The organism is Rhizobium sp. BK049 (genome assembly GCF_014193135.1).
GTDB lineage: Bacteria > Pseudomonadota > Alphaproteobacteria > Rhizobiales > Rhizobiaceae > Rhizobium.
The window spans coordinates 1-114,365 of record NZ_JACHYV010000018.1; the positions used below are offsets into that span (position 1 = coordinate 1).

General features: G+C 61.4%; 102 protein-coding genes, 1 tRNA gene, 2 pseudogenes and 1 riboswitch (1 of these 106 running past the window's edge). Of the genes and pseudogenes, 69 read left to right on the forward strand and 36 right to left on the reverse strand.

Annotation, left to right across the window (positions count from 1 at the left end):
• Nucleotides 1-99: pseudogene (locus FHT70_RS18835) on the forward strand (IS630 family transposase); the annotation flags it as partial.
• Between the two features lie 122 nt (nt 100-221).
• On the opposite strand, the gene FHT70_RS18840 reads toward FHT70_RS18835, so the two are convergent.
• Complete coding sequence (locus tag FHT70_RS18840; RefSeq protein WP_085779801.1) at nt 222-1,985, reverse strand: glucan ABC transporter ATP-binding protein/ permease; 1,764 nt, start codon at nt 1,983-1,985, stop codon at nt 222-224.
• Nucleotides 1,986-2,367: 382 nt separating this feature from the next.
• Here FHT70_RS18840 and FHT70_RS18845 point away from each other — a divergent pair, with 382 nt between their 5' ends.
• From FHT70_RS18845 to FHT70_RS18855, 3 genes are all read left to right on the forward strand, one after another.
• Nucleotides 2,368-3,123 carry a LuxR family transcriptional regulator gene (locus tag FHT70_RS18845; RefSeq protein WP_183703903.1) on the forward strand — a complete coding sequence of 252 codons (756 nt, stop codon included), beginning with the start codon at nt 2,368-2,370 and terminating at the stop codon, nt 3,121-3,123.
• A 173-nt stretch (nt 3,124-3,296) separates the two neighbouring features.
• Nucleotides 3,297-6,761, forward strand: a complete 3,465-nt coding sequence (gene pyc / locus FHT70_RS18850; protein WP_183703906.1) for a pyruvate carboxylase — start codon at nt 3,297-3,299, stop codon at nt 6,759-6,761.
• Nucleotides 6,762-6,950: 189 nt separating this feature from the next.
• Entirely contained in the window at nt 6,951-7,523 is a 573-nt protein-coding gene (locus FHT70_RS18855; protein WP_085779804.1) for an NAD(P)H-dependent oxidoreductase, read from the forward strand.
• Between the two features lie 56 nt (nt 7,524-7,579).
• Here FHT70_RS18855 and FHT70_RS18860 read toward each other — a convergent pair whose 3' ends face one another.
• The 4 genes from FHT70_RS18860 to FHT70_RS18875 form a co-directional block, all read right to left on the reverse strand.
• On the reverse strand, nt 7,580-8,341 hold the full coding sequence (locus tag FHT70_RS18860; protein ID WP_085779805.1) for an amino acid ABC transporter ATP-binding protein: 762 nt from the start codon (nt 8,339-8,341) through the stop codon (nt 7,580-7,582).
• Entirely contained in the window at nt 8,338-9,018 is a 681-nt protein-coding gene (locus FHT70_RS18865; protein WP_097598247.1) for an amino acid ABC transporter permease, read from the reverse strand. The genes FHT70_RS18860 and FHT70_RS18865 overlap by 4 nt, the downstream gene beginning before the upstream one ends.
• A gap of 208 nt (nt 9,019-9,226) precedes the next feature.
• On the reverse strand, nt 9,227-10,000 hold the full coding sequence (locus tag FHT70_RS18870) for an amino acid ABC transporter substrate-binding protein (protein ID WP_183703909.1): 774 nt from the start codon (nt 9,998-10,000) through the stop codon (nt 9,227-9,229).
• Between the two features lie 153 nt (nt 10,001-10,153).
• Nucleotides 10,154-11,023 carry a DMT family transporter gene (locus FHT70_RS18875; protein WP_183703912.1) on the reverse strand — a complete coding sequence of 290 codons (870 nt, stop codon included), beginning with the start codon at nt 11,021-11,023 and terminating at the stop codon, nt 10,154-10,156.
• A 206-nt stretch (nt 11,024-11,229) separates the two neighbouring features.
• On the opposite strand from FHT70_RS18875, the gene FHT70_RS18880 reads away from it, so the two are divergent.
• From FHT70_RS18880 to hisC, 4 genes are all read left to right on the forward strand, one after another.
• Nucleotides 11,230-12,006: a DeoR/GlpR family DNA-binding transcription regulator gene (locus FHT70_RS18880; RefSeq protein WP_097598250.1), complete on the forward strand. Its 777-nt coding sequence runs from the start codon at nt 11,230-11,232 to the stop codon at nt 12,004-12,006.
• A gap of 64 nt (nt 12,007-12,070) precedes the next feature.
• Nucleotides 12,071-13,264, forward strand: coding sequence for an MFS transporter (locus FHT70_RS18885; protein ID WP_097598251.1), 1,194 nt, complete (start codon nt 12,071-12,073; stop codon nt 13,262-13,264).
• Nucleotides 13,265-13,359: 95 nt separating this feature from the next.
• Complete coding sequence (gene ispG, locus FHT70_RS18890; RefSeq protein ID WP_183703915.1) at nt 13,360-14,610, forward strand: flavodoxin-dependent (E)-4-hydroxy-3-methylbut-2-enyl-diphosphate synthase; 1,251 nt, start codon at nt 13,360-13,362, stop codon at nt 14,608-14,610.
• Between the two features lie 16 nt (nt 14,611-14,626).
• Nucleotides 14,627-15,688 (forward strand): histidinol-phosphate transaminase, encoded by a 1,062-nt coding sequence (gene hisC, locus FHT70_RS18895; protein ID WP_183703918.1) that lies wholly within the window; start codon nt 14,627-14,629, stop codon nt 15,686-15,688.
• Nucleotides 15,689-15,696: 8 nt separating this feature from the next.
• On the opposite strand, the gene FHT70_RS18900 is transcribed toward hisC, so the two are convergent.
• A complete protein-coding gene (locus FHT70_RS18900; protein ID WP_097598329.1) occupies nt 15,697-16,611 on the reverse strand; it encodes a polyprenyl synthetase family protein in 915 nt (304 codons plus the stop codon).
• Between the two features lie 134 nt (nt 16,612-16,745).
• Between FHT70_RS18900 and mtgA the strand changes: the two genes are divergently transcribed.
• From mtgA to FHT70_RS18925, 5 genes are all read left to right on the forward strand, one after another.
• Nucleotides 16,746-17,483, forward strand: coding sequence for a monofunctional biosynthetic peptidoglycan transglycosylase (mtgA, locus tag FHT70_RS18905; protein WP_183703922.1), 738 nt, complete (start codon nt 16,746-16,748; stop codon nt 17,481-17,483).
• Between the two features lie 96 nt (nt 17,484-17,579).
• Nucleotides 17,580-18,323: a DUF1868 domain-containing protein gene (locus FHT70_RS18910; RefSeq protein WP_183703923.1), complete on the forward strand. Its 744-nt coding sequence runs from the start codon at nt 17,580-17,582 to the stop codon at nt 18,321-18,323.
• Nucleotides 18,316-18,963 carry a glutathione S-transferase family protein gene (locus FHT70_RS18915; protein ID WP_183703926.1) on the forward strand — a complete coding sequence of 216 codons (648 nt, stop codon included), beginning with the start codon at nt 18,316-18,318 and terminating at the stop codon, nt 18,961-18,963. Before FHT70_RS18910 ends, FHT70_RS18915 begins: the two co-directional genes overlap by 8 nt.
• Nucleotides 18,964-19,119: 156 nt before the next feature.
• Nucleotides 19,120-19,305 (forward strand): 50S ribosomal protein L32, encoded by a 186-nt coding sequence (gene rpmF, locus FHT70_RS18920; protein WP_085779815.1) that lies wholly within the window; start codon nt 19,120-19,122, stop codon nt 19,303-19,305.
• A 139-nt stretch (nt 19,306-19,444) separates the two neighbouring features.
• Nucleotides 19,445-19,852, forward strand: coding sequence for a hypothetical protein (locus FHT70_RS18925; RefSeq protein ID WP_183703929.1), 408 nt, complete (start codon nt 19,445-19,447; stop codon nt 19,850-19,852).
• Here the strand turns inward: FHT70_RS18925 and phaR are convergent.
• The gene (gene phaR / locus FHT70_RS18930; RefSeq protein ID WP_085860697.1) at nt 19,847-20,422 is read right to left on the reverse strand and encodes a polyhydroxyalkanoate synthesis repressor PhaR; all 576 of its coding nucleotides are present in this window, start codon (nt 20,420-20,422) and stop codon (nt 19,847-19,849) included. The two genes, FHT70_RS18925 and phaR, sit on opposite strands and share 6 nt — an antisense overlap.
• Nucleotides 20,423-20,659: 237 nt before the next feature.
• On the opposite strand from phaR, the gene FHT70_RS18935 reads away from it, so the two are divergent.
• Both FHT70_RS18935 and FHT70_RS18940 read left to right on the forward strand, forming a co-directional pair.
• On the forward strand, nt 20,660-21,841 hold the full coding sequence (locus FHT70_RS18935; RefSeq protein ID WP_183703932.1) for an acetyl-CoA C-acetyltransferase: 1,182 nt from the start codon (nt 20,660-20,662) through the stop codon (nt 21,839-21,841).
• Nucleotides 21,842-21,908: 67 nt separating this feature from the next.
• A complete protein-coding gene (locus FHT70_RS18940) occupies nt 21,909-22,634 on the forward strand; it encodes a beta-ketoacyl-ACP reductase (protein ID WP_064805631.1) in 726 nt (241 codons plus the stop codon).
• A gap of 69 nt (nt 22,635-22,703) precedes the next feature.
• On the opposite strand, the gene FHT70_RS18945 is transcribed toward FHT70_RS18940, so the two are convergent.
• The 3 genes from FHT70_RS18945 to FHT70_RS18955 form a co-directional block, all read right to left on the reverse strand.
• The gene (locus FHT70_RS18945) at nt 22,704-22,862 is read right to left on the reverse strand and encodes a hypothetical protein (protein ID WP_176536248.1); all 159 of its coding nucleotides are present in this window, start codon (nt 22,860-22,862) and stop codon (nt 22,704-22,706) included.
• 167 nt (nt 22,863-23,029) lie between these two features.
• Nucleotides 23,030-23,290 (reverse strand): glycine zipper domain-containing protein, encoded by a 261-nt coding sequence (locus FHT70_RS18950; RefSeq protein WP_009991900.1) that lies wholly within the window; start codon nt 23,288-23,290, stop codon nt 23,030-23,032.
• A gap of 26 nt (nt 23,291-23,316) precedes the next feature.
• A complete protein-coding gene (locus FHT70_RS18955) occupies nt 23,317-23,472 on the reverse strand; it encodes a DUF3309 family protein (protein ID WP_003543790.1) in 156 nt (51 codons plus the stop codon).
• Nucleotides 23,473-24,270: 798 nt separating this feature from the next.
• Here FHT70_RS18955 and FHT70_RS18960 point away from each other — a divergent pair.
• The 5 genes from FHT70_RS18960 (at nt 24,271) to FHT70_RS18980 (ending at nt 30,597) form a co-directional block, all read left to right on the forward strand.
• A complete protein-coding gene (locus FHT70_RS18960; protein WP_183703935.1) occupies nt 24,271-27,453 on the forward strand; it encodes a helicase-related protein in 3,183 nt (1,060 codons plus the stop codon).
• Between the two features lie 2 nt (nt 27,454-27,455).
• Nucleotides 27,456-27,860 (forward strand): RNA-binding S4 domain-containing protein, encoded by a 405-nt coding sequence (locus FHT70_RS18965; protein ID WP_097598259.1) that lies wholly within the window; start codon nt 27,456-27,458, stop codon nt 27,858-27,860.
• 193 nt (nt 27,861-28,053) lie between these two features.
• Nucleotides 28,054-28,392: a ferredoxin FdxA gene (fdxA, locus tag FHT70_RS18970; protein ID WP_011427210.1), complete on the forward strand. Its 339-nt coding sequence runs from the start codon at nt 28,054-28,056 to the stop codon at nt 28,390-28,392.
• Nucleotides 28,393-28,785: 393 nt separating this feature from the next.
• Nucleotides 28,786-29,358, forward strand: a complete 573-nt coding sequence (locus FHT70_RS18975) for a CarD family transcriptional regulator (protein ID WP_011427211.1) — start codon at nt 28,786-28,788, stop codon at nt 29,356-29,358.
• A gap of 375 nt (nt 29,359-29,733) precedes the next feature.
• A complete protein-coding gene (locus FHT70_RS18980; protein ID WP_011427212.1) occupies nt 29,734-30,597 on the forward strand; it encodes an RNA polymerase factor sigma-32 in 864 nt (287 codons plus the stop codon).
• 50 nt (nt 30,598-30,647) lie between these two features.
• Here FHT70_RS18980 and FHT70_RS18985 read toward each other — a convergent pair whose 3' ends face one another.
• Both FHT70_RS18985 and FHT70_RS18990 read right to left on the reverse strand, forming a co-directional pair.
• Nucleotides 30,648-32,192: a M48 family metalloprotease gene (locus FHT70_RS18985; protein ID WP_183703938.1), complete on the reverse strand. Its 1,545-nt coding sequence runs from the start codon at nt 32,190-32,192 to the stop codon at nt 30,648-30,650.
• 386 nt (nt 32,193-32,578) lie between these two features.
• On the reverse strand, nt 32,579-34,117 hold the full coding sequence (locus tag FHT70_RS18990; RefSeq protein WP_183703940.1) for an MDR family MFS transporter: 1,539 nt from the start codon (nt 34,115-34,117) through the stop codon (nt 32,579-32,581).
• A 115-nt stretch (nt 34,118-34,232) separates the two neighbouring features.
• Here FHT70_RS18990 and FHT70_RS18995 point away from each other — a divergent pair, with 115 nt between their 5' ends.
• The 3 genes from FHT70_RS18995 to FHT70_RS19005 all read left to right on the forward strand — a co-directional run bounded on the left by FHT70_RS18995 (nt 34,233) and on the right by FHT70_RS19005 (nt 37,299).
• The gene (locus tag FHT70_RS18995) at nt 34,233-34,760 is read left to right on the forward strand and encodes a MarR family winged helix-turn-helix transcriptional regulator (protein ID WP_085779823.1); all 528 of its coding nucleotides are present in this window, start codon (nt 34,233-34,235) and stop codon (nt 34,758-34,760) included.
• Nucleotides 34,761-34,825: 65 nt separating this feature from the next.
• Nucleotides 34,826-35,476 (forward strand): thiamine diphosphokinase, encoded by a 651-nt coding sequence (locus tag FHT70_RS19000; RefSeq protein WP_183703942.1) that lies wholly within the window; start codon nt 34,826-34,828, stop codon nt 35,474-35,476.
• Nucleotides 35,477-35,478: 2 nt separating this feature from the next.
• Nucleotides 35,479-37,299 (forward strand): ABC-F family ATP-binding cassette domain-containing protein, encoded by a 1,821-nt coding sequence (locus tag FHT70_RS19005; RefSeq protein WP_183703944.1) that lies wholly within the window; start codon nt 35,479-35,481, stop codon nt 37,297-37,299.
• A 62-nt stretch (nt 37,300-37,361) separates the two neighbouring features.
• Here FHT70_RS19005 and FHT70_RS19010 read toward each other — a convergent pair whose 3' ends face one another.
• Nucleotides 37,362-39,260: an ABC transporter ATP-binding protein/permease gene (locus tag FHT70_RS19010; protein ID WP_183703946.1), complete on the reverse strand. Its 1,899-nt coding sequence runs from the start codon at nt 39,258-39,260 to the stop codon at nt 37,362-37,364.
• A 113-nt stretch (nt 39,261-39,373) separates the two neighbouring features.
• Nucleotides 39,374-39,451, forward strand: a riboswitch (SAM riboswitch).
• A gap of 49 nt (nt 39,452-39,500) precedes the next feature.
• On the opposite strand from FHT70_RS19010, the gene metA reads away from it, so the two are divergent.
• The 6 genes from metA to FHT70_RS19040 all read left to right on the forward strand — a co-directional run bounded on the left by metA (nt 39,501) and on the right by FHT70_RS19040 (nt 45,393).
• The gene (gene metA / locus FHT70_RS19015) at nt 39,501-40,424 is read left to right on the forward strand and encodes a homoserine O-succinyltransferase (protein WP_020922563.1); all 924 of its coding nucleotides are present in this window, start codon (nt 39,501-39,503) and stop codon (nt 40,422-40,424) included.
• Nucleotides 40,425-40,542: 118 nt separating this feature from the next.
• Nucleotides 40,543-41,565 (forward strand): aldose epimerase family protein, encoded by a 1,023-nt coding sequence (locus tag FHT70_RS19020; protein WP_183703948.1) that lies wholly within the window; start codon nt 40,543-40,545, stop codon nt 41,563-41,565.
• Between the two features lie 130 nt (nt 41,566-41,695).
• Nucleotides 41,696-42,472, forward strand: a complete 777-nt coding sequence (locus tag FHT70_RS19025; protein WP_183703951.1) for a GntR family transcriptional regulator — start codon at nt 41,696-41,698, stop codon at nt 42,470-42,472.
• Nucleotides 42,465-43,496 carry an SIS domain-containing protein gene (locus FHT70_RS19030; protein WP_183703954.1) on the forward strand — a complete coding sequence of 344 codons (1,032 nt, stop codon included), beginning with the start codon at nt 42,465-42,467 and terminating at the stop codon, nt 43,494-43,496. Before FHT70_RS19025 ends, FHT70_RS19030 begins: the two co-directional genes overlap by 8 nt.
• Entirely contained in the window at nt 43,496-44,647 is a 1,152-nt protein-coding gene (nagA, locus tag FHT70_RS19035; RefSeq protein WP_183703957.1) for an N-acetylglucosamine-6-phosphate deacetylase, read from the forward strand. Before FHT70_RS19030 ends, nagA begins: the two co-directional genes overlap by 1 nt.
• 17 nt (nt 44,648-44,664) lie before the next feature.
• On the forward strand, nt 44,665-45,393 hold the full coding sequence (locus tag FHT70_RS19040) for an SIS domain-containing protein (protein WP_183703960.1): 729 nt from the start codon (nt 44,665-44,667) through the stop codon (nt 45,391-45,393).
• A gap of 57 nt (nt 45,394-45,450) precedes the next feature.
• Here FHT70_RS19040 and efp read toward each other — a convergent pair whose 3' ends face one another.
• Nucleotides 45,451-46,020 carry an elongation factor P gene (gene efp / locus FHT70_RS19045; protein ID WP_064696465.1) on the reverse strand — a complete coding sequence of 190 codons (570 nt, stop codon included), beginning with the start codon at nt 46,018-46,020 and terminating at the stop codon, nt 45,451-45,453.
• Nucleotides 46,021-46,167: 147 nt separating this feature from the next.
• Between efp and epmA the strand changes: the two genes are divergently transcribed.
• From epmA to FHT70_RS19090, 9 genes are all read left to right on the forward strand, one after another.
• Nucleotides 46,168-47,229, forward strand: coding sequence for an EF-P lysine aminoacylase EpmA (gene epmA / locus FHT70_RS19050; protein ID WP_183703963.1), 1,062 nt, complete (start codon nt 46,168-46,170; stop codon nt 47,227-47,229).
• Nucleotides 47,226-48,278 carry a lysine-2,3-aminomutase-like protein gene (locus tag FHT70_RS19055; RefSeq protein ID WP_183703966.1) on the forward strand — a complete coding sequence of 351 codons (1,053 nt, stop codon included), beginning with the start codon at nt 47,226-47,228 and terminating at the stop codon, nt 48,276-48,278. Before epmA ends, FHT70_RS19055 begins: the two co-directional genes overlap by 4 nt.
• A 263-nt stretch (nt 48,279-48,541) precedes the next feature.
• Complete coding sequence (locus FHT70_RS19060; protein ID WP_085779839.1) at nt 48,542-48,793, forward strand: acyl carrier protein; 252 nt, start codon at nt 48,542-48,544, stop codon at nt 48,791-48,793.
• Nucleotides 48,793-49,974 (forward strand): acyl-CoA dehydrogenase family protein, encoded by a 1,182-nt coding sequence (locus FHT70_RS19065; protein ID WP_183703969.1) that lies wholly within the window; start codon nt 48,793-48,795, stop codon nt 49,972-49,974. The genes FHT70_RS19060 and FHT70_RS19065 overlap by 1 nt, the downstream gene beginning before the upstream one ends.
• 4 nt (nt 49,975-49,978) lie before the next feature.
• Nucleotides 49,979-50,887, forward strand: coding sequence for an amino acid--[acyl-carrier-protein] ligase (locus FHT70_RS19070; protein WP_183703972.1), 909 nt, complete (start codon nt 49,979-49,981; stop codon nt 50,885-50,887).
• On the forward strand, nt 50,878-51,855 hold the full coding sequence (locus FHT70_RS19075; protein WP_183703975.1) for a DUF1839 family protein: 978 nt from the start codon (nt 50,878-50,880) through the stop codon (nt 51,853-51,855). Before FHT70_RS19070 ends, FHT70_RS19075 begins: the two co-directional genes overlap by 10 nt.
• A gap of 16 nt (nt 51,856-51,871) precedes the next feature.
• Nucleotides 51,872-54,352 carry a glycoside hydrolase family 2 protein gene (locus FHT70_RS19080; protein ID WP_183703978.1) on the forward strand — a complete coding sequence of 827 codons (2,481 nt, stop codon included), beginning with the start codon at nt 51,872-51,874 and terminating at the stop codon, nt 54,350-54,352.
• A 42-nt stretch (nt 54,353-54,394) separates the two neighbouring features.
• Nucleotides 54,395-55,573, forward strand: a complete 1,179-nt coding sequence (locus FHT70_RS19085; RefSeq protein WP_183703981.1) for a glycosyltransferase family 4 protein — start codon at nt 54,395-54,397, stop codon at nt 55,571-55,573.
• A gap of 191 nt (nt 55,574-55,764) precedes the next feature.
• Nucleotides 55,765-59,076, forward strand: a complete 3,312-nt coding sequence (locus FHT70_RS19090) for an alpha/beta fold hydrolase (protein ID WP_183703983.1) — start codon at nt 55,765-55,767, stop codon at nt 59,074-59,076.
• A 22-nt stretch (nt 59,077-59,098) separates the two neighbouring features.
• Here the strand turns inward: FHT70_RS19090 and FHT70_RS19095 are convergent, their stop codons facing one another.
• The 3 genes from FHT70_RS19095 to FHT70_RS19105 all read right to left on the reverse strand — a co-directional run bounded on the left by FHT70_RS19095 (nt 59,099) and on the right by FHT70_RS19105 (nt 61,634).
• A complete protein-coding gene (locus FHT70_RS19095; protein ID WP_183703986.1) occupies nt 59,099-60,277 on the reverse strand; it encodes a glycosyltransferase family 4 protein in 1,179 nt (392 codons plus the stop codon).
• Between the two features lie 143 nt (nt 60,278-60,420).
• Nucleotides 60,421-60,657 carry an Lrp/AsnC ligand binding domain-containing protein gene (locus tag FHT70_RS19100; RefSeq protein WP_003567502.1) on the reverse strand — a complete coding sequence of 79 codons (237 nt, stop codon included), beginning with the start codon at nt 60,655-60,657 and terminating at the stop codon, nt 60,421-60,423.
• 68 nt (nt 60,658-60,725) lie between these two features.
• Nucleotides 60,726-61,634 (reverse strand): LysR family transcriptional regulator, encoded by a 909-nt coding sequence (locus tag FHT70_RS19105; RefSeq protein WP_183703989.1) that lies wholly within the window; start codon nt 61,632-61,634, stop codon nt 60,726-60,728.
• Between the two features lie 101 nt (nt 61,635-61,735).
• On the opposite strand from FHT70_RS19105, the gene FHT70_RS19110 reads away from it, so the two are divergent.
• The 6 genes from FHT70_RS19110 to FHT70_RS19135 all read left to right on the forward strand — a co-directional run bounded on the left by FHT70_RS19110 (nt 61,736) and on the right by FHT70_RS19135 (nt 70,103).
• Entirely contained in the window at nt 61,736-63,148 is a 1,413-nt protein-coding gene (locus FHT70_RS19110) for a VOC family protein (RefSeq protein ID WP_183703992.1), read from the forward strand.
• 66 nt (nt 63,149-63,214) lie between these two features.
• Nucleotides 63,215-64,498, forward strand: coding sequence for an FAD-binding oxidoreductase (locus FHT70_RS19115; protein WP_183703995.1), 1,284 nt, complete (start codon nt 63,215-63,217; stop codon nt 64,496-64,498).
• Between the two features lie 45 nt (nt 64,499-64,543).
• Nucleotides 64,544-66,082 carry an aldehyde dehydrogenase family protein gene (locus tag FHT70_RS19120; protein WP_183703998.1) on the forward strand — a complete coding sequence of 513 codons (1,539 nt, stop codon included), beginning with the start codon at nt 64,544-64,546 and terminating at the stop codon, nt 66,080-66,082.
• 193 nt (nt 66,083-66,275) lie between these two features.
• A complete protein-coding gene (locus FHT70_RS19125; RefSeq protein WP_183704001.1) occupies nt 66,276-67,298 on the forward strand; it encodes an iron ABC transporter substrate-binding protein in 1,023 nt (340 codons plus the stop codon).
• 103 nt (nt 67,299-67,401) lie between these two features.
• Complete coding sequence (locus FHT70_RS19130; RefSeq protein WP_183704004.1) at nt 67,402-69,069, forward strand: iron ABC transporter permease; 1,668 nt, start codon at nt 67,402-67,404, stop codon at nt 69,067-69,069.
• Nucleotides 69,066-70,103 carry an ABC transporter ATP-binding protein gene (locus tag FHT70_RS19135; protein ID WP_183704007.1) on the forward strand — a complete coding sequence of 346 codons (1,038 nt, stop codon included), beginning with the start codon at nt 69,066-69,068 and terminating at the stop codon, nt 70,101-70,103. Before FHT70_RS19130 ends, FHT70_RS19135 begins: the two co-directional genes overlap by 4 nt.
• 42 nt (nt 70,104-70,145) lie before the next feature.
• Here FHT70_RS19135 and FHT70_RS19140 read toward each other — a convergent pair whose 3' ends face one another.
• The 4 genes from FHT70_RS19140 to FHT70_RS19155 all read right to left on the reverse strand — a co-directional run bounded on the left by FHT70_RS19140 (nt 70,146) and on the right by FHT70_RS19155 (nt 75,517).
• Nucleotides 70,146-71,480, reverse strand: a complete 1,335-nt coding sequence (locus tag FHT70_RS19140) for a glucoamylase family protein (RefSeq protein WP_183704010.1) — start codon at nt 71,478-71,480, stop codon at nt 70,146-70,148.
• A 249-nt stretch (nt 71,481-71,729) separates the two neighbouring features.
• Nucleotides 71,730-73,514 (reverse strand): gamma-glutamyltransferase family protein, encoded by a 1,785-nt coding sequence (locus FHT70_RS19145; RefSeq protein ID WP_183704013.1) that lies wholly within the window; start codon nt 73,512-73,514, stop codon nt 71,730-71,732.
• Nucleotides 73,515-73,555: 41 nt separating this feature from the next.
• Nucleotides 73,556-74,998, reverse strand: coding sequence for a M81 family metallopeptidase (locus FHT70_RS19150; RefSeq protein ID WP_183704016.1), 1,443 nt, complete (start codon nt 74,996-74,998; stop codon nt 73,556-73,558).
• 429 nt (nt 74,999-75,427) lie between these two features.
• A tRNA-Ser gene (locus tag FHT70_RS19155) sits at nt 75,428-75,517 on the reverse strand.
• A gap of 305 nt (nt 75,518-75,822) precedes the next feature.
• Between FHT70_RS19155 and rplU the strand changes: the two genes are divergently transcribed.
• The 4 genes from rplU to FHT70_RS19175 all read left to right on the forward strand — a co-directional run bounded on the left by rplU (nt 75,823) and on the right by FHT70_RS19175 (nt 77,810).
• Complete coding sequence (gene rplU / locus FHT70_RS19160) at nt 75,823-76,140, forward strand: 50S ribosomal protein L21 (RefSeq protein ID WP_007824851.1); 318 nt, start codon at nt 75,823-75,825, stop codon at nt 76,138-76,140.
• Between the two features lie 34 nt (nt 76,141-76,174).
• Nucleotides 76,175-76,444: a 50S ribosomal protein L27 gene (rpmA, locus tag FHT70_RS19165; protein ID WP_004676172.1), complete on the forward strand. Its 270-nt coding sequence runs from the start codon at nt 76,175-76,177 to the stop codon at nt 76,442-76,444.
• A gap of 125 nt (nt 76,445-76,569) precedes the next feature.
• Nucleotides 76,570-77,226 (forward strand): GNAT family protein, encoded by a 657-nt coding sequence (locus tag FHT70_RS19170; RefSeq protein ID WP_183704018.1) that lies wholly within the window; start codon nt 76,570-76,572, stop codon nt 77,224-77,226.
• Nucleotides 77,223-77,810: a GNAT family N-acetyltransferase gene (locus FHT70_RS19175; protein WP_183704021.1), complete on the forward strand. Its 588-nt coding sequence runs from the start codon at nt 77,223-77,225 to the stop codon at nt 77,808-77,810. The genes FHT70_RS19170 and FHT70_RS19175 overlap by 4 nt, the downstream gene beginning before the upstream one ends.
• Nucleotides 77,811-77,880: 70 nt before the next feature.
• On the opposite strand, the gene FHT70_RS19180 is transcribed toward FHT70_RS19175, so the two are convergent.
• Nucleotides 77,881-78,747: an endonuclease/exonuclease/phosphatase family protein gene (locus FHT70_RS19180; RefSeq protein WP_183704023.1), complete on the reverse strand. Its 867-nt coding sequence runs from the start codon at nt 78,745-78,747 to the stop codon at nt 77,881-77,883.
• An 84-nt stretch (nt 78,748-78,831) separates the two neighbouring features.
• On the opposite strand from FHT70_RS19180, the gene obgE reads away from it, so the two are divergent.
• The 7 genes from obgE to modC all read left to right on the forward strand — a co-directional run bounded on the left by obgE (nt 78,832) and on the right by modC (nt 86,231).
• Nucleotides 78,832-79,920: a GTPase ObgE gene (gene obgE / locus FHT70_RS19185; RefSeq protein WP_085779856.1), complete on the forward strand. Its 1,089-nt coding sequence runs from the start codon at nt 78,832-78,834 to the stop codon at nt 79,918-79,920.
• On the forward strand, nt 79,907-81,076 hold the full coding sequence (gene proB, locus FHT70_RS19190) for a glutamate 5-kinase (RefSeq protein WP_183704026.1): 1,170 nt from the start codon (nt 79,907-79,909) through the stop codon (nt 81,074-81,076). The genes obgE and proB overlap by 14 nt, the downstream gene beginning before the upstream one ends.
• Nucleotides 81,069-82,352: a glutamate-5-semialdehyde dehydrogenase gene (locus FHT70_RS19195; RefSeq protein ID WP_183704029.1), complete on the forward strand. Its 1,284-nt coding sequence runs from the start codon at nt 81,069-81,071 to the stop codon at nt 82,350-82,352. Before proB ends, FHT70_RS19195 begins: the two co-directional genes overlap by 8 nt.
• Before the next feature lie 37 nt (nt 82,353-82,389).
• Nucleotides 82,390-82,989, forward strand: a complete 600-nt coding sequence (locus FHT70_RS19200; protein ID WP_245421306.1) for a nicotinate-nucleotide adenylyltransferase — start codon at nt 82,390-82,392, stop codon at nt 82,987-82,989.
• Between the two features lie 472 nt (nt 82,990-83,461).
• The gene (gene modA / locus FHT70_RS19205) at nt 83,462-84,250 is read left to right on the forward strand and encodes a molybdate ABC transporter substrate-binding protein (protein WP_183704032.1); all 789 of its coding nucleotides are present in this window, start codon (nt 83,462-83,464) and stop codon (nt 84,248-84,250) included.
• A 215-nt stretch (nt 84,251-84,465) separates the two neighbouring features.
• On the forward strand, nt 84,466-85,167 hold the full coding sequence (gene modB / locus FHT70_RS19210; protein WP_183704034.1) for a molybdate ABC transporter permease subunit: 702 nt from the start codon (nt 84,466-84,468) through the stop codon (nt 85,165-85,167).
• A complete protein-coding gene (modC, locus tag FHT70_RS19215; RefSeq protein WP_183704036.1) occupies nt 85,164-86,231 on the forward strand; it encodes a molybdenum ABC transporter ATP-binding protein in 1,068 nt (355 codons plus the stop codon). The genes modB and modC overlap by 4 nt, the downstream gene beginning before the upstream one ends.
• On the opposite strand, the gene FHT70_RS19220 is transcribed toward modC, so the two are convergent.
• Nucleotides 86,232-86,609 carry a winged helix-turn-helix domain-containing protein gene (locus FHT70_RS19220; RefSeq protein ID WP_097598295.1) on the reverse strand — a complete coding sequence of 126 codons (378 nt, stop codon included), beginning with the start codon at nt 86,607-86,609 and terminating at the stop codon, nt 86,232-86,234.
• Nucleotides 86,610-86,818: 209 nt separating this feature from the next.
• Here FHT70_RS19220 and rsfS point away from each other — a divergent pair, with 209 nt between their 5' ends.
• From rsfS to FHT70_RS19250, 6 genes are all read left to right on the forward strand, one after another.
• On the forward strand, nt 86,819-87,262 hold the full coding sequence (gene rsfS / locus FHT70_RS19225; RefSeq protein WP_085779863.1) for a ribosome silencing factor: 444 nt from the start codon (nt 86,819-86,821) through the stop codon (nt 87,260-87,262).
• Between the two features lie 117 nt (nt 87,263-87,379).
• Complete coding sequence (gene rlmH / locus FHT70_RS19230) at nt 87,380-87,862, forward strand: 23S rRNA (pseudouridine(1915)-N(3))-methyltransferase RlmH (RefSeq protein ID WP_183704038.1); 483 nt, start codon at nt 87,380-87,382, stop codon at nt 87,860-87,862.
• A 178-nt stretch (nt 87,863-88,040) separates the two neighbouring features.
• Entirely contained in the window at nt 88,041-89,441 is a 1,401-nt protein-coding gene (locus FHT70_RS19235) for a murein hydrolase activator EnvC (protein WP_183704040.1), read from the forward strand.
• Nucleotides 89,431-90,753 (forward strand): S41 family peptidase, encoded by a 1,323-nt coding sequence (locus FHT70_RS19240; RefSeq protein WP_003543943.1) that lies wholly within the window; start codon nt 89,431-89,433, stop codon nt 90,751-90,753. Before FHT70_RS19235 ends, FHT70_RS19240 begins: the two co-directional genes overlap by 11 nt.
• Nucleotides 90,754-90,829: 76 nt before the next feature.
• A complete protein-coding gene (locus tag FHT70_RS19245) occupies nt 90,830-92,026 on the forward strand; it encodes a divergent polysaccharide deacetylase family protein (protein ID WP_183704042.1) in 1,197 nt (398 codons plus the stop codon).
• Between the two features lie 24 nt (nt 92,027-92,050).
• Nucleotides 92,051-92,584: an RNA pyrophosphohydrolase gene (locus FHT70_RS19250; RefSeq protein ID WP_183704044.1), complete on the forward strand. Its 534-nt coding sequence runs from the start codon at nt 92,051-92,053 to the stop codon at nt 92,582-92,584.
• Nucleotides 92,585-92,665: 81 nt separating this feature from the next.
• Here FHT70_RS19250 and bfr read toward each other — a convergent pair whose 3' ends face one another.
• From bfr to FHT70_RS30410, 5 genes and pseudogenes are all read right to left on the reverse strand, one after another.
• On the reverse strand, nt 92,666-93,151 hold the full coding sequence (gene bfr / locus FHT70_RS19255; RefSeq protein ID WP_183704046.1) for a bacterioferritin: 486 nt from the start codon (nt 93,149-93,151) through the stop codon (nt 92,666-92,668).
• Nucleotides 93,117-93,525, reverse strand: a pseudogene (locus tag FHT70_RS19260) ((2Fe-2S)-binding protein). The gene bfr and the pseudogene FHT70_RS19260 overlap by 35 nt, the downstream one beginning before the upstream one ends.
• Nucleotides 93,526-93,624: 99 nt before the next feature.
• The gene (locus tag FHT70_RS19265; RefSeq protein ID WP_183704050.1) at nt 93,625-97,080 is read right to left on the reverse strand and encodes an error-prone DNA polymerase; all 3,456 of its coding nucleotides are present in this window, start codon (nt 97,078-97,080) and stop codon (nt 93,625-93,627) included.
• A complete protein-coding gene (locus FHT70_RS19270) occupies nt 97,077-98,624 on the reverse strand; it encodes a DNA polymerase Y family protein (RefSeq protein WP_348649557.1) in 1,548 nt (515 codons plus the stop codon). The genes FHT70_RS19265 and FHT70_RS19270 overlap by 4 nt, the downstream gene beginning before the upstream one ends.
• On the reverse strand, nt 98,536-99,489 hold the full coding sequence (locus FHT70_RS30410) for a hypothetical protein (RefSeq protein ID WP_246721884.1): 954 nt from the start codon (nt 99,487-99,489) through the stop codon (nt 98,536-98,538). Before FHT70_RS30410 ends, FHT70_RS19270 begins: the two co-directional genes overlap by 89 nt.
• 162 nt (nt 99,490-99,651) lie before the next feature.
• On the opposite strand from FHT70_RS30410, the gene FHT70_RS19275 reads away from it, so the two are divergent.
• Nucleotides 99,652-100,089, forward strand: a complete 438-nt coding sequence (locus FHT70_RS19275) for a metallopeptidase family protein (RefSeq protein WP_085779871.1) — start codon at nt 99,652-99,654, stop codon at nt 100,087-100,089.
• Between the two features lie 23 nt (nt 100,090-100,112).
• Here the strand turns inward: FHT70_RS19275 and FHT70_RS19280 are convergent, their stop codons facing one another.
• Entirely contained in the window at nt 100,113-100,319 is a 207-nt protein-coding gene (locus FHT70_RS19280; RefSeq protein WP_009996762.1) for a DUF1737 domain-containing protein, read from the reverse strand.
• Entirely contained in the window at nt 100,319-101,224 is a 906-nt protein-coding gene (locus FHT70_RS19285; RefSeq protein ID WP_183704055.1) for a CoA ester lyase, read from the reverse strand. The genes FHT70_RS19280 and FHT70_RS19285 overlap by 1 nt, the downstream gene beginning before the upstream one ends.
• A gap of 113 nt (nt 101,225-101,337) precedes the next feature.
• Between FHT70_RS19285 and FHT70_RS19290 the strand changes: the two genes are divergently transcribed.
• The 3 genes from FHT70_RS19290 (at nt 101,338) to leuD (ending at nt 102,843) form a co-directional block, all read left to right on the forward strand.
• The gene (locus FHT70_RS19290; RefSeq protein ID WP_085779873.1) at nt 101,338-101,571 is read left to right on the forward strand and encodes a hypothetical protein; all 234 of its coding nucleotides are present in this window, start codon (nt 101,338-101,340) and stop codon (nt 101,569-101,571) included.
• 108 nt (nt 101,572-101,679) lie between these two features.
• Complete coding sequence (locus FHT70_RS19295) at nt 101,680-102,099, forward strand: VOC family protein (RefSeq protein WP_183704058.1); 420 nt, start codon at nt 101,680-101,682, stop codon at nt 102,097-102,099.
• Nucleotides 102,100-102,234: 135 nt separating this feature from the next.
• Nucleotides 102,235-102,843: a 3-isopropylmalate dehydratase small subunit gene (leuD, locus tag FHT70_RS19300; protein ID WP_183704061.1), complete on the forward strand. Its 609-nt coding sequence runs from the start codon at nt 102,235-102,237 to the stop codon at nt 102,841-102,843.
• A gap of 276 nt (nt 102,844-103,119) precedes the next feature.
• On the opposite strand, the gene FHT70_RS19305 is transcribed toward leuD, so the two are convergent.
• The gene (locus tag FHT70_RS19305; RefSeq protein ID WP_183704064.1) at nt 103,120-104,052 is read right to left on the reverse strand and encodes a pyridoxal-phosphate dependent enzyme; all 933 of its coding nucleotides are present in this window, start codon (nt 104,050-104,052) and stop codon (nt 103,120-103,122) included.
• A gap of 245 nt (nt 104,053-104,297) precedes the next feature.
• Between FHT70_RS19305 and leuB the strand changes: the two genes are divergently transcribed.
• Together leuB and lpxE are read left to right on the forward strand one after the other, a co-directional pair.
• Complete coding sequence (gene leuB, locus FHT70_RS19310; protein WP_183704067.1) at nt 104,298-105,410, forward strand: 3-isopropylmalate dehydrogenase; 1,113 nt, start codon at nt 104,298-104,300, stop codon at nt 105,408-105,410.
• A gap of 257 nt (nt 105,411-105,667) precedes the next feature.
• Nucleotides 105,668-106,420, forward strand: coding sequence for a lipid A 1-phosphatase LpxE (gene lpxE, locus FHT70_RS19315; protein WP_183704070.1), 753 nt, complete (start codon nt 105,668-105,670; stop codon nt 106,418-106,420).
• A 42-nt stretch (nt 106,421-106,462) separates the two neighbouring features.
• On the opposite strand, the gene FHT70_RS19320 is transcribed toward lpxE, so the two are convergent.
• The 5 genes from FHT70_RS19320 to FHT70_RS19340 all read right to left on the reverse strand — a co-directional run bounded on the left by FHT70_RS19320 (nt 106,463) and on the right by FHT70_RS19340 (nt 112,977).
• Nucleotides 106,463-108,349 (reverse strand): MFS transporter, encoded by a 1,887-nt coding sequence (locus tag FHT70_RS19320; RefSeq protein WP_183704072.1) that lies wholly within the window; start codon nt 108,347-108,349, stop codon nt 106,463-106,465.
• 246 nt (nt 108,350-108,595) lie between these two features.
• Nucleotides 108,596-109,867, reverse strand: a complete 1,272-nt coding sequence (locus FHT70_RS19325; protein WP_183704075.1) for an FtsX-like permease family protein — start codon at nt 109,865-109,867, stop codon at nt 108,596-108,598.
• The gene (locus FHT70_RS19330) at nt 109,864-110,556 is read right to left on the reverse strand and encodes an ATP-binding cassette domain-containing protein (protein ID WP_183704078.1); all 693 of its coding nucleotides are present in this window, start codon (nt 110,554-110,556) and stop codon (nt 109,864-109,866) included. Before FHT70_RS19330 ends, FHT70_RS19325 begins: the two co-directional genes overlap by 4 nt.
• 6 nt (nt 110,557-110,562) lie before the next feature.
• Complete coding sequence (locus FHT70_RS19335; protein WP_183704082.1) at nt 110,563-111,024, reverse strand: hypothetical protein; 462 nt, start codon at nt 111,022-111,024, stop codon at nt 110,563-110,565.
• Between the two features lie 198 nt (nt 111,025-111,222).
• Nucleotides 111,223-112,977 (reverse strand): alkaline phosphatase, encoded by a 1,755-nt coding sequence (locus tag FHT70_RS19340; RefSeq protein WP_183704085.1) that lies wholly within the window; start codon nt 112,975-112,977, stop codon nt 111,223-111,225.
• 91 nt (nt 112,978-113,068) lie between these two features.
• Here FHT70_RS19340 and FHT70_RS30710 point away from each other — a divergent pair, with 91 nt between their 5' ends.
• Together FHT70_RS30710 and FHT70_RS19350 are read left to right on the forward strand one after the other, a co-directional pair.
• Nucleotides 113,069-113,275, forward strand: a complete 207-nt coding sequence (locus FHT70_RS30710; protein WP_085779883.1) for a hypothetical protein — start codon at nt 113,069-113,071, stop codon at nt 113,273-113,275.
• Between the two features lie 110 nt (nt 113,276-113,385).
• A protein-coding gene (locus FHT70_RS19350; RefSeq protein ID WP_020922622.1) for an aspartate-semialdehyde dehydrogenase crosses the window boundary here: on the forward strand, nt 113,386-114,365 show its 5' portion. The gene runs 55 nt beyond the window's last position; 980 of the gene's 1,035 nt are visible here — the first part of the coding sequence; its start codon is at nt 113,386-113,388; its stop codon lies beyond the right edge, outside the window.

A 114,365-nucleotide genomic window follows, 5' to 3' on the forward strand; every position in this document is an offset into this window, starting at 1 on the left:
GAAACCTGGCGCCATCTGGGCTTACTCGCCGACACCATCAAGCCAGAGGAATGCGCCAACTACTTCTCAAATGCGGGCTATGCTTCCGTCAAAACGTGAAAGGCTCTAGGTAGGGGGTGGCCGGCGGGATAGAGGGAGCTACGCGGCCTTCCGCTCCCCAAGAAAAACAAAAGGCCGGAAGAGCGCCTGCCCTTCCGGCCTTGTTCTGTAACCCGAAGCGCTCAGGCGGCTTCGGTGGTGTGGGCCTTGCGGACTTCCTCGTCCGTCAGGATGCCGCTGGCGCGCAGCAGCGCGGCGAAGCGGCCGTTGCTGTGGCTGAGCTCATCGAATCCGCCCTGCTCGACGACACGTCCATCATCGAGGAAGAGCACCATATCGGCTTCGCGGACCGTCGAGAGGCGGTGGGCGATGATGAAGGTGGTGCGGTTCTGCCGCAGATTGTCGATCGCGGCCTTGACGCGCGCTTCGGTCTCGACGTCGAGCGCCGAGGTCGCTTCATCGAGCACCAGGATCGGCGCATCCTTGAGGATGGCGCGGGCGATCGCAATGCGCTGGCGTTCACCACCGGAGAGCTTGTTGCCGCGTTCGCCGACATGGGTATCGTAACGATCTTCACGGGTCTCGATGAAATCGGCGGCGGCGGCGGCTTCGGCAGCACGGCGCATGTCCTCCTCGCTCGCACCTTCGCGGCCGAGGCGGATATTGTCGCTGATGGAACGATTCAGCAGGCCCGCATCCTGGAAGACGGTAGCGATATGGCGACGGAGCGACTTTCGGGTCACCTTGGTGATATCGGTGCCGTCGACGAGGATCTGGCCGCCCTGCGGGTCGTAGACGCGCTGCAGCAGGTTGACCAGTGTCGTCTTGCCGGCGCCGGTCGGGCCAACGATGGCGACCGTCTGGCCTGCCTTCACCGAGAAGGAGACATTGTGCAGGCCCTGCGAGCTGTTGCCGAATCCGAAGGAGACGTCGCGGAATTCAACCGCACCCTTGACGTTCTTGATCTCACCATTGCCGGCCGGCTCTTCACGATCGCGCACCGAATCCTCAAGCGTATAGAAATCCTGCAGCTTGGAGCGGGCCTCGAAGATCTGCGTAGCGAACTGACGCATCAGGTCGAGACGGGCAATCAGCAGGTTGGCAAACCCAATGAAGGCAATGACGTCACCGACGCGCAGCTGGCCGGACTGGACGAGCATCGTGCCGATGATCAGAACCACCATCATTGCGATGGTCGAGGCCATGCGGTTCAGCGCGCTGGCGAGCGCCCACCAGTCGAGCACCGGATATTGCGCTTCGAGCAGGCGGTTGGCGAAGGACTTCAACGCCTTGGTTTCCGCTTCGATGCGGTTGTAGCTATGCAGAACGGAGACGTTGCTGATCGAGTCGCTGACATGCGAGAAGACGGTATGGTAGTGGTTTTCGACCGAAGCCTGGCCATCCTTGGTGCGGCTCATGACCACGCGGCCGATCAGCCAATAGGCGATGCCAAGCACGATCAGCACGGCAGAGAGGCGCAAGTCCATCGATATTGCGGTCGGCACCAGCAGGGCCAGCGCAATGACCGTCGACAGGTGGTTGCGCATGAACTCAAGCCAGAGGCCGAACAGCGTCTCGCAGGCCCGCAGCAGCGTATGCAGCGCGTTGGAGGTGCCGCGCTGATGGTGCCAGGCAAGCGGCATGGAAATGATGCGCCCGAAGGCTTCCGTCAGCAGCGTTGCCCGCCGGCCATGGGCAAGCCGGTCGGCCTCGCGGGATACCAGAACGAAGGCGACAGTATTGAACACGGCGAAACCAGCCCACATGAAGAGGATGGGTTTGACTTCGCCCTTGCCCGATATCGCATCGATGATGCGACCGAACAGGATCGGTTCCGCAATGGTGATGGTCGCCAGAACAATGTTGGCGATAACGACCAGGGATACGCGGAGCTTGTAAGCGCCAAGATAGCGCAGAGCTCTTGCATAGACCTTGAATAGCGACACGTCTAACCTCTTGTGCATCTGCGAAAACGGGAATGGTGGGATGCTACAAAAGGCTACCTGAACCGGCGATTAACGGAGTATTCGGGAATCCGCCCGTCGGGTTGTTAACTTGATCGCGCGATCGCATCTGCGATGAAATTGAAGCTGCCTCAATAGGATAGAACAGAGAGACTTTCTCGGGCTCATCAGATTTTTCGGCAGCGGGGTCTGGCGCCGGAATTCCACCATGATTATATCTCGCAACAATTTGCGCTTGCATTTTAATCAATGTTTAGCGCAGCATTAAATTAGAGACTGCATTTTCTGCAGAAGACCGTTACGCGACCAATCTGAACAGCCGCCAACGGCCTGCGGGCATTTAGTCCGGACAAAGGCGCTATTTGTGAATATTAATTCTTTAATTCAATTGCTTGTAATTCTGGAAGAGTGCCCAGATCCGGACGCCGTCGTCACCGAACTCGAGCAGGCCCTCCACGGTTCCGGTTTCGAATATTACGGTCTGCTGCGACATTTGCAGCAAGGCCCGGCGCAGCAGAATATCGAACTGCGCGCCGCCCCGCTTGCCGGCCGCTGGCCGGAACAATGGCTACAGATATATGCCGCAAAAAAATATGTCCGGATCGATCCGATGGTGCGTTTTCTCGCGCATGCGCAACGGCCTTTCCGCTGGCGGGAGAGCATGGCAGCCTTCGACGGTGACGTGCATCAGCGCCGCATGGAGCAGATGATGGTCGATGCCTTCGGCCACGGATTGGAGGACGGCTATCTCTTTCCGATTCACGGGCGCAACGGCATTCTCGGCAGCCTCAGCCTCGGCGGCAAGCCGATCGATCTGTCGCCGGTGGAAATCGCGCTGCTTGAGGCCGTGGCGCGCAAGACCTTCTGGCGATTACTCGACCTGAAAGGCGAGGCCGAGGCGCTGGAAGCGGTGCTGCCGACCGAGACGCCGCTGACGCGGCGCGAGATGGAAATCCTCCACTATCTCGCCGAAGGCATGACGTCGATGGAGATCAGCAAAATGCTGAAGATCTCAAACCATACCGTTGACTGGTATATGAACGGTCTGCAGGCCAAGCTGAAGGCAAAGAACAGGCAGCAGGCAGTGGCGCTTGCCTTCCGCCACGGTCTGCTAAGCTAGACTTTTCCTTATCCACTCCGTCGAAATCGCTGCATACTGACGGCCGACATGCGCTGCATGGCGAGAAAGTGCGTTTCGCAGTCGCAAGAGAAATTGAACTTCCCGTGACAAGAAGTTAAGAATTTTCTTCGCGGGTGCAGCATGCCCGTGTCTGAACGACGGAGGAGACCGTTTTGCCCATATCCAAGATACTCGTTGCTAACCGCTCCGAAATAGCCATTCGCGTGTTCCGCGCGGCCAACGAGCTTGGAATAAAAACGGTGGCGATCTGGGCGGAAGAGGACAAGCTGGCGCTGCACCGCTTCAAGGCGGACGAGAGCTATCAGGTCGGCCGCGGCCCGCATCTTGCCCGCGATCTCGGGCCGATCGAAAGCTATCTGTCGATCGACGAGGTGATCCGCGTCGCCAAGCTTTCCGGTGCCGACGCCATCCATCCGGGCTACGGCCTCTTGTCGGAAAGCCCGGAATTCGTCGATGCCTGCAACAAGGCCGGCATCATCTTCATCGGCCCGAAGGCCGATACGATGCGCCAGCTCGGCAACAAGGTGGCGGCGCGTAATCTGGCGATCTCCGTCGGCGTGCCGGTCGTGCCGGCGACCGAACCGCTGCCGGACGATATGGAGGAAGTCGCCAGAATGGCCGCCGAGATCGGCTATCCCGTCATGCTGAAGGCCTCCTGGGGCGGTGGCGGTCGCGGCATGCGCGTCATCCGTTCCGAGGCCGATCTCGCCAAGGAAGTCACGGAAGCCAAGCGCGAGGCAATGGCCGCCTTCGGCAAGGATGAGGTCTATCTCGAAAAGCTCGTCGAGCGCGCTCGCCACGTCGAAAGCCAGATCCTCGGCGACACCCACGGCAATGTCGTGCATCTCTTCGAGCGCGACTGTTCCGTTCAGCGCCGCAATCAGAAGGTTGTCGAGCGCGCGCCGGCACCCTATCTTTCGGAAGCCCAGCGCCAGGAACTCGCCGCCTATTCGCTGAAGATCGCAGAGGCGACGAACTATATCGGCGCCGGCACCGTCGAATATCTGATGGATGCCGATACCGGCAAATTCTACTTCATCGAAGTCAATCCGCGCATCCAGGTCGAGCACACGGTGACCGAAGTCGTCACCGGCATCGATATTGTCAAGGCGCAGATCCACATCCTCGACGGCTATGCGATCGGCACGCCGCAATCCGGCGTGCCGAAGCAGGAAGAGATCCGTCTCAACGGTCACGCCCTGCAGTGCCGCGTGACGACGGAAGATCCGGAGCATAATTTCATTCCGGATTACGGCCGCATCACCGCCTATCGCTCGGCCTCCGGCTTCGGTATCCGCCTCGACGGCGGTACCTCCTATTCCGGCGCCATCATCACCCGCTATTACGATCCGCTGCTCGTCAAGGTCACGGCCTGGGCGCCGAACCCGCTGGAAGCGATTTCCCGCATGGACCGGGCGCTGCGGGAATTCCGTATCCGCGGCGTCGCCACCAATCTGACCTTCCTCGAAGCGATCATCGGCCATCCGAAATTCCGCGACAACAGCTACACCACCCGCTTCATCGACACGACGCCGGAGCTCTTCCAGCAGGTCAAGCGCCAGGACCGCGCGACGAAGCTCCTGACCTATCTCGCCGACGTCACCGTCAACGGCCATCCCGAGGCCAAGGACCGGCCGAAGCCGCAGGAAAATGCCGCCAAGCCGGTGGTGCCCTATGCCAATGGCAATGGGGTGAAGGACGGCACGAAGCAGCTTCTCGACACGCTTGGTCCGAAGCAGTTCGGCGAGTGGATGCGCAAGGAGAAGCGGGTGCTTCTGACCGACACGACGATGCGCGACGGCCACCAGTCGCTGCTCGCCACCCGCATGCGCACCTATGACATTGCCCGCATTGCCGGCACCTATGCGCATGCGCTGCCGAACCTACTCTCGCTCGAATGCTGGGGCGGCGCCACCTTCGACGTCTCGATGCGATTCCTCACGGAAGATCCGTGGGAGCGGTTGGCGCTGATCCGCGAGGGGGCGCCGAACCTGCTCCTGCAGATGCTGCTGCGCGGCGCCAACGGCGTGGGCTACACCAACTATCCCGACAATGTCGTCAAATACTTCGTCCGCCAGGCCGCCAAGGGCGGCATCGATCTCTTCCGCGTCTTCGACTGCCTGAACTGGGTGGAGAATATGCGGGTATCGATGGATGCCATTGCCGAGGAGAACAAGCTCTGCGAAGCGGCGATCTGCTATACTGGCGACATCCTGAATTCGGCGCGGCCGAAATACGACCTGAAGTACTATACCGGCCTTGCCGTCGAGCTCGAAAAGGCCGGCGCCCATATCATCGCTGTGAAGGACATGGCGGGCCTGTTGAAGCCTGCGGCGGCGAAAGTTTTGTTCAAGGCGCTGCGCGAGGCGACCGGTCTGCCGATCCACTTCCACACGCATGATACCTCAGGCATTGCGGCGGCGACCGTTCTTGCCGCGGTCGAAGCCGGCGTCGATGCCGTCGATGCGGCGATGGATGCGCTGTCCGGCAATACCTCGCAGCCCTGTCTCGGCTCCATCGTCGAGGCACTCTCCGGCTCCGAGCGCGACCCCGGCCTCGATCCGGAATGGATCCGCCGCATCTCCTTCTATTGGGAAGCGGTGCGCAACCAGTATGCCGCCTTCGAAAGCGATCTCAAAGGGCCAGCCTCCGAAGTCTATCTCCACGAGATGCCTGGCGGCCAGTTCACCAACCTGAAGGAGCAGGCCCGCTCGCTGGGGCTGGAAACCCGCTGGCACCAAGTGGCGCAGGCCTATGCCGACGCCAACCAGATGTTCGGCGACATCGTCAAGGTGACGCCCTCCTCGAAGGTGGTCGGCGACATGGCGCTGATGATGGTCTCCCAGGACCTGACCGTTGCCGATGTCGTCAGCCCCGACCGCGAGGTTTCCTTCCCGGAATCAGTGGTGTCGATGCTGAAGGGCGATCTCGGCCAGCCACCGTCTGGATGGCCGGAAGCGCTGCAGAAGAAGGCATTGAAGGGCGAAAAACCCTATACGGTGCGTCCGGGCTCACTGCTGAAGGAAGCCGATCTCGATGCGGAACGCAAGGTCATCGAGAAGAAGCTGGAGCGCGAGGTCAGCGACTTCGAATTCGCTTCCTATCTGATGTATCCGAAGGTCTTCACCGACTTTGCGCTTGCCTCCGATACCTACGGCCCGGTTTCGGTACTGCCGACGCCCGCCTATTTCTACGGGTTGGCGGACGGCGAGGAACTGTTTGCAGATATCGAGAAGGGCAAGACGCTCGTTATCGTCAACCAGGCGATGAGCGCAACCGACAGCCAGGGCATGGTCACCGTCTTCTTCGAGCTCAACGGCCAGCCGCGCCGCATCAAGGTGCCCGATCGGGCCCATGGGGCGACCGGGGCGGCCGTGCGCCGCAAGGCCGAGGTCGGCAACGCCGCCCATGTCGGCGCGCCGATGCCCGGCGTCATCAGCCGCGTCTTCGCCTCGCCGGGCCAGGCCATCAGCGCCGGTGACGTGCTTGTCTCCATCGAGGCTATGAAGATGGAAACCGCGATCCACGCCGAAAAGGACGGCACCATTGCCGAAGTGCTGGTCAAAGCCGGCGACCAGATCGACGCGAAGGATCTGCTGGTGGTTTACGGCGGATGAGCAAACGGCACGCAAGGTTTCGTCCGCCCGTCCTTGCCAAGTCGGGCTGATCACCCGATTGTGTAGAGCCAGGCTGTTAAAAGGCCGGCTTTTTCGAAAAGCAAATGGCCTCCTCGCCTTGCCCGGCGGGGAGGCTTTTTCGTAGACTTGCCTGCCTGCCTCTCCCAAGATCAATCAGGAAACAATTTCATGAGCAAATTGAAGATCGCTGTCATTGTCGGAAGCACTCGTATTGGCCGTTTCGCCGAACATCCAGCAAAATGGATTGCCGGGCTCGTCGGCCAACGCTCCGATCTGGAAGTCGAGGTTCTCGATCTTCTCGACTATCCCATGCATTTCTTCGGCGAAGAGCGCGCCACCACGGCGGAAAGCGACACCGCCGAGCGCTGGAAGAAGAAGCTGCGCGAATTTGACGGCTACATATTCACCGTTGCCGAGTACAATCATGCGCCGACGGCGGTTCTGAAGAACGCTATTGATCTCGGCGAATTCATTCAGAAGCCAGTCGCCTTCGTCGGTTACGGCGGCGTTGGCGGTGCGCGCGCCGTCGAGCAGCTTCGGCTGATCTTCGTGGAAATGGGCGCCGCCTCGGTGAAAACGGGCGTGCACATCGCTTTCAGCGAATATCTGAGCGTGCTCAAGGAAGGCAAGAGCCTTGGCGATTACCCGCACCTCAACGAGGCGGCCAAGAACCAGCTCGATCAGCTCGTGTGGTGGGGCAATGCGTTGAAGGCGGCGCGTTCGGTCGTCACCTCGGCCTGAGGCAGGCCTCTTAAATCAAAAGCGTCTCACGTGAATCACGATTCACGTGAGACAGTTCAGATGTCGTATGTATGGGCGGCGTTGATCGTCGAGATGAAGCGCTTGGTACGCTCGCGCTTAGGCGCGCTGAAAATAGCTTTCGCACTGCCGGTTTCGACCACGCTCCCGGCTTCCAGGAAGACGACGTCGTTGGCGATTTTCGAGGCGAGTCGGAGATCATGGGTGGCCATGACCATCGTCGTGCCTTCGCGGGCAAGCTGGCCCAGCACATCGACCACCTCCGCCGAAAGTTCCGGATCGAGCGCCGAGGTCGGCTCATCGCAGAGAAGCACCCGCGGCGACGGCGCAAGCGCCCGAGCGATTGCCACGCGTTGCTGCTGACCACCCGATAAGGTCGAAGGCCAGGCATCGGTCTTGTGTGCCATTCCGACCTTGGTCAGCAGTTCCATGGCGCGTTCGCGCGATTTCGCCTTCGGCCATTTTAGCACCGTGACCAGACCTTCCATGACGTTTTCGATCGCGGTCTGATGCGGGAAGAGCTGGAAGTTCTGGAAGACCATGCCGGTCTGACGGCGGATTTTCTGGATCGCCTGCCATCCCAAGCGTTTGCCGGGCGCGAAGGAAAGCTCTTCCTCACCGAGGCGGATCGCGCCTGATGTCGGGATTTCGAGCAGGTTGATGCAGCGCAGTAGCGTGCTCTTGCCACCACCGGACGGCCCGACGAGCGCGGTGACGCTGCCCTCGGGAATGCGGATGCTGATATCCTTCAGAATGACGGCATCGCCGAAGCGCTTTTCGATGTTGGAAAGCTCGATCATGCGTTTGCCTCCAGCATGCCGCCATAACGCGCGAAACGGCGTTCCAGCCGCACCTGCAGCTGCGAGAGGACGGAGCTGAGGACGAGATAGATCAGCGCCGCCTCGATATAAAGGATCAGCGGCTCGTAGGTGGTGGCGACGATGCGTTGTGCCGCCTGGAAGAGCTCCGGCACGGTGATGGCGGCGGCAAGCGAGGTATCCTTGACCAGCGAGATGAAGGTGTTCGACAGAGGCGGCACGGCGACGCGGCCTGCCTGCGGCAGGATCGTCCGGCTCATCGCCTGGCGCCAGCTCATGCCGATCGAATAGGCCGCTTCCCACTGGCCCTTCGGCACGGAGGAGATGACCGCGCGGATGATTTCGGAGCTGTAGGCGCCGATATTCAGGGTAAAGCCGATCAGGGCGGCAGGAAAGGCGTCGAGCAGGATGCCGATGCTCGGCAGCCCGTAAAAGATCACGAAGAGCTGGACGAGCAGCGGCGTGCCGCGAATGACCCAGACATAGAAACGGGCAATCGCCGCGACGGGCGTCGGGCCGAAAAGGCGGGCGATCGCCGTGATCAGGCCGAGGATCAGACCAAAGACGAAGGAGAGCAGCGTCAGTGGAATGGTGAAGATCAATCCCGCCCAGAGGAGCGAGGGAAGCGATTCCGCCATCAGTTGGAGCCAGTGCGGCAAGGGATATTCCCTCTCGTCGGTTGAGCAGCAATACTTCGAAATACCCCTCCCCAACCGCTTCCCACAAGGGGCAGGGACTTAATCTGCCTCCCGCGCTGCATGAAATGACCACCGAACTGCAAGTCGGGACGTCTATTTTGAGGTGAGGCGGTCTCCCGGCCAAAGCCCCTCCCCTTGTGGGGAGGGAGGGGAGTTTTTTAGACGAAGCTTACTTCGAAACGTCCTGGCCGAAATATTTGTCGGCGATCTTCTTGTAAGTGCCGTCGGCCTTAATATCGGCGAGCGCCTTGTTGATCGCTTCCAGCAGTTCCGGCTCGTTCTTGCGGATGATGATGCCGGAGTAATCGGCATTTTCCTGCTCGGCGGCGATCTTTACCGGCGCGTCCGGCTTGTGCTTCTTGAAGTCGAGGAAGGAGAGGCTGTCGTTGATCGTCGCATCGGCGCGTTTGGTCAGCACAAGCTGGATCGACTGGTCGAAACCATCGGTGCCCACGAGTTCGGCGCCGGATTCGGTAGCGATCTTGCCGAAGTTGCTGGTCAGCGACTGCGCTGATTTCTTGCCCTTCAGGTCGGCGAAGGTCTTGATGCTGTCGTCGCCGTCGCGGACGATCAGCACGGCCTTGGAAGCGATATAGGGCTCGGAGAAATCGTATTTCTGCTTGCGGGCTTCGGTGATGCCGACCTGATTGATGACAGTGTCGTAACGCTTGGCGTCGAGGCCGGCGATGAGGCCGTCCCACTTGCCTTCGACGAACTCGGCCTTGACGCCGAGCTTGGCGGCGATGGCTTCGCCGATCTCCACGTCGAAGCCGACGAGCTTGCCGCTTTCGTCATGATAGGTGAAGGGCGCATAGGTGCCCTCGGTGCCGATCTTGAAGACGCCGGCCGATTTGATGGCGGCGAGGTTTTCGCCCGCATGGGCGGGCAGGAGGGCTGCGGCTTGAATAAGGGCAGCGGCGGCGACGGTTTTCAACCAGTTCATTGTTCTATCCATCCTTGGGAGGTTGCGATCGGATGAGCGATACTTTGCAGAAAACTAGGGCGCCGGAAGCGTAGAAAACTGCGAATAAAAGCGGCAACTGCGAATATTTTTCTCAAGCCGTCTTCTGAAGCATCAATTCCATGGAAACGGGCATCACACCGCGGCCCGGCGGCGCAGCCTTTCGCTGACGATGGTGATCAAACCGGCGCCGAGGATCATCGCCGCGCCGCCGACGACATTCGGCGGTGGGATATCGCCCCAGATCAGATAGCCGAGGACGAAGGCCCAGACGAGAGACGTATATTCGAACGGCGCAAGCACGGAGACGGGTGCTTGTCGCATTCCCTCGAAGAGGGCGAACTGCGCACAGCCGGCGACTACGCCGGTTGCGATGAGAAGCCCCAACTGCGTCATGTCGGGTGTCTGCCAAGTGTAAGGAACGGCAATGCCCGTCATGGCGAGGAAAAAGACGTTCGAAACCGCAAGCTGGACGATGGTCTTTTCGTGCAGCGAGGTCTTGCGCAGCAGCACCATGGCCGCCGCCCAGAGGACCGCCGCCTGTAGCGCCAGATACACGGGCCAGGAAACAGTGAGACCGATCGGGTCGCAGGCGATGAGCACGCCGACGAAACCGACGCCAACGGCCAGCCATCGCGCTGGCATGACGTCCTCCTTCAGAACGAAGCATGCAAGCAAGGTGCCGACGACGGGTGCGGCGTAATAAAGCGTGGTGACTTCGGCCAGTTGCAGGCGGCTTGCGGCGGAGTAGTAAGAAAGCCAGGCGCAAAGGAGAAGGATACTGCGGGCAATCATTGGTTTTATGATCGGCGATGTCATTGTCTGACGGATGAGCCTGACGCGACCATAGGCGAGACAACCGAGCAGGATCGTAAGGCTGCGAAAAAACAGGATCTGCCAGACGGGAATGCTTGAAGTCAGGATCTTGATGATCGCATCATGGAACGTGAACGCCATGTAGGCGAGGCTCGTGAGCAGAATGCCCAGGCTGACGGGATTTTTCACGGGGACGCACCAGGGGGCGGGTTTGCCGGCGGGAATCGGGAATGGTGAATCGATAATCCTGCCTACTGGGCCGGTCAATAGTAAGTTCGCCCGGTGGTGGCGCTTTGTATCACCGCGTCAGAAAACGTGTGATCGCGCATATTGCCTGCACGGTCGTAAACGGTTATGCACGTTGTCCATACTTCACACGCAGATTCGGTAGGAACATGCAGGATTTTCTGTTACGAGAGCGCCAAGGCGTCATTTCCGAACGGCTGCGGCTGAATGGCCGCGTGCTGGCGGCGGAACTTGCGCTCGAATTCGGCGTCTCCGAGGATACGGTGCGGCGCGACCTGCGTGAGATGGCGGCGGCGGGCCTCTGCGAGCGGGTCTATGGGGGCGCGCTGCCGGTTTCGCCGGCGCATGGAAGCCTGACGCAGCGCACGGGATTTGCCGCCGACCGCAAGCAGGCCTTGGCGCGGGCTGCCGCGAAGCAGATCACTGCCGGTTCGTGCGTGTTCTTCGATGCCGGCAGCACCAATCTGGCGATTGCCAACGCCCTGCCTGCCGAACTTGAACTGACGGCTGCGACCAATGCGCCGGTGATTGCCGCAGCGCTGATCGACAAGCCCGCCGTCAACGTCATCCTGATCGGCGGCATGATGGACCGGCAGACAGGTGGAGCGCTCGGCGCAAAGGCCTTGCGGGATATGGAGCAGATTTCGCCCGATCTCTGCATTCTCGGCGCCTGCGGCATCGATCTCGAGGCCGGCATCACCACCTTCGGATTCGAGGATGCGGAATTCAAGCGGTTTGCAACATCGAGAAGCAAAAGGGTTATGGCGGCGGTAACTTCGGAGAAATTCGGCACGGCTGCGCCCCACAGCATCCTTCCGGTTGCGCATTGCGAATGCTTGGTCGTCGAGCACGATGCCGATCCCGCCATTCTTGCGGGTTATCGCGAGCGCGGCTGCCGGACCGTCATCGCCGAAAAAACGAACTGAGCCGTCGTCACGGAGTTTAGAAAAAGCGGGCGCTCCCAAGCCCGTTAGCGAGGAAAGACCGAAAATGGACAGTCATGTGAATGCGCCGTCGGGGGTCCGCAGCGGCTTCATTACCAGAAGCAGGGCAGCGGTTTCCCTGCTCTTTCTCATGAACGGCTTTGTCGTCGGCTGCTGGGCACCGAAGATTCCGGATTTTGCCGAGCGTCTCGGGCTGAGCAAGTTCGAGCTTGGGCTGATGATCATCGTCTTCGGTGTCGGCTCGCTGGTCATGATGCCGATCGCCGGCGCGCAGATCGCCAGGCACGGCTCTCGCGTCGTTGTACGGGCAACCGCCGTCTGCGTGCTGCCGCTGCTCCTGGCTCTGACGCTCGCGCCGAATGTGTTTACCGCGGCAATCTCGCTCTTCCTGTTCGGCGGCTTCATCGGCGCCATGGATGTGGCGATGAACGCCAATGCGGTGTCCGTCGAAAAATCCATGCGGCGGGCCATCATGTCATCCTGCCATGCTTTCTGGAGCCTCGGCGGCTTGATCGGCTCGGGCCTCGGCGGCATCGTGATTGCCAAACTCGGCGTTCTCGGCCATGCCCAGCTCGCGACTGCGCTGGCGGCGATCTTCCTCGCTGTCGCCTGGCCGATGATCCTTGCGGATCCACCCCATCCCGATGCGAAAAAGGAGAAGACGAGGCTGCCGATGGTGCCGCTGCCGTGGCTGCTCGGCTTGATGGCGCTGTTCTCCATGGTGCCGGAAGGCGCGGTTCTGGATTGGGGTGCGCTCTATCTCCGGCAGGACATGGATGCGTCGGTGGCGCTTTCCGGTCTCGGTTTCGCAGCCTTTTCGGCGACCATGGCGACCATGCGCTTTGCCGGCGACCTGGTGCGCGACCGCCTCGGAGGGGTCAAGACACTGCGCATCTGCACGCTCTTTGCCATCGTCGGCATGTTGCTTGCGAGCCTTGCGCCGGACGCTGAGATCGCCATTCTGGGCTTTGCGCTTTGCGGCATCGGCATTTCAAACATGGTGCCGATCGCTTTCTCGGCTGCGGGCAATATACCCGGTCTCAAACCCGGCATCGGCATCTCGGTGGTTACGACGATGGGCTATTCCGGCATGCTGGTCGCGCCGTCGGTGATCGGCTTCGTTGCCGAACATATCGGCTTTGCCGTCGTCTTCATGGCGCTGCCAGTGCTGCTGCTGTTCGTTCTCATGTTCTCCAAGCTGGCCCATTATGCCGATGGGGTCTCCGGAGGCGGCCACTGAGCGCCTCCAAACAAAAGTGATATAGTCGGCGGTTGACAAGGAGCCGGGCTTGATCCACCTGAAAGGCACTGTTTCTAGGGGTGCAAGAACTCTGCATGTTGTCAGCCGCCGATTTTGATCCGAAACCGCGCCGCGCTTCCGTCGCCGTCAATGTCGGCGGCGTCATTGTCGGTGGTGGTGCGCCGATTGTCGTGCAATCGATGACGAATACGGATACCGCCGATATCGATTCGACCGTTGCGCAAGTCGCAGCCCTGCACCGGGCGGGTTCGGAACTGGTGCGTATCACCGTCGACCGCGACGAGAGTGCCGCCGCCGTGCCGAAAATCCGCGAGCGGCTGCTGCGGCTCGGCATGGACGTGCCGCTGATCGGCGACTTCCACTATATCGGCCACAAGCTGCTTGCCGATCATCCTGCCTGCGCCGAGGCGTTGGCGAAATACCGCATCAATCCCGGCAATGTCGGCTTCAAGGACAAGAAGGACAAACAGTTCGCCGAGATCATCGAGATGGCGATCCGCTTTGACAAGCCGGTACGCATCGGCGTCAACTGGGGCTCGCTCGATCAGGACCTGTTGACGGCGCTGATGGATCAGAATGCCGAGGCCGGCTCGCCGCTTTCGGCACGGCAGGTGACGCGCGAGGCGATCGTGCAGTCGGCGCTGCTGTCGGCCGCCCTTGCCGAGGAGATCGGCTTGCCGCGCAACCGCATCATCTTGTCGGCCAAGGTCAGCCAGGTGCAGGACCTGATCGCCGTCAATTCCATGCTCGCCGAACGTTCCAATCACGCGCTGCATCTCGGCCTCACCGAAGCCGGCATGGGCAGCAAGGGCATCGTCGCTTCGTCGGCTGCCATGGGCTTCGTGCTGCAGCACGGCATCGGTGATACGATCCGCGTCTCGCTGACGCCCGAGCCGAACGGCGACCGTACCCGCGAGGTCCAGGTGGCGCAGGAAATCCTGCAGGTCATGGGCTTCCGGCAGTTCGTGCCGGTCGTCGCCGCCTGTCCCGGCTGCGGGCGCACGACCTCGACGGTCTTCCAGGAACTGGCCCAGAACATCCAGAACGACATCCGCAAGAACATGCCGGTTTGGCGCGAGAAATATCCCGGCGTCGAGGCGCTGAACGTCGCCGTCATGGGCTGCATTGTCAACGGACCGGGCGAAAGCAAACATGCCGACATCGGCATCTCGCTTCCCGGCACCGGCGAGACGCCGGCCGCTCCCGTTTTTATCGACGGCAAGAAGGCGCTGACACTGCGCGGCCCCAATATCGCCGCCGACTTCGAGGCGCTTGTCGTCGACTATATCGAGAAGCGCTTCGGCCGGCGGACGGCTGCGGAATGAAGGCCCGCGCGTTCGAATGAGCCGGTATTGGTCTGATAATGTCAGCAAGATTCGGCCCTACGTCGCGGGGGAGCAGCCGCGTATTCCCGGCCTGGTCAAGCTCAATACCAATGAGAATCCATACGGGCCGTCCCCAAAGGCGATCGAGGCGATCAGGCAAGCGACAGACGACCGCCTGCGGCTCTACCCCGATCCCGCCGCCACCGAGTTGCGCGAGGCGATCGCCGCCCGTTTGGGGCTGACGAGCGAACAAGTGTTCGTCGGCAACGGCTCCGACGAGGTTCTCGCCCATACGTTCCAGGCGCTGCTGAACCACGATCTGCCGCTTCTCTATCCCGATGTGACTTACAGCTTCTATCCGACCTATAGCCTGCTATATGGCGTCGAGACTATCGAGATACCGCTCGACGATCGGTTCCGGATCCGGCTGTCCGATTACGACAGACCGTGCGGCGCGATCATCATCCCCAATCCGAACGCGCCGACGGGTATCGGCCTGCCGCGGACCGGGATCGAGACGCTTCTTGCTGCTCATCCGGATGCGGTAGTCGTGATCGACGAGGCCTATGTCGATTTCGGCGGCGAAAGCGCAGTTCCGCTCATTTCTCGCTATCCCAACCTTTTGGTCATCCAGACCTTGTCGAAATCTCGTTCGTTCGCAGGTCTGCGCGTTGGCTTCGCACTGGGGCACCGGGACCTGATCGAGGCGCTGGTGCGCGTCAAGGACAGCTTCAATTCCTATCCGCTCGATCGCCTGGCACAGGTCGGGGCGACGGCGGCGATCAGAGACGAGGCTTGGTTCGAGACATGCCGGCGGAAAATCATCGCCAGCCGGCAACGCCTCGTCCGGGAGCTTGAGGCACTGGATTTCGAGGTGCTGCCGTCGCAGGCGAATTTCACTTTTGCGAGGCACGCAAGCCGGCCGGGCGTTGCACTTCTGACCGAGCTGCGGGAGCGTGGCGTCCTCGTCCGGCGTTTCGCCGAGCCGCGCATTTCGGAATTCCTGCGCATCAGCATCGGCACCGACGAGGAATGCGCCCGCCTGGTTTCCGCCCTCAAGGAGATATTGGCGGCCTGACCTTCGCCTCAGCTCTTGCGGTCGGCGATGAAATGCGCAGCGGCGGTGAGGGTGGAGGCGCGCGCCCCGTAGGGGGCGAGCAGGTCCTCGGCATCGCGCACATGCCGGCGGAGCTCGGTCTCGGCCCATTCCATGCCGTGAAGCGCCACCAGCGTTCCCTTGCCGCGGGCCGCATCCTTGCCGGTCGCCTTGCCCATGGTCTCAGCATCCGAGGTCAGGTCGAGGATGTCGTCGGCGAGTTGGAAGGCGAGGCCGATCTTTTCGCCGAAGGCACGCAGGCGGCGGCGATCTTCGGGCGGGCTTGCCGCGATAATGGCGCCCGCCTCGCAGGCGAAGCGGATCAGCGCGCCTGTTTTCATCGCCTGCAGACGGATGATACCGGCTTCGTCGGGAGCCTGCTTTTCCGCCGCCAGATCGAGCGCCTGGCCGCCGGCCATGCCGCCGAGACCGGCTGCGCGGGCGAGCGCCAGCACCAACGCCGCTTTGCTCGTATCGGGAAGGGCGGTTTCCGGCGCGGCAACAATGTCGAAAGCATAGGTCAGCAGGCTGTCGCCGGCGAGGATCGCGGTGGCTTCATCGAACTTGACGTGCACTGTCGGTTTGCCGCGGCGCAGGTCGTCATCGTCCATGGCCGGCAGGTCGTCATGCACGAGAGAATAGCAGTGAACGCATTCGAGTGCGGCGCCGACCCGAAGGGCCGCCTGCACATCGCCGCCGAGAAGGGCCGCACTTTCGGCCACAAGGAATGGGCGCAATCGCTTGCCGCCATTCAGCACGGCATAATGCATGGCGCTGCGCAGGGTGTCAGGCCTGACGATTTCATCGGAAAGAGGGCTCGGCGAAAGCAATGTATCGAGCAGCGCCTCGATTTCGCGGGCGTTGTTGCTAAGCCTCGTCTCGAAAGTGTTCCGGTTCGCGTCCATGGGCGCTGTTTGGCATGGGGCATCGGGGCTTGCAACGGAATTGTCGATGACTGCCGCAAGATTTCCCTTGTCCTCTGGCATAAGCGGCTCACAGGCGTTATGAGAACGAAAGGGAGCGAAATGGGCTGGGGACATTGGATATAGCGACGGAGAGAGAGGATATCGCCGACATGCCGGCCCGTCGGCGATGGTTCGAAGATCGGCCTGTGCTGAGACGCGTCGGTCTTGCCGTTCTGGCCGTGCTGATCCTTCCTTACGCGCTGATCTTCCTCTACCTGCTGCCCTTCATCCATCCCGTCTCGACGCTGATGCTGCGCGATCTGGTGCTGCTGCGCGGCTATGACCGCAGATGGGTGTCGCTGGATGAGATCTCTCCGGTCCTGGTGCAATCGGTGATGATGTCGGAAGATGGTCAATATTGCTTCCACGGCGGCGTCGACTGGGCAGAGATGCGGATGCTGGTCGAGGACACGCTGAAAGGTCAGGCGACACGCGGCGGCAGCACAATCCCGATGCAGACGGCCAAGAACCTCTTCCTCTGGAACAGCCGCTCCTTCGTGCGCAAGGCGATGGAGCTTCCCCTCGCCGTCACCACGGATTTCGTCCTGTCGAAACGGCGGCTGATGGAAATCTATCTCAATATCGCCGAATGGGGCCCCGGCATTTACGGCATCGAGGCCGCCGCCCAGCATCATTTCAAGGTGCCGGCCTCGAAGCTGACGCGACGCCAGGCATCGCTGCTCGCCGTTTCGCTGCCCAACCCGATCGACCGCAATGCCGGGAAGCCCGGACGAGGCCTTCGCCGGCTTGCCGGCGTCATCGAGAGGCGTGCGCAGGGTTCGGGCGACTACATCAAGTGCATCTATGAATAAGATCACAACTTGTCATTAGAAGCGGTGGCCGTCATCTGACATTCTTGGTTCTGCCATATGGGCGAATGCAATCCAACCAGAGCCCCCGAATCGCCCATGACAGCCCCGACCTTTTCTCCCGAACTTCTCCTTTACTCGAAGACGCACAATCAAAACCCACCTCCCCATCTCGGCAGCCGCTATCGCAGGATCGGCGGTTTCCTGCCCGAAGCCGGCAACACCATCGTCTGTCATCCCGAGAAAGGTTCAACGACGCTCACGGCACTGATCGAGGCGCGTGAAAAATATCTGGCGATGCCCGAGGCGTCGCAATTTCTCTTCACGCCGATCTCGAGCCTTCACATGACGCTTTTCGAAGGCGTCATTGAGACCAGGCGCCGGCAGGACTGCTGGCCTGCAGACCTCCCTCTCGACACGCCGATCGACGACATGACCGCGCTGCTGGCCGCGCGTCTCGACAGTTTTTCGATGGCCGAGCCCTTCAATGTCGCGGTCATCGGTGCTCGTCCCTCGGGTCTGCTTGTCGATGGGGCGACGGAGAAGGACCGCGGGATCATGCGCGCCTGGCGCGACGCCTTTGCCGATCTTCTCGGCTATCGGCAGCCGAACCATGCGGACTACAAGTTCCACGTCACTTTCGCCTATCCTATCGACTGGCTGGAGGACGAAGCCCTGCCGCGCTGGCAGGCGATACTCGACGACGTGGTCGAGGACGTCAGCCGCAAAGTCCCCGTTTTCGAGCTGACGCCACCGGCATTCTGCGTGTACGAGGACATGAACCATTTCCACGAACTGCTGATCTTCGATTTCGACGCCGGACCGGGAGGGGACCATGGATAGACCGACGCTCTACATCGCCAACAAGAACTACTCCTCTTGGTCGTTTCGGCCGTGGATGGCGCTGAAGGGCGCCGGCGTCGATTTCGAGGAAGTCCTGATTCCGTTCGACTATCCCAGTGGCAATCCCAGGATCAAGGCGGCCTCACCGACTGGCCGCGTGCCGCTTCTGCAGCATGGTGAATTGAAAATCTGGGAATCTTGGGCGATCATCGAATACGCCGCCGAGCTTTACCCGGATGCCGGCCTTCTCCCCAATGATCGCGCCGACCGGGCGCTTGCCCGGTCCGCTTCGATGGAAATGCTCTCGAGCTTCCGAGCCCTGCGCAATGCCTGCCCGATGAATATTCGCCGGCCGAAGGGGACGATCGCATTGCCTGACGACATCGACGCCGATGTCAGCCGTATCGAGACGATCTGGCGAGACTTTCTGCAGAAATCCGGGGGACCGTTTCTATTTGGGCGCTTCAGTGGCGCGGATGCGATGTTTGCGCCTGTGGTCAACCGGTTCGACGTCTATGATCTCGTCAACCGAAAGGATACACTCACCTATATGGAGACGATGAAGGCGCATCCGGCCTGGCGGAAATGGGAAGAGGCCGCCCGGGCCGAGCCTTGGATCGTGGCGGAAGACGAGGTCTGAGGCTCGAATCATCGGCGTCGCAAAAAATACGCATGGGGACTGGTCAAGGCCGCCCGTTGCATGTATAAGCGCGCAAAATTTCCGAAATCGCGACATGTCCGTTTCGGCCGCCAGTCTGGCCGTGGGAATGTTTTGCCCGCAAGTGGAGTAAGAAAAATGGCTGTACCGAAGAGAAAAACGAGCCCGTCCAAGCGCGGCATGCGCCGTTCGGCTGATGCGCTGAAAGCTCCGACCTACGTCGAAGACAAGAATTCCGGCGAACTGCGCCGCCCGCATCATATCGACCTGAAGACCGGCATGTATCGCGGCCGTCAGGTTCTGACGCCGAAGGAAGGCGCGTAATTTCCGACCGGCTCGTCCGATCGCAAGTTTCAAGGCCGGCTTCATGCCGGCCTTTTGCATTTCGGCAAGATAATATTGCAACGACTTGCAGTAGGACAGCGGTTTGCGGCAGTATTCTTGCTGCGCAAGGAGATTGCCGATGGTAGCCGCAATGCCGCTGATGATTATTCCGTTTATTCTTTACAATCTGGCGATGCTCGGCCTGATGGGCGGCGGCGGCATCGCCGCCTTGGAGCATGACATTATCGTGCTGTCGATGCTCTCGGGCGCGATCTGGAGCATGGCGCTCGGCGATCTCTTCATTGTCGTTGCCCTCGTCGTGTTGTTCTTCGAAATCCTGAAAGCAACGCGAACCGGGCCTGGCAACCTGCTCAATCACATATTGTCGATGCTGGTCTTCATCGCCTTCCTGGTCGAGTTTCTGCTCGTCCAGGACGCTGCGACGCAGGTGTTCTTCATTTTGATGACGATCGCTCTGATCGATGTGATCGGCGGTTTTGCCGTTTCGATCCGGAGCGCCGGGCGGGATGTTTCGATCGGACTATAGGTTGTCGAGTTTATTCTGGAGAGCGCGGAGCTGCTCCTTCAACTCGTCGATGTCCTTGGCCTCGGCCTTGCGGCTTTCCTTGGCCGCTGGCGGCGCCATGAATGGCGAAAACATCTGCATTGCCTGCTGAAACAGCTCGGTATTGCGGCGAACCTGGTCCTCGACCATCTGCATCGGCAATTGCAGGTTCTTGCCGAGCGGCGTCTCGCCAAAGGCGCGGTTTACCTGTTCGCGCATCTGGGACTGCTGTTCGCTGAAGGCGCGCATCGAATGTTCGAGGAAGCTCGGCACGACCATCTGCATCTGGTCACCGTAATAGGTGATGAGCTGGCGCAGGAAGGAGATCGGAAGCAGCGTGTTGCCGGTTTTAGATTCCTGCTCGAAGATGATCTGCGTCAGCACTGAATGGGTGATGTCGTCCCCGCTTTTTGCGTCCTGGACGGTAAAGTCTTCGCCCTTCTTCACCATCTCCGCCAGATCTTCCAGCGTCACATAGGTGCTGGTGCCTGTATTGTACAGGCGGCGATTGGCGTATTTCTTGATGACAATCTGACCCTCATTCTTCGCCATATCAGTCTCCTGAACCCCCGTCTGATTTTGGATGTTCCTCCACTTCAGACTGTAAACGCAAAAGAAGGCCGGTGACAATCTCTTTGTGCGTTGCGGCAAACCTTTAGCAGATCAAACGAATCGGCCTTGACGGCTGCCGCCGAAAAATGGCGGCGACCGGTCTTCCCGTTTGACTTGTGCTCAAAGCTTTGCCAGTTTCCCCTTATGTAAGTAAGACGAAAAACGAGGAGCCACCCCATGAGCAATTCATCCGTCGTCATCGCCAGCGCAGGTCGAACCGCAGTCGGCTCGTTCAACGGCGCTTTTGCAACGGTCCCCGCGCATGAACTCGGCGCGGCCGTCATCAAGGGCGCGCTCGCGCGTGCCGGTGTCGATGCCGGCGAGGTGGATGAGGTGATCCTCGGCCAGGTCTTGGCCGCGGGTGAAGGCCAGAACCCGGCCCGCCAGGCGGCGATCAAGGCCGGTATTCCCAAGGAGGCAACGGCCTGGGGCGTCAACCAGCTTTGCGGCTCGGGCCTGCGCGCCGTCGCGCTCGGAATGCAGCAGATTGCCACCGGCGATGCCAGCATCATCGTTGCCGGCGGCCAGGAATCCATGTCGATGGCGCCGCATGCTGCGCATTTGCGCAGCGGCACGAAGATGGGCGACATGAAGATGGTCGATACGATGATCAAGGACGGCCTGACCGACGCTTTTCACGGTTACCATATGGGCATTACCGCCGAGAATATCGCACGGCAGTGGCAGCTGTCGCGCGATGACCAGGATCAGTTCGCCGTCGCCTCGCAGAACAAGGCTGAGGCCGCGCAGAAGGCCGGCCGCTTCACCGACGAGATCATTCCCTACGTTATCCAGACGCGTAAGGGCGACGTGACCGTCGATTCCGACGAATATATCCGCCACGGCGCGACGCTTGAGGCGATGGGCAAGCTTCGTCCGGCCTTCGACAAGGAAGGCACGGTTACCGCCGCCAATGCCTCCGGCCTCAACGACGGCGCTGCCGCCGCCGTGCTGATGAGCGAGGCGGAAGCGGCGCGGCGCGGCATTCAGCCGCTTGCCCGCATCGTTTCCTGGGCAACGGCGGGCGTCGATCCGTCCATCATGGGCACCGGCCCGATCCCGGCGTCGCGCAAGGCGCTCGAAAAGGCCGGCTGGTCTGTGAACGATCTCGATCTCGTCGAGGCCAACGAAGCCTTCGCGGCACAGGCTTGCGCTGTCACTAAGGATCTCGGCTGGGATCCGTCGATCGTCAACGTCAATGGCGGGGCGATTGCGATCGGCCATCCGATCGGCGCCTCCGGCGCGCGCATTCTCAACACCCTGCTGTTCGAGATGAAGCGCCGCGGCGCGAAGAAGGGCCTCGCCACGCTTTGCATCGGCGGCGGTATGGGCGTCGCCATGTGCTTTGAAGCACTTTAAACAGCATACGATCCGTCATTGATTAAATGCCGCCACGAGCAGGCGAAAACACAGAGGGGAGCGGAACATGAGCAGAGTGGCTCTGGTCACCGGAGGTACACGCGGCATCGGCGCAGCGATATCCATGGCGCTGAAAAATGCCGGCTACAGGGTTGCGGCCACTTATGCCGGTAATGACGAGAAGGCTCATGCCTTTCACGACGTCACCGGCGTTGCGGTATTCAAATGGGATGTTTCGGACTACGCTGCCTGCGGTGAAGGGATCACCAAGGTCGAACGCGAGATCGGGCCGGTCGAAATCCTCGTCAACAATGCCGGCATCACCCGCGACGCGATGTTCCACAAGATGACGCCGCAGCAGTGGCACGAGGTGATCAACACCAATCTGACCGGCCTGTTCAACATGACGCATCAGGTCTGGAGCGGCATGCGCGACCGCAGCTTCGGCCGCATCGTCAATATCTCGTCGATCAACGGCCAGAAGGGCCAGATGGGCCAGGCGAACTATTCGGCGGCCAAGGCGGGCGATCTCGGCTTTACCAAGGCGCTTGCTCAGGAAGGGGCGGCGAAAAACATCACCGTCAATGCCATCTGCCCCGGTTATATCGGAACGGAAATGGTGCTTGCCGTGCCGGAGAAAGTGCTGAATGAACGCATCATTCCGCAGATCCCGGTCGGCCGGCTCGGCGAGCCCGAGGAAATTGCCCGCTGCGTCACCTTCCTCGTCTCCGACGATGCTGGTTTCATCACCGGTTCGACGCTGACGGCCAATGGTGGGCAATTCTTCGTTTAAGACAGGACGAACGTTTGTTGATTTGCAAAGGCGCGTTGCAGGACGCGCCTTTGGTTTTTGTTCGGGAGCTCAGAAGCGCTTGCCGGTGTTCCGGTCTCGCTGCACCCGAATCTTGACAGGCACTCGCTGCCGCGAGCGATCTCCGCTGCGAAGAGCTGAGACCGCGGATGTCAGGAAAGCCGCGGCAACGAGAATAGCGACGGTGGAATTCAGGACAATCTGGTCCATGCAAATATTCCTTTCAGTGCCTGCGCTCACGAAGGAAATATGCGCCAAGCTAGTGGGCGCCGGTAGATTTGACTTTCACGACCGTTCGTCAACGTCACATTGACGAACGCGCCGGCAAAGAAAACGGGCGCCGAAGCGCCCGTTGGGAGTCCGATATGACTTGTCGGTCAGTAGCGGCAACGAGCCTCGTAGCGGCGGCCGTAGCGGTCGCGATAGATGCAGTAGCCGCGGCGTTCGACCGACTGGCCGATCAGGGCGCCGGTCAGACCGCCGGCAACCGCGCCGACAGCGGCACCACCCCAGCTGTTGGTGACCGCGCCACCGATGACCGCACCGGTGCCGGCGCCGATCGCCGTGCCCTGTTCGGTCGCCGTGCAGGATGCGAGAGCGCCCACCAGCGCGCCGATAAGAACAATCTTCTTCATCATGTCGTAACTCCCCAAGTTGTCGGGCTTTAGATGCGGCCCATTAGTACAAGGATAATGATAATGACGAGAACTAGCCCCAAACCGCCGGAAGGTCCATAGCCCCAGCCACGGCTATAACCCCAGTTTGGCAGAGCTCCGATCAAGAGCAGAATGAGGATAACGAGAAGTATCGTGCCAAGCATGGTGTTTTTCCTTCATTTCATCCGCAATCTGGATGGACAAGAAACACGCATTGGCGATTTTTGTTCCCGGTTGGGCGCGTGAATTAGCACGCAAGGCGATTCATGGTTTGTGATCCGTCACCCCTCGCAAACCGTCCGTATGGTTAAAAAGGCATTTAAATACAATATGTTGCGGTGAACAAAGCAGGAAGGTCTCGATGTCTCCGATTCGTCGGTGATTCGTTCCGTTTTTGATCGACCCCACTGGGGCACGCGGGTCCGGCTTAACGCTGTGTGAATTTGCTCGCCGGAAGATTAACACCGACGTGACGAGACCTCGCCGCCTGCCCCGCATCTAGCGGCAGAACATGGCGACGCCACCAGATATGGCCGTGAACGAAAGGGGACAGCCGAGCAGTCGGCGATTCGTCGCTGATTTGTTCCGGATTTGATCGAGACGTTAATTTCGACGCATTTTTCACTTGGCAGAAAGCGTATGCCAGACCTCCGGCACGGTCACAAAATACCAACAGGAGAGAGATCCGCGATTCAGCATTTAGTAGGAAAAAGTGATTCAAAATCAATACTTAGCCGTGAACAAAAGCTGAATCAATAGGAGTCAGCGATTCGTCTCTGATTCGTTCTCACGCTGTTCCGAATTGGAAATACGCACCGTCGAGACGACTCGCAGAGGTCGCAATCCCCGACGCATTTTGAAATCTGCCCTTGCGTTTGCGGCGGTAGCTGTCCATGTGTTCTGTGCCTCCATCGAGATGGCAAAATTTTTCCCGGGGCGCGCCTGCCTCACTTGCATGGACCATGACTCTGACTTCGCAGCCGATGATTCTGAGCGGGCGCGGTGTGACCGCGGTGCTTGGACCAACCAATACCGGCAAGACCCATTATGCCATCGAGCGCATGGTCGCACACGGGACCGGCGTGATCGGCCTGCCGCTCAGGCTCCTGGCCCGCGAGGTCTATACGCGGGTGGTGGAGAAGGTCGGCTTGCAGAACGTGGCGCTGGTCACCGGCGAAGAAAAGATTTCGCCGCCCAATGCGCGTTTTTCCGTCTGCACTGTCGAGGCGATGCCGCGGGAGACCAAAGCCGCCTTTGTCGCGATCGACGAGGTACAGCTCGCAGGCGATCTCGAGCGTGGCCATATCTTTACCGACCGCATCCTGCATCTTCGCGGCCGCGATGAAACGCTGTTGCTGGGTGCAGGGACGATGCGGCCGATCCTGCAGCATATCCTGCCAGGTATCACCATCGTCGAGCGGCCGCGGCTTTCGCATCTCCTTTACGCCGGGCAGAAGAAGATCACCCGGCTGCCGCAGCGCTCCGCCATCGTCGCCTTTTCCGCCGACGAGGTCTATGCCATCGCCGAACTGATCCGCCGGCAGCGCGGCGGCGCGGCAGTCGTGCTGGGGGCGCTGAGCCCCCGCACCCGCAATGCGCAGGTCGCACTCTATCAGGCGGGCGACGTCGAATATCTGGTGGCGACCGATGCGATCGGCATGGGCCTCAACCTCGACGTCGATCACGTCGCCTTCGCCCAGGACCGGAAATTCGACGGCTATCAGTTCCGCAACCTCAATCCGGCCGAGCTCGGCCAGATCGCCGGCCGCGCCGGGCGGCACGTGCGGGACGGCACCTTTGGCGTCACGGGACAGGTCTCGCCTTTCGACGAGGAACTGGTGCAGCGCATCGAGGGACATGAATTCGACAACGTCAAGGTTCTGCAGTGGCGCACGACGGAGATGGACTTCTCCTCGATTCAGTCGCTGCGCGCCAGCCTGGAGGCCGGGCCGCGCGTGCCCGGGCTGACGCGGGCGCTGCCGGCGGTCGACCAGCAGGCGCTCGAGCAGCTTTCGCGCTACCCCGAGGTAATGGACCTCGCCGACAGGCCGGCCCGCGTCGAAAAACTCTGGGAGGCTTGCGCGCTGCCCGATTACCGGCGTATCACTCCGGCCCAACATGCCGATCTTATTTCGACCCTCTTTTCCGATCTCGTGCGCTATGGCACGGTGAACGAGCAGTTTCTTGCGGAGCAGGTTCATCGCTCGGATCGAACTGATGGGGAAATTGACACGCTTTCGGCGCGAATCGCGCAGATAAGGACCTGGACCTACGTTTCGAATCGGCCCGGCTGGCTTGCCGATCCGACACATTGGCAGGAAAAGACGCGGGAAATCGAAGATCGATTGTCCGATGCGTTACATGAAAGGTTGACGAAACGCTTTGTTGATCGCAGGACATCTGTGCTCATGAAGCGCCTGAGAGAGAATGCGATGCTGGAAGCTGAAATCAGTGTGAATGGCGATGTCTTCGTTGAAGGACATCATGTAGGGCAGTTGAGCGGATTCCGTTTCACCCCGGTGGCGGGAACGGATGGACCGGATGCCAAGGCGGTTCAGGCTGCGTCGCAGAAGGCGCTGGCGCTCGAGTTCGAGGCTCGTGCAGCCCGGCTGCATGCCGCGGGTAACAGCGATCTGGCGATCGGTTCGGATGGATTGATCCGTTGGCTCGGCGACCCGGTGGCGCGGCTTTCCGGCAGCGATCACGTCATGCGGCCGCGCGTGATCCTGCTCGCCGACGAGCAGTTGACGGGCAATGCCCGTGATCACGTCGCCGCCCGCATCGAACGTTTCGTCAATCATCACATCAGCACGGTATTGAAGCCTCTGGACGATCTGTCGCGCGCCGAAGACCTGCAGGGCCTTGCCAAGGGTCTTGCCTTCCAGCTGGTCGAAAATCTCGGCGTGCTCTTCCGCCGCGACGTCACCGAAGAAGTGAAGTCGCTGGACCAGGAGGCTCGCGCCTCGATGCGCCGCTACGGCGTGCGTTTCGGGGCCTATCATATCTTCGTTCCGGCCCTTCTGAAGCCGGCACCGGCCGAACTGATCACGCTGCTCTGGGCGTTGAAGAACGACGGTCTCGACAAGCAGGGCTACGGTGATCTCATTCCCGTGCTTGCCGCTGGCCGCACCTCCGTTGTCACCGATCCGAGCTTCGAGCGGATGTTCTACAAGCTCGCCGGCTTCCGTTTCCTCGGCAAGCGCGCCGTGCGCATCGACATTCTGGAGCGGCTTGCCGATATCATCCGTCCGCTGCTGCAATGGAAGCCCGGTCAGAACAATCGTCCGGAAGGCGCCTATGACGGTCGCCGTTTCACGACGACGACGGCGATGCTGTCGATTCTCGGGGCGACGCTCGAGGACATGGAAGAGATCCTCAAGGGCCTCGGCTATCGCGCCGATGCCGTGAAGGCGGAAGAGGCGTCGGCCCATCTTGCGGCGCAGGACGCAGCTTCAGCCCCTGCCGCCTCCGCGGAAATGTCCGGGGAAGAAGCGGTAGAAAAAGCCGATCACGACGATGCCGACGCGGCGACGGAAGAGGCTGCTTCCGAGCCATCAGCAGCCGAGGCGGCGTCGACGGCAGCCGAGACCCCCGCGCCAGAAGCGACCGACAACGACGCTGCGGCCGAAGTGACCGAGACAGCCGCGTCGACAGAGACTGCCGCTTCCGGGGAAGCTGGCGAGCCGGCGGAACCAAAGCCGGTTCTTTTGTGGCGTCTCGGCGGTCGCAATGACAATCACCGCCAGGCACGCGGCGGCTACGGCGAACGCAGGGGCGGCCAGAACCAGGAGCGCGGCGAGCGCAATCGTCGTCCGAACGGCGGTGAAGGCGGCGAGGGCAATCGCAGCGGCGACGGGCGCGACAACCGTCACGGCCGCGGCAAGGATGGTGGCGGCCGCGACGGCGGCAGGCCGCAGCAGGCAAGGGGCGAGCGCAAGGACCAGCCGCGCGGTGATCGTCAGGACCGTGGCGATCGGAAGGACCGCGGCGAGCGTAACGATCGCAATGACCGTAACGACCGGAACAACAATCGCGGCGCCCAGCCGCTGCGCTTCGAGGCCAAGCCGCCGCGCAAGGAGAAGCCGATCGATCCGGATTCGCCCTTCGCCAAGCTCGCAGCCCTCAAGGAACAGATGAAGAAGTAGTCATGGGCGGGGAGACACAGCCGGCAAGCGGTTCGCGCCAGCGCATCGACAAGTGGCTGTTCTTCACGCGCGTGGTGAAGTCGCGCTCGCTGGCCCAGAGCCACGTCCAGTCAGGGCATGTGCGCATCAATGGCGAGCGCTGCAGTCACCCGAGCCAGACGGTCAAGCCGGGCGACCGCGTCGAACTGACGCTGGAGCGGCGCGACGTCATTCTCATCGTGCGTCTCGCCGGGGAACGGCGGGGTCCCTATGAAGAGGCTCGCCTGCTCTATGATGACCAGTCCCTGCCGCCGGATGAGACAAAACGTCTCACGCCGTTTGAGCAAGCGACCCGTGCGACCGGTACCGGCCGTCCGACCAAAAAGGAAAGACGTGCAATCGACAGGTTGATGTCGGACGAGGATTAGAAAACTCTGTCTGTGGTGGCGGCTTTTGCAGATCGTTTATCCTTGAAATCCGCCGCTAAAGCCGATAGGTCACTGAAAACCTGCCGGAAGCGTGCTTGCCTGCCAAGCCTGTCCACGCTTTTCGCCCGGCACGGGGATAGGCGCGACGTTCCAGGTTGCCCGGTCCCATCCGCATGAAATCCTGGAGTTCTTCATGACCTATGTCGTGACCGACAATTGCATCAAGTGCAAATACACCGATTGCGTGGAAGTCTGCCCTGTCGACTGCTTTTATGAAGGCGAGAATTTTCTCGTCATCCACCCCGACGAATGCATCGATTGCGGCGTCTGCGAACCGGAATGTCCCGCCGAGGCGATCAAGCCGGATACCGAGCCGGGCCTCGACAAGTGGCTGAAGATCAATACTGAGTATGCCAGCATCTGGCCGAATATCACGGTCAAGAAGGACCCGTTGCCGGAGGCCAAGGAAATGGACGGCCAGACGGGAAAATTCGAGAAATACTTCTCCGAAAAACCCGGTTCCGGCGACTAAGACCCTGCGCGATTCGGCCGCTGCATTTGAGCGGCCATGCGGTGAAACGTTTTAAATCCTGCGTCTGGCATATGGGTGATCTGTGTTGCTCGCATGACTCAGGCGAAGCAAATTATTGATTTCCTCATATTTTTGTGATAGGTTCCCTGCACTGTTCCATTTGTGGCATGACGCATGCCCAAAACCATCACGAAAGCAAAACCAATCCGTCCAACGGTTTCCGTGACATATCAACGCCTTGAGCGTCGCATCCCAAGATGGCGCGCAAGACACATTTGCTTTTGCCTGATGGGACCAGAGTGAAGTCACCCGACGGATCTACCCGTCTCATCCGGGCCTGACTGACCCGGCTCCGGCCGCCGCCGGAAGCGTAACAGGGAGTTTTTGAATAGAATGACGACTCAGCAGAAAAAGCCTTCTACAGCACGTCACGGCTTCAAGACCGGTGAATCGATCGTCTACCCCGCTCATGGCGTCGGTACCATCACCGCTATCGAAGAGCAAGAAGTTGCCGGCATGAAGCTCGAACTTTTCGTTATCGATTTCGAGAAGGACAAGATGCGCCTGAAGGTTCCGGTCGCCAAGGCGATGAGCATCGGAATGCGCAAGCTTTCGGAAACGGACTTCGTCGATCGTGCGTTGAAGGTTGTGCAGGGCAAGGCGCGCGTCAAGCGCACCATGTGGTCCCGCCGCGCCCAGGAATATGATGCCAAGATCAATTCCGGCGATCTGATTTCCATTGCTGAAGTCGTGCGTGATCTCTATCGTGCAGAGAACCAGCCTGAACAGTCCTATTCCGAGCGCCAGCTCTACGAAGCAGCACTCGATCGCATGGCGCGCGAAATTGCCGCAGTCAACAAGATGTCGGAAACCGAAGCCGTCCGCCTCGTCGAGACCAACCTTAATAAGGGTCCGAAGCGCGGCAAGGCGATCGAAGAAGACGATTCGCAGGACGAAGCCGCTTAAGACAAGCCTGTCTCTCCCATGAAAAAACCCGGCCTTTGCGCCGGGTTTTTTATTGGAACTTTTTCCCGACTGACGCGTTTATCACACGTAATTGCGGACTGCTCGTCGGGCGCTGGCTCGTCGGGCGAACTGCTATTCCGTCAATATTCGGTGAGGAGCGGCTCATGCCTTTTCAATATTGCCCGTTCGGCAACGTGAAGAAACAGGTCCGACCCAGCCGTCTTAGCGGCACATGATAAGAAATAGGGCCTTTCCCTGAGAAGTCCAGGGTGAGGCCCTTTTGCATTCGGAACCCATTCAGTCCGGACAGCGATGTTCCGGAAGGTGAGTTTTATTGTTCATTTTGAGGGCGAAGGCCTGTTTCGGGAGATCGAAATGAAGAACATGTCTGCAGATCGGCGCATGATCAAAATCGCGATGGCCGCCCCATATCTCGCCCGCCAGGAAGAGCATGATCTCGCCACTCGCTGGAAAGATCACGACGATCGCGGTGCGCGCAACCAAATCGCCATGGCGCATATGCGCTTGGTTATCTCCATGGCCGGCAAGTTCCGCAATTTCGGTCTCCCGATGAGCGACCTCGTGCAAGAGGGCTATGTCGGCCTGCTGGAAGCCGCCGCACGTTTCGAACCCGAACGTGACGTGCGTTTTTCGACCTATGCCAGCTGGTGGATCAGGGCGTCGATCCAGGATTATATCCTGCGCAACTGGTCGATCGTGCGCGGCGGCACCAGTTCGGCCCAGAAGGCGCTATTCTTCAATCTGCGCCGCCTGCGCGCTAAGCTTGCCAGGGGCGATACGCAACTGACACTGCAATCCATTCATCAGGAAATCGCGGCGGCTCTCGGCGTCAGCCTCGCCGATGTGCAGACCATGGATGCCAGGCTTTCCGGCAACGACGCCTCACTGCAGGCGCCTTCCGTCTCCGGCGATGCCGAGAGCGCGGAGAAGATGGATTTCCTCGTCAGCGACGATCCGCTGCCGGACGAGCAGGTTTCCAATATGATCGACGGCGAGCGGCGCCGCGTCTGGCTCGCCTCGGCGCTGAAACATCTCAACGAACGTGAGATGAAGATCATCAGCGCCCGGCGCCTGGCGGAAGACGGCGCCACGCTCGAAGAACTCGGCGCCGATCTCGGCATTTCCAAGGAGCGCGTGCGCCAGATCGAAAGCCGGGCGATGGAAAAGCTTCGCAGCGCGCTGGTCAGCGCCGATCCGCATATGGCGGCCTACGCTTGAACGTCTTTCCGCTCCAGCAGCACCGACTGCCCGGCAACAGCCGGGCTTTTTTATTCGGCGATGATTTTGACGCGGTCGCCGGGGGAAACGGCCGCACCCGTCGGCAGGGCATTGATGAGCTTGAAGAGATCGAGCTTGCGGTCGGTGCCCAACATGCGGGCGGCAAGCGTCGAGATGTTCTCGCCGGGCCGCACGGTAACGACGCGAATGCGCAGCGGCTTCAGCGAGGCAGCTTCCGCCGGTGTCATGCGCCGGAAGCTGGCGCGCAGAACATTGGCCGTCGGTTCGAGGGCATCGCTGCCCTTCGGCACGGCGGTCAGGAAACGGAAGATCTGCGCATTGTTGCGGATGACGGTGACATCGAAATCCCAGCGGTCGGCACTTGCGCGCGCAGTGGCCGCTTCCATGCCATTGACGGTAATCTGCTGAATTGTCGATGGGTCGAGACCGGTCACCCAGCCGCTGGAGATATAGTTTGTGAGGCTCTGGTTCTGGTTGTCGGCGACGCCATCGAAGCGGACGGCGATGTCGTTGGGGCCGGTGGCCATCACGGCTTCGACCTTGTTGTCGATCTTGAAGTCCGCCGGCACGTCGAAGCGGATCCCGAGGCCGCCATGCAGGAAAGTCTGACCGCGCACGTAGCCCTCTTCCGGGCTGTCGCCGTAGAGCAGGCCGTCAATGCCGTCAAGATAATAATCGCGGCCCTTGTCGCCGACCGTCCCCTCCTGGCCAAAGGCGCGCGCATGGGTGCGGGCAAGCTCGATGCGTTGGGCGGAGTTCGGATGGCTCGAAAGGAAGTCGAGGCTTTGGTCGGCTTCCGGGTCGACCGACATGAAGCGGCTATAGGCCGCCATGGAATCGAGGAAGCGGGCGGCGGCATAGGGGTCGTAACCGGCTTCGCCAAGCATGCGCACGCCGATGACATCGGCCTGCAGCTCCTGCTGGCGGGAGAAGGCGGCAAGCCTGAGCTTGCCCCGGGCCAGCGCCTGCTTGCCGGCAATGTCGCTCGAGAGGACCTCGGCGACGACGCGGCTGGCGATGACTTCGGCTTCTTCGCGCTTCTGCCGCTCGATACCGTGGTTCGCTGTCACGTGGCCCATTTCGTGCGACAGCACAGCGGCGACTTCCGAGGCGTCGTTGGCAAGCGCGAGCAGGCCGCGGGTGACGTAGAGATACCCGCCCGGCAGCGCAAAGGCGTTGATCGCAGGCGAGTTCAGGATGGTAATCCGGTAGGACTGGCTGGGATTTTCCGACACTGCCGTCAGTGCGCCGGCAATGCGCGCGACGAGGCGCTCGGTCCTGGCATCCTTATATTCGCCGCCGTAGCTTGCCACGATACGCGGATGCTCGCGGGCGCCCATCGCCGCCCGCGGATCGTTCTTCTGCACCTCGTCGACGATCTGGGGATTGGAAGAAGGCGAGATGCTCGGCTGGTAGGATTGTTCGATCAGCGGCTGACACCCGTTCAGCGCCATTGCGACGGCTGAAAGCAGCATCAGGCGATGGACGAAGCGCCGCGTCGCAGAGATGGAATCACTGGAAAGCGCGGGCGATTTCCACGTCGTCAAGCTGTCCAGTCTGGTTCTCCGCATCATGTCGCTGTTTTGCCGGTTTGCCGCAGATGGGGACCGGCCTTGGCAAGGGGAACTCAACGGGTGCGCACCCCTGATCTCGCGCCGCATGCTAAGCCGATACACGTCGTTGCTGTAACTGATTTACGCATCGGTTGCATAGCGAGACTCTGTTTAATTGTGGTGCCGTTGCATTTTAGCAAGCCTCAGGCATCGAGGTTCCCTTCGCTCGGATGAAATTATGGCGAAAGTTCCGTCACCAGGCATAGATTTGTCGCCGGCACGGAAAAAGAACGGCACGATTGAAGTAACAGGCTGGGAAACGGCAGTCCCGCAAGAAAATCGCAACTTTCAATTTATTTGCGCGATAATGGAACGTCTGCTGGTGAATATTCCTGTTATGCGGCCCGCTATTCCACCGCTTCCGCCGCCCCCGATTGCGGTCGCTTCATTTCCCCGGTGCGGGGCAGCTGCACGGGCTTCAGCATCATTGCGGCAGCAAGGCCCATCAGGGCAATGGCGCAGGAAGTCATGAAAAGGGGCGAGAAGGCGGCGGCATAGACATCTGCGACGGCCTGGCGGCTTGCTTCGGGAAGGGCGGCCATCATCTTCGGCGTCAGCTGTTCGATATCGGCGACACCGGGAATGGGAGCGCCGACCTTGCCGAGCCCGGAGGCGATGATCGCGCCATAGATCGAAATGGCAATTGAGGCGCCGCCCATGCGCGAGAGCGTCACCGAGCCGGTCGCGGCGCCGACGTCGCGAGCGGGGGCGGCATTCTGCACGCCGATGACGGGGACCTGCTGCGCAAGGCCGATGCCGATGCCATGCAGCATCATGATCGCGCCGATGAAGGCGATTGGCGTTCCCGCATGGACCTGTGACATCAGCGCAAAGGCAATGGCGCTGCAGGTGAGGCTCGCGATGGCGAAGGGTTTGTAGCGGCCGGTCATCGAGATAATACGCCCGGCGGACAGTGATCCGCAGACGAGACCACCGGTCAGCAGAATGAACAGAAGGCCGGCGGCCGATGGGGAAAGGCCGGTTGTCGTCTGTAGGAAGAGAGCGAGATAATTGACCATGCCGATGGCGATCCCGCCGCCCATCACCGATATTAGCAGCAGGAGGCTGAAGGTCGAATTGCGGAAGAGCTGCAGGGGAACGATCGGCTCCGGCGCGCGGCGCTCGACGAACACCCAGGTGACGGCGCAGACTGCGCCGAAGGCGACAATGCCGATACTCTGTGGTGAGACCAACGCGCCGAACAATTCGCTGCTGTCTGTGGCAAGCACGATGCTCGTCGTCGTCAGCGCGATCAGGAGTGCGCCGGCATAATCGATCTTCGGGCGCCGATGCGGCTTGCGGTAGGGCAGCATGAAGGCAAGGCCGGTGAGCACGATGAAACCGATCGGCACGTTGACGAGGAAGATCGAGCGCCAGCCGAAGAGATCGCTCATCGTTCCCCCGAGCACCGGGCCGATCGCGCCTGAAGCCATCAGCACGAGGCTGGAATAGCTTTGATAGCGCGCCCGCTCGCGCGGCTCGAACAGGTCGGCGTTGACGGCAAAGATCGATACCATGATGCCGCCACCGCCGAGGCCCTGCAGCACACGGGCGGCGATCAGCGTGTTCATCGAGACGGCGAGACCGCAGACCGCGGAGCCGGTGGTGAAGATTGCGATCGCCGTCATCATCACATATTTGCGGCCGAAGAGATCACCAAGCTTGCCGTAGAGTGGCATGACAGCGCTGAGCGCCAGCAGGTAGGCCGAGCCGATCCAGCCGAAACGCTCGAGATGGCCGAACTCACCGACGATCGTCGGCAGGGCCGTGGAGACGATCTGATTATCGAGCGTGGCCATGAACATGGCGGTCATCAGAAAGAAGAAGAGGATAAGCCGGCGACGAGAATCCGTCACGAGCGGCGCAGGCGCGGGCTGCATGTCCATGGGGGCATATTTCCGAGTTTCATCCATTTTATGTGCCATTAGCATGGAATTGTCAACGGCACATGAGTGACTCCGGCATATTCAATTTTAACCTCCGCTCTGCTATGGTGCCGTCATGAATGAGACGCTGACGAAGATCCTGTCCAACGGTCGGGCCGAGCCGGACGATGAGAACCTGCCTCGCATCGGTAAGAGCATGGCACGCATGCGCCTGATGACCGGCCGACGGCTGATCGGCAGGCTGGCGATCCAGAGTGCCGCACCGGGCCTTGAGCTTTCCCATCTCGACGTGCTGGACGCCGTGCGGCGGGCTGAGTCGCCCGGCGAGGTTACCGTCGGCTTGATCGCGGAGATGCTGCGCATCGACCCGTCGCGTGCCAGCCGGGTCGTGGCCGAGATGGTCGGGCGCAACGTGCTGCGCCGCGAAGCCTCCCAGGCCGATGCGCGGCGGATCGTGGTCGTCATCACCGAGGCCGGCCAGGCGCTGCTTGCCGAGATCCACGCGCAGAAAATGGCCATCATTTCCGAGATCGTCTCCGATTGGCCGCGCGAAGATATAGAGCGCTTCGCGACGCTGTTCGAACGTTTCATTGGCGGTTACGAGGCGATCTTTCTCTCGCGCGACAAGGACACGCCCGGTTGAGGCGAAAGCGCCGTCCGTCAGTGCCCCTTCCCCTCGCCCCCCCGTTTGCGCTAAGGGCAGTGCCCATGAGCCAATCCACCTTCACCATTCTGCTCGGCGGCGAACTCAGCCTGACGGAACGCCTGCGCCACGCGATCGGCGGCAGCCGTTTCATCGCGGCCGATGGCGGCATGCGGCATGCGGCGGCGCTTGGTGTCATGCCTGAGCTCTGGGTCGGCGATTTCGATTCGACGCCCCCCGAGCTCGAAGCGGGCTTTCTCGATGTGCCAAAGCAACCCTATCCCGCAGCAAAGGCGGCAACGGACGGAGAGATCGCGGTATCGGAAGCGGTCGCCCGAGGCGCCCGGCGGCTGATCCTCGCCGGCGCGCTCGGCGGCGAACGCTCCGACCATGCGCTTCAGCACCTGCTGTCGGCCGTCGGTCTTGCTGAGCAGGGTTTCGACGTCCTGCTGACCTCGGGCAAGGAAGAGGCCGTTCCGCTGCTCGCCGGCACGATCGAACTGGACCTTCCCAAGGGCTGCCTGTTTTCCGTCCCCGGGTTCAGCGAGCTGAAGGGGCTCTCCATCGAGAATGCGCGCTATCCGCTCACGGATTTCCATCTGCCTTTCGGCTCATCGCGCACCATTTCAAATGTCGCGGAAGGCAAGGTTCGCTTTTCGCTCGAGAGCGGCCGGGCAATCGTGCTTGCCCGACCCTATGATCTTTCCGGAGTCTGATTTTGGCCCCTCCCATTCTGAAACTCGACGACATCTTCCTGAGCTTCGGCGGCGCACCGCTGCTGGCGGGCGCTTCGCTGCAGGTCGAGCCCGGCGACAAGATCTGTCTCGTTGGGCGTAACGGCTCTGGCAAATCGACACTCCTGAAGATTGCCGCCGGCCTGGTCGAGGCGCAGTCCGGCGAGGTCTTCCGCCATCCGTCTTCGACGGTGCGCTATCTCGAACAAGCCCCGGACTTTGCCGGCTTCCGCACCGTTCAGGCCTATGCCGAGGCCGGGCTGGGACCGGGCGACGACCACTATCGCGTCACCTATCTTCTGTCGCATCTCGGCCTGACCGGCGAAGAAGATCCGAACACCCTTTCCGGCGGTGAAGCGCGCCGGGCCGCGCTTGCCCGCGTGCTGGCCCCGGAACCGGATATTCTCCTGCTCGACGAGCCGACCAACCATCTCGACCTTCCCACAATCGAATGGCTGGAAGGCGAGCTGCAGAAGACCCGCAGCGCCCTGGTGCTGATTTCGCACGACCGTCGTTTCCTCGAAAAAGTCTCGACGGCAACCGTCTGGCTCGACCGCGGCGCCTCGCGCCGGCTCGACAGGGGATTCGCGCATTTCGAGGCATGGCGCGACCAGGTGCTGGAGGCCGAAGAGCTGGAGCAGCACAAGCTCGGCAAGGCGATCGAGCGCGAAGAACACTGGCTGCGCTACGGCGTCACGGCCCGGCGCAAACGCAACATGCGCCGCCTCGGCGAGCTGCAGACGATGCGTTCGCAATATCGCGGCCATAAGGGACCGCAAGGCACGGTGCAGGCGACGGTTTCGGACGCGCAGGAATCTGGCAAGCTGGTGATCGAGGCCGAGAAGATCACCAAGAGCTTCGGCGACTGGGCCATCGTCACGCCGTTCTCGATCCGCGTACATCGCGGCGATTGCATCGGTCTCGTCGGACCGAACGGTGCCGGCAAGACGACGCTCCTGAAAATGCTGACCGGCCAGCTTTCGCCGGATAGCGGCACAGTGAAACTCGGCACCAACCTGGAGATCGCCACCCTCGACCAGAAACGCGAGGACCTGAACCCCGAGGATACGCTTGCAAACTACCTGACGGACGGGCGTGGCGAAAACCTGCTCGTCAACGGCGAACAGCGCCATGTCACCGGCTACATGAAGGAATTCCTGTTCCAGCCGGAACAGGCGCGCACGCCGATCAAAAGCCTCTCCGGCGGCGAACGCGCCCGCCTGATGCTGGCACGCATCCTGGCGCGCCCGGCAAACCTCCTGATCCTCGACGAACCAACCAACGATCTCGACATCGAGACGCTCGACCTCCTGCAGGAAATCGTCGCCGGCTTTCCCGGCACCGTCATTCTCGTCAGCCACGATCGCGATTTCCTCGACCGCACCGTGACCTCGACGATCGCGCCCGCCATACCGGATGCGCCCGATGGCCGATGGATCGAATATGCCGGCGGCTACACGGACATGCTGGCGCAGCGCAAAGGCGCGCTCGAAGAGCGCCGGAAGGCCGAGAAGACGGCGGAGAAGCCGAAGACGCAGGAGATAACAGCTTCCGGCGGAGGCTCGAAGGGCAAGCTTTCCTTCAAGCAGAAATTCGCGCTGGAAAATCTGCCGAAGGAGATGGCCAAAGCCGAGGCCGAGCTCGCCAAGCGCGAACTTGTCATGGCCGATCCCGGTCTCTTCACGCGTGACCCCGCCGCCTTCAATCGGCTTGCGAGCGAGATGGAAAAGCTGCGCGCCGGCCTGTCCAAGATGGAAGAGGAATGGTTGGAGCTCGAAATGCTGCGCGAAGAGCTCGAAGGCTGAGACTCTCGCGCTCAGCCGCTCGCGTCACGCTGCAGGTAAAACTCCTGCTGATGGGGGAGGTCTTAAAGCGCCGGCGCGGGGACGACGGCTGCGCCCGCACTGGCGCTGGCGCCGGTGGTCTGGGCGACCTGCTGCTGCGGCTCTTCAGATCTCGAAGGCAGAGCCTGCAGATGCAGCACCCGCGGCTGCAGCGCCTCCAGATAGGTCTCAGAGCGGCCGATATAGATCATGCCCGTTTCGGGTATCGAAGTCAGCACGCTGCACATCGTCTCCTGCCATTCCGGCTCCATGCCCTCGAGCACTTCGTCGAAGATGATCCAACGCGGGCGCACCAGCAGCAGGCGCGCGAAGCCGATCGCCTTCTGCTCATCGCTGTCGAGCAGCTTGTCCCAGCGGGCGCGGGTATCGAGCCTTGCGATCAGAGAGTGCAGGCCGGCCTTTTCAAGGGCCGCCTCGACGGCAGCCTGCTCGTAGGCATCCGGGCTTTCGGGGAAGGCAAGCGCCTCGCGCAAAGTGCCGCCCGGAATATAGGCAATCTGCGGAACGAACAGCATGTCGTCGATCGGCGGCAGACCCATCGTGCCGCTGCCGCACGGCCAGAGCCCGGCCAAGGCCTGGAACAGCAGTTTGCGGTTGACGCTATGATCGCCGTTGATCATGATCTTTTCGCCGGCCTTGATCACGATATCGGTTTCACGCAGGCGAAAACCGCCGCATTCCTCGATGTCTTCGCCGATTTTGGCATTGATCACCACATCCTTCAGCGTCAGCCTGTCGGGGGTGGTGTTTTCATAGGCGATGCTGCCCTTCACACCAAAGTCCTCGTCCATGTCGAGCAGCGCCTGGCGGAAGTCGGTGACGCGCATCAGCGTGGCACGCCATTCGGCGATCGGGCCGAAATTGGCGACATACCAGCGCAACGCCGTATTGACTTGGTTGAAGGCGCCGACCGACATCATCAGCTGCCCGAGGGTGAGGCCGCCGGAAAAATAAGCGGGTGCGGCAACGATAATGGGGATAACGATCACGAGCCAGCCGTAGCCGGCCGAAACCCAGGTGAGATTGGTATTGGCCATGGCGAGCCGCTTGACCACCCTCAGCACCGAACTGATGTCGGTGTTGATGCGCCGGCGTTCATTCTCTTCGCCGCGAGCGACGGTGATTGCCGGCATGTTCTCATTGGCATGCATCAGCGTGAAACGAAGCTCGGCCTCCTTCGAGAACCGGTCGGCATTGAGCTTGACCAGCTTGCGGCCGACGACCTGACTCAGCACCGAGGCGGAGGCGGCATAAAAAATCGCTGCCCAGACCATGTAGCCTGGAATGGAGAAGCTGTGGCCGCTGATGTGGAAGACGAAGCCGCTCGACAGCTCCCAGAGCACGCCGATGAAGCTCACCAGAAGAATGGTTGACTGTAAGAGGCCGAGAACGAGCCCTGTTGTGCTTTCGGCGAGGTTACGGGAATCCTCGTGCAGGCGCTGGTCGGGATTGACGCCGATCAGGCCGCTCGAGGCGAGCCGCAGCGCCCGCTTGCGCTTCAGCCATTGATCGACGAGATCGCGCGACAGGCCCTCGCGCATATAGAGCGCGGTCATCTGGTTCAGCCAGGCCTGCAGCACGTTGAGCAGCAGCAGCGTGCCGGCGATCATCGCAAAGATTTCGAGCTGGTGGAAGAATTCGCCGAGATCGCGGCGCTCGAGCGAATCATAGAAGGGGGCGTTCCACTCGTTCAGAATGACCTGGCCATAAGCTGTCAGAAGGATGACGAGGATCAGCACTGTTGCCAGAAACAGCACCTTGCCACGCACTTCAGAATTCCAGAATGCCGAGAACATTACTCCGAGGCGATATGTCAGGCTGAAGTCGTAACCAACCTTATCCTGCCTCCTGGTGCCCGGCCTCCCCTCAATCTTATCTGCCATCATGCTTTTCCAAACCGCCCATACTGTCATTATTAACATGGTGGCGTTACCGGTCTATCAACAGATTTTATCAGTCATTAAACTGTGATGATTCTTGACGCTCCGCTCCCGCATGCATTCGGAGTTGATTCGCGGCTCAACTGGGACTAATTAAGGCACTCCGTGGTGATTTGGCCGGCCGGCTTGCAGCCACGTTAAAAAAGTCGCTAAAGGGCCGCGTGCGGACCGGTAGCGATTTTTTCGCCGCCGGTTTTTTATTTTCGATCGAGTTGACCGCAAATGCCCATCAAGATCCCCGATACGCTGCCCGCTTTCGAAACCCTGGTTCAGGAAGGTGTGCGGGTGATGACCGAGACGATGGCGATCCGTCAGGATATAAGACCGTTGCAGATCGGCCTGCTCAACCTGATGCCCAACAAGATCAAGACCGAACTGCAGATGGCCCGTCTCGTCGGCGCTTCGCCGCTGCAGGTGGAGCTGTCGCTCATCCGCATCGGCGGCCACAAGGCGAAGAACACATCCGAAGATCACCTGCTCGCCTTCTACCAGACCTGGGAAGAGGTGAAGCAGCGCAAGTTCGATGGCTTCATCATCACCGGAGCGCCGATCGAGCTTCTGCCCTACGAGGACGTTACCTATTGGGCAGAGATGCAGGAGATCTTTAATTGGACCGAGACCAACGTCCATTCGACGATGAACGTCTGCTGGGGCGCGATGGCGGCGATCTATCACTTCCACGGCGTTCCGAAATATGAGCTTAAGGAAAAGGCCTTTGGCGTCTACCGGCACCGAAACCTGAAGCCTTCCTCCATCTATCTGAACGGCTTTTCCGACAATTTCGAGGTTCCGGTGTCGCGGTGGACAGAGGTGCGCCGCGAAGATATCGAGAAATCCGCAAGCCTGGAAATCCTGATGGAATCCAGCGAGATGGGCGTATGCCTCGTGCACGAGAAGAGGGGCCGGCGGCTCTACATGTTCAACCACGTCGAATATGATTCCACCTCGCTTTCGGATGAGTATTTCCGCGATGTGGATGCCGGCGTGCCGATCAAGATGCCGCATAATTACTTCCCGCATAATGATCCGACGCTTGCGCCGCAGAACCGCTGGCGCAGCCATGCGCACCTCTTGTTCGGTAACTGGATCAATGAGATTTACCAGACGACGCCCTATGACGTCGAAGAGATCGGCATGGATCTTTGACCGGCATTTCTTTCTGACCTGCCCGGTTGCGGTTTGGAGCAAATGCGGTCAGGTTCCGGTCCGGAACTCTATAGCGCCGCGCGTCTTATCGGACGCGCAAAGGAACGGACGGTCGATTATGTCGGATAAGTTGGAGCGGGATGTTTTCGGGCAGACGAAGGCGGGCGAAACCGTCTATCGCGTCGTCATCAATGGCGGCGGCCTGACGGCCAAGATCATCACCTGGGGCGCGGTCATCCAGGATCTGCGCCTTGCGGGACATGACGCGCCGCTGCAGCTTGGCTTCGAGGAGTTCGACAACTACCCGCTCTACTCGGCCTATTTCGGCGCGACGCCCGGCCGCTGCGCCAATCGCATCGGCGGCGGCAGGTTCACGCTCGACGGCAAGGATTATCAGCTCGAGCGGAACGAAAACGGCGTGACGCATCTGCATGGCGGCAGCGACAACATCGGCAAGCGCAACTGGACGATCGTCGAGCATGACGTCGACCGGCTGGTGATGAAGATCGTCGATCCCGACGGCCGCGCCGGCTACCCCGGCAATTGCACCATCCAGGCGACGTTCCGGGTGCATGGCAACGGCGAGCTGTCGATCACCTACGAATCAACAAGCGACCAGCCGACGCTCGCCAATGTCTGCCAGCACGCCTATTTCAATCTCGACGGCCGCGACGATGCGCTGGCCCACGACATCATGATCGCCGCCGATCACTATTTGCCGACCGACGAAAAGCAGGTGCCGACCGGCGAAATCCGGCCCGTTGCCGGCACTGAATTCGATTTCCGCGAGATGGCTCCGATGAAGCGTTTCGTCGGCAATGAACAGGCATTGTACGACCATAATTTCTGCCTGTCTCGAGAACGCACCGCCAAGCGGACTGTGGCACTCGCCCGCAGCCTCTATTCCGGCGTGTCGCTGGAAGTGCGCAGCACCGAGCCGGGCGTGCAGTTCTATGCCGGCTTCAAGCTCAATACAGGTGCTCCCGGCCTCGGCGGGCGCAATTACGGCCCGTTCGCCGGCTTCTGCCTGGAAACGCAGGTCTGGCCGGATGCCATTAATCACGAAGGCTTTCCGAATGCGGTCCTGCGCCCCGGCGAAGTGCTGCGCCAGGAGACGGACTACATCTTCACCAAGAGCTGAGCATTCTAGAGACGCACGGCTGTCAAATTTGACCGTTATGAACCCTCTTCGGTTTGCCGGAGAGGGTTTTTTTAGGCCTTGTCCGATTCAGACTTGCCGATTGGTTCTATATAGGTTCTATTGTCTGCCCATGGATAGAACCAGTCTAGTAGCTGAACTCAATAGACGCGGCCTGCGCGACGAAGCGTTGGCCGGGCCGCTCTACAAGCGGCTGGCGCAGGCGCTGACCAGCCTCATTCAGGAGGGCTTGCTGAAGGCCGGCACGGCGCTGCCGGGCGAGCGCGACCTTGCCGAGGCTCTCAAGCTTGGCCGCGTCACCGTGCGCACTGCCTATCGCGACCTGATGGCGGCCGGCGCACTGGAATCACGCCACGGAAGCGGTACTTTCGTATCGGGTAAGGTGGAGCGCATGGAACAGTCGCTCTGGCGGCTTTCCTCCTTCTCCGCCGACATGCGCTCGCGCGGGCGTCTGCCGGCCGCACGCATCTTGTCGCGGGAGATCAACACGCCGTCTCCGGAGGAATCCTTTCTGCTCGGCCTCGGCGCTGGCGAACCGGTTCTGAGGCTCGACCGTCTGCGCCTCGCCGACGGCCTGCCGCTGGCGATCGAGCGCGCCGTCGTGCCGGTCAAGTTTCTGGGGGAGAACGCCGGCGGCGAGGGATCGCTCTACGATGCGCTGGCGGCGAATGGCCACCGACCGGTGCGTGCGCTGCAGCGGCTGACCGCCGTCACGCTCGATACGTCCTATGCCGCGATGCTGAACGTCAAGGCAGGCGCACCGGCGCTTCTGATCGAACGTGTCTCGCGCCTGGAAGACCAGCGCGTCGTCGAATATACCCGCTCGCACTACCGCGGCGATGCCTATGATTTCGTTGCCGAATTGAGAATTGGAGATGACCATGAGTGAGAACCAGTCGTTGATGCTGCAGGAAGCCGGCCAGTCGCCGGAGGTGGTGGCCACGCTTCTCGAAAAGGAAAAACCGGTCTTTGCGGAAATCGCCCGGCTGTTTTCGTCCGCCCGCCCGAGCGTGGTGACCACGGCGGCGCGCGGCTCCTCGGACCACGCCGCCACCTTCTTCAAATATCTTTTCGAGATCTCCTGCGGCGTACCGGTCGCATCGGTGGGACCGTCAATCGCTTCCGTCTACGGCGCTGCCCTCCATCTGAAGGGCGGTGTGCACTTCACTGTTTCGCAGTCGGGCGCCAGCCCTGACATCGTGGCTTTGCAGGAGGCGGCGAAGAAGGGTGGGGCGACGACCATCGCCGTCGTCAACGTCACCGACAGCCCGCTTGCCAAACAGGCCGATATCGTTCTCGGTCTTAACGCCGGCGCGGAAAAAAGCGTGGCGGCGACCAAATCCTTCATTGCCTCCGTCGCCGCCCTTTCCGGCGTGACGGCCGCGATCGGCGGCGCGTCCGGCCTGCAGGCAGCGCTTGAAAAACTGCCGGAGGCGCTTTCGGCGACCGCAGGTATCGAAACGGCGGCGGTCGAGGAGGTGCTGTTCCATGCGACCTCGCTCTATACGGCCGGCCGCGGCCCGGCGTTTGCGATCGCGCTAGAAGCGGCACTGAAGGCGAAGGAAACCTCCGGCCTGCATGCCGAGGCCTTTTCGCTAGCGGAACTGATGCACGGTCCGATGCGCCTGGTGCAGCCCGGCTTTCCGATCGTCGCCTTCGCGCCTGACGATGCGGCCTTCGCCAATAACGGCCAGGCGCTGGAGCGGCTGCAGAAGCTCGGCGCCACCACCGTCGGTTTTTCGGCACAGCCGCTTCCCGGCATCAATCTGCGCGTGCCGACGACGGGCAATGGCCTGATCGATCCGCTGGTGTCGCTGCTCGTCTACTACCGGCTGATCGAATCGGTGACGCGCCGCAAGGGCTTCGATCCCGACCGGCCGGCGAACCTGCTCAAGGTGACGGAGACGATCTGATGGTCCGCAAGATCTTCGTCGGCGCCCGCATCTTTGACGGCGAGCGCTTCCATGACGACAAAGCGCTCATCGTTGCCGACGGCCGCGTCGAAGCGATCATCGCGGTAAACGACCTGCCCGATGGCGAGACGGTCGCTCTTGCGGGCGGCATCCTGTCGGCCGGCTTCATCGATGCGCAGGTCAATGGCGGCGGCGGCCGAATGTTGAACGATGAGCCTTCCCCAGCGTCGATGGATATCATCGCCAACGCGCATCGGCCTTACGGCACGACGTCGCTGCTGCCGACCTTGATCACCGACACATCCGAGGCGACCAGTGCCGCTATCGAAGCGGCGAAGGAGGCTGTGAAAGAAGACCGTGGCGTCGCCGGCCTGCATCTCGAAGGCCCGCATCTGGCGCCAGCCCGCAAGGGCGCTCATTTGGCCGAGCTGATGCGGCCGGTGGAGGATAGCGACATCAAGGCCTTCATCCGGGCACGTGAGTCGATAGGCACGCTGCTCGTCACCATCGCCGCCGAGCAGGTGACGGTCGCCCAGGTGCGCGAGCTTGCCGAAGCCGGCGTCACCGTCAGCATCGGCCATTCCGATTGTTCCAGCGAGGCGGCGGAGGAACGGTTCGATGCCGGAGCGCGCGGGGTCACGCATCTCTTCAACGCGATGAGCCAGATGGGCCACCGTGCTCCGGGCCTGGTCGGCGCGGCCATCGATCATCCCGCATCCTGGTGCGGCATCATTGCCGACGGCCATCACGTCGATCCGAAGGCCCTGCGCACGGCGCTGCGCGCCAAGCGCGGCGAAGGCAAGCTGTTCTTCGTGACCGACGCGATGTCGCTTGTCGGCTCGCAACAGGACTCGTTCACGCTGAACGGACGCACCGTTCGGCGCGAAAGGGGCGGCTTCTGCTCGAAGCTCGTGCTTTCCGACGGGACGCTCGCCGGCTCCGACGTCGATATGATCTCGGCGATCCGCTACGGCGTCACCTATCTCGACCTGACGCTCGCCGAGGCCTTGCGTATGGCGACCCTCTATCCCGCGCGTTTCCTGAGGCTTGCCGATCGTGGCCATCTCTCGCCGGGCGCGCGCGCCGATCTCGTACATCTGACAGATGCGCTTACTGTCACCGCCACCTGGCTTGCCGGCGAGGCAGCCTGAACGCAAGGAGAAGCGGGATGACTGACATTACCGATGCCTATTTCTCCAACCTGATCGGCCGGCTGGAGACGTTGAGGCAGGCGCTCGCCGAACCGATGGCGCAGGCCGCGGCGGTCATCCTCGATGCCGCCCGCGACGACAAGCGCGTCTATGTGTTCGGCACCGGCCATTCGCACATGCTGGCGGAAGAGGTGCACTACCGCGCCGGCGGGCTCGCCTTCACCGTGCCGGTGCTTGTCGGCTCCGCCATGCTGCATGAGGGCGCCGTCATCAGTTCGGTCTATGAGCGCACACAGGGCCTTGTGCGGCCGATGCTGGAGCGTTACGGCATGCAGCCGGGCGACGTTATCATCATCGCCTCCAATTCGGGTGTGAACGCCGCGCCGATCGAGGCGGCCGACTATGCGCGCGACATCGGCGCAAAGGTCATCGCCATCACGTCGATCGCCTATTCCTCGGCGATCGCCAATGGTCGCCGCCGGCTCGCCGACGTTGCCGACGTGGTGCTCGACAACGGATTGCCGCCGGGTGACGCCGTTGTCGATCTCGAAGGAACAGGACTTCGGGTCGGACCGGTTTCGACGGCGGTCGGGGTGACCATCATCAATGCGATCTTTGCCGAAGTTGCCTCGGAGCTTTCGAAATGCGGCGATGCGCCGGTTTATCTCAGCGCCAACATGCCGGGTGCAGCCGAGATCAACCAGAAGCTCGTCAAGAAATACCGGCCGCGCAACCCGCATCTGTGACAAGTGGACGAAAAAAGGCCGGTCGAAGCCGGCCTTTTCACGCGATCAAATCAGTAATCAATCCTTGGCGCGCTCGACGTAGGAATTGTCTTCCGTCGCGATGACGACGCGGGTGCCGGCATCGATATGAGGCGGGACCGAGGTGCGGATGCCGTTGGAGAGCATGGCCGGCTTGTAGGACGAGGATGCCGTCTGGCCCTTGACGACCGGTTCGGTCTCGACGATCTCGAGCGTGACGTGGCGGGGCAGTTCGAGCGCCAGCGGAATGCCTTCGTGGATCGACAGGATGCAGGTCATGCCTTCCTGCAGATAGGCCTTCTGGTCGCCCATGGTTTCCGCGCTGACGACCACCTGGTCGTAGGTCGCCGGGTTCATGAAGTGGAAACCTTCGCCATCTTCATAGAGGTACTGGAAGTTGACGTCTTCGACGAAGGCGCGCTCGACCTGTTCGGTGGTGCGCCAGCGTTCGGAGACCTTCACGCCGTCGACGATGCGGCGCATGTCGACCTGGGTGACCGGCGTGCCCTTGCCCGGATGAAAGTTCTGGGCGGTGAGAACGACGTAGAGCTTGCCGTCCACGTCGAGAACGTTGCCCTTGCGGACCGAAGAGGCGATGACCTTGACCATAAGACTTCCTTGTAACTCGGCTTTCGGCGTCGTAGAGGACTGTCGAGACGCCCCAAGACGCAAATGTTTTTCTTTGGGGGCGCAACTAACCTAAAATCCGGGAAATAGCCACCCCCATACCGGCTTCTCCGGCGAAGAAAGCTTGGAATGAACTTTTCGGCCAAAGCGTCTCCCTGGTGGACCCCGTCCGTGCATGCCGACCGCCGCCCGTTCCTGATCGGGCGCAATACGATTCAGGCTGCGCTTCGCGGGTTTTTCGCGCGCGAGGATTTCATCGAGGTCGACACGGCGGTGCTGCAGGTCTCCCCCGGCAACGAAGCGCATCTGCATGCCTTCGCGACGCAAGCGATAACGACGGACGGTCAGGCGGCACCGTTCTATCTGCACACCTCGCCGGAATTCGCCTGCAAGAAGCTGCTTGCTGCGGGCGAACAGCGCATCTCGTGTTTTGCCCATGTCTATCGCAATCGCGAGCGCGGGCCGTTGCACCATCCAGAATTCAGCATGCTCGAATGGTATCGGGCCGGTGAAAGCTATGAGAGCCTGATGATGGATAGCGTGCGGATCCTGGCGCTGGCGGCCGAAACAGTGAAGACGGACAAACTTTCCTATCGTGGCAGCGAAAGCGATCCCTTCGCCGGGCCGGAGCGGATCAGCGTCGCAGAAGCCTTTGAGCGGCATGCCGGCATCGATCTTCTTGCCTCCGTTGCCGCGGACGGTTCGACGGATCGCGAGCATCTGGCGACCGAACTCAGGCGTGTCGGCATGCGCGTCGCCGATGACGACGGCTGGGCCGATCTCTTCAGCCGGGTGCTGGTCGAAAAGATCGAGCCGCATCTCGGCTTCGGCCGTATCACCATTCTCGACGAATATCCGGTCTCGGAGGCCGCACTTGCACGTCCCTCGGCGCGCGACCCCCGGGTTGCCGAACGCTTCGAGCTCTATGCATGCGGCGTCGAGCTTGCCAATGGTTTCGGCGAACTCACCAACGCCGGCGAACAACGGCGGCGCTTCGAGATCGAAATGGCCGAGAAGGCGCGGATCTATGGCGAGACTTACCCGATCGATGAGGATTTTCTTGCCGCGCTGTCGCTGATGCCCGAGGCAAGCGGCATCGCGCTCGGCTTCGACCGGCTGGTGATGCTGGCCACGGGGGCGTCGCGGATCGACCAGGTGCTGTGGGCGCCGGTTGCGGAGTACGGAAGATGAATGCCGTCAAACAGATCAAGAGCGTCGACGATCTCGTGAAGGCGGGGCTTGCCGCGCCTGCCGACCGCGCAGCGCTCGAGGCGGTCGCCGCGCGTTACGCCATCGCGCTGACGCCTACCGTCACCAGGCTGATCGATCACGCCGATCCCAGCGACCCGATCGGCCGGCAATTCGTGCCCGATGCGGCCGAACTCATTGTCGCGCCCGAAGAACGTGCCGATCCGATCGGCGATCACGCCCACAGCCCGGTCGAGGGCATTGTGCACCGTTATCCCGACCGGGTGCTGCTGAAGGCCGTGCATGTCTGCCCCGTCTATTGCCGCTTCTGCTTTCGCCGCGAAATGGTCGGGCCGCAGGGTCTCGGCACGCTCGATGCGGCGGCGATGGAGGCAGCCTTCGATTACATCGGGAGTCATCAGGAGATCTGGGAGGTCATCCTGACCGGCGGCGACCCGCTGGTGCTTTCACCGCGGCGACTCCGCGAGATCATGGAGGCGCTCGCTAATATTGCCCATGTGAAGATCGTACGTTTCCATACGCGCGTCCCCGTCGTCGATCCGGAGAAAATCGATGCGGCGCTCATTGCCGCGCTGAAGGCAAGTGGCAAGACGATCTATGTGGCGCTGCACGCCAATCATGTCAGAGAGTTGACGATGGAAGCGCGGGCGGCCTGCGCGCACTTGGTCGATGCCGGCATCGCCATGGTCAGCCAATCGGTGCTGCTCAAGGGTATCAACGACGACCCTGCGATTCTTGCCGAACTGATGAAGGCTTTCGTCGAAATCCGCGTCAAACCTTACTACCTCCATCATCCCGATCTCGCGCCCGGCACCAGCCATTTCAGACTGACGATCGAGGAGGGGCAGAGGATCGTCGCGGCGCTGCGCGGACGGATTTCCGGCCTCTGCCAGCCGACTTACATTCTCGACATCCCGGGCGGCCATGGTAAAGCCGTTGTCAGCGGAAGCACTGTTCGGACGACGGGCGACGGGTGTTATTCCATCTCGGATTACCGCGGCGGCGAGCATTCCTATCCGCCGGCTGACTGACCCGAGGTCGCGCTTTTGCGTATCATTTCTGTACTCGCCGCGTCGGAAGCCGCGTCGAGCATTTCCATTGAAATGATCTTAGCTCATTGATGTAAAATGAATATTCCTGCCGTCACCGGAAGGATCGTTAAAATCCTAACTATGAGGACCCATCATCTTTAACCCAACCTATTAGCGGAATGTTCTGTTTTCCGCACTAAAAGGACGCTCATGACAAGGCGATGAACGCCGGTTCGGGATCATGAGAACCTTGGAGTGATGGGATGAATAAGACAATCCGCGACCTCGTAGCCAAATTCGGCAAACTTCCTACGCCGGTTGACCAGATCGCCGACGATGCCGATCTTTATGCGGCAGGTCTGACGTCCTTTGCCTCGGTGCAGCTGATGCTCGGCATTGAAGAGGCGTTCGACATCGAATTTCCCGACAATCTGCTGAACCGCAAATCCTTCGCGAGCATCTCGGCCATCGCCAAGACGGTCGATATCATCCAGGATGGTCGGAAGGTCGCCTGATGAACTTCCCCGTCAAGATCATAGAGGACGGTCTTGTCGCAAGGGTCGCCCGTGTCGCCGAAGTTGCGGCGAGACATGCGGATGCCGTCGACATCGAAGGCCGCTTCCCCAGGGAAGCCGTGGATGCGATGAAGGCCGAGAGGCTGCTCGGCATTCAGGTGCCGCGCCAGCTCGGCGGTGAATCGGCCTCGATCACCCAAATCGCCGAGTTGTGCTCGATGCTCGGCCAAGCCTGTGCCGCAAGCGCCATGGTCTTCGCCATGCACCATATCAAGCTGTCCAGCCTCGTTGAACACGGCGCCGACAGCGAATGGCATTGCGGCTTCATGCGCGGCATCGCAGCAGAACAACTGCTGATCGCGTCGGCCACCACCGAAGGCGGCATCGGCGGCAACCTGCGCAACAGCATTTGCGCGATCGAGATCGATGGCGATCTCTGCCGTCTCGAAAAGGATGCGACCGTCATTTCCTATGGCTCGCATGCCGACGCCATTCTCATCACTTCGCGCGCCCACGCGCAGGCGGCATCCTCCGATCAGGTGCTGACGGCCTTCCTCAAGGACCAGTACACGCTCGAGAAAACGCATGTCTGGAATACGCTCGGCATGCGTGGCACCTGCTCCGACGGCTTCCTCTTCAAAGGCCAAGCGCCAGTGCGGCAGATCCTGCCGAAGCCCTTCGCGGAGATTGCGGCGCAATCCATGCTCGCTTCCTCGCACCTGCTCTGGAGCGGCGTCTGGTACGGCATCGCGGTCGATGCTGTTGCCCGCGCCCAGGCCTTTGTGCGCGCTGCTGCCCGCAAAGCGCCGGACGCCCAGCCGCCGGGCGCGCTGCGCCTCGCCGAAGTCTCTAACCTGCTGCAAATGGTGAAATCCAATGTCGTTGCCGGGTTGAAGGCTTATGACGATGCCAAATTAGACCCGGACAGGCTGTCGTCGATGGGTTTTGCGGTGGCGATGAACAACGTCAAGATTGCCTCTTCCGAGACGATCCTGGAGATCGTCAATCACGCCATGCTGATCTGCGGCATCATGGGCTACAAGAACGGCACGCCCTTCAGCCTCGGACGCCATCTGCGCGATGCCCATTCCGCACAACTCATGATTTCGAACGACCGCATCCTCGCCAACACATCGAGCATGCTTCTCGTCCACAAGCAGGACACTAGCCTACTGGGGTAAAGCCATGGATATGCAGACCTCGTTTCTGGACCGGCTCTTCGAGTCCGGCCTGCTGATAGATACCGGCGTTGACGGTCTCTATGGCCGCAGCGGCCAGTTCGAAGATGTCATAACCGCCTTCGAACGGCTGATCGATACGTTCGGCGGCGCCGACGGCGCCGAGGCGATGCGTTTCCCGCCCGGCATGAACCGCGCGCTCTTCGAAAAGAGCGGTTATATGAAAAGCTTCCCGCAGCTTGCCGGCACGGTGCACAGTTTCTGCGGCAGCGAGCTCGACCATATGAGCCTGCTTGAATGCATGGAGGTCGGCGAGGACTGGACCAAGGACCAGCAAGCGACCGATATCGTGCTGACACCGGCTGCCTGCTACCCGCTGTATCCGACGGTCGCCAAGCGCGGCAACCTGCCGAAGACGGGCGGCCTGTTCGATTTGCAGTCCTACTGCTTCCGCCATGAACCATCGAAAGATCCGGCCCGCCAGCAGCTCTTCCGCATGCGCGAATATGTCTGCATGGGAACCGAGCAGCACGTCACCGATTTCCGTCAGAAATGGATAGACCGCGGCGTCGAAATGATGAAGCAGCTTGGCCTCGATGTGACCATTGATGTTGCCAACGACCCCTTCTTCGGCCGCGCCGGCAAGATGATGGTCAACAACCAGCGCGACCAGAACCTGAAGTTCGAGCTGCTGATCCCGATTACCTCTAGGGCGAAGCCGACGGCCTGCATGAGCTTCAATTACCATCAGGACTCCTTCGGTCTGAAGTGGGGCCTCAATCTGGAAGACGGCAGCGTTGCGCACACCGCTTGCGTCGGCTTCGGCCTGGAGCGTATCGCGCTCGCCCTTTTCCACCACCACGGGCTCGACGTGAAGCAGTGGCCGGCCAGCGTACGGAAAACGCTGTGGGGCTGATGACGGCGATGACATCGGTCTTCCCGGCGATCAGTCCGGAAACCTACCAGCAGCATGCGCTGCATTCCGGCGAGCGCGCATGGCCGGAAACCAACTGCTATGTCGATCTCTGGATCGAGGTGCTGGCGACGGCGGGCGTCGCGCCCGAGGCGATGCTGGGTTTCACCCTGTCGCAGGATTTCGAAGGCGATCAGTTCACCTTCTTCAAGGTGCCGCTCGAAGATCTCGAAGCGCTTTACGGCATCCGCGCGACCGAGCTTGCCATCTACGACCGTGTCGAACGGCATGTCGAAGTGCAGATCGCGCGCGGTCGTCTCTGCCTGATCGAGATGGATTCCTTCTACATGCCGGATACGCGCGGCACCGCCTATCGGCAGGAGCATGGCAAGACGACGGTTGCGGTCAACCGGCTTGATGTTGCGGCAAAGCGCGTCGAGTATTTTCACAATGCCGGCTATTTCCGCCTCGAAGGCGAGGATTTCGATGGGCTGTTCCAGCAGCAGCTGACGGAGAACGACCCACCCTTCTTGCCCTATACGGAATTTGCCCGGTTTCCGGAAAAGCCCGCCGACGAAGCGCATCTGCGCGCGACCGTACGGCGGCTTGCGGGTTTTCACTTCGCCAGGCGTCCCCGCGAAAACCCTATCCGCGCCTTCGCGCGCGTCTTCCCCCAGCAGGTGGAAGCGGTGGCGGAGCGGCCGTTTGGCTTCTTCCACAAATACGCCTTCAACACGCTTCGACAGGTCGGCGCCAATTTCGAGCTGGCGGCCGATCATCTGCTCTGGCTCTCTCCCGAATTTACGGCCCCCGCCGAGGATGCGCGACGCATTTCAGACGCGGCGAAGTCCGTGCAGTTCCAGCTTGCCCGCGCCGTTGCCCGCAGGAGGTTCGAGCCGCTGCAGGCGGCACTTGATCCGGCCGCCGATGCATGGGATTCCATGATGGCATCGCTTGCGGAGCGAATCTGAGGCTGGAGATCAGACAATGCGGGGGCGTTTGGCAAGCATCGGAGCCCGGGAAAGCGTGCTTTCCGAAGGCTGGAATCTGATCCTGACGGAGCCGGGTGCCTGCGCCGTACCACACGATATTCCTCTTTCCGCGCAGTTCATCCCTGCGCCCGTTCCCGGCACGGTTGCGGCGGCGCTTGAAAAAGCCGGGCTCTTCGATCGGGAAAATCCCGAACCGTTGAATACGAAAGACGCCTGGTATCTCTGCCGGCTTTTCGATGCGGAGCCCGGCGAAGCCATCCTGCGTTTCGGCGGGCTGGCCACGATCTGCAATGTCTTCCTCAACGGTCAGGAAATCCTCTTTTCCGAAAGCATGTTCACGGCGCATGAGCTCCCGGTGACGCTTTCGGGTGGCGACGAGCTGGCGCTCTGCTTCCGGGCGCTCGCCCCCCGGTTGTCCGAACCCGGTCCGCGGGCGCGCTGGCGGCCGCAGATGATCACGCCGGCGGGCCTGAAGAATTTCCGCACGACTCTGCTCGGCCATATGCCAGGCTGGTGCCCCGATATCCACGCCGTCGGGCCATGGCGGCCGATTTCACTGGTGCAACGCGATCCCAAATCGATCGACAATGTCTGCATCCGCGCGGTACTGGAGGAAAGCGGCGCCGGCCGGCTGAGCGTTTCCTTGCATAACAATGCAGAAGACCCGGCAATGCTGCTGCGCTGCGGCGGCATGGAACAGCCTTTCGAGAAGATCGGCGAAAATCATTATTCGGCTATCCTCAAGCTGTCCGACATCGAGCCCTGGTGGCCGCATACGCACGGCACGCCACGTCTCTACGATCTGACGCTGGTTTCCGCCGGCGAGGAATATTCGCTCGGCAGCACCGGCTTCCGGCGCATCGACGTCGACCGCGGTGCGGATGGCGAAGACTTCGCGCTCCTTGTCAACGGCGAGCGTGTCTTCTGCCGCGGCGCGGTCTGGACGACCGCCGATATTGCGCAGCTGCCGGGCGGGCGCGCGGATTATGAGCCGTTCTTGCGGCTTGCCTGCCAAGCCGGCATGAACATGATCCGCATCGGCGGCACCATGGCCTATGAGACGCCCGATTTCTTTGCGCTCTGCGACGAGCTCGGTCTGCTCGTGTGGCAGGATTTCATGTTCGCCAATTTCGACTATCCGCGCAACGACAAGGCTTTCCTCGGCCATGTGCATGCCGAGGTTGAGGAATTCCTGCACGGCGTCCAGGCGTCGCCTTCGCTCGCGGTTCTCTGCGGCGGCAGCGAGATTCATCAGCAGGCGGCGATGCTCGGCCTGCCCATGGAATTTTGGAGCGGACCGGTGACCGAGGAAATCATCCCGGCCATCGCCGCGCGCATGCGTCCCGACGTGCCCTATGTGCCGAATTCGCCCTATGGCGGAGCGATGCCGTTTTCGCCCAATTCCGGCATCGCGCATTATTACGGGGTCGGCGCCTATATGCGGCCGATTGCCGATGCCCGCCGCGCCGATGTGCGCTTTGCCTCCGAAAGCCTCGCCTTTGCGCATGTGCCGCAGCAAAGGACGCTCCAGCGCCATCTCGATGTGCCCGCCGTCCACAGCCCGCTGTGGAAGGCGCGTGTGCCCCGCGATCGCAGCGCATCCTGGGATTTCGAGGATGTTCGCGACTATTATTTGAAGCTTCTTTACGATTTCGACCCGGCCCGGCTGCGCCGCGAAGATCAGGAGCGCTACCTCGATCTTTCCCGCGCCGTGACCGGCGAGGTGATCGAAGAGACCTTCGCCGAGTGGCGGCGCAAGGGCTCCGGCTGCAACGGAGCACTCGTCTGGACGCTTCAGGATCTGCTGCCCGGCCCCGGCTGGGGCGTGATCGATTCCACCGGCGAACCGAAACCTGTCTGGTATGCGATGCGCCGAGCCTTCCGGCCGGTTCAGGCGATCTTCACCGATGAGGGAACCAACGGTCTCGACGTGCATGTCGTCAACGAGACGGACACCGACCTCGACCTGGAACTCGAGGTCTTCTGCCTCAGTGATGGAAAACAGCAGGTCGTCAGTGGCAACATGGCTTTCAAGCTGGCTGCAAGAAGCGCCGAACGCTTTGCCACCACCGCGCTGTTCGGCGCCTTCTTCGATACGACCTATGCCTTCCGTTTCGGCCCGCCGGCCCATGATGCCAGTGTGGCGCGCCTGCGCTCCCTCGCCGATGGCGTCGTTCTCGCGGAAAGCTTCCATTTCCCCTGCGGACGCGGAAAGGCCCTGCACGACGCCAGCATCGAGGCGTCACTCGGCAGAGACGGCGACAGCTGGGTCATCGATCTCTGGACCGACCGGCTGGCGCAATCCGTGCATATCGACGCCGAAGGCTACAGGGCCGACGACGACTGGTTCCACCTTGCTCCCGGCCGAGTACGGCGCGTGAAGCTCTCCGCGCTCTCCGGCACTGACGGCGATGTCCCGCCAACGGGTGAAATCAGAAGTCTAGGCAGTTCGCGTCGCGTCGGGTTCGCGGGCTGAGGCTCGCAGGGAACAATGCAAGCTCACCGGAAAGATCGTGATTTGAGAAGGATATACCGCTATCTACGCGCCCATCTCCTGCAGCGGCTGATCCCGCGGTCGCGTCTCGCCTTCAATCCGCGCAAGCCGATCGAAATCATCGGCTATTTCTCGATGCCCGTTGGTGTCGGTGAATCGGCAAGGCTTTGTGCCGGGGCGCTTTCCCAAGCGGGACGGGCGATTTCGCTCTCAGACGCCAGCACGCGTCCGGATGAAAAATCCTTTGACGGCTGGGTGTCGTCGGACCTTCCGGCCGAACCGCCGGGAAGCCGTATCTGGCATCTCAACCCGCCGATGCTGCCGCGCGCCATCCTGAAGATGGGTGTCGCCAATTTCACCCGCGCCTTCAACATCGGCTATTTCGCCTGGGAGCTTGAAGTCGCGCCGGCGGAGTGGCGCAACGGGTTGCGCTACATGAATGCCGTCTTCGTACCCTCGGAATTCACCAGACGGACGATTGCACCGCTGACGTCGGCGCCCGTCATCGTGGTTCCGCATCCCGTCACCGAGAAGCCGGCCGCAGAGGGCATACGGGAGAAGTTCGGCATCGAGAAAGATGCCTTTCTCGTCAGCTTCATCTTCAGCGCCGGCTCCTCGATCAACCGGAAGAACCCGCAAGCCGTTATCGAAGCCTTCAGACTGTTCAGCGCCGAATGCCAGAGCGCCTTTCTGCTGATGAAGGCGAGCGGCGATATCGGCAAGGATCAGGGATTACGCGAACTGATTGCTTCGGTCGCTGGCGATAGCCGTATCCGGATCATCACCGACAAGCTCTCGAACGCCGAGATCAATGGCCTCATCCGCTCTTCCAATGCCTATCTCTCGCTGCATCGCTCGGAAGGTTTCGGGCTGACGGTTGCCGAGGCGATCATGCATCGTACCCCTGTCATATCAACCGCTTGGTCGGGCACGGAAGATTTCTGCGACCCCGAGAACAGCTGGCTGGTCGCCTCTCCCCTTATCCCTGTCGTCGATTCCCATCCTGAATTTGCGGGGCTGCCGGGCGCGGTTTGGGCGGATCCCTCTCCCGAAATCGCGGCTGCGCATCTCGGCGATATCTTCCGTGCGCCCGAGCGCGCACGAGAGAAGGCCGGCAAGGCGCGCGAGTTCCTGCTGCGCTACCTCGCAGAGAATAGTTATGAGAAGGCGCTCCAGAAGCTGGCGGCGATGCAGGCGAGCTAAGGTGAGGTCACCACTCCGCTTTATTTTAACATTTTCGCATTAGTGATGACGGGCATGCGGCCGCAAAGCATGTTGCGCAAAAGTGTGCAGCGGTTTTGCGATAACGACATGCGTAAAACAAAAACCTAAAGCGCGAGGAGCGAATCTGAAAGATCGCGACGCGCTTTAGGCTGATCCCCGCGGATGGACAGATGTCGAAGGGTATTATCGCAAATTCGGTGATGAATGCGGCGGCAGGCATGCTGCTGCTGCTGACGGGCTTCGTCTCCTCGATCATCACCGCGCGCCTGCTTGGGCCGGAGGCCAACGGCATCGTCGCCTTCTCGCTGTGGCTGGTGATGACGGGCGCCTCGATCGCCGAACTGGGCTCCAGCATCACGCTGCTGAAGACCCTGCCGCAGCTTTCGGCGGAGGGCTATGACGCGCGCCGCCGGCGAGGCTTTGCCGCCATCCTCATCAGCTTCATGATGTTTTCGACAGTGCTGCTGCTGGCGCTCTACGCCCTGTTCTTCCTGACTTCGGAGGAGATGCACTGGGCAGAAACCGCGCCCTCCGTTGCGCTCGTCACCGGCGCGCTGTTTTTCATCCAGGCGATCGGATCTTTCGTCAAATTCTACCTGATCGGCGAAAAGAAGCTCGGCAGCTTCTTCAAGCTGACCGTCGCCGTCTCGATAATCCAGCTCGCCGGGGTCGCCACCGGCGCCGTGCTCTATGGCGTCGAGGGCGTTCTCGTCGGTTATGCGCTCGGCCAGCTCGTGCTGTTTTTCGCCACACTGCCGATCCTTCTGGCGCGGCGCGACTGGTGCGGGGTTTCACTCAAGTACCTCGCCTCCTCCTCCATCATCCTGTCGATCCAGTTCATCATCGATTCTATCTTCCTCAACCGTCTCGAACTGCTCTTCCTGCAGCAGTTCTGGTCGGTGGAAATGGTCGGCTATTATGCGGTCGGCCTGTCGATTGCCAATATCGCGCTGCAACTGCCGATCCAGATGACCGGCAGCCTGCTGCCCTATTATTCCGAACGGCGGCACAGCAGCGACGATTCGACCTTGCCGGTCGAGGTCTTCGCCGCCGTCACCCGCAGCATGGCCTATATCGTGCTGCCGATGAGCCTCGGGCTTGCTGCCATCTCCAGCGAACTGGTGCTCGTCGTGTTCGGGGAAGCCTTCCGCCGCAGCGGAACGGTAGTCGCGCTGCTCGCGCTCGTCGCTCCCGCCTACACATTCATGCAGATCCTCAGCCTCTATCTGCTGTCGATGGACAAGGCCCGCTCCCGCCTCAACATCAGTGTGATAGGTGGCATCCTCATGGTAGCGGGTTGTTTACTGATCATACCTAGGCTTGCCGCCGAGGGGGCCGCAATCGTACGCATTCTCGTGTTCGTTGCGATGTCGGTGATGATGATCAGACAGACAGGATTCGGGTCCCAGCTTTCGGGTCTCTACGCAAGCCTGACGAAGGTGACGCTCGCCTCCGTCTTGTGCGCCTGCGCGGCGATTTCAGTGCTGGAATTCGTCCATGGCCCGATCGGTCTTATCTTCGCGATAATCGCCGGCACGATTGCGCATTTCGCCGCACTCCGAGTGCTGCGCGCCGTGCCCGTCGAGGATGTTGAGGTGATGCGTTCCATTGTCGAAAAAATGCCGTCGGCACTGCGGCGGCAGGTCAGCCGCGTAATCGACTTCATTGCACCGGGGCGCCCCGGCGATCCAGACCGTGCCAAGGTGGCGCCCGGCGAATTTTCGCCCGAACCGGCTGAGGGTGCCGGACGCAGCGCCGCCCTGCCCGTTGTCTTCGATGGGACGATCGGGCTGTTCATGCCTGAGAATCCTGAATCTGCCAAGCGCTCGGCCGCGGTCCTTTTCGTCAGTCCATGGGGCTTCGAGGAGATGTGCAGCCGCAAGTTCTTCCGGGTCGCGGCTGAACATTTCTCCGATATAGGCGTGCCCAGTCTGCGCTTCGATTATCGCGGCACCGGCGATGCGCTCGATTTTGGTGCGCTGCCGGCAAGGCTGGAAACCTGGGAAAACTCCATCCGCGCGGCGGCCGCCAAGCTGAAATCGCTTACCGGCTGCGACCGCATCATCCTGATCGGCCAAGGTCTCGGCGCGACCCTTGCCCAGCGGATCGGCTCCTCGATCGAGGGCGTCGATAGCCTCGTCATGCTGGCGCCGGTGCTGAGCGGCCGCGCCTATCTGCGTGAGCTCAACATGTGGTCGAAGATCATCGACGCCGATCTCGGCCTCGGCCATGAGCATGTGCAGGCTGCAAAGGTGCAGATCGCCGGGCTCGTCATGCCGGAAGAGATCGCCGCCGAGCTCGGCAAGCTCAACATCGTCGCGCCGCAGGGGCTGGCGGCGTCCCGCTATCTGATCCTCGAACGCCCTGTCAGGGCCGAAGATACCGGCTTTGCCGATGCGCTGCAGGCGCTTGGCGCCAATGTCGAGCAGAAAGTGTTCGACGGCTATGACGAACTCGTCACCAATCCGCTCTTCGCCAAGACACCCATGGCTGTCGTCGAGCTTTTGACGGCCTGGCTGAAGACGGCGACCGCGGAGACATCCGCCGCTCATTCGCCGGCCGCGATCGAAACCATCCCGCTTGCCGGCGACGGTTTCCTGGAAACGCCGGTGCGTTTCGGAAGTCACGATCATCTGGTCGGTGTCGTCAGCCGACCGCTTGGCGAGATCAGGGGCAATGCCGTGCTCTTCCTGTCGACCGCCTATGACCGGCATGCCGGCTGGGGACGGACGACGGTGGACATGGCACGCGAACTCGCGCGCCATGGCGTCGTTTCGCTGCGCTTTGATTCCGCCAATGTCGGCGACAGCCCGCCGCGGCCGGATGCGCCGGAGCAGGTACTGTATTCGATGACGCAGACCGCCGATGCGATCGCCGCGCTCGATCTGCTCGAAAATGTCGTTGCTGGCCCTATCATGGTCGCCGGCCGCTGCAGCGGCGGCTATGTAGCTTTCCGCGCCGGCGTCGCCGACGAGCGGCTGAAGGCGGTCGTCTCGATCAATCCCTTCGTCTATTACTGGGATCCGAAGGTGCCGGTGCGCCGCGAGCATGTCGTCTCCGTTCCCCGCAGCCTCGACGATTACGGCCAGCGCCTGGCGCGGCTCGACACGTTGAAGCGGCTGCTGCGCGGTCAAGTCGACGTGGTGTCTGCGCTGCGCAATATCGTCATCGCCGGTGGCCGGCGGCTGTCGCCCTTCGTCGCGCCATTGCTCGAACTGCTTCCCGACCGGCGCCATATTGCCCGTGAGATCCGGCAGTCCTTCGCGCTGTTCGGCAAGCGAAAGGTGCCGCTGACACTGATCTACAGCGAAGGCGACGTCGGCCTCGACCATGTCTATTTCCATTTCGGCCCGCGCGGCGCCAGGCTTTCCCGCTATCCGAACGTGCGACTGCTGATGCTGCCTGATGCCGACCACAATCTGACGCCGCCGCAATCGCGCAAATTCGTCCTCGACGAGATCATTCGTCTCGCGCGGGCGTAAGCGGATCTTCTGTCGGGGTAGGTCAGCGGCTTTCCGCGGCGGCGATATCAAGCGATCTGTAGAGATCGATGTAACGCCCGGCGACGATATCCCAGGAATAGCCGCGCACGGCGTCGAGAAGCTCAGAGCGAAGGACATCCGGTCGGCCCGCAAGGCTGTCATAGGCGGATTCCACGGCGGTCGCGGCACTCTCCGGACTGGTGAAATCGGAAAGCCTGATGACGCGGTGCCGATCGGCGAGCGTTTGAAAGGCGTCGTTGGCGTTCAGCACCGGCAGCAGGCCGGCACTCATCGCCTCCAGCGCGACCAGGCCGAAACCCTCATATTCCGAAGCGGAGGCGAAGAGTGAAGCCGCAGTGATGATCCGGCGGATGGTCTCATTGTCTGGCGACACATGCAGGGTGACGCGGCCGGTCAGGTCCCGGCTTTCGATCTCGCCTTCGATATCCACCCGGTTCAGGTCGGATTCGGCCCCGACAATGTCGAGATGCCATTCCGGATCGCGGCTCTTCAGAACTGCTATCACGTCGAGCAGATGGTCCAGCCGCTTGTTCACTGAAAATCGGCCGATGGTGACGATGCGGCGTCTTGCGCGACGCGAGGCGGTGTCGGCGAACTTGCCGATATCGGCGCCGTTCTCGACCAGCACGCTGTCCGGCACGATTTCGGAAAACTGCTTGAGATCGGAGGCGCTGCAGCAAACCACACGGCGATAGGCCCTCGCCGAGGCGCGGGTCAGCGTGCGGAACCATATCTTCTTGATCGCCGCATATTTCCGGGTGTGGAAGAAACCGCCATGGGTGGTGACGATCATCGGTTTGCCGTGCAGCATCCGGCCCCAGGCGAGCGCATCGAAGAAGAAGTCGACGGCATGGACATGCACGAGATCGGCATCGCCGAGATGGCGAAAAACCTGCGGCGCCAGCGGATAACGGCTGCTGCCGGACCACGGAATGCGCACCACATCGATGCCGTCGATATTTTCGCGCGACGGCAGCCTGTCCTCTGGCGCGGTAAACAGGGAGTTCAGCGTAACGACACGGACACGATAGCCACGCCGAAGGGTCTGGCGGCTGAGATTGGCGACGACGTCTTCCAGGCCGCCGCGATTGGGCAGGAACTGGCGCACGACATGGACGATCAGCGGAGCCGTTTGCGGCCGCGGATTCTCGCGCACCCTGTCTGCCTCGACGATCGCCATTTTCTACCTATCGCTGCGTATGCCAAACGCGTGTTGACGCGGATTTATAGCAACGACCAGATATCTCAGGCGTTAAGGCGTGGTTTCAGCGACGTCCTGCGGAGGCGATTCTTCGCAACAGGGTTAATCGTGTCTGACGGTGTTCAGAAGGCTTTGAAGGTGAGGGTCGTCAGCGACCGGACGATGCCAGGAATATTGGCGATATTGTCGTTGATGAACTTGCCGATGTCCTGGCCTTCCTCGATGTAGACCTTCAACAGCAGGTCGTAATCGCCGCTCGTTGAATAGAGCTCCGAGACCAGCTCGGTCTGGTAGATGGCGTCGGCGACCTCATAGGTCTTGCCGGGGGCGCATTGGAGCTGGACGAAGATCGGTTTCATGGAGATTTCCTGCAAAGTTGTTTGGCGCGCATAATGGTCGAAAGCGCCATGCCGATGCAAGCCGTTCCTCACACGGTCCCTCCGGCCGCCGCTTCGCAGACGATCCAGTCGCGAAAGGCGGCAAGCGGCGCATAATCGGCGCGCTCGCTGGGACAGGCGAGATAATAGCGCTCGCGGCTCTCCATCTCCCGGTCGACGGCGGCGACGAGATCGCCGCGCTTGAGTTCTTCCTGCATCAGGAATGTCGGCAACAAGGCGACACCGAGGCCGGCGATCGCCGCTTGCGCTGCGGTGGCGAACTGATCGAAGAGCATACCGTGCACGCTTTCGAAGGAAACGCCGTTGCCGGCGAACCATTGCTCCCAGGCATCGGGGCGCGTGGTCAGATGCAGGAGTGGAACGGCAAGCAGGTCCTCTGGCTGCGAAATCCTGTGCTGTTTCAGAAAATCAGGGCTGCAGGCCGGCACCGTACGCTCCGACATCAGCAAGGTGAGTTCCGCGCCAGGCCAGTGCGGGTGGCCGAAATGGATCGCGGCGTCAATCGAATCGAGCCGGAAGTCAAAGGGTGAAAGACGGGTCGCGAGATTGATCGTTACGCCGGGATTGGCGCTGAGAAAGCGCCCCAAGCGTGGCGCCAGCCAGCGCGTGCCGAAGGTCGGCAGGATGGCGAGAGTGAGCGTGCCGCCATGCGGGTTGGCGCGCAGGTTCAGTGAGGCGCTCGAGATCCGGCGCAGCGCCTCGCGAATCTCGCGGGCATAACTGTCGCCGGCCAGCGTCAGCCGCATGGTCTGGCGTTCACGCAAGAAGAGCTCGACTCCAAGCTGCTCCTCCAACGCGCTGACCTGACGGCTGACGGCGCTCTGCGTCAGGTCGAGTTCGCGCGCCGCCGCCGTCACGCTGCCTGTGCGGGCGACCGCCTCGAAGGCGGCGAGATGTGAAATCGACGGCAGAAAACGCCTTGAAGCGAGCATGATCATTCCGTTTCAGAATGAGCTATTTCCGAAATGTCGATATTTCCGCCTTTGCGGTGCTTGTAAAGAGTTTCATCCTGCAAAATCGGAATGAGCCGGAGCCTTAGATGCCACAAGCCTTCATTTCAACAGATCGTATCCGCTCGCTCTTCACCGACGCGATGTCGCAGATGTACCGGACGGAGGTGCCGCAATATGGCACGCTGATCGAGCTCGTGGCGGATGTGAATGCCGGTTGCCTCGAAAGCAATCCGGATCTGCGCGAACGCCTGGCCCGCGCCGGCGAGCTGGAACGCATCGATGTAGAGCGTCACGGCGCCATCCGCCTCGGTACGGCGGAAGAGCTTTTCACCATCCGCCGGCTGTTTGCCGTCATGGGCATGCAGGCGGTCGGCTATTACGATCTTTCGGTCGCCGGCGTGCCGGTTCATTCCACCTGCTTCCGTCCGATCGACGAGGCGGCGCTCAACATCAATCCGTTCCGCGTCTTCACCTCTCTGCTGCGCCTGGAACTGATCGAGGATGAAAGCCTGCGGCGGGAGGCCGAGGCCATTCTGGCCAAGCGGCGCATCTATACGCCGCGTGCCATCGCGCTGATCGAGCGTCACGAGCAGAATGGCGGCCTGACCGAGGCGGAAGCGACTGAATTCGTCGCCGAGGCGCTTGAAACCTTCCGATGGCACGGCGAAGCCACCGTCAGTGCCGAAACCTACAAGCGCCTGCACGACGCGCATCGGCTGATCGCCGATGTCGTCAGCTTCAAGGGGCCGCACATCAACCACTTGACGCCGCGCACGCTCGATATCGATGCGGTGCAGGCCCGCATGCCGGAACGCGGCATCACTCCGAAGGCAGTCATCGAAGGGCCGCCGCGCCGGCAGTGCGATATCCTGCTGCGGCAGACGAGCTTTAAGGCGCTGGAGGAGGCGATCGTCTTCTCGGGTGACGAGGGTGCGGTCCAGGGCACGCATACCGCCCGCTTCGGCGAGATCGAACAGCGCGGCGTGGCGTTGACGGCCAAGGGCCGGGCGCTCTACGACCGACTGCTTGCCTCGGTTCGCGGCGAAGTGCAGGTCGGCGCCGGCGGCGCCAAAGCCGGCGCCTATGACCAGGAACTGGCTGAGCGCTTCAAGGCGCTGCCGGACAGCTGGGATGAGCTGCGCGGCCAGGATCTCGCCTTCTTTCGTTATTCCGCCACGCCCGCGGGCATTGCCGCCGCGATCGCCGGGACCTTGCCGCGCGATCCCGAAGCGCTCCTCGCCAAGGGCTATCTCGCTTTCGCGCCGATCGTCTATGAAGACTTCCTGCCCGTCAGCGCGGCCGGGATCTTCCAGTCGAATCTCGGCACCGATCAGCAGCAGAATTATGCGACACGATCGAACCGCGACGCCTTCGAGACCGCACTCGGAGCGACCGTTCAGGACGAGCTGGCGCTTTACGCGGAACGGCAGGCCGCATCGCTGGATGCCGCGATGAAGGCGCTCGGGCTCGCGGATCTGCAGCTGAGGACCGTTGCGTGAAATCACCGCTTCAACCCCTGTTCTTATGCGCTAGAGTACACCGGTTTCATCCGATCGGACTGTGCCATGCTGAATGATCCGCGCTCCCACGGCCTCTGGGAAAAGACCGCAGGCGAACCGCCGGCGACCTCGCCTCTCCAAGGCGCGGTATCGGCCGACGTCGTCATCGTCGGTGGCGGCTATACCGGTCTCTCCGCTGGCCTGCATCTCGCCGAGGCCGGTTCGAAGGTGGTGCTGCTGGAGGCGAAGGAGATCGGCTTCGGCGGTGCGGGGCGCAATGTCGGTCTGATCAATGCCGGCATGTGGGTGATGCCCAACGACCTCCCCGGTGTGCTCGGCCCAGTCCATGGCGAACGGCTGCTCGATTTGCTCGGAAATGCGCCGAAGCTCGTCATGGAACTGATCGACAAACATGGGATCGCCTGCGAACTCGAGCGCAACGGCACGCTGCACTGCGCCGTCGGCGCCGAGGGGCTGAAGGAGATCGAGGAGCGCGCGGCGCAATGGTCGGCCCGCGGCGCGCCCGTCGCACTGCTGGATGCGGCTGAGACGGCCAAGCGCATCGGCAGCGAGGCTTATGCCGGTTCGCTGCTCGATCTGCGCGCCGGAACGCTGCAGCCGCTTGCCTATGCACGCGGCCTCGCCCATGCCGCCGTCAAGGCAGGCGTCGCCATTCATACATCGAGCCCCGTGACCGCAACGGAGCGACAAGGCAGCCGCTGGGCCGTGAAGACGGACGGCGGCGAGACCATCGCAGACTGGATCATCGTTGCGACCGATGCCTACAGCACAGGCCCCTTCGAGCAGGTGCGCAACGAGCAGGTCTACCTGCCCTATTTCAATTTCGCCACCGCACCGCTCGGCCACAATCTTCGTCAGTCGATCCTGCCGGGCCGGGAAGGCGCGTGGGACACCAAGGACATTCTCTCCTCCTTCCGCATGGATCGGGCTGGGCGCCTCGTCTTCGGCAGCGTCGGCGCGCTGCGCAATACCGGGCTTGCCGTGCACAAGGGCTGGGCCAAGCGCGCCTTGAAGCGGCTCTTCCCCGTTATCGGCGACGTCGAATTCGAATGCGAATGGTACGGCCAGATCGGCATGACCGACAATGCGCTGCCGCGCTTCCACAAATTCGCCCCCAATGTCATCGGCTTTTCGGGCTATAATGGCCGCGGCATAGCCCCGGGCACGGTCTTCGGCCGCACATTGGCTGAGCATATTCTCGGCCGGCTAGCCGAGGCCGATCTGCCGCTGCCGCTGACGTCACCCACCGAGCCGAGCTTCCGTGCGCTCAAGGAACTATGGTACGAAGCCGGCGCTCAGGTCGCCCATTTCGCCGATGCCCGCCTCTGAGAACCGACAAGCGCTTCTGAGAACAATAAGATTGGAAACACGACAATGACCATCGCCGTCCTCGATCTCGCCACCGAAACCGCCAAGCTGCTTGCCGAACTCGGCGTCGATGCCGGCCGCCATCAGGGCGGCACGCTGTCCGTCTCCTCGCCGGTCACCGGCAAGGAGATCGGCAGACTGAGAGAACATTCCGTTTCCGAAACGAAAACGGCGATCGAAGAAGCGCACAAGGCTTTCCTGGAATGGCGTAATGTGCCGGCGCCAAAGCGCGGCGAGCTGATCCGCCTGCTCGGCGAGGAGCTGCGCAGCGCCAAGACGGCGCTCGGCCGCCTCGTCTCGATCGAAGTCGGCAAGATCACCTCCGAAGGCCTCGGCGAGGTTCAGGAGATGATCGACATCTGCGATTTCGCCGTCGGCCTGTCGCGTCAGCTCTATGGCCTGACGATTGCCACCGAGCGATCCGAACACCGGATGATGGAAAGCTGGCATCCGCTCGGTGCCATCGGCATCATTTCCGCCTTCAACTTCCCGGTCGCCGTCTGGTCGTGGAATGCAGCGCTGGCAATGGTCTGCGGCAATTCCACCGTCTGGAAACCCTCGGAAAAGACGCCACTGACCGCCCTTGCCGTGCAGGCGCTGTTCGAAAAGGCCCTGAAGCGCTTCGTCGCCGAGGGCGGCAAGGCGCCGGCCAATCTCTCCACCCTGATCATCGGCGGCCGTGAGGTCGGCGAGGTGCTGGTCGACCACCCTAAAATCCCGCTGGTTTCCGCCACCGGCTCGACGGCCATGGGCCGCGCCGTCGGCCCGCGCCTGTCGCAGCGTTTTGCCCGCGCCATACTCGAACTCGGCGGCAACAATGCCGCGATCGTCTGCCCGAGCGCCGACCTCGACCTGACGCTGCGTGGCGTCGCCTTCTCCGCCATGGGCACGGCCGGCCAGCGCTGCACGACACTGCGCCGTCTCTTCGTCCATGAAAGCGTCTACAACAAGCTGGTGCCGCGCCTGCAGAAGGCCTACGGCTCCGTCACCATCGGCAATCCGCTGGAGACCGGCACACTGGTGGGCCCGCTGATCGACGGTCAGGCTTTCGAGAAGATGCAGGCGGCGCTCGGCGAGGCAAAGGCGGCCGGCGGCAAGGTGACCGGCGGCGAACGCGTCGACAATGGTTCGGCCGATGCCTTCTACGTTCGCCCGGCGCTGGTCGAAATGCCCGATCAGATCGGCCCGGTCGAGCACGAGACCTTCGCGCCCATTCTCTACGTCATGAAATACAGCGATTTCACTGCGGTGCTGGACTTGCACAATGCCGTGCCGCAGGGATTGTCGTCGTCGATCTTCACCAACGACATGCGCGAGGCGGAAACCTTCGTTTCGGCGCGCGGCTCGGATTGCGGTATCGCCAACGTCAACCTCGGGCCTTCGGGCGCCGAAATCGGCGGCGCCTTCGGGGGCGAAAAAGAGACCGGCGGCGGACGCGAATCCGGCTCGGATGCCTGGAAGGCCTATATGCGCCGCGCGACCAACACGATCAATTACGGCAGCACGCTGCCGCTTGCGCAGGGTGTCAAGTTCGACGTCGAATAAGCACAATCTCAACAAAGGCGACACTGGGCCCAGCGTCGCCTTTTTGGCTCGATCGAGATTTATTCCCTCGCAATCTGAAATATTGGGTCAAGATTTTGTGATGCTTTTTTCTCAGCGACGAAACTTGAAATAGCCAGTCAAGAAAAATATACGCCTCTTACCCTGTTGGGGTGACATCGCCATGGAGGCCCTCATGATTACTGCTGTTAACCGTTTTTCCCACGTGCTGGCGCTCGCCGCTTCGCTTCTCTCCACCACTGTGCTCGCAGGCAGCGCCAATGCGCAGGATGAAGGTCTCGTCGTCTACAATGCGCAGCACGAAAGCCTGGGCCGCGAATGGATCGATGCCTTTACCAAGGAGACCGGCATCAAGGTCACCATGCGCCAGGGCGGCGACATGCAGTTCGCCAACCAGATCATTCAGGAAGGCGACGCATCCCCCGCCGATGTTTTCCTGACCGAGAATTCGCCGGCCATGACGCTGGTAGACGGCGCCGGCCTCTTCGCCCCGGTCGAAAAGGAAACGCTGGATCAGGTGCCGGAGCACTATCGTCCGGCCGACGGCATGTGGACCGGCATTGCCGCCCGCTCTACCGTCTTTGCCTATGACAAGACGAAGCTCAGCGAAGACAAGCTGCCGAAGTCGCTGCTCGACCTCGCCGACCCCGCCTGGAAGGGCCGCTGGGGTGCATCGCCCGCCGGCGCCGACTTTCAGGCCATCGTCGCCGCGCTGCTGCAACTGAAGGGTGAAGATGCCACCAAGGCATGGCTGAAGGGGCTCAAGGACAATGCGACGCCCTACAAGGGCAACAGCGTTGCCATGAAGGCGGTCAATTCAGGTGAAGTCGAAGGCGCGGTCATCTATCACTACTACTGGTTCGGCGATCAGGCGAAGACCGGCGAAAACAGCAAGAATGTCGGCATGCATTACTTCAAGAATCAGGATCCGGGCGCTTTCATCAGCGTTTCGGGCGGCGGCGTCCTGAAGTCCACGCAGCACATGAAGGAAGCGCAGGCTTTCCTGAAATTCGTCACCAGCAAGGCAGGCCAGGCGGTTCTGAAGAACGGCTCGTCCTATGAATATGCCGTTGGCAAGGACGCCCCTTCCAATGACAAGCTCGTTCCGCTTGCCGACCTCAACGCGCCGAAGGTCGAAGCCTCGACGCTGGACAGCAAGAAGGTCGTGGAACTGATGACCGCGGCAGGTCTGATCTAGGCTTTCTGCGTGTCGCTGCACCTGTGCGGGAGAAGCGTCGGGCTTTCTGCCGCAGGTTGCAGCAGCCAAAACTATTGCTTTTGGCTCAAGAAAACCTTAGGGCATGACGGGATCGGGCAACTGTCTTTCCAAGACGGTTGCCTTCCTTTTTCAGCGTATGAAGGCATCGGCCTTGCTGCAGGACAACAGATTTTTCGTCGCCGGCAACGAGGCGCCGGTCGCGCCGAAGCGCGCGCGAATGATATTGCCGCGCCGGCGCATGCCGCACGCGCCCGTGATGCTACTCGCCACCGTCATCGCGATCTTCAGTCTCGTGCCGCTCGGCTTCATCGGCTGGATAACTTACGATGTTGGCTGGGAGACGGTGAAAACACTCGTCTTCCGGGCCCGTGTCGGCGAACTCCTCATCAATACGGTTCTTTTGGAATCGATCACCATCCCGCTGTCGATGGCGCTGGCCGTGACGCTTGCCTGGCTGACCGAACGAACGGATATACCGTTCGCCAGGCTCTGGGCCTGGCTGGCGATCGCGCCGCTCGCGGTGCCGGCCTTCGTGCACAGCTATGCCTGGGTCAGCCTTATCCCCGGCATGCACGGCCTTGAGAGCGGCGTCTTCGTTTCTGTCCTCGCTTACTATCCCTTTCTCTATCTGCCGGTTGCCGCAGCGTTGCGCCGTCTCGACCCGGCCATCGAGGATGCCGCCGCCTCCCTTGGTCTCGACCCCTGGCGCGTCTTCTTCCGAACCGTGCTGCCGCAGTTGAGGTTTGCCATTTGCGGCGGGTCGCTGCTGATCGCGCTGCACCTGCTGTCGGAATACGGCCTGTTCGTCATGATCCGGTTCGACACTTTCGCCACCGCGATCGTCGACCAGTTCCAATCCTCCTACAACAGCCCGGCCTCCAACATGCTCGGCGGTGTACTCGTTGCCTGCTGCCTTTTCCTGCTTGGCCTCGAAGTGCTGCTGCGCGGCAACGAACGTTATGCCCGCGTCGGCTCCGGCTCGCCGCGTCCGGCCGATCGCCGGCGTCTCGGCTGGTTCGTGGGGCCGGCCATCCTGCTGCCTGTTGTCCTGGCGGTGCTGACGCTCGGCGTGCCGTTGCTGACACTCGGCCGCTGGCTCTATCTCGGCGGCAGCGAGGTCTGGCGCGTCGAAGTCGGCACCGCCTTCCTGCAGACGATGGCGCTCGCTATGGCCGGCGGCGTGCTGGCGACGATTGCCGCAGCCCCCATGGCCTGGCTTTCCGTGCGCGCGCCCGGCCGCTTTCAGCGCCTGCTCGAAGCCTGCCACTATTATGTCGGCTCGCTGCCCGGCGTCGTCGTGGCGCTGGCGCTGGTGACGATCACCGTTCGTATCGTGCTGCCGCTCTATCAGACCTTCGCAACGCTGCTCGTCGCCTATGTGATGCTTTTCCTGCCCCGGGCCATGGTCGGCCTGCGCGCCAGCATCGCCCAGGCGCCGGTGGAGCTGGAGCGCGCCGCGATGGGCCTCGGCCGCACCCCCGGCCAGGCGGTGCGGCAGATCACCATGCGGCTTGCCGCACCGGGGGCCGCTGCCAGCATCGCCCTGACCGCACTTGGCATTACCAATGAACTCACGGCGACGCTGATGCTCTCGCCAAACGGCGTCGATACGCTGGCGACGAAATTCTGGTCGCTGACGAGCGAGATCGATTATGTCTCGGCCGCCCCTTACGCCGTCATGATGGTCGTGCTGTCGCTGCCGCTCACCCTGACGCTTTATACGCAATCGAAACGGACCGCCGGCCAATGACGCTGCTTACGATCGAAAACATCAGCAAGCGCTACGGGCCTGTCCAGGCGCTGAAGGATATTTCGCTCGATGTCCAGGCCGGCAGCCGCACAGCCGTCATCGGCCCGTCCGGCTCGGGCAAGACGACCCTGCTGCGTATCATCGCCGGCTTCGAGCAGGCCGATGCCGGCAGGGTGACATTGGATGGCGACGTGCTGGCCGAGGGCCTGGCGGCGGTGCCGGCCCACAAGCGGGGCATCGGCATCGTCTCCCAGGATGGCGCGCTGTTTCCGCACTTAAGCGTGGCTGAAAATATCGGCTTCGGCTTCGAACGGGGTGCTGCCGATCGTGAGCGGCGCATCGCCGAACTGCTCGATATGGTCGAGCTCGACCGCGGCATGCTGGCGCGGCGTCCGCACCAGCTCTCCGGCGGTCAGCAGCAGCGCGTGGCGCTCGCCCGCGCCCTCGGCCGCAAGCCGCGGCTGATGCTGCTCGACGAACCGTTCTCGGCGCTCGACACCGGCTTGCGGGAAAACATGCGCAAAGCCGTCGCGCGCGTCCTTCAGGCGGCCGGCATAACCGCGGTTCTCGTGACGCACGATCAGGAAGAGGCACTGAGTTTTGCCGATCAGGTCGCGGTCCTGAGGGAAGGGCGGCTGATCCAGGCGGGATCGCCGCAAACGCTATATCTGCATCCCAGAGATCGCGAGACGGCGCTGTTCCTCGGCGATGCCGTGCTGCTTCCGGCCATCATCCGGAACGGTCTTGCCGACTGTGCTCTCGGCCATGTCGCCGTCGAAGGCAGCCGCCAGGGCAAAGCGGAAATCATGCTGCGGCCCGAGCAGATTCGCGTCATTGCCGGGGAAAGCGATCGCGACTACGGCGGACGGGTTGTCGAGGTGGAGTTCGGCGGCGCGGTCTGCACGGTCGCCGTCTCGCTCGATGGCGTTGCCCTGCCGCCGATCCGGATCAAAACCTCGAGCGTCGCCCTTCCCTCGCGAGGCGATCTCGTGCGCCTGGATATATCGGGCAAGGCACACGTCTTCGATCGCTGAGCATAATCCGTTCCGGAAAATCAGTTTCCGTCGGTTTGTGCGCTAACCGACCCTGCGCACCAGCTCTTGCGGCTCGATGTCCTCAAGCCAGCCGCCGGTAAAGCCGGCGCGCTCGAGCCCGCGGCGGATGATCGGCGATTGCCGCATCAGCTTCCAGATGAAATCGGAACGCTCGTTTTCCACGGTCATGACGATCAGGCCCTGGTCGATGCCGACGGTACGGTCGTCCACCCAACCCTCCGGACGTTTGGTCTGGACGGTCGGATTGAAGCCGCCGGGGAAGCCGCCCTCCAACAGCAGGTTCGGATAGGTGGTCAGCAGCGTCTTGGTGCCGTCGAGAGCCGCCTGCCGGTCATAGGGCAGGCAGGCAAGTGCGGCCCAGGGTGCTATCGTGCCGTCATCGGGTCCGAGCGGCGCGCCGCGTGCGGCATAACCCAGAACCTTCGGCTGCCGGCCGCCGCGCATGCGCCGGGTGGGCGGTGGGCCGTCGCAGGCCGTAAAGCCCCAGACATTCCTGTTGTAACCGACGAAACCGCCGGGATTGCGCTCGGCATAGTCGCGCTGCATGTTGATGACGACCTGGGTGTTGCGGAAATAGTCCCAGTTGCGCTCCATCATCGGTCTGTCCTGGATGCCGCGGAAATCGATCCAGGCATGCGAGAAGAGATGAATGAAAAGCGGGCCGGCATAGAGATATGGCTGCTCGCCGAACGTCATCCAGGAATAGCTCGATGTGAAGGCGTCGTAGCTCGACTGCGGGATGGGATGCGTCGGCGAGGCGAGCGCTAGCGCATAAAGGATGATCGCCTCGTCGAAGCCGTGATAACGCCAGCGCAGGAAGCCCGACGAAGGCTTCCATCCCATGGAAATGGCGTCACCCTTGTTCAGCGCCCAGCGCCAGTCGACGCGTTCGTAGATGAAGGTCGCGAGCTGACGGATTTCGATCTCCGTCTCGTCGTCTCCGCGATTGAAATATTGCGCTGAGGTCAGTACGCCGGCGATCAGCAGCGCCGTATCGATGGTCGAAAGCTCACTGTTCCAGGCGCGATTGCCGCTATCCATGTGGAGAAAATGGTAGAAGAAGCCGCGATGGCCGGTCGCATGGCGCTCTTCGCCCTGGCGCGCCTCGGCGAAGAAACGCAGCGTATTGAGCGTGCGCTCGGCTGCTTCCTTGCGGCTGATCCAGCAACGCTCGACAGCAACCGGATAGGAGGAAAGGGCAAAACCGACGGCCGCAATGCTCGCCGGCACGCCGCCGATCGAGGTATCGGCCACCAGGCCATTTTCGGGATTGGAATATTTCAGGAAGTACTTGAATGCCGAATGCTGCAACCTGTCTATGAGGGCTGCATCAATGTCTTCGATCCGCTGCAGCATAGGCTCCTACCCAACTGTTGCACCGCCCCATGCATGAACATGGTGGTCGTCCCCGGGCAAATCAAACCTTTTTGATTCGCAAGGATAAGAGAACACAAACGGAGGCGATCGGTCGTTAACAATTATCGGTGAAATAATATCTAGCATAAGTCATATAAGCGGTGCAGCAAAAAGACGGCCGCGCACCGCACCGGCACAGCTTATGTCAGGCAATATTTGTTGCGAGCGTGCGTTCTTCAAAGTGGCCAATTATCGTCCGACCGCATAGGCCTGCATGAGGCGCGGGGTGGCTGCGGCGCGCATCAGCCCGTCGGCATCGCGTCGGGCGGCGGTCAGCCGGCCGATCGTCCAGGCATCGGTGATCGTCAGCTTGTGGCCCTTTCTGGCGAGCGCGTCGAGCACATCCGGACCGAAATTCTCTTCTGCCATCAGGCTGCCGGGTTCGCGGGTGCGGGGATAGAAGGAACTCGGAAAATGAGCGGTATGAAAGAGCGGCTGATCGATCGCCGCCTGCAGGTTCAGCTTGTGATGGACATGGCGCAGGAAGAAGGAAAGCTGCCATTGCTCCTGCTGATCGCCTCCCGGCGTGCCGAAGGCAAGGGCTGGGTGGCCTTCATAGAGACCGAGAGAAGGCGTCAGCGTCGTGCGCGGCCGTTTTCCCGGAGCAAGCGAGGTCGGCAGGCCTGGCTTGAGCCAGAACATCTGCGCGCGGGAATTGAGGCAGAAGCCGAGGCCCGGCACGGTTGGCGAAGACTGAAGCCAGCCGCCGGACGGCGTGACGGAGACCATGTTGCCGTCATGGTCGATCACGTCGATATGCACGGTGTCGCCACGCTTTTCGGACAGATGCGCCATGGTCGGCTCGTAGACGGCGCCGGTCTTGGATTCGGCGCCGAGCATTTTCATCGTCAGATCATGCTGCGCTTCGAAACCTGGAATGATGCCGGGGCGAAGATCGAAGGAGGCATCCGCGCCGACGAGTTTGCGGCGCTCGGCAGCGTAGCGCTCCGACAGCAGATCTGCGACGGGGATCTCCGAAAAACGCGGATCGCCGTAATAGACTTCGCGGTCGGCAAAGGCGAGCTTCATCGCCTCGACGACGGTATGAACGAAATCGGCACCATCCGATCTCATCGCGGCGAGGTCGAAACCCTTCAGGATCGACAGGGTCTGCAGGAAGACCGGACCCTGACCCCACGGCCCAGTCTTGGCGATCGTCCAGCCGTGATAATCATAGGTCAGCGGCTCCTCGATCGTCGCCGACCAGTTGGCCATGTCGCTTGCGGTGAGCACGCCCTTGTGGCGGTTGCCGCTGGCATCCATCACTTCGGCCGCCTTCAGGTAGGCGTCGATCTTCTCGGCGATGAAGCCGCGATAGAAGGCGTCGCGAGCCGCTTGCACCTGCGCTTCCCGACCGCTTTTTGCCTCTGCTTCGGCAATGACGCGCTTCCAGGTTTCCGCCAGCGCCGGATTGCGGAAATTCGCCTGCGCTTCGGGAACGTTGCCGCCAGGCAGCCAGGTTTCGTGGGAGGTCGGCCATTCCTTTTCGAAGAACGCAGCAAGCCCCTTGATGGTCGCCGAGACCCGCGGCAGCAGCGGATGGCCATGCTCGGCATAATAGATCGCCGGTTCCAGCACCTCGCGCACGCTCATCGTGCCGTAGTCGCGCAGCATCAGCATCCAGCCGTCGAAGGCGCCGGGAATGACCGTCGCAAGCAGGCCGTCGCCGGGGATGAGCGCCAGGCCTTCTCTTGTATAGTGCTCGATCGTCGCTCCGGCCGGTGCGGGCCCTTGCGCTGAGATGACCTCGACTTTGTCCCTCTTCTTCGAATAGATCACCGCCGGCAGGTCGCCGCCGGGGCCACAGAGATGCGGCTCGACGATCTGCAGCACGAAGCCGGTCGCCACCGCCGCATCGAAAGCGTTGCCGCCCTTTTCGAGAATGCTCATGCCGACCGCCGAGCCGATCCAGTGCGTCGAAGTGACGACGCCGAAGGTGCCGAGAATTTCAGGACGAGTCGTAAATCCGGTCATGCCATCTCTGCAATATCATCTCTGTTCGGGTCGGTAGGACCTCAAGCCCGCAGCGAACGCGCGGAGAGGAAGACCCGCGGTTCGAAGGCAAAATCCTTGTCGAAGGGGTAGGTCGGATGCTGCTTGCGCAGCCGCGGCAGGCGCTCGACGAACTGATCGACCACGCCCTCCGACAGCGCCATCAGGTTAGGGTTTGCGATCGGCGCCAGTTCCGGCGAGAGATAGCCCGATTTGACGACGATGATCTTGGCTGCGTGCGGGTCGAGGCCGAGCCGGGTGAAATCGGCGATATTGTGATAGGGTCGCCGTTTGGCCGAGAGCACGAGATCGATGCCGCCGATCGAAACGACCGCCTGCCGATCGGCCGCGTCGGCGGTCTCATGCAGGAATTTGACGGCGAAGCTGGCATTGACCGGCCTGCTGCCCTTGGTATCGAGCGAGGCCCCGACACTGAGGACAGGCTCAGCCCCGACACCTGCGGCGTAACAGGCTTCGGTCGCCGCCTTGTCGGCAATGCCGGCAAAGACGACGCCGTCAGCACCTTTGGCGATCAACTCAGCCAGGACATCGGCCCGGTCTCCGACGCCGCCGCCGGTCGGGTTGTCGCCGGATTCGGCGAGCACGACGGGAGCGGTCGGGCTGGCGATCGCCCTCGCAACGCACTCCTCGACCGAACCGGTCTCGCAGCCGAAGACGAAATCCTCGCGGGCATTCCAATAGGCCCTGGCAAGGCGCCTCGCCTCGCGTTCCAGCACCGCACGGTCAGTGCCGGTCATGATGACCGCGGCCGTGGCGCGCGGTTCGTCGGCCCAGACATAGCCGACCATCAGCGACGCATCCCAAACTCCATCAATCGTGTCGATCTCCGGCAGTTCGGCATAGAGGCTTTTAGCCGGCTCATCGACAGTGCTGGTGCGCTCACCGGGCAGGACGACCGGGATCGGCGCCCAGAGAACGATCGGCCTCACACCTGTTTTCAGGCTTTTGACCAGCATGGAAACCGAGCGGCGCATCGTCTCCTCGACATCGATATGCGGCGCGGTGCGATAGGTAGAGTAGATGTCGAGCGCATCGATGATGCGCTGGGTGACATTACCGTGCAGGTCATAGCTTGCCGAGACAGTGCATTCCTCGCCGACGAGGGCGCGGGCCGCACCGATCCAGTCGCCTTCGGCATCCTCCATGCCCTCGACATACATGGCGCCGTGCATGGCAAGGTACAGACCATCAAGCGGTAGCAGCGACTTCAGCCGCGCGAGGAATTCGCTCTTGAAGCCCTCATAGGTGCCGCGCGAAACCGGCCCGCCGGCAATGGCGCGGGCATGGATCGTCGGCAGGAACTCGGCATCATAATCCTTCAGAAAGGCGAAATAGGGCGATTCCAGCAGCCCCTCCCCGCGCAACACCCGAAAGTCCTTTTCCTCATTCAGAACGGGATTGTATGTGCTGCATTCAATGTGAATGCCACCGACGGCAATGCGCATGGGGAACCTCGGAGTTGAAAGTGGGAGCAATCGGGAAAGGTACGGGTGGCGACGGGCTGAACACGGAGGCGGTTTCAATCCGAAGACGTGCCCCTTGTCCGATCCTGATGATAGTTCGCGAAACGAGCCAATCAACCGCAAATAAACAACAAATTTGCTCCGGGCCGGTCGCCTGGATCGACGATCCGGATCCAGTCATGCAAGAAATTTTTCGATGAGCGCCTTGGCAACCGATTTGCTCAAGCGAGCGAGGTTCGCTTAACAAGCGCAAAGCAACTGCAACGCCGGCCTCAGCGTGTGAGATCGATCCTGCGTCAGCACTGGCGGGTCCAGCCAAGCATTAAGGCCGGCCGTCCGCTGTTGGCGAAAAATACCGCAGCCGTAGCCCGAGAATCGAATGGTAGGTAGCCGGTCCGGACAGGAGCATGATGGCGGAGAGGGTGGGATTTGAACCCACGATACCCTTGCAGGTATGCCGCATTTCGAGTGCGGTGCATTCGACCACTCTGCCACCTCTCCGCGGTCTTGGTCGGCGCTTGTTCGGCGCGGGCGTTCTCATAACGGGCAGATGACAGGTTGGCAAGCCGAAATCTCAAGCTTTTCCATCCTTTTGCCTTGACACCTTTCCGTCACTCGCGTATCCCGCATCCGCAATAGGAGTGGAGTAGTCCGCCCCTTGCCCGCCTCGCGCTCGCGTGGGGTTTCACCGGCAGACCAGAGTTCCGGGCTAGTTCCCTGAAATCCCTGCTTAACTTCGACTGATAAAAAGACGGCCACCTGCGGAAATAGCGGGGAGCGCCGGAACGAACATGAAAGGATAAAAAATGTTCGCAGTCATCAAGACCGGCGGTAAGCAGTACCGTGTGGCAGCTAACGACGTGCTGACCATCGAGAAGCTTGAAGCATCCGCTGGCGACTCCATTGAATTCACCGAAGTCCTCGTGATCGGCGAAGGCGCCGACGCGGCGATCGGTGCGCCCTTCGTAGCCGGCGCCTCCGTCAAGGCGGAAGTCGTCGACCAGACACGCGGCAAGAAGGTCATCGCCTTCAAGAAGCGCCGTCGTCAGAATTCGAAGCGTTCGCGCGGCCATCGCCAGCATCACACGGTCGTCCGTATCACGGACATCGTGGCTGCCAAGTAAGATCAACGGGTTTCAGGTTTAAAGGAGAACTCCAATGGCACATAAAAAAGCTGGCGGTTCCTCGCGCAACGGTCGCGATTCCGAATCCAAGCGCCTTGGCGTGAAGAAGTTCGGCGGCGAAGCCGTCATCGCAGGCAATATCATCGTGCGTCAGCGCGGTACGCAGTGGCATCCCGGTTCCAACGTCGGCCTGGGCAAGGATCACACGATCTTTGCACTTACCGCCGGCAATGTGGACTACCGAACGAAGGCCAACGGTCGCGTCTACGTGTCTGTCATGCCGAAAGCGGAAGCAGCGGAATAAGCCGGTAGCGCTCAAAAACAGCCGGCGTCTCATCGACCCGGCTGGCAGTACCAGGTTCAGTCCAGAAAACAGGGGAGATGGGGCGCCATCTCCCCTTTTTCTTTGTCCAAACAGGAGGACTGAACATGCAAGGCGAATTGATAAGGGTTGACCAATCACGGTCTTCCCGGGAAGACCAGCGGTCTTCCAAGGAACGGCTGAGGCCGGAGCGGTTAAGGACCGATTGCCCTGTCTTGTTATCGGAAAGGCTCGTCATGCGCGCGCCCCATGAAGAAGACATCGACGCCCTTGCCCATCTCGCCAACAACGCCAAAGTCGCCACCATGGTATCGCGTATGCCGCACCCCTATACCGCCAATGATGCCGCCGACTTTGTTTGGCGTTCGCGAAATGGCGAGATTGGCAAGTGCGTCTATGCCATCACCAAAGCCGAAAACGGCGCCTTCATGGGGTGCTGCGGCGTGGAACCGCACAGCGACGGCAGGACCGTCGAGATCGGTTACTGGCTGGGTGAGCCCTATTGGAACCAGGGCTACACCACCGAGGCCTGCCATGCCCTCGTCGACATGGTGTTCCGGACGCGGCAGGACGTCGACCAGATCGACGCCCGTTGCCGGGTGATGAACGTCGCCTCGCGCCGCGTCATCCAGAAGTGCGGCTTCCAGTTCCAGGGATCGGGGCTTTCGGCCTCGCTGGCGCTCGGCAGCAACGTGCCTGTGGAATGGTACAGGCTGGACCGCAAGACCTGGATGTCGCTCCGAAGCTGGGGGAACATCGCATGAGCACGACGGCACTGCAAAGGCCGGACACCAAGCCGATGATGCCCGGCCCCGCGCCGGTCATCCCGACCGCCCGGCTGACACTCCGCCCCCACCGGCTGAGCGATGCGCCCGCCATCGCGGAATCGCTTGCCGATTTCGCGGTGACGCGCATGCTTTCCCGCGTCCCCGCGCCCTTCGACCGGCAGGATGCGCTGGACTGGCTGATGCCGGTCATGTCAGGCACGCTGCCGGACTGGTCGCTCGCGATAACCGGCAAGGACGATGTCCATATTGGCACCGTCTCGATCGAACTGCGCCACGGCCGCTGGCATCTCGGCTACTGGCTGAACCGCTACTACTGGCGACGCGGCTATATGAGCGAGGCGGTGGCAGCGATCATCGAACGCTTTTCGCGCCGCATGCCGGAGACGCCTGTTCATTCCGGTGTCTTCGCAGACAACCCGGCTTCACTGCGACTGCAGGAGAAGCTCGGTTTCCGCATGACCGGTTGCGGCGAAATCTATTGTTTCGCCCGCAACACCATGGTGTCGCATATCGAAACCGTGCTCCAGCCGGGCGCGTTGCAGCCGCGCAAGGTCGCATAACAGAGCATGGTGCCGAACATGCTCTGAAAGAAGTGGAAAAGAAGACGCCGCCGGCTCGGCGGCGTCTTCGTCAATCGCCGATCTCGACCCAGACAGGGAAATGATCGGAACCGAGGGATTGCGTATCGATCCGGGCGGATTTCAACCGGCTCTCCAGGCCGCAACTGACGAAGCAATAGTCAAGATGCATGCGTTTGCCGTGATCATCAGGATCCATCCAGCTGTAGCTGTCCGGCGTGTAAGCGTTAAGCGCCGCAAAAGCGTCCATCGGCGTGCCGATCCTGGCAACACGGCCGTAATATCCGCCGCCGGCACCGGCAAGTGCGCAATATTCCGGCGATTCCGGCTCCATGTTGAAATCGCCCATGATCACATAGTCGTCGGGCAGCGGCAGCTCCGGCAGATCAAGCTCGCCACCGCCCGTCAGCGATCCGCCCTCCTGGACGAATGCGTTGACTTGCCCGTTCAGGAATTGCAGCTGGCGGATGCGCTCGTCGGCGGAGACATGGTCGAGATGCACGGAGTAGACGCGGATCGCTCTGCCCGGAATGGCGATCAGCGCCTCGGTTGCGCCGCGCTGCAGGTTGATCTTGGCGATCGTCCGGCTGCGTGGCAGAAGCAGCGTCCGCGTCGACAGGATCGGCCAGCGCGACAGCACCATATTGCCGAACTGAAAACGCGTGCCGCGCACCGGCTGCAGGCCGCCTTTGCCCCCGTCGATATGGATGTCGCAGGCCGGCCCATAAACCCAGAAATGGTCGGGAAACAAGGCGGCAATCCCTGCCACCATGTCGGCAAAACCGTTGCGGGAAAAGCCGCGGGTCACTTCTTGCAGCGCGATGACATCGGCGCCTTCGAGGCTCCGGGCGATCCGCGCCAGATCGTATCGGCCGTCGAGACCGAAGCCGTACTGTATGTTATAGCTGACAAAATTCACGATAATCTTTGACCTCCGTCGGAACCGCCTATATCGAATGGGCCAAGACGGGCCGTCCAACTGCCACGGAATATTGGAAGTAAAATGAAATTTCTCGACGAAGCAAAGGTCTATATCCGATCTGGAGATGGTGGCGCGGGCAGCGTTTCCTTCCGGCGCGAGAAATTCATCGAGTTCGGCGGCCCCGATGGCGGTGATGGCGGACGCGGCGGCGATGTCTGGGTGGAGGCCGTCAACGGCCTCAACACGCTGATCGATTTCCGCTACCAGCAGCATTTCAAAGCGACGATCGGCACCCATGGCATGGGCCGCAACCGCACCGGCGCCAACGGCAGCGATGTGACGTTGAAGGTCCCCGTAGGAACCCAGATCTTCGAGGAAGACCGGGAAACGATGATCTGCGACCTGACCGAGGAAGGCCAGCGTTACTGCCTCGCCCATGGCGGCAATGGCGGCTTCGGCAACGCCCATTTCAAAACTTCGGTCAATCAGGCCCCGGACTGGGCCAATCCCGGCCTGCCCGGCGAGGAAAAAACCATCTGGCTGCGGCTGAAGCTGATTGCCGATGCCGGCCTTGTCGGCCTGCCCAATGCCGGCAAGTCGACCTTCCTCGCGTCGGTCACCCGCGCCCGGCCGAAGATCGCCAACTACCCCTTCACCACGCTGCATCCCAATCTCGGCGTTGCCACGGTTGACGAGCGGGAGTTCATCCTGGCCGATATTCCGGGCCTGATCGAAGGCGCTCATGAGGGCGTCGGCATCGGCGACCGTTTCCTCGGCCATGTCGAGCGCACCCGCGTGCTGCTCCATCTTGTCTCCGCCCAGGAGGAAAAGGTCGGCAAGGCCTATAAGACGGTCAAACACGAGCTCGAAGCCTATGGCAATGAGCTGACCGATAAGCCCGAGATCGTGGCGCTGTCGCAGATCGACGTGCTTGACGAGGCCGAACTGAAGAAGAAGACGAAGGAGCTGGCGAAGGCCTGCGGCAAGACTCCCTTCCAGATCTCCGCTGTCACCGGCAGGGGCATGACCGAGGTTCTGCGCGCGCTGCGCGATATCATCGTCGAAGAGAATGCCGAGGAAAAGCCCGCCAAGGTGCCGAAGCTCCGGCATCGCGACATGATCGTCAGCGAAGAAGGCACGGACGAGGATGCGGCCGATGACCAGCCGTAAGCCGCTTGGCCGCTACCGCCGCATCGTCATCAAGATCGGCTCGGCCCTGCTGGTCGATCGTAAGGCCGGGCTGAAGAAGGCCTGGCTCGATGCGATGTGCGCCGATATTGCAGGCCTGAAGGCCAAGGGGATCGACGTGCTCGTCGTCTCCTCGGGGGCAATCGCGCTCGGCCGCTCGGTGCTCAACCTGCCCGCCGGCGCGCTGAAGCTAGAGGAAAGCCAGGCCGCCGCCGCCGTCGGCCAGATCGCCTTGGCACGCGCCTGGTCGGAGAGCCTGTCGCGCGACGAAATCGTCGCCGGCCAGATCCTGCTGACGCTCGGTGATACCGAGGAACGCCGCCGCTATCTCAACGCACGCGCCACCGTCAATCAGCTCCTGAAGATCGGCGCCGTGCCGATCATCAACGAGAACGATACGGTCGCGACCAGCGAGATCCGCTATGGCGACAACGACCGGCTTGCCGCCCGTGTGGCGACGATGACCGGCGCCGACCTGCTCATCCTCCTTTCCGATATTGACGGCCTCTACACCGCGCCGCCGCATCTCGATCCGAATGCGGCCTTCCTCGAGACGATCGGCGAAATCACCCCGGAAATCGAGGCGATGGCCGGAGGGGCCGCCTCCGAGCTCTCGCGTGGCGGCATGCGCACCAAGATCGATGCCGGCAAGATCGCCACCACGTCGGGCTGCGCCATGATCATCGCGTCGGGCAAGACCGACAGCCCTCTGTCGGCGATCGAAAACGGCGCGCGCTCCTCCTGGTTCGCTCCTTCCGGAACGCCAGTCACCGCCCGCAAGACCTGGATCGCCGGGCAGCTGCAGCCGGCAGGCGAACTGCATGTCGACGAGGGCGCCGTCACCGCGCTCGGCGCCGGCAAGAGCTTGCTTCCCGCCGGCGTGCGCAGCGTTTCCGGCCTCTTCAGCCGTGGCGACACGGTAGCGATCATCGGACCGGCCGGTCGCGAGATCGCCCGCGGGTTGGCAAGCTACGATGCCGAGGACGCCCGCCGCATCGCCGGCCGCAAGTCGGCCGAGATCGCGGCCATTCTCGGTTATGCCGGGCGCGCCGCCATGGTCCATCGCGACGACATGGTGATGACCACCCAGATCAGACCGAAATCGGAAAGGCAGAAGAAGGACGCGAGCTATGCTTGATACCGTTGCGCCGGGGCCTGACATTGATGCGCTGATGAACGACATCGGCCGCAAGGCGAAGGCTGCCGCGCGACCGTTGGGCTTTGCGTCCACCGAGGCGAAGAACAAGGCCCTGAACGCCATGGCCGACGCGATCCTGGCGAGCAGGGCGCATATCCTGGCCGAAAACGCCAAGGACCTGAAGGATATCGAAGGCAGCGAAACGCTTGCCTCCTTCGTCGACCGGTTGACGCTGAACGAAAAGCGCATTGCCGAGATGGCCGAGGGAATCCGCGCCATCGCCGCCCTTGCCGATCCGGTTGGCGAAGTCATCGCCGCCTGGGACCGGCCGAACGGCCTGAAGATCGAGCGCGTCCGCACGCCGCTCGGCGTCATCGGGGTGATCTTCGAAAGCCGGCCGAACGTCACCGCCGATGCCGGGGCGCTCTGCCTGAAAGCGGGCAATGCGGTCATCCTGCGCTGCGGCTCGGATTCGCGCCGTTCATCGCAGGCTATCCATGCCTGCATGGTTGAAGGATTGAAGGCCGCGGGACTTCCAGAGCACGCTATCCAACTTGTCCCTGTTACCGATCGAGCCGCCGTCGGCGCCATGCTGCGTGGCCTCGACGGCGCAATCGACGTCATCGTGCCGCGCGGCGGCAAAAGCCTGGTTGCCCGCGTGCAGACCGAGGCCCGGGTGCCGGTCTTTGCCCATCTCGAAGGCCTTTGCCATATCTATGTCGATGCCTCGGCCGATATCGAAATGGCGAAGAAGATCGTCGTCAACGCCAAGATGCGCCGCACCGGCATCTGCGGCGCGGCCGAGACTCTGCTCGTCGATATCGCGGCAACCGGCACGCATCTGACGCCGCTGCTCGAGGTGCTGACGGACGCCGGCTGCGAGATCCGCGCTTCGGCGGCGGTGCTGAAAGTTGCGCCCGGCCTGAAGCCCGCGACGGAGGAGGACTGGTCGACCGAATATCTCGACGCGATCATCTCGGTCGCCGTCGTCGACGGCATATCGGGTGCCATCGGCCATATCCAGAAATATTCCTCGAACCACACCGAGGCCATCATCGCCGAGGATCCCGGCGTCGTCGAGCGTTTTTTCACCGAAGTCGATTCGGCGATCCTGCTGCACAACGCTTCTACCCAGTTCGCCGATGGCGGTGAGTTCGGCATGGGCGCGGAAATCGGCATCGCCACCGGCAAGATGCATGCCCGCGGTCCCGTCGGTGTCGAACAGCTGACCTCCTTCAAATACCGGGTGCGCGGTGCCGGACAGACCCGACCCTGACGTGACGACGGAAGAGCTGGACCGACGTTATCTCCGCATGCCGCACAGCGAGCGCGGCATGATCGTCGGCCTGTTCGGCGGGTCGTTCAATCCGCCCCATGAGGGCCATGCGCTCGTCGCCGAAATCGCCATCAAGCGGCTCGGTCTCGACCAGCTCTGGTGGATGGTGACCCCCGGCAATCCGCTGAAAAGCCGCAATCTTCTCGCGCCGCTCGCCGAACGAATTGCCGAAAGCGAGCGTGTCGCCGCCGATCCGCGCATCAAGGTCACCGCTTTCGAACAGACGCTCGGCGTCAGCTACACCGCCAATACGCTGGCCCGCGTCAAGGCCCGCAATCCGCATGTGCATTTCATCTGGATCATGGGCGCCGACAGCCTGCAGACCTTTCACAAATGGCAGAAATGGCAGGAGATCGCCCGCACCTTTCCGATCGCGGTGATCGACCGGCCGGGCGCGACGCTCTCCTATCTCTCTTCGAAAATGACGCGGAGCTTCGATTTCGCGCGCGTCGACGAGGACGATGCGCGCGTTCTCTGGAAGAAGCGGGCTCCGGCCTGGACCTTCATCCACGGCCCACGCTCCGGCCTGAGCTCGACGGCAATCCGCAACGGCGCTTTGCCGGGCACGGTCAGATAGTTGATTTTAGAAAAAATCCCGGAAACGAGAAAGCCCGACGGGGGAGGAGATCCGTCGGGCTTATAAACTCGATCGACAACTGGGAGGAGGAGTGTTGCCGATCCTGTCGAACGGCTATGGGAGGAGGAGAAAGCCGTTTCGATGAATGTGTTGTACCATATTCCGCGGCAAGGTGAATATCATTTTGTGCAATGCAGCAATGCAACCGACGCAATACTGCAGTCACAAGGCGTCGAATGCTGCCGCATTAATCGGCAAGCTCTGCAAAACAACTCTTTCCCCCTGCGGGTCCGCTTGGCAATCGCCATCCCCGCTCATTGCGCGCCTACGGACCAACCTTTCAAAAGCAAGCCCGTCATGAAGAGATAAGCCCGGCCGCCGGTAGGGTTATATTTTCACGGACATATCCCCTAGCCAAACTATGAGTATCGTTATATTCGTAGAAATATTTCGAGACCTGGGGAGTGAATGCATGCAGAACCGCTGCCAATGGATGAAGCTGGCAACCGCCGCGATCGCGGCTCTCTGCATAGGCGCGGCGCTGCCGGCACCAACCGGAGCCGCTGAGAAGCTGACCGTGTTTGCCGCGGCAAGTCTCAAAAATGCGCTCGACGCCGCCAATGCCGCTTGGACCCAGGAGAGCGGCAAGGAAGCCGTCGCCTCCTATGCGGCGAGCGGGGCTCTTGCCAAGCAGATCGAAAACGCCGCGCCGGCCGACATCTTCATCTCGGCCGATCTCGACTGGATGGACTACCTCGCGGATAAGAAGCTGATCAAAGCCGACACCCGCTCGAACCTGCTCGGAAACCGGATCGTGCTCGTGGCCGAAAAGGACAAGGCAAAGTCGGTCGAGATCAAACAGGGTTTCGATCTCGCCGCTTTGCTCGGTGACGGCAGGCTTGCCATGGGTGAGCCGAAATCGGTTCCCGCGGGCAAATACGGCATGGCTGCGCTGGAAAAACTCGGCGTCTGGACATCGGTCGAAAGCAAGGTCGCTGGCGCCGAAAGCGTACGCGCAGCCCTCGCCCTTGTCTCCCGCGGCGAAGCGCCTTATGGCATCGTCTACCAGACCGACGCGGCGGCCGACAAGGGTGTCGCGATCGTCGGCACCTTCCCGGCCGACTCCCACCCACCGATCATCTATCCGGTCGCGATCGTTGCTAAGAGCAAGAACCCGGATGCAAGGGCCTATCTCGACTTCCTGAAATCGGACAAGGCGTCCGTCTTCTTCACGGCGCAGGGCTTCACTATCCTGAAGTGATTGAGAAACGGAGGCGATTGCGGAATCAGGGGCGACAGCTTAGCGTCAGTCAAGGCTGCTGACCCACTGCTCTGGCTGCCCGCTTCGTTCAGATGGTTGCCCCTCATCCTAACCCTCTCCCCGTGGATGAGGGGCAGGCGTCGAGTGACACCGTAGGTTCGTCATCAAACTGAGGCTTGCCTCGGCGACTTCGATCATCAGGGAGACCGTTTGGATTGGATGTTCTGGGCCTGAGCAATGAGGAATGGACGGCGATCCTGCTCAGCCTGCGCGTCTCGATCGTCGCGATGCTGGCGAGCCTGCCCTTCGGCATTCTCGTTGCCCTGCTCTTGGCCCGCGGCCGCTTCTGGGGCAAGTCGGTGCTGAACGGCATCGTTCACCTGCCGCTGATCCTGCCGCCCGTCGTCACCGGTTTCCTTCTCCTAATCCTCTTCGGCCGCCGCGGCCCGATCGGCAGTCTGCTCGACCAGCATTTCGGCATCGTCTTCTCCTTCCGCTGGACGGGCGCCGCACTCGCCTGCGCCGTCATGGCCTTTCCCTTGATGGTGCGCAGCATCCGCCTTTCGATCGAAGCGGTCGACCGCAAGCTGGAAGAGGCGGCCGGAACGCTCGGCGCCGGCCCTGTCTGGGTTTTCCTGACGATCACACTGCCGTTGACACTCCCGGGCATCATCGTCGGCATGATCCTTTCTTTCGCCAAGGCGATGGGGGAATTCGGCGCGACGATCACCTTCGTCTCCAACATTCCGGGCGAGACGCAGACGCTGCCGGCAGCGATCTACACCTTCACCCAGGTGCCGGGCGGTGATGCCGGTGCGCTGCGGCTGACGCTCGTCGCCATCGTCATATCCATGGCCGCCCTGCTCGCCTCCGAATTCCTCGCTCGTCTCGCCGGCCGGAGGATCGATCCGGAATGACGCTGATCGTCAAGGCAAAACAAAGGCTCGGTGCCTTCACGCTCGACGCCGCCTTCACCTCCGAAGGCGGTGTGACCGCATTGTTCGGCCGCTCCGGCTCAGGCAAAACCTCACTGATGCGCATCATTGCCGGTCTCGCCCGGCCGGATGAGGGCCGCGTCGTGCTTGACGGCGAGCGCCTCACCGAAACGACAGCTGGCATCTTCGTCCCGAAACACCGCCGCCGTTTCGGTTATGTCTTCCAGGAGGCGCGGCTGTTCCCGCATCTGAGCGTCCGCGCCAATCTTTCCTACGGCCGCTGGTTTGCCCCCAAGGCGGCACACCGCGAGAGCTTCGACCATATCATCGACCTGCTCGGCATCGAGCCGCTGTTGGAACGCAGCCCCGCAAAACTTTCCGGCGGCGAAAAGCAGCGGGTCGCGATCGGCCGCGCCCTTCTCTCCTCGCCGCGCCTGCTCCTGATGGACGAGCCGCTTGCCGCCCTCGACGAGGCGCGCAAGGCCGAGATCCTGCCCTATCTCGAGCGGTTGCGCGATGAGACCGAAATCCCGATCGTCTATGTCAGCCATGCGATCGCCGAGGTGGCGCGGCTGGCAAGCCAGGTCGTCGTCATGCACGACGGCAAGGTCGAGGCGACAGGTCCCGCAATCGACATATTGAGCCATCCCTCTGCGGCTTCCGACCGGAAAGAGGTGGGGGCGCTGCTCGAAGGCACGGTCGAGAGCTTCGATGCGCGCCACCGCCTGTCGATCGTCGCCCTGAAATCCAACCGGCTGCATATTCCCGGCACCGCCCTTGCCTCAGGCAGACCGGTCCGCATCCGCATTCCTTCCCGAGATGTCATGCTGGCGACCGCAAGGCCCGAGGGTCTGAGCGCGCTGAACATTCTTGAAGGCAGAATCGAAAACATGTCACCGGACGACGACGGGACGGTCGAAATCCGGCTCGATTGTGACGGCGATGCCGTTCTCTCGCGCATCACCGCGCTTTCCTGCGAGCGCCTCGATCTCCGGCCCGGCAAGACCGTCTTCGCCATCATCAAGACGGTTGCCCTGGAAAGCTGATCAATCGTGCTCGCCAAGCAGCAGGTTACGCTTGGCTTCGAGCCAGGCGAGATCCTCGGCAAGGCTCTCCCGCACCGTCTGTTCCATCCGGCGAAACCGCGCTAGCAATTCTTCGCCGAACGGCGTCAATGCCGCGCCGCCGCCCTTCTGGCCGCCGCGCTGCGGCTCCACCACCTGTTCTGAGAACATCCGGTTCATCTCGCTGACGAGCAGCCACGCGCGGCGATAGGACATGTCCATCGCCCGCCCGGCCGCCGAGATCGACCCGGTCGCGCGGATATGCTCCAGCAGTTCCATCTTGCCGTGACCGAGGCGGTGCTCATTCGGGAAGCTGATTCGCAGGACGGGAACAGGTGTTTTTACGGCTGAGTCGGTCATCGAATCGGAAAATCGAGGAATTTGCCGCACTTTACGCCGCGGTACGGAAACTGTACACCGACCGCACTAGCAGCCCCGGCGGCAATATTCTTCATTTCGGACGTCATATCGGATTTTCGGCGGCTCTGTACCTTAGCACGTCTTGAAACATTAATGGTTTGATGCCTATCTTAACCATGATCCGGTCCCAATCGGATCTCGTGTTGTGCATGGTTTGTCATTCCAGGAAAGGGAAAAAACTGACAACAGTACACGCCAAGGGAAAAACGCTCGCCGTTGTCCCGAAGAGTGCGGAACGTGGCGCCGATGCCGCTGCCCGCGCCTTAGAAGCCGTCCTCACCAGCCTTGAGGACTCCAAAGCTGAAGATATCGTCACCATCGACATTGCCGGAAAATCGGCGCTCGGAGACTACATGGTGGTCGTCTCCGGCCGCTCGAACAGGCACGTCCTGGCGATCTCGGATCACCTGCTCACCGATCTCAAGGACGAAGGCTTCGGTACGGCCCGCGTCGAAGGTCAGGAAGGCGGCGACTGGATCCTGATCGACACGGGTGACATCATTGTGCATGTGTTCCGTCCCGAAATCCGCGAGTTCTACAACATCGAAAAGATGTGGGCGGCTCCGGATATGGATGAAGAGACACGGCACTGACAGGCGGGCCGGCATCGCCCGGCGCCTGAGATGCGGCATTTGACTGGCCGGGAAACATGAGAAGCCGGCCGCGGTGTATCGTGTGCCTGAAATGCCGTCACGAGCAGGAGCGGGGAAATGCGAATTGGTCTTTTTGCGGTGGGACGGCTGAAGTCCGGCCCCGAAAAGGATCTTGTGGCCCGTTACCTCGATCGTTTTGCCAAGGCCGGCTCTGCTGTCGGCCTCGAATTCACCCGCGTTGCTGAAGTCGGTGAAAGCCGGGCCTCCAATGCGGAGACTCGAAAGCGCGAGGAGGGGGCGATGCTGCTGAAATCGCTGACCGAGGGCAGCGTTCTCATCCTTCTGGATGAACGCGGCAAGGCGCTCGACAGTGAAGCCTTCGCCAAGCTGCTCGGCAACTACCGTGACCAGGGCAAACGTGAGCTGACGATTGCAATCGGCGGAGCCGACGGACTTGATTCCGGCCTTTACGACCGGGCCGACGCCACGCTTTGCCTGGGCAAGATGACCTGGCCGCATCAACTCGTGCGCACGCTGATCGCCGAGCAGCTCTACCGCGCCGTCACCATTTTGTCCGGCCACCCCTATCACCGCGTCTGACCATTCACGCTCGGTCCATGGCTCGGCTATGCGTCGCATTGTCACGCAGCCGTGTTTTGCGCAGGCAGGCTTTCTCCTGCAAACTTTCTGGCAAAGCGTGCCAAATCAGCTTAGTCTCCGCGCGATTTGAGAGAGTGCCCTGACACGCATGACGACGACTCCAACCAGGCGACACCGCATGATTTTGCCGGCACTTGCGGCCGGTTTCGGTGTTGCGGTCATCCTCGTCTCGACAAGCCCGTTTTCGGTCCTGGCCCAGGATGCCGCCCCGGAAGCGGCGCAATCTTCACACCCGCCGCCCGCCGAGGCGCCGCCGCCTGATCCGGCCGCCGAACTTGCCGCCAAACGCGATCAGACCCGCGCCGAACTCGAAACCCTGTCGAAATCAATCAGCCTCTCCTCCGATAAGGTGAGCGAACTCCAGCAGAGTATCGCCAATCTGGAAAAGAGCACGCAGAGCATTCGCCAGGCGCTGATCGATTCCGCCGCCCGCCGCAAGGGGCTGGAAAAACAGATCCTTGAGAGCGAGAAGAAGCTTGCCGACCTCGGCGTCAAGGAGAATGGCATCCGCCGTTCCCTGCACGAACGCCGCGGCCTGCTGGCCGAGGTGCTGGCGGCACTTCAGCGCATGGGCCGCAATCCGCCGCCGGCTTTGCTCGTCACCCCGGACGACGCGCTCGCATCCGTGCGCAGCGCCATCCTGCTCGGCGCCGTCGTTCCCGGCATCCGCAAGGAAACCGACAAGCTCGCCGCCGATCTCGCAAGCCTGGCCGCGCTACAGACGGCAAGCGCCGCCGAGAAGAGCCAGCTGACGGCGACGATGACCGACAGCATCGAGGAAGAGCGGCGCATGGATCTGCTGCTTGCCGAAAACGACAAGCTCAGCCGCAGCAACGCCGCTGATCTGGAGGCCGAGAAGAAGCGGTCCGAGGAACTCGCGGGCAAGGCGACCAGCCTCGAAGGCCTCGTCGCCTCGATGGAATCCGAGATCGCCTCGGTACGCGAAGCGGCCGCCGCGGCCCGTCAGGCCGAGGAGAACCGCAAGCTCTTGACGGACGAGCAGCGGGCTCAGGCCAAGGCGCTGGCCGAGAGCGGCGTGCCCGATAAAAACCGCATTGCGCCCGCATATCCCTTCGCAGATTTGAGGGCGAAATTGGAACTGCCCGTGGCAGGCGATATCCTGCGCCAGTTCGGCGATGCCGATGGCACCGGGCATGAAGCCATGGGAATGACGGTCGCCACCAACCCGGAGACAGTGGTGACGGCCCCGGCAGACGGGCTGGTGGTTTTTGCCGGCGCTTTCCGCAGTTACGGTCAGATGATCATTCTCGACGCGGGCGACGGATACCACCTGGTTCTCTCGGGAATGGATACCATCAATACCCGTCAGGGAAAATTCGTTTTCTCTGGTGAACCGCTCGCCATGATGGGAGCGAAAAGAGTGGCGAGCGCAACTGCATTGGCGCTGGAAACGGACCGGCCAACGCTTTACATTGAATTTCGAAAAGACGGTAAACCGGTCGATTCCCGACCGTGGTGGACCGCCAAGGACACTGGAAAGGCACGCAATGATTCGTAGGGCTTCTCTTGTTCTGGTCGGCGCATTGATGGGTGCGACCGCGATGAGCGTCATTTATTCGGCAGGTGTGCCGGCAGAAGCAGCCGGATCCTCCACCTACAAGGAACTGTCGGTATTCGGCGATGTCTTCGAACGAGTGCGCGCGCAGTACGTCACGCCGCCGGCCGAAGACAAGCTGATCGAAAACGCCATCAACGGCATGCTGTCTTCGCTCGACCCGCATTCGAGCTACATGAATGCGAAGGACGCTGAAGATATGCGCACCCAGACGAAGGGTGAGTTCGGCGGTCTCGGCATCGAAGTCACAATGGAAGACGAGCTCGTCAAGGTCATCACGCCGATCGATGACACGCCCGCCGCCAAGGCCGGTGTTCTCGCCGGCGACTACATTTCCGAGATCGACGGGCAGTCCGTTCGCGGCCTGAAGCTGGAAGACGCCGTCGAGAAGATGCGCGGCGCCGTCAACACCCCAATCAAGCTGACGCTGATCCGCAAGGGCGCCGACAAGCCGATCGAGCTGACGATCGTCCGTGACGTTGTCGCCGTCCAGGCCGTCAAGTCGCGCGTCGAGGACGATGTCGGTTATCTCCGCATCATCTCCTTCACCGAAAAGACCTATCCCGACATGGAGAAGGCGATCAAGAAGATCAAGGACACCGTTCCGGCCGACAAGCTGAAGGGTTACGTCCTTGACCTGCGCCTCAATCCGGGCGGTCTGCTCGACCAGGCGATCAATGTCTCCGATGCCCTGCTGCAGCGTGGCGAGGTCGTTTCGACCCGCGGCCGCAATCCCGATGAAACCCGCCGCTTCAATGCCGGCCCGGGCGATCTGACGGACGGCAAGCCGGTTATTGTGCTGATCAACGGCGGTTCGGCGTCCGCATCGGAAATCGTCGCCGGCGCCCTTCAGGATCTTCGTCGCGCCACCGTTCTCGGCACCCGCTCCTTCGGCAAGGGTTCTGTCCAGACGATCATCCCGCTCGGTGAAAACGGCGCGCTACGCCTGACCACGGCGCTCTATTACACGCCGTCGGGGCGCTCGATCCAGGGCACCGGCATCACACCCGACATTAAGGTCGAGGAGCCGCTGCCGGAGGAACTTCAGGGCAAGATGGTGACGGAGGGTGAATCCAGCCTGCGCGGCCACATCAAGGGCCAGAGCGAAACCGACGAGGGTTCAGGCTCCGTTGCCTATGTGCCGCCAGACCCGAAGGACGACGTTCAGCTGAACTACGCGCTCGACCTGCTGCGCGGCAAGAAGACCGATCCGGCCTTCCCGCCGAACCCGGACAAGGCCGTCGTCGCCAAGTAATCGATCATTGCAAGGCCGGGCACTCGCCCGGCCTTGACCCTTTCTGCTGTTTCCCGGTTTGGAGCGGGCGAGAAAATTGGGAACGGACCTGCATGCGCCTTTGGGGCGCAACCGCAAAACCGGCAGTCGGCGGCCGGGAGTGCTGCGCCTCGGCCGCATTGCCGCCAGTCTATGCCTTTTCGCGATAGGCGGCTTCTCTCTGTATACGGCCTTTCGCGGCGACGAGCTCGAGCGCAAAAAAACGCCGGCAACCGAGCAAGCGGCAGCGCCCTCTTCCAGCACACCTCAACCAGCGCAGACGCCGGCCGGCCAGGCGGCGGATGGAATGCCGCGCGCGGAACCGCGTTCGGGCGCCAATGTCGAGCAGATGGTCACCGGCGACGGCTCCGTCGTTACCAAATACAGCCCCCGTCCCCGCGACGGCAGCGGACCGGTATTGGTCGATGCCATGCAGGTCGGCCAGGATCCGCGCATGGCGGCGCTGCCGAACGAGACACTGCTCGAGGATTCGGCCTATGGCAGGCTGCCGATCGTCGGTCCCGACGGCCGACGGCCGATGGATCAGTATGCCCGCCCCTCGTCCGGCGCCCGCGGTGTGCGCATTGCCATTGTCGTCAGCGGCCTTGGGCTCAGCCAGACAGGAACGCAGCGCGCCATCGCCGAACTGCCCGAGGAGATCACGCTGGCCTTTGCCGCAAGCGGCAACGGCCTCCAGCGCTGGATGCAGGAGGCTCGCCGCGGCGGCCATGAAATCCTTCTTCAGGTGCCGCTGGAACCGTTTGATTATCCGGCCAATGATCCGGGCCCGGAGACACTGCTGACCTCAAAGCCGATCGCCCGCAACATCGAGAACCTGCACAAGGCGATGGGCGAGATCACCAATTACACCGGTATCATGAACTATCTCGGCGGCCGTTTCCTTTCCGAGCCTGCCGCCATGGAACCCGTGATGCGCGAGATCGGCAAACGCGGTCTGCTCTTCCTCGACGACGGGACGTCGGCGCAGTCGAAAACAGCTGATGTCGCCAAGGGGACCGAACTGCCCTATGCCTTTGCCGATCTGCAACTCGACGGCCAGCTTAATGTCGACGCCATACTGAAGAAACTCGACGAGCTCGAACGCATCGCGCGCAAAAACGGCCAGGCGATCGGCATCGCCTCGGCTTTTGACGAAAGCGTCGACGCCATTGCCAAGTGGAGCGAGGAGGCTTCGATGCGCGGCATCGAGATCGTCGGCGTCGCGGCGCTTTCCAACGACCCCAATAACCCCTGAGATGATGTCTCAACGGAGAAGAAGATGAGCCAAGCGACCGTGAAAGCCGAGGATCTGCCCTATCGCCCATGCGTCGGCGTGATGATCCTGAACCGCGATGGCCTGGTCTGGGCCGGCCGACGCATCCCTGACGGCAATTCCGAATATGACGGCTCGCCGCAGCTCTGGCAGATGCCCCAGGGAGGCATCGACAAGGGCGAGGATCCCCTGGATGCCGCCTATCGCGAGCTCTATGAGGAAACCGGCATCAGGACGGTGACGTTGCTCGCCGAGGCAAGCGATTGGATCAATTACGATCTGCCGCCGACGCTGATCGGCATCGGACTGAAAGGAAAATTCCGCGGTCAGACGCAGCGCTGGTTCGCCTTCCGCTTCGAGGGCGACGAGAACGAGATCGCCATCAACCCGCCGCCCGGCGGCCACGATCCCGAATTCGACGCCTGGGAATGGAAGCCGATGCAGGAGCTACCTGGCCTGATCGTCCCCTTTAAACGCGCCGTCTATGACCAGGTGATCGCCGAATTCCAGCATCTGACAGCATTGAAATCGGAGGACTGATCAGACCGGGATGCTTCCGATTTGCGCGCGGCGAGCGCGGGAGTGCCGGCCGCCCTGACGCGGCCGGCATCTGGTAGAAGCTTATTCGGCTTCGTCGGCGGAATCGGCGTTGAGCTGGCCGTATTTGCTTTCGCCGATTTTTTCGAGCAGATCGAGCTGCGTTTCGAGGAAGTCGATATGGCCTTCTTCATCGGCCAGCAGCTCTTCGAACAGCTTCATCGACACATAGTCGCCGGAGTCATAACAGATATCGCGCGACTTCTTGTAAGCCGTGCGGGCGTCGTACTCGCCGGCGAGGTCGGCTTCGAGGACTTCCTTGACGTTCTGGCCGATACGCAGAGGGGCCAAGGTCTGCAGATTGGGATGACCTTCGAGGAAGATGATGCGGGCGACAAGCCGGTCGGCATGATGCATCTCTTCGATGGACTCGGCGCGTTCCTTCTTGGCGAGTTTCGTGTAGCCCCAATCTTCGAGAAGACGATAGTGAACCCAATATTGGTTGACCGCACCGAGTTCGAGGAACAATGCCTCGTTAAGCCGCTCGATGACCTTTTTGTCGCCTTTCAATGTCCGCTCTCCTGTTTTCCTCATGGAACTGCTTCAAGCGCGACATGAAATCAAATATTTCGGCCTCCGTCGAGTGGCGACGGGCGTGATATTCCTCGGTGGTCTGGATGATGATGTCGACCACGTTGGGGAAGCAGCCGCAGCAACGGCCGCGTTTTTCCATGGCGTGGTAGACCTTCGCAGGCACGATAAGCTGCCAACAATCTTCGTCGAGAAAGTTGGTGATAACCTCCCGGATTTCCTTGTCGGTTATGTAATTGCAGCTGCAGACAAGCACGTCTTCATTTCCAAACATGACACTGACTATCGTGTTTTCTGCTAAAGAAGATGGTAGCTGTCAAGAAAAAATTCGAGTCCGCTTCCCTGCAAGGCACGTTGGGCGGAGCCTGTTGCAAATTTTCTAATATTCACTTCGGAGGCGATGACATGCACGACAAAAGACGTGGAGATAAGTCAGGGCAGCGCGACGCGTTTCAATGAAAATTCCGGCCGCGCGGCATGACATCGGCGGTTTCCGCCACATCCGTATGCCGGCTTGCGGCAGCCGTCTCTCGCCCCATCCTCTTGCGCGCATCGCCAAGCTGCCGCTGGTCGCCGCCGGGCCGCAATACCTCGTCCGAGCGTTCGCAAGCGCCGAAACGGCGGGCCTCGCGCTGCAGGATACCAAGGGCAGGCGTCATGTCCTCGATATGCTCGACGACGGTATGAATCACGCCACTCTGGCTTTGCAGTTTTCCGAAGATCTTCACCAACCGCGCACCCATGACGACCGACCGGTATTTTTCGAAAATTTTCGGCCAGACAATCGCATTGGCAACGCCGGTTTCATCTTCCAGTGTCATGAAGATCACGCCGCTGGCCGATCCCGGTCGCTGCCGCACCAGCACCAGGCCGGCAATCGTCACCCGCTGCCCGTTCGCGACGCGCAGCAAGTCGACATTGCGTGTTACGCGAGCATTGCGCAAATCGTCGCGCAGGAAAGATACGGGGTGCGCCTTCAGCGACAGCGAAAGGTAGCGATAATCTTCGATCACCTGCTCTCCCGGCAGCATATCCGGCAGCTTTGCCTGAGGTTCGGGCTGCAGATCGATATGGCGCACTTGTCCGAAAAGCGGCAGTTCCTCCGTTGCGCTCTTCACATCGAGAGCCCGTACCGCCCAAAGCGCCTCGCGACGCGATAGTCCGATGGATTGAAAGGCGTCCGCATCCGCCAGTCGCTCGATGACGGATTTCTGCAGCCCGGAACGCAGCCAGAGATCACGCACCGACGCGTAACCTCCTCCACGATTGTCGACGAGCAACTGCATATCGGTGGACGAAAGACCCTTGATCTGCCGCAGGCCGAGCCGTACCGCATGTCGTGTCCTGATGATTTCCCGCATTTCACGGTGCCGGAAATCAATGGCCGTATGATCGAAGGCGGCCTCTTCCAGGGTACAATCCCAGTCCGACTGGTTGATATCGACCGGCAGGATTTTCACGCCATGCTCTCGTGCATCCCGTACCAGTTGGGCCGGCGCGTAGAATCCCATCGGCTGTGAATTCAGCAGCGCCGCACAGAAGACATCGGGATAATAGGCTTTGATCCACGAGGAGGCATAAACCAGCAGCGCGAAGGAGGCGGCGTGGCTTTCGGGGAACCCATACTCACCGAAACCCTTGATCTGATTGAAACATTGCTGCGCAAATTCTTTGGTGTAACGCTTGTTTGTCGTCATCCCCTCGATGAAACGCGTCTCGAAATTGCCGATCGTGCCGGTTCTTTTAAACGTTGCCATGGCGCGTCGAAGCCGGTCCGCCTCCGCTGGCGCAAAGCCTGCCGCAGTGATTGCAATCTGCATGGCTTGCTCCTGGAACAAAGGCACACCAAGAGTTCTTTCAAGAACCGTCTTCAGCTCCTCACTCGGATATTCGATCGGAATATTCCTTTTCGTCTGTTCCCGTCTTTTCAGATAGGGATGGACCATGTCGCCCTGGATCGGTCCCGGCCGGACGATCGCCACCTCGATGACAAGATCATAAAAGCGCCTGGGCTTCAGACGCGGCAGCATGCTCATCTGCGCCCGGCTTTCGATCTGGAAAACCCCGACCGTATCGGCGCGGCCCATCATGTCATAGACCGGCTCGCCTTCTTCCCCATGCTCCCTATTGCCGAGATCGGCGAGCGTCTTCTTGATCTCATAATGCAGTTCAAGCAGCGAGAAAGCTTTCCGCAGGCAGGTGAGCATGCCGAGCGCCAGAACATCCACCTTGAGAATCTTGACATTGTCGAGATCGTCCTTGTCCCACTCGATCATGTATCGATCCGGCATCGCCGTCTTCATGATCGGCACCACTTCGTCGAGCCGGTCCCGCGTGATGACGAAGCCACCGACATGCTGTGTGAGGTGACGCGGAAAACCGAGGAGTTCCGATGCATATTTCAGCACATTCCGCGTCACTGGATTTTTGATGTCGAGGCCAGCCGCCTTCGCATCCCGCTCCGAGAGATTGTCTTCCGACCAGCCCCAGACGAGACTGCTGATGGCCGACTGAACATCCTCCGACAGGCCAAAAGCCTTGGCGACTTCGCGGCCCGCCGAACGAGTGCGATAGCTGGTGACGGCTGCCGTCAGCCCGGCATGCGCGACGCCATACCTTCCATAAATATGCTGGATGACATCTTCACGCCTGTCATGCTCGAAATCGACATCGATATCAGGCGGCTCGTCCCGGTCCATCGAAATAAAGCGATCGAAGAGGAGCGTGCTCTTTTGAGGATCGACTTCGGTAATCTCAAGACAAAAGCAAATGACCGAATTCGCTGCCGACCCCCTCCCCTGGCAGAGCACACCAATCTGATAACGAGCGTGCTGGATGATCTTGTGAACCGTCAGAAAGTAGGAGGCATAATTCTTGTCGCCGATGAGTTTCAGCTCATACTCGATCTGCTGCGCCACTTTCTCGGGAATACCACCCGGATAACGTTTTGCCGCTCCTGCCCACGTCAGCCTTTTCAGAGTTTGCTGCGGGGTTTCGCCGGGATCGTTTTCCGCGGGATAATTATGTTTCAACTCGTTCAGGGAAAAGCTCAGCCCTGCGAAAAACACCTGCGTATTCTCGACCGCGTGAGGATAGTCCCGGAAAATCCTGGATACTTCACGTGCATCCTTGAGAAAGCGTTCGGCATTGGGCGCCAGAAGGAATCCGGCTTCCGAGATCTGCACATGCTCCCGGATCGCGATCACGATATCAGAAAGCGGCCGGCGATCGGGGTGATGATAGAGCGGCTGATTGGTTGCAATCAAGGGCACACGGTTTCGGACGGCCAACATGGAAAACACCGCAAAGGCCTGCCGGTCCCGCCCGTCATAGGCTGGCGACAACGCCATGAAAAATCCCTTGCGGAACCGTTTGCGAAACCGCTCCAGATAGTCTTCAAGCACCGGCTGGCGGGCAGGATCGCTGATAAGGCTCCGGTCCGGAACGAGCGCGAGCATCATCTCGTCGCCCCATTCCATGAGCTCTGCTTCTGTCAGAATGCAGGCGCCCTTGACTGCCTCTTCTTTCAGATTGCCCGCGCTGAGGAGACGACAGAGATTCGCCCAGCCCTGCCGATTGCGGGGATAGGCGAGAATATCAGGCGTTTCATCGGAAAAGACGAGTCGGGCGCCCGGCTGAATCCGGATAGGATCGAGAATCTCTTCTCTTTTCCCTTCCTTCGCTGCCTGAGCCAAAATCGCATCTCTGTTTTTATATCTCTCCTCAAGCTGCTCGGCCTGCGCATGTGCCCTGACGACGCCGGCAACCGAATTGCGGTCCGCAATGCCGAGACCGCCGAGTCCGAGGTGAGCGGCCTGCACGACCATCTCCTCCGGGCTGGAGGCACCTTCGAGGAACGAGAAGTTCGTTCTCGTGCCGATTTCGAAGAATGCAGGCTCGGCCCTCATGCAAAGACCCCATGCATGAACCAGCGTGGATCGGGTTTTTCACCATAAAGACCCTGACGATAGATCCAGAAGCGGTGTCCAGACTCATCCTCTATTCTGAAATAATCGCGCGTCTGCGCATCATCCCCATCGATCCACCATTCCATGGCGACCCGTTCCGGTCCTTCACTTCTTGCCACCTGATGTTGTGTCCGCCGCCAGCGGAAAGTCTGCGGTGGACCGTCCGGCACTTCAGCAAATGCGACCTCAACAGGCTCCGGGTTTGCAAAGAGCCGCAGAGGGCGCTCCTCACGAAAAGGAAGCGCGCTGTCCTGCTTCACTTTCTGCAATGCCGGTAGGCTCTCCATTGCCGGTACCGTGATCACGGCCCGCTCCGGCACATGGCTTTCCCGAAGTTGGAAACTTTGCAGGCAATCCCGGCCAAGACGGGCCGAAACGCGGTCGACGAAGGTTGAAAGAGAGATTTCATCCTGCCGGTCACCTTCAAAATCGCCCTGCGTGTCGTTGAACGGGTCATGCCGCAGCACATCCAGGCGCAGGATCTCGAAACCATAGCCGGCATCGATATCGTCATAAATCGCATGCAGCCGTTCGGAAAATAACCCTGCAACGAGCTTCGGCTCGCGAAGCGGCCGCGAAGCACCGACGGAAATGCGGAAAACCCTGCCGTCGACACGAAACAGCACTAGCTCGAACACCCGCCCGCCGGCACCGCGCGCTTCCAGCGACGGCTTCAGCGACACGGCAACCTGCCCGGTGACGGCAAGGATCTGTTCTTCCGTTCCGATCGGCTCGATCAGACGACGTTCGGACGAAAGACTGGCGACGGGACGCCGGGGCGAGATCGGCTCCTCCTCGCGGCCCAGCGCCTGGTCGAGCCGCAGAAGCAGCGCCTGGCCAAAACGACGGGTGAGCGGCGCCCGCGGCGCATGAATGACATCGCCGACATATTTGAGCCCGAGCTTTTTCAAAGCCTCGACGATCTGTTCTTCCAGGCGCAAGGCCGCGACAGGCAGCGGCATCAAAACATGCTCCGTCTCCTCGTCTTCCACGATGCCGCCGTTTCCGAAACGGGAGACAGCCCAGGAAAGGCCCGGCGTCGATGAGACCGCACCTCGTGCATCGAGCCCCATATGGAAGAGCCGCGACAGAATATCCTTGAGAAGAGCTCTTTCCCCGCCGAAGAGGTGAGCGCAGCCGGTAATGTCGAGAAGCAGCCCATCCCTGCCATCGAACGCCACCATCGGCGTATAACGGTCGCACCAGTCGGCAATGGCTTCCAAAAGCCGGCGGTCGGCCGCAGGATCTTCTTCCATGACATCGAGCGCCGGATACATGGCGCGCGCTTCGGCAACGCCTTGATCCTTCCGCAATCCCAACCTCTCGGCGAATTCGTCCAGCGCCGTCAAACGCATGGCGTTGTTGAGCTTGCCGCAACAGGCGAGCGGCGGTTCTTCAGGACGCCCTTTCGAACGCCAGGAAAGCCCCCAGCGCTTGCGTGCGATGCGATCTGTGGCCAGATGCGGGAAGCTGAGCGCCAGAATGCGCTGATTTTTCGCCTGGAGACCGAGTGAAGCTTGGTTCGTCGACGGCAAGAAATTCGCGTTCATGGGGGCTCCACTCCAGAAGGAAGGAGAATGGAGCCGGATGTCGGCTCTTCTCCAGCGTGAGACGGAAAATCGGGTTGCCGATGCTGCCGGCTAGCTTCGATCCGTCCGGTAACGGCCGCAGATGCGACGGCGCCGGCTCGACCCGAAGGCGCAAAGCAGCACTGCTCGCTTCCTCCGCGCCGGCTTGACGGATGAGGAAAAGCGGACGGCGGGCGGCACGCGCCCTGAGGCTAAGCCGACGGCTTTCGGTCAGACCGAAATGCAGAGGATTGCCACGCACCTCCATGACGACGGCAGAGAAGGCTGCGCTTTCAACGGCAGCTTCCGCAAGCCAGAGCGCATCCTCCAGCTTGCGCGGCGCGGCATGGAAAAATCGCTCCGGCTTCAATCCGAAATCCTTAAGCCCCGGGGCATAAGGCCGGCCTGCTTCCAGCGCGCCAACCGTATCGCCGATCCAGAGCAGCGGCAGAGACCTCCCGGCATCTTCCTCTTGTTTCTGCATCCACGTCACAACAGCCATAGCCAGGCCGCTTGCCGCCCCAGCATCGCGGGAACTTGCAGCGCGAAATTCAATGATCGCGTCGAGCGGCAGGCCGCCTTCCATCGCCTCGTCGAGCGGTGACACGCCAATTGGTAGGCGAAGCCCGAGGTCGTTCCGTTCCTGAATCTCTCCGGTCTTTTCCGAAGCCATGGCTTCCCGCTCCGCTGCCGCAAGCGCCGGCGCAGGCTTTCCTTCTAGCTTGGCGATGGTTTCGCGGAGCGCAAAAAGCCGCTCGCGCGCCAGGGCGTTCTGCGCCATGGCGTTTACTCCGTCCGTATTGTTCCTGTTATGTTCTTATGGATTCCAGAGAGCTGAAGAAGAGTCAACAATCATTTTTTATGAATTTATTCCTGCCTTTGATTCCGCACTCGAAAATCGGCGGCAAAGGTTCTATATGGGCCCGCAAAGGAAGGAATATTCATGGCCCGCGTAGACCAGAGCGATGATTGGCAGGACCGCCATGCGCCGACGATCAGCACCTTCGAGTCGCTGGCCATGGAGGCTTACAGCCATTTACCGGATGAATTTCGCCAGCTGACGACCAATCTCACCATCGAGATTGAGGATTTCCCCGATGACGACGTTTTCGAGGATATGGCGCTGGAAACGCCTTTCGACCTGCTCGGCCTTTTCGAAGGCAGGGGAATTTCGGAGCGTTTCACCGTGGAAACCGGCGAAATGCCGAACCGCATTCGCCTCTACCGTCGCCCCATCCTCGACTATTGGGCCGAGAACGACGAGACGCTCGGCGATATCATCACTCACGTCCTGATCCACGAGATCGGCCACCATTTCGGGCTGAGCGATGAGGATATGGAGCGGATCGAGGCCAGCGCCGAGGAAGCCGCCGAGCGCTGAAACCGTGCGTTCGGCAGAACGCGCTATTGCTCGGAGAGCTTCATCTCCGGATCGTAATCCTTGCCTTCGACAGTCTTGACGACGGCCTGGCCGCATTGCATCGCGCCGGTTGCGGCATTGAAGGCATAGGTCGGCGAGCCCTCCAGAGACCAGCCCTTGTTGAGGGCGGCGGTGACCTTGTGGCAGAAGGAAGCGTCGTCGGGACCGGTCAGGAAGCGGTAGAGTTTCATCAGGCGGGCTTTCTTGCAGAAATCAGGCGGGCTTTATGAACCAGAGCTTCGGCCTGGACAAGATGCAGCCGCTCAATCATCCGGCCGTTCGCATTGATGACGTTGAGGCCTTGGGCGGCCGGATCGGCAAAGGCTGATATGATTGCCTGCGCTTCGGCAATCTCTTCCGCGCTCGGACCGAAATGCCGGTTGGCGGCCGCAATCTGCGCGGGATGGATCAGCATCTTGCCGGAAAAACCCATAGCGCGACCCTGCCCGCATTCGACGTCGAAACCTTCGCCATCCCGAAAATCGTTGAAAACGCTGTCGAGCGCATCAAGCCCATAAGCCTTGACTGCGAGAATGACCTGCATCAGCCAGGGCACGAGAAAGCTTCGCCCCGGCTGCGGCAGGACGCCGGTTTCCTTGCGCAGGTCGTTGAGGCCGACGACGAGGCAATCGAGCCGCGCCCCCAGCATGCGGCCGGTTTCGGCGATCGCCCCGACGTTCAGCACGCCGCGCGGCGTTTCGATCATTGCCCAGATGCGCAGCTCCTCCGGCACCTGCACATCGGCCAGCAGATCGCCAATATCGATGACATCCTGGGATCCATCCACTTTCGGCAGGAGAACGGCGTCGGGCAAAAGCGCCTTGACCAGATCGAGATCCGCCGCCCCGAATCCGGATGACAAAGAATTGATACGAATGATCCTTTCCTTGCCCTCGAGCGGCGGTCCGGCAAAAAAAGCATGCAGATTTTCCCGCGCCTGGCCCTTGCTCTCGGGCGCGACGGAGTCCTCCAGGTCGAAAATAACCGCATCACAATCAAGAGAACGGCTCTTTTCGAGCGCCCGCAGATTGATGGCCGGCACACTCAGCACCGAGCGGCGCAGACTTGAGGAACGCAGAGGTGTGGTTTGCTTCATCAGCCATTAGTGCCAAGCTTCGCAAAGCCCGGCAAGACAACAAAAAGCCATGCTTGCCTTGCAGAGAGGAAAAGGAAGGACCACATTCCTTTCTGTAGAAAGGTTTCAAACCCATGCAGAACATTCGCTCCATCTTCTTCATGCTGGCCGGCGCCACCTTCTTTGTCGCCATGCTGCTTCTCACCTTCTCGGTGACGCTTGCCGTCGGCGGCATCCTGACCGTGTTCATGGTCGGACGCGCGCTTTCGATGAAGATGAAGCCCGCTCCGGTGCGCGCCAAGGCAAACAACGGCAAGCCGGAGATGCGCGTCTGGAACGACGGCCGCGGCACGATCATCGATCTCTGAGGTCCTGCTTTCAAAAATATTGGCCGCCACTGTCGGATCATGCTTCCATGATACGTCTTTGAAGCACCCGGGCATTCAGCCGGCGCTCAAAAACGATGGAGGACGAGCATGGATACGATGGAAGACAAACCGGCCAAGCTGCCGCCGGTGAAGAATGGCCTGCTGCCCTACCTGACCGTCGATGGTGCGGTGAAGGCCGCGGAATTCTACAAGAAGGCCTTCGGCGCCGAAGAGGCCCACAGGGTGCCGGTCGATGAAAGCGGCCGGACGATGCATATTCATCTCTATATCAATGACAGCTCCCTCATGCTGGCGGATGCCTATCCCGAATACGGCCATCCCTTCAAAGGCCATGAAGGTTTTGCCATCCAGCTTGTTATCGACGATATCGATTTCTGGTGGGATCGTGCCGTGGCCGCCGGCGCCGAAGTCGTCATGCCGGTCGAACTGATGTTCTGGGGCGATCGCTACGGCCAGCTTCGCGATCCGTTCGGCGTCCTCTGGGGCTTGAACGCGCCTGCCAAGTAACAGGCCTCGCACCGCCCCCAGGCCACGCGAACGTCGCGTGGCCGCCATTTTAGAAAGATTCTCCTTCATTTCGGCGAAAAACTGGACTAGATGCACATTCAGGAAAGTACGTTTTGCTGAAATGGAGCATAGGTCATGGATAAATTCGTGAAGCTCACGGGCGTTGCAGCGCCCCTGCCGGTCGTCAACATCGACACCGACATGATCATCCCGAAGGACTATCTGAAGACCATTAAGCGCACCGGTCTCGGCAAGGGCCTTTTCGCCGAAGCCCGCTATAATGAAGACGGCTCCGAAAATCCCGATTTCGTGCTGAACAAGCCGGCCTATCGCGATGCCAGGATCCTAGTCGCCGGCGACAATTTCGGCTGCGGTTCCTCGCGCGAGCACGCTCCCTGGGCACTGCTCGATTTCGGCATTCGCTGCGTGATCTCCACCAGCTTTGCCGATATTTTCTACAACAACTGCTTCAAGAACGGCATCCTGCCGATCAAAGTCAGCCAGGAAGACCTCGACAAGCTGATGGATGATGCCTCGCGCGGCTCCAACGCCATCCTGACAGTCGACCTCGAAAACCTCGAGATCACCGGACCCGATGGCGGCTCCATCAAGTTCGATCTCGACGAGTTCAAGCGCCATTGCCTGCTGAACGGCCTCGACGATATCGGCCTGACCCTGGAAAAGGGCAAGGCGATTGACGAATTCGAAAAGAAGAACGCCGCGTCGCATCCCTGGGCGGCTTAAGCTATTCAATTACTTGCTGATCGAGCCGGGCCTTCGCCCGGCTTGGCCTGCCCAACATAATCCTTAGTTCAGACGATCGGGGCACCTGCCCCTCATCCGGCTGCCGCCACCTTCTCCCCGCAAGCGGGGCGAAGGTATGCCGCACCGTCTTCCTCGGCCTCAACGCTGCGTTTGCCGCGTCCCCTCGCCCCGTTTACGGGGAGAGGGAGAGGGTGAGGGTGAGGGGCAGCTATCGGGGCACGAACCGAACCTAGCTCGGCATTTCTTTGATCTCGATCAGAGAAACTTCTCCTTCCAGAGCCTCAGCTTTTCGAGCGACACGCCGATGCCGCCGCAGACTTCGATCAGTGGATTGTCAAAGCGCTGAAGCAGCGCGGCATGCACATCGGCAATGGCAAGGGCGGCACCGCAGGCCGGCTCCACGAGGATGCGATGCGCATCGGCAAATTTCAGGCAGGCGGCGACGGCATCGGCGTCGCTGACGACAACGCTTTCGATCGGATGCTGCTTCGGTAGATCGAAGACATGCTGCGCCACCTGCCTTGCACCGAGCGACGTGGCAATCGAGGTGATGGCGGGAAGGGTAACGCGCTCGTTTGCCTTGAGGCTTGCGTGAAGTGACGCCGCCCCTTCGGTTTCGACTGCGATGACGGGGACACCGGAAAGGCCGTTCCGCTTCAGCCCTTCGACAATGCCGGCCAGCAGCCCGCCGCCGCCGACGCTGGTGACGACGCAATCGAATGTCGCACCCTTCGCAACGACCTCATCGATCAGCGTGGCATGACCATCCCACAGAAGCGGATGGTCAAAAGGGTGCACATAGGTCGCCTTGCGGCTGCGGGCGAGTTCGACCGCGTGGGCATTGGCTTCGTCGAAAACGCCTCCGTGGACGAGGACACTCGCGCCGATTGCGGCAATCGACTGCCGAACATCGGCCGCCGTCGTCTCCGGCACGACGATCGTGACCGGCACGCCGAGCGCCCGGCCGGCATAGGCCGCGGCAATGCCGGCATTGCCGCCGGAGGCGCAGAAGATCTCGCGCGCACCATCTTTCACCTCCTGCTGGCACAGCCGGCCGACGCCGCGCAGCTTGAAGCTGCCGGAAGGCTGCAGCGCATCGAGCTTCAGCCAGAGCGGTTTGCCGCTGGCGCTATAGCCGGGGGATGTCCGAACCAGGGGCGTGTCGAGATGGAGGGGTGCTGAAGCCATGCAAACATCCAAGAGATAAGTGAGACGACGGTTCTAATCCGTTTGCCGGCACAGGAGCAACCTTCCTGACCTACAGGCCCGCGCTTTCAGACGCGCAAGGGACGCTGTTATACTTTCAATCTCTGAATCGGCCGAAAAATCGGGCCGACGCAGAGATTGAAGCGTACCGATTCAACCCTTCTCTCGCTTGAAATGCCTATTTCCGGGGTCTAAGAAGCCGCAACTTGTTTTTCCAGGAGGGTTTCATGACTGCGCGCAATCTTTTCCTGCTGCCGGGTGACGGCATCGGTCCCGAGGCGATGGGCGAGGTCCGCAGGATTATCGCCTATATGAACGAGGCGATGAATGCCGGTTTCGTAACCGACGAAGGCCTTGTCGGCGGTTGCGCTTACGATGCCCATGGCGCGGCGATCTCGGAAGCCGACATGCAGAAGGCGCTTGCCGCCGACGCCGTTCTCTTCGGCGCGGTCGGTGGTCCCAAATGGGATAGCGTACCTTACGAAGTGCGCCCGGAAGCAGGCCTGCTCCGCCTGCGCAAGGACCTGCAGCTCTTCGCCAACCTGCGTCCCGCCATCTGCTATCCGGCGCTTGCCTCGGCCTCGTCGCTGAAGCCGGAACTGGTCGAAGGCCTCGACATCCTGATCATCCGCGAGCTGACGGGCGGCGTCTATTTCGGCGAACCGAAGGAGATCATCGACCTCGGCAACGGCCAGAAGCGTGGCATCGACACGCAGGTCTACGATTCCTACGAGATCGAGCGCATCGCCGGCGTCGCCTTCGAAATGGCCCGCACAAGGCAGAACCGCGTCTGCTCCATGGAAAAGCGCAACGTCATGAAGTCGGGCGTGCTCTGGAACCACGTGGTGACCGAAACGCATAAGTCGAAATATTCCGACGTCGAGCTCGAACATATGCTGGCCGATGCCGGCGGCATGCAGCTGGTGCGTCAGCCCAAGCAGTTCGACGTCATCGTCACCGACAATCTCTTCGGCGACATGCTTTCCGACGTCGCCGCCATGCTGACCGGTTCCCTCGGCATGCTGCCCTCGGCCTCGCTCGGCGCGCCGGATGGTAAGACCGGCAAGCGCAAGGCGCTCTATGAACCGGTGCACGGCTCGGCCCCCGACATCGCCGGCAAGGGCATTGCCAACCCGATTGCCATGATCGCCTCCTTCGCCATGTGCCTGCGTTATTCCTTCAATATGGTCAAGGAAGCCGATGACCTGGAAAAGGCGATCGCCAACGTGCTCGACAAGGGCATCCGCACCGGCGACATCATGGCCGACGGCTGCCGGCAGGTCGGCACGGTCGAGATGGGCGATGCAATCCTCGCCGAATTCAAGGCGCTTTCGGCCTGATATATTTCACGTGAAACAGTTCCCGCCCTTCGCATCACGCATGCGGGGGGCTTTTCAGAGATAGACAAAACCCGCCGGACTCGATCGAATTAACCGAAACGGACTATCCTCGGCCACAATCTCGTGTATTTTTGCGCCGGATTTCACCTCCGCATATTTTGGAAGTTGGAAACGATTTCCGTCTATGCGCCAGTTCAAAGTGAAAGAGCGCCTGCCGCACGCGCGGCGCTCGAAGGCTAATTCGAACGGACGACGGCATGCGGGCATTTTGGGCTTCCCTGGACAGGCGCTGGCGCCGGAGCGACGCTGCGATGCCGCCTTTGCGCTGGCAGGCTTGTCTCTTCATCACGATCAATGCCGTCATCCTTTCCATGCTGCTCTTCGACGCGCCGATCGGCGCCAGCGAGCCTCCTGCAGCTGTAAAGCACCTCGGCGAACTGCTGACGGGCTTCGGCGATTCCGCCTGGCTGATCTACACCAGCGTCCTTCTGTTCTTCCAGGGCAGGGCGGGATACAAGCTCCTGAAATCGGCGCGCGCCAAGGCGCAGGCGCTCTATGTCAGCTGGATCGGCGCCTATCTCTTCACCACGGTTGTTTGCTCTGGGCTTCTCGCCAATCTGTTGAAACGGGCGATTGGAAGGGCGCGCCCCGATCACTTTCATGATTACGGGATGTTCTCCTTCACGCCCTTTTCGGGTCATGCCGCTTTCGAAAGTTTTCCCTCCGGCCATTCCACCACGGTCGGCGCCTTCTTTGCCGCTTTCGCGTTGCTGTTTCCGCGCTACCGTGTTGCCTTTATCGCCTGCGCCATCTGGCTCGCCATGACGCGGGTCATGGTAGGCGCCCATTATCCAAGCGACGTCATCGCCGGTCTTGCTTTCGGCGGCTGGTTCTCACTGCTGACGGCGATCGTCTATGCCCGTTGTGGCCTGCTCTTCAAACTGGCGCCGAACGGCTGGCCGCTCGCCAAGCGCCTGTTCCCCGACGCGAAAAAGCCCGGCGCCTTGTGAGCGCCGGGCCGTTTTTCGAGCATGTCAGACGCGGACGCGTCATCAATCCATGGCGTGGATATCCCTGTTCTTCGTTTCCGGCAGGAAGATCAGGCCGATCACCAGCGTGATCGCCGCAAAGACGATCGGGTACCAGAGACCGTAATAGATATCACCCGCGGCAGCGCTCATCGCGAAGGCCGTCGCCGGCAGCAGGCCGCCGAACCAGCCGTTGCCGATATGATAGGGCAGCGACATGCCGGTGTAGCGGATGCGAGTCGGGAAGAGTTCGACCAGAAGGGCCGCGATCGGGCCATAGACCATCGTCACATAGATGACGAGGACGAAGAGGATGGCGATCGTGCCGACCCAGTTGACGCGGGTCGGATCGGCAACCATGGCATAGCTGCCGCCATTGGCGATGTTGTAGACCGCCATGTCGGTGACGCCATTGGCCTCGTCCGCCGTCAAAAGCTTGCCTTCTACCAGCTTGGCTGCCGGCATGGTTTCCTTGTCGCCGGCGCGCACCGCATCGGCAGTGAGCGCCAGTTCCGGATTGGCGGCGATGAAGGCATCGAGCTTGCTATCCGGCACCTTGGCGGCGGCCCGCTTCAGCGGATAGCCGGCATCATGGAGCGCAATGTTGACGCCTTTTTCGAAGGCGGCGGTCATGCCCTTCGCCTTGTCGCCGGCAGCAACGACGTCGAAGCTGGTAATCGTACTGTTACCGACCTTCACCGTCGCCGGTTGTCCGGCGGGACCCGGCACGACGTCATATGGCACCGAGTTCTTCGTCAGAAATGCTGTCGCCACGTCGCATGAGCTGGTGAATTTCGACGTACCCGTCGGGTTGAACTGGAATTTGCAATCCGCCGGATCGGCCGTGACCGTTGCGCGGATCGACGCCTGCGCTTCGGCAAGCGCGGGATTCGCCATCCAGGTCATTGCCTTGAACAGCGGCTGATAGGTCACTGCTGCAAGTAGGAGGCCTGCCATGATGATTGGCTTGCGGCCGACCTTGTCGGAAAGACCGCCGAAAATGACAAAGAATGGCGTGCCGAGGAAGAGCGCAATAGCGACCATGACATTGGCCGAAAACAGATCGACCTTCAGCACGTTCTGCAAGAAGAAGAGCGCATAGAACTGGCCGCCGTACCAGACGACTGCCTGGCCCATGGTGGCGCCGAGAAGGGCGATGAGCGCGATCTTGGCATTCTTCCATTGCCCGAAGGCTTCGGTCAGCGGCGCTTTGGAGCCCTTGCCTTCTGCCTTCATGCGCTGGAACGCCGGCGATTCATTCATCTTCAGACGGATCCAGACGGAAATGCCGAGCAGCACGACCGAGACCAGGAATGGAATGCGCCAGCCCCAGGCTGCGAATTGAACCGGACCCATCAGCGACTGGACCAGGATGATGACGATCAGCGACAGGAACAGGCCGAGCGTCGCCGTCGTCTGGATCCATGAGGTGAAGTAGCCGCGCCGTCCGTTCGGCGCATGTTCGGCGACATAGGTTGCAGCACCACCATATTCACCGCCGAGCGCCAGACCCTGGAGCAGGCGAAGACCGATAAGAATGATCGGGGCTGCGATGCCGATGCTGGCCGCACCCGGCAGGATACCGACGAGGAAGGTCGACATACCCATGATCAGGATCGTCACCAGGAAGGTGTATTTTCGGCCGACGAGATCACCGAGACGGCCGAAAACCAGCGCGCCGAACGGACGCACCAGGAAGCCGGCGGCAAAGGCGAGCAGCGTAAAGATATTGCGCGTCGCCTCGGGATATTGGGTGAAGTAGGTCGCACCGATATAGGTAGCGAGCGAACCGTAAAGATAGAAATCGTACCATTCGAAAACGGTGCCGAGCGAAGAGGCGAAGATGACCTTCTTCTCCTCGCCTGTCATCGGACCGGCCTTCGCGCCGTCGATGCTTGTGACATTTGCCATTGTCTGTCCTCCACAGAGTGATGAGCAACGGGCGCGGCCGACTCTCCTCAAAGCATACCCCGGGCCGCGACACGCCTGACGAGAGTGTGCCAGAAAAGACAGGCCGCAAAGAGAGATGCTTTGGGATTATGACTTTAGTCTAACGAGGCCGTCCCATCACTCGCATCGGAGCGTTGCTCAGCCCTCCTGCCCGGCGATGGCATTTGGCGGCGGGACGGTTTCAGCCGGTTTGCGAAAGGGGACCTGTTAAGCCCTCAGCGCCTGCGCCGGCGATTGCCGGTAGGCAAGCACCGCCGGCAATGCGGCGAGAATACCGGCAAAGGCGAGCAACACCCCCGTAAGCTCGGCATCTTCCGGGGCGAAGCCAACCGGCATGGCGATGCCGCTGGTCTGCGAGAGCATGCCGGACAAGGTCAGCGCCGCAGCGAAACCGAGCGCAAATCCAAGTGCTATGCCGATTGCCACCAGAAAGAAGAATTCCAGGAAGACGATGCCGAAGATCGCGCCGCGCGGGGCGCCGAAGGCTCTGAGCGCGCCGATCTGGCGGCGGCGCTGGCCGATATGAATGACCGTGACCAGGACCAGTGAGGCCGCGACAAGAGCCTGTGCCCCGGAAGCGACCACAACAAGGATCTGCTTGGCGTCGCCCAGCGTGGCGTAAAGATTTGTCAGCACCTCGCCGGGGAAGACGGCGATGGTATTGCCGTTGCGATAATCCCGTCGAAGCTTATAGGCATCGGCGATCGTTTTCGGCTTGACGAGGATAGCCGGAAGGCCTGGAGCATCTGCGACCCAGGTCTCCTTCAGCACGGCTTCCGGATCGAGCTTTCCATGATGATCGTGCGCGTCACGATCGGCGTCGGCATGATCATGATCGTGTCCGTCCTCTTCGGCGTCTCCCGCATGCTCCTCCGCCTCCAGCCCGTGAATGTGCCAGACCGCCTGAATAGGAACGAGAATCGCCCGGTCCCAGGCAGTATCCGTCGGCCGCAGGCGACCGACGACATGATAAGCGAGTTCGGTGTGGGTCTCGCCCCCTTCTTCCGCCGAACCGTGCATCGGCTTGATTTCATCGCCGAGCGAAAGCCTGACCGCGGAGCCGATCACTGCCTCTCCTTCGTGGGTGAAAGCCTTGCCTTCGGCAAGATCGCCGGACAGCTTGTTCGACATCTTTGTTGTCGTACCGACGATCGGGTAGCTGGAGAAGAAATCGCCAAAGCCGATCGGCGCCGCCCAGTCGACCCGGGGGTCGGCGGCAAGTTTTGCCAGCACCTCGCCCGGCATCAGCGGCAGGGGCGAGGGCTGCAGGAAGACGGAGGAGAGCACGAGTTGTGTCTCGCTGCCGCCGGCGCCGATGACGAGGTCGAACTTATCGGCGGCGCGCGCGCTGCCGAGGCGAAGCGCCCGCTCCTGCAGCACCACGGAGACGCCGAGCGCGGTCGCAAGCGCCACCAGGAGCACGACAACCAGTGATCCCGCCCACAGGCGGCGAAGATCGGCACAAATGAAGCGGATCATGCAGCCTCCCCCGCAGCGGCAATGGAATCCTCGCTGATCCGGCCGGAACTGAGCGTGATACGCCGGTCGAGACGGCCGGCGAGCCGCTGGTCATGGGAAACGACGATCAGCGTGCTGCCTTCGGCATTGGCAAGATCGAGGAGGAGATCGCCGACGGCCTCACCGCTTTCGGCGTCAAGGCTCGCGGTCGGCTCATCGGCAATGATGGCACCAGGCTTGCGCAACAGCGCGCGGGCGATCGCCACGCGCTGCATCTCGCCGCGCGACATGGTCTCGATCTTCTGGCCGGGCCGGGACAGGTTGACCGTGTTCAAAAGCACATTCGCCCGCTCGATGACGGCGGCCGTCGCAGCGCCGGCAAGCCGGGCAGGCAGAAGCACGTTTTCGAGTGCCGACAGGCCGGGGAAAAGGTGGAATTCCTGCATGACCAGGCCGATATTGACGGCGCGGAACCGGTCTCGCCGGCCTTCCGAAAAAGCGGCGATATTCTCACCGTTCCAGCGGATATGGCCCTGCCGCGTCCGCTCAAGGCCGGTGACGACATTGACGAAGGTGCTCTTGCCGGAGCCTGATGCTCCAGTGATGGCGACCCTGCTGCCGGCCTCGATCGACAGGCGGCCGATTGCCAGCGCCGGCGAGCTGAGGCCCGGAAAGGTGACATCAAGGTTTTCGATATCGAGTGCGAGCATGTCGGTTTAAACAGCAAAATATTCGGCTTGGCGGATCCGCAATAGGCTGACGAAGCCGGTTTCCGGATCGGTCCTGGAGCCGTATTCCAGCGTGCCGCGCACTTCGATTGTCTGGCGCGGCTGCACGAAGGTCTGCTTTTCCGAGAGATAAACCACGACGATATTGTCGGGCCAGTCCGCATCCGAAGAGCAGAAGGGGCAGAGCGACATCGGCACTTCGGTGAGTACGAAGAACTGCGCCTCTGCCTTCAGTGGCGGCGCCATGAAACCCTTCATGTTGATTTCCTGCCCGGCAAGGCGCTTCACCTTGTCCGAGAATTCGAGACCGAGCACGCCGAACTTGCCATAGAGCTCGTCGAACGAAAGCGAAGCGCCGGCCGCGCGCGCAGCACAAGCAGCAAAGGGAAACGCAATGGCAGCGCCGATCAGCCGGCGGCGGCTGAGATGCAGCGAGGAGAATATGTCCATGGCGACCTCCAAGAAGTAGATCCCGGCCTCTGGCATCGGCCCGAAAATCGAAACGATATTTGGAAAGCACGATGCCAGCTTCAAAGTGTTACAGCGTCCTTTTGCGCGTCTGGAAGACGCGCGGCGCTGTAATCGGCCGGGACCATGATCGACAAAAGAGGCAAGGCCGGCAAGCGGCCCTGCAAGATCGACTTTCGATCAATTCGTCTGCTTGGCGCCGAGAGCGAAGGTGTCGGCGAGCACGCGATAGACGTCGCTCTGTTCCATGTAACCATGGAAGCCTTCGGCACCAGGACCGGCCGACTGCAGCACGACATCGTCGACAGCGTGAACGCCGCTCTCGCTGCTCTTCGGAAGATTGCCCTGTACGAAGACGGCGCCGGGAACATCCTTATACTGTTCGTTGGCGACATATTCCTTCTTCTCGTTCTGGACGGCCGGAACGAAAGGACCATCGAGCTTCGGACGGAAGGTCTCATAATGATCGGGGCCGTTGTTGGCACTGAGGAACAGGCGGCGGCTGACGTCGACCTGGTCGGGATAACCGTCGCCATTTTCATCCTTGTAGTTCGGGAAGCCGGCTTCGGCGTAGGTGCCGACCTTTTCGCGCATTTCCGTGCCGGGCTTCTCGTCGTCGACTGTGCCGATGATCGATACGCCATGCGTGTGGTCGCCGGTGACGACGATCAGAGTGTCCGGATGGGCCTTCTGGAATTCGCGGGCAACGCCGATCGCCTTGTCGAATTCGATAGTGTCGATAACCGCACGATCCCAATCCAGCGGATGGGACATCTTGTCGATCGAGGAGCCTTCGACCATCAGGAAGAAGCCGTCAGCATTCTTCGAGAGGCGGTCGAGCGCAATCGTGGTCATCTCGACGAGACCCGGCTGGTTCGGGAACTTGTCGACGGTGCCCTTCTTCAGGAACTCGCGATCGAGCGTCACATCCATATTGCCGGTGTGGAAGAGGCCGAGCAGCTTGCCGTCAGCCGATGCATTGGCGGCGAGCTCGTTCTTGTCGGTCGCGAGCTTGTAGCCGGCGTCCTGGAACAGCTTGATGTAATCCTGGTTGTCCTTGCGCTTGGAACCGGCGACTTCCTTGCCGAGGAAATAGGCCGAGCCGCCGCCAAGGATGACTTCCGGCTTCACTTCGAGCAGCATGCCGACGATGTCGGCCTTTTCGCTGCGGCTGCGGGTATGGGAAACGACCGCAGCTGGCGTCGCATCCTCGATTTCGGAGGTCGCGACAATGCCGATCGACTTCTTCGTCGTGCGGCGAACAGCCTCGCCAAAGGTTTCGACGCGCGGGTCGTCGAGCGGAGCCGGCGTCCGGTCCGCATAGACGCCGAGCGCGTTGACGGCCGTCTTGTGCCCCGTCATGAAGGCCGACATGGTGTTGGCCGAATCCGTGGCGACGGCGTTCGTCGCTGACGTACCGATGAAGGCCATATGATCGAGATCGTCCATGTTCAGGCGGCCGTTCGCTTTGCCCTCGGTCATGCCCTTGGACATGATACGGGCGGCGGTGCGATGAGCAACGGAAAGGCCGTCGCCGAGCAGGAAGATGATGTTCTTGGCCTTCGGCTGAGCGGCTGTTTCATAAACGTCCCAGGTGACCGACTTCGTCTCATCGCCGGCGGAGACCTCGATCTTGTAGGCGCCGGGTGCGGAGATCTTCAGGCCGCGGAGCAGAAGAGCGGAACCGAGGGCCTTGTCTTCCTTGCCTTTTTCCAGCTCGATGAACTGCGCTTCGCCCCCGAGAACCGTCTTGTAATCCTGACCGTTGACCGTGATCTTCACATCTTCCGGCTTGACCTGCTTGTTGATCTCGACCTTGAAATCGAACGGCGAACCGGCAAGAATCGTGGCGCGATCGAGCGGATAGACCGTCGTCGCCTGGGCGGCGCCCGCAAGGATGGTGGTGGCCGTAAAGGCGGCAAGAAGCGTACGCATGGAAAACCCCCGTTTTCGTTGCAGACATTGACAACCGGGCCGGGATACCTCCCGAGGATGACAGCGGCATGACAACGTCGCACCATGACGGCTGCCGCTTTCGCCCTCCGCCTCCGAGCGCAAAAACCTTGACTCCTGTGGAAAACCTTCTAAGAGCAACAGCGGAAAAGGAATCTCCATGGTTCGCGACGAACACGCCATTGCCGCATGCAATGACCGGGCACGGGTTGCCGGGGTGGATATTGCCGTTCCGGTTTCTTCCAAAACCAAGGCCAAAACGACGACGAAAACCGTCTGACGTCTCTGGCCTGCCGCTCTCTCCCCGGCTCGGCTGGGGACAGGAAGACGCGATTATTCGCGCCTTTCCCCTCACCGGACAGAGGAGAGAAGAGAAAGAGAGCTTGAGAAATGGGTTTCAAAGTAGCAGTTGCGGGAGCGACCGGAAATGTCGGCCGGGAGATGCTCAACATCCTCTCCGAACGCGGCTTCCCCGCCGATGAGGTCGTGGCGCTCGCCTCGGCGCGTTCGCAGGGCACCGAAGTGTCCTACGGCGACCGGACGCTGAAGGTTTCCAATCTGGAGAATTACGATTTCTCCGATACCGACATCTGCCTGATGTCGGCCGGCGGCGAGGTCTCCAAGAAGTTTTCCCCCAAGATCGGCCAGCAGGGTTGCGTGGTCATCGACAATTCGTCGGCCTGGCGCTATGACGCCGACGTGCCGCTGATCGTGCCGGAAGTGAACCCGGACGCCGTCACGCAGTTCACCAAGCGCAACATCATTGCCAATCCGAACTGCTCGACCGCGCAGCTGGTGGTGGCGCTGAAGCCGCTGCACGACTTCGCCAAGATCAAGCGCGTCGTCGTCTCCACTTATCAGTCGGTCTCCGGCGCCGGCAAGGACGGCATGGACGAGCTCTTCAATCAGACGCGCGCCGTCTTCGTTGCCGATCCGATCGAGAACAAAAAGTTCACCAAGCGCATCGCCTTCAACGTCATTCCCCACATCGATAGCTTCATGGAAGACGGCTACACCAAGGAAGAATGGAAGGTGCTGGCCGAGACGAAGAAGATGCTCGATCCAAAGATCAAGGTGACCTGCACGGCAGTGCGTGTGCCCGTCTTCATCGGCCATTCGGAATCGGTAAACATCGAGTTCGAGAACGAGATCACCGCCGACCAGGCCCGCGATATCCTGCGCGATGCCCCGGGCTGCCTCGTCATCGACAAGCGCGAGAACGGCGGCTACATCACGCCTTATGAATCCGCCGGCGAAGATGCAACCTATATCTCACGCATCCGCGAGGACGCGACTGTTGAAAACGGCCTCAATATGTGGGTTGTTTCCGACAACCTGCGCAAGGGCGCGGCGCTGAACGCCATCCAAAT

What these genes read in the sequence shown, in the direction of transcription:
- nagA (WP_183703957.1), top strand. Translation starts at nt 43,496, where the DNA reads ATGGTCCGCAAGATCTTCGTCGGCGCCCGCATCTTTGACGGCGAGCGC.
- FHT70_RS19145 (WP_183704013.1), bottom strand. Translation starts at nt 73,514, where the DNA reads ATGACCGGATTTACGACTCGTCCTGAAATTCTCGGCACCTTCGGCGTC.
- FHT70_RS19125 (WP_183704001.1), top strand. Translation starts at nt 66,276, where the DNA reads ATGATTACTGCTGTTAACCGTTTTTCCCACGTGCTGGCGCTCGCCGCT.
- FHT70_RS18860 (WP_085779805.1), bottom strand. Translation starts at nt 8,341, where the DNA reads ATGATCGAGCTTTCCAACATCGAAAAGCGCTTCGGCGATGCCGTCATT.
- leuD (WP_183704061.1), top strand. Translation starts at nt 102,235, where the DNA reads ATGGATAAATTCGTGAAGCTCACGGGCGTTGCAGCGCCCCTGCCGGTC.
- FHT70_RS19010 (WP_183703946.1), bottom strand. Translation starts at nt 39,260, where the DNA reads ATGTTAATAATGACAGTATGGGCGGTTTGGAAAAGCATGATGGCAGAT.
- FHT70_RS18965 (WP_097598259.1), top strand. Translation starts at nt 27,456, where the DNA reads ATGGGCGGGGAGACACAGCCGGCAAGCGGTTCGCGCCAGCGCATCGAC.
- FHT70_RS19060 (WP_085779839.1), top strand. Translation starts at nt 48,542, where the DNA reads ATGAATAAGACAATCCGCGACCTCGTAGCCAAATTCGGCAAACTTCCT.
- FHT70_RS18990 (WP_183703940.1), bottom strand. Translation starts at nt 34,117, where the DNA reads ATGGACATGCAGCCCGCGCCTGCGCCGCTCGTGACGGATTCTCGTCGC.
- epmA (WP_183703963.1), top strand. Translation starts at nt 46,168, where the DNA reads ATGAACTTTTCGGCCAAAGCGTCTCCCTGGTGGACCCCGTCCGTGCAT.
- FHT70_RS19150 (WP_183704016.1), bottom strand. Translation starts at nt 74,998, where the DNA reads ATGCGCATTGCCGTCGGTGGCATTCACATTGAATGCAGCACATACAAT.
- FHT70_RS18915 (WP_183703926.1), top strand. Translation starts at nt 18,316, where the DNA reads ATGGATAGACCGACGCTCTACATCGCCAACAAGAACTACTCCTCTTGG.
- FHT70_RS18985 (WP_183703938.1), bottom strand. Translation starts at nt 32,192, where the DNA reads ATGATGCGGAGAACCAGACTGGACAGCTTGACGACGTGGAAATCGCCC.
- leuB (WP_183704067.1), top strand. Translation starts at nt 104,298, where the DNA reads ATGACTGCGCGCAATCTTTTCCTGCTGCCGGGTGACGGCATCGGTCCC.
- rlmH (WP_183704038.1), top strand. Translation starts at nt 87,380, where the DNA reads ATGCGAATTGGTCTTTTTGCGGTGGGACGGCTGAAGTCCGGCCCCGAA.
- FHT70_RS19055 (WP_183703966.1), top strand. Translation starts at nt 47,226, where the DNA reads ATGAATGCCGTCAAACAGATCAAGAGCGTCGACGATCTCGTGAAGGCG.
- modA (WP_183704032.1), top strand. Translation starts at nt 83,462, where the DNA reads ATGCAGAACCGCTGCCAATGGATGAAGCTGGCAACCGCCGCGATCGCG.
- FHT70_RS19220 (WP_097598295.1), bottom strand. Translation starts at nt 86,609, where the DNA reads ATGACCGACTCAGCCGTAAAAACACCTGTTCCCGTCCTGCGAATCAGC.
- hisC (WP_183703918.1), top strand. Translation starts at nt 14,627, where the DNA reads ATGAGCCGGTATTGGTCTGATAATGTCAGCAAGATTCGGCCCTACGTC.
- FHT70_RS19175 (WP_183704021.1), top strand. Translation starts at nt 77,223, where the DNA reads ATGAGCACGACGGCACTGCAAAGGCCGGACACCAAGCCGATGATGCCC.
- FHT70_RS18945 (WP_176536248.1), bottom strand. Translation starts at nt 22,862, where the DNA reads ATGGACCAGATTGTCCTGAATTCCACCGTCGCTATTCTCGTTGCCGCG.
- FHT70_RS19120 (WP_183703998.1), top strand. Translation starts at nt 64,544, where the DNA reads ATGACCATCGCCGTCCTCGATCTCGCCACCGAAACCGCCAAGCTGCTT.
- FHT70_RS19325 (WP_183704075.1), bottom strand. Translation starts at nt 109,867, where the DNA reads ATGATCCGCTTCATTTGTGCCGATCTTCGCCGCCTGTGGGCGGGATCA.
- FHT70_RS19025 (WP_183703951.1), top strand. Translation starts at nt 41,696, where the DNA reads ATGGATAGAACCAGTCTAGTAGCTGAACTCAATAGACGCGGCCTGCGC.
- phaR (WP_085860697.1), bottom strand. Translation starts at nt 20,422, where the DNA reads ATGGCGAAGAATGAGGGTCAGATTGTCATCAAGAAATACGCCAATCGC.
- FHT70_RS19070 (WP_183703972.1), top strand. Translation starts at nt 49,979, where the DNA reads ATGGATATGCAGACCTCGTTTCTGGACCGGCTCTTCGAGTCCGGCCTG.
- FHT70_RS18960 (WP_183703935.1), top strand. Translation starts at nt 24,271, where the DNA reads ATGACTCTGACTTCGCAGCCGATGATTCTGAGCGGGCGCGGTGTGACC.
- FHT70_RS19090 (WP_183703983.1), top strand. Translation starts at nt 55,765, where the DNA reads ATGTCGAAGGGTATTATCGCAAATTCGGTGATGAATGCGGCGGCAGGC.
- FHT70_RS30410 (WP_246721884.1), bottom strand. Translation starts at nt 99,489, where the DNA reads ATGGCGCAGAACGCCCTGGCGCGCGAGCGGCTTTTTGCGCTCCGCGAA.
- obgE (WP_085779856.1), top strand. Translation starts at nt 78,832, where the DNA reads ATGAAATTTCTCGACGAAGCAAAGGTCTATATCCGATCTGGAGATGGT.
- FHT70_RS19295 (WP_183704058.1), top strand. Translation starts at nt 101,680, where the DNA reads ATGGATACGATGGAAGACAAACCGGCCAAGCTGCCGCCGGTGAAGAAT.
- FHT70_RS19105 (WP_183703989.1), bottom strand. Translation starts at nt 61,634, where the DNA reads ATGATCATGCTCGCTTCAAGGCGTTTTCTGCCGTCGATTTCACATCTC.
- FHT70_RS19095 (WP_183703986.1), bottom strand. Translation starts at nt 60,277, where the DNA reads ATGGCGATCGTCGAGGCAGACAGGGTGCGCGAGAATCCGCGGCCGCAA.
- rsfS (WP_085779863.1), top strand. Translation starts at nt 86,819, where the DNA reads ATGGTTTGTCATTCCAGGAAAGGGAAAAAACTGACAACAGTACACGCC.
- FHT70_RS18995 (WP_085779823.1), top strand. Translation starts at nt 34,233, where the DNA reads ATGAATGAGACGCTGACGAAGATCCTGTCCAACGGTCGGGCCGAGCCG.
- FHT70_RS19115 (WP_183703995.1), top strand. Translation starts at nt 63,215, where the DNA reads ATGCTGAATGATCCGCGCTCCCACGGCCTCTGGGAAAAGACCGCAGGC.
- FHT70_RS19235 (WP_183704040.1), top strand. Translation starts at nt 88,041, where the DNA reads ATGATTTTGCCGGCACTTGCGGCCGGTTTCGGTGTTGCGGTCATCCTC.
- FHT70_RS19250 (WP_183704044.1), top strand. Translation starts at nt 92,051, where the DNA reads ATGAGCCAAGCGACCGTGAAAGCCGAGGATCTGCCCTATCGCCCATGC.
- FHT70_RS19340 (WP_183704085.1), bottom strand. Translation starts at nt 112,977, where the DNA reads ATGCGTACGCTTCTTGCCGCCTTTACGGCCACCACCATCCTTGCGGGC.
- FHT70_RS19265 (WP_183704050.1), bottom strand. Translation starts at nt 97,080, where the DNA reads ATGAGGGCCGAGCCTGCATTCTTCGAAATCGGCACGAGAACGAACTTC.
- FHT70_RS18880 (WP_097598250.1), top strand. Translation starts at nt 11,230, where the DNA reads ATGCAGGATTTTCTGTTACGAGAGCGCCAAGGCGTCATTTCCGAACGG.
- FHT70_RS19195 (WP_183704029.1), top strand. Translation starts at nt 81,069, where the DNA reads ATGCTTGATACCGTTGCGCCGGGGCCTGACATTGATGCGCTGATGAAC.
- rpmF (WP_085779815.1), top strand. Translation starts at nt 19,120, where the DNA reads ATGGCTGTACCGAAGAGAAAAACGAGCCCGTCCAAGCGCGGCATGCGC.
- FHT70_RS19280 (WP_009996762.1), bottom strand. Translation starts at nt 100,319, where the DNA reads ATGAAACTCTACCGCTTCCTGACCGGTCCCGACGACGCTTCCTTCTGC.
- FHT70_RS19040 (WP_183703960.1), top strand. Translation starts at nt 44,665, where the DNA reads ATGACTGACATTACCGATGCCTATTTCTCCAACCTGATCGGCCGGCTG.
- FHT70_RS19000 (WP_183703942.1), top strand. Translation starts at nt 34,826, where the DNA reads ATGAGCCAATCCACCTTCACCATTCTGCTCGGCGGCGAACTCAGCCTG.
- FHT70_RS19080 (WP_183703978.1), top strand. Translation starts at nt 51,872, where the DNA reads ATGCGGGGGCGTTTGGCAAGCATCGGAGCCCGGGAAAGCGTGCTTTCC.
- FHT70_RS19200 (WP_245421306.1), top strand. Translation starts at nt 82,390, where the DNA reads ATGCCGCACAGCGAGCGCGGCATGATCGTCGGCCTGTTCGGCGGGTCG.
- FHT70_RS18925 (WP_183703929.1), top strand. Translation starts at nt 19,445, where the DNA reads ATGGTAGCCGCAATGCCGCTGATGATTATTCCGTTTATTCTTTACAAT.
- ispG (WP_183703915.1), top strand. Translation starts at nt 13,360, where the DNA reads ATGTTGTCAGCCGCCGATTTTGATCCGAAACCGCGCCGCGCTTCCGTC.
- FHT70_RS19170 (WP_183704018.1), top strand. Translation starts at nt 76,570, where the DNA reads ATGCAAGGCGAATTGATAAGGGTTGACCAATCACGGTCTTCCCGGGAA.
- FHT70_RS18955 (WP_003543790.1), bottom strand. Translation starts at nt 23,472, where the DNA reads ATGCTTGGCACGATACTTCTCGTTATCCTCATTCTGCTCTTGATCGGA.
- efp (WP_064696465.1), bottom strand. Translation starts at nt 46,020, where the DNA reads ATGGTCAAGGTCATCGCCTCTTCGGTCCGCAAGGGCAACGTTCTCGAC.
- FHT70_RS19320 (WP_183704072.1), bottom strand. Translation starts at nt 108,349, where the DNA reads ATGGCAAATGTCACAAGCATCGACGGCGCGAAGGCCGGTCCGATGACA.
- FHT70_RS18950 (WP_009991900.1), bottom strand. Translation starts at nt 23,290, where the DNA reads ATGATGAAGAAGATTGTTCTTATCGGCGCGCTGGTGGGCGCTCTCGCA.
- FHT70_RS18935 (WP_183703932.1), top strand. Translation starts at nt 20,660, where the DNA reads ATGAGCAATTCATCCGTCGTCATCGCCAGCGCAGGTCGAACCGCAGTC.
- FHT70_RS19065 (WP_183703969.1), top strand. Translation starts at nt 48,793, where the DNA reads ATGAACTTCCCCGTCAAGATCATAGAGGACGGTCTTGTCGCAAGGGTC.
- FHT70_RS18940 (WP_064805631.1), top strand. Translation starts at nt 21,909, where the DNA reads ATGAGCAGAGTGGCTCTGGTCACCGGAGGTACACGCGGCATCGGCGCA.
- lpxE (WP_183704070.1), top strand. Translation starts at nt 105,668, where the DNA reads ATGCGGGCATTTTGGGCTTCCCTGGACAGGCGCTGGCGCCGGAGCGAC.
- FHT70_RS19285 (WP_183704055.1), bottom strand. Translation starts at nt 101,224, where the DNA reads ATGAAGCAAACCACACCTCTGCGTTCCTCAAGTCTGCGCCGCTCGGTG.
- FHT70_RS18975 (WP_011427211.1), top strand. Translation starts at nt 28,786, where the DNA reads ATGACGACTCAGCAGAAAAAGCCTTCTACAGCACGTCACGGCTTCAAG.
- FHT70_RS18900 (WP_097598329.1), bottom strand. Translation starts at nt 16,611, where the DNA reads ATGGACGCGAACCGGAACACTTTCGAGACGAGGCTTAGCAACAACGCC.
- FHT70_RS19305 (WP_183704064.1), bottom strand. Translation starts at nt 104,052, where the DNA reads ATGGCTTCAGCACCCCTCCATCTCGACACGCCCCTGGTTCGGACATCC.
- rplU (WP_007824851.1), top strand. Translation starts at nt 75,823, where the DNA reads ATGTTCGCAGTCATCAAGACCGGCGGTAAGCAGTACCGTGTGGCAGCT.
- FHT70_RS19135 (WP_183704007.1), top strand. Translation starts at nt 69,066, where the DNA reads ATGACGCTGCTTACGATCGAAAACATCAGCAAGCGCTACGGGCCTGTC.
- proB (WP_183704026.1), top strand. Translation starts at nt 79,907, where the DNA reads ATGACCAGCCGTAAGCCGCTTGGCCGCTACCGCCGCATCGTCATCAAG.
- fdxA (WP_011427210.1), top strand. Translation starts at nt 28,054, where the DNA reads ATGACCTATGTCGTGACCGACAATTGCATCAAGTGCAAATACACCGAT.
- FHT70_RS19020 (WP_183703948.1), top strand. Translation starts at nt 40,543, where the DNA reads ATGTCGGATAAGTTGGAGCGGGATGTTTTCGGGCAGACGAAGGCGGGC.
- FHT70_RS19240 (WP_003543943.1), top strand. Translation starts at nt 89,431, where the DNA reads ATGATTCGTAGGGCTTCTCTTGTTCTGGTCGGCGCATTGATGGGTGCG.
- FHT70_RS19110 (WP_183703992.1), top strand. Translation starts at nt 61,736, where the DNA reads ATGCCACAAGCCTTCATTTCAACAGATCGTATCCGCTCGCTCTTCACC.
- FHT70_RS19030 (WP_183703954.1), top strand. Translation starts at nt 42,465, where the DNA reads ATGAGTGAGAACCAGTCGTTGATGCTGCAGGAAGCCGGCCAGTCGCCG.
- FHT70_RS19330 (WP_183704078.1), bottom strand. Translation starts at nt 110,556, where the DNA reads ATGCTCGCACTCGATATCGAAAACCTTGATGTCACCTTTCCGGGCCTC.
- FHT70_RS18885 (WP_097598251.1), top strand. Translation starts at nt 12,071, where the DNA reads ATGGACAGTCATGTGAATGCGCCGTCGGGGGTCCGCAGCGGCTTCATT.
- FHT70_RS18855 (WP_085779804.1), top strand. Translation starts at nt 6,951, where the DNA reads ATGAGCAAATTGAAGATCGCTGTCATTGTCGGAAGCACTCGTATTGGC.
- modC (WP_183704036.1), top strand. Translation starts at nt 85,164, where the DNA reads ATGACGCTGATCGTCAAGGCAAAACAAAGGCTCGGTGCCTTCACGCTC.
- FHT70_RS18910 (WP_183703923.1), top strand. Translation starts at nt 17,580, where the DNA reads ATGACAGCCCCGACCTTTTCTCCCGAACTTCTCCTTTACTCGAAGACG.
- FHT70_RS18980 (WP_011427212.1), top strand. Translation starts at nt 29,734, where the DNA reads ATGAAGAACATGTCTGCAGATCGGCGCATGATCAAAATCGCGATGGCC.
- FHT70_RS19290 (WP_085779873.1), top strand. Translation starts at nt 101,338, where the DNA reads ATGCAGAACATTCGCTCCATCTTCTTCATGCTGGCCGGCGCCACCTTC.
- FHT70_RS19275 (WP_085779871.1), top strand. Translation starts at nt 99,652, where the DNA reads ATGGCCCGCGTAGACCAGAGCGATGATTGGCAGGACCGCCATGCGCCG.
- metA (WP_020922563.1), top strand. Translation starts at nt 39,501, where the DNA reads ATGCCCATCAAGATCCCCGATACGCTGCCCGCTTTCGAAACCCTGGTT.
- FHT70_RS19100 (WP_003567502.1), bottom strand. Translation starts at nt 60,657, where the DNA reads ATGAAACCGATCTTCGTCCAGCTCCAATGCGCCCCCGGCAAGACCTAT.
- FHT70_RS19140 (WP_183704010.1), bottom strand. Translation starts at nt 71,480, where the DNA reads ATGCTGCAGCGGATCGAAGACATTGATGCAGCCCTCATAGACAGGTTG.
- FHT70_RS19335 (WP_183704082.1), bottom strand. Translation starts at nt 111,024, where the DNA reads ATGGACATATTCTCCTCGCTGCATCTCAGCCGCCGCCGGCTGATCGGC.
- rpmA (WP_004676172.1), top strand. Translation starts at nt 76,175, where the DNA reads ATGGCACATAAAAAAGCTGGCGGTTCCTCGCGCAACGGTCGCGATTCC.
- FHT70_RS18870 (WP_183703909.1), bottom strand. Translation starts at nt 10,000, where the DNA reads ATGAACTGGTTGAAAACCGTCGCCGCCGCTGCCCTTATTCAAGCCGCA.
- FHT70_RS19130 (WP_183704004.1), top strand. Translation starts at nt 67,402, where the DNA reads ATGACGGGATCGGGCAACTGTCTTTCCAAGACGGTTGCCTTCCTTTTT.